This is a genomic window from Pseudomonas sp. FW305-25 (assembly GCF_017351415.1).
GTDB lineage: Bacteria > Pseudomonadota > Gammaproteobacteria > Pseudomonadales > Pseudomonadaceae > Aquipseudomonas > Aquipseudomonas chlororaphis.
The window spans coordinates 168,189-270,189 of the sequence record NZ_JACNDE010000005.1 but is presented as its reverse complement, the minus strand read 5'-3'; the positions used below and the strand labels follow the sequence as shown (position 1 = coordinate 270,189).

The window sequence follows — 102,001 nt, the reverse complement described above, 5'->3', positions numbered from 1 at the left end:
AATCCATTGCAACTCTAATAACAGATTTGATGACGAGGTAGAAAATGGGTACTGGGTTCGTTTGGCATGAGCTATTCATGTGGCATTCGACGGGGTGTCATGCCGGAATCTACAAACCAGGGCTGACGATCCAGCCTGGTACTCCATTCGAAGAGGCTGAAACGAAACGACGCTTCAAAAATCTTTTGGATGTCAGTGGCATTACGGACGATTTGTTGCACATTCGCCCCCGAGCGTTACGGCGAGATGAACTCGAAAGGGTTCATTCGGCTGCCTACCTGGATGAACTTGAGGCAATGTCAAAGGCCGGGGGTGGAGCCTTCAGCGCCAACACGCCCTTTGGCGCAGGTAGCTATGAGATCGCGGCGCTGTCCGCGGGCGGCGTCGTTGAGGCCGTAGATGCAGTGATGCGTGGGGATGTGAAAAACGCCTACGCACTGGTTCGCCCACCAGGACACCATGCCGTTGCCGATGCGGCGATGGGCTTCTGCCTTTTCGCCAACGGATCTCTTGCCGCTAAACATGCAATCGAAAAGCATGGCCTGGAACGCGTCGCCATCGTGGATTGGGATGTCCACCACGGTAATGGCGCGCAAGACATCTTCTGGGAATCGTCCAAGGTCCTGACGATCTCCATTCACCAAAAGGGAAATTACCCCAGTGACAGTGGGCATGCCGAAGAGCGCGGCCTTGGCGCCGGCGCTGGCTACAACCTGAATATCCCCATGCTTCCAGGTTCCGGTCACGGCGCTTATCTGGGAGCGATGGACACCCTCATCGTGCCGGCGCTCAGGGCATTCGACCCACAGCTGATCATCGTCTCCTGCGGCTTCGATGCCGGAGCTTACGACCCCTTGGGTCGAATGTTGCTCCATAGCGATAGCTTCCGAGACTTGACACAAAGAGTGATGGAGGTCGCGCAGATCTCATGCAACGGAAAGTTGGTGATGTGCCACGAGGGTGGCTATGAACAGAACACTGTTCCCTACATGGGGCTTGCGGTTATCGAGACCTTGAGCGGTATCAAAACCGCTATTTCAGACCCCAACCTCGATGACATGAAGGGGCTTTTCGGCCAGGAGACACAGAGCTACCAGCGCGAACATCTCATGGAGATAAGAAAGCTACTGCAATGTCCTGCCGAAGCAGCACGCCGTAGCTGACACTCGCAAAATATGTAATCGACACATTTCAGTCCATTCAAACAATAAGCCTAAGGTCTTGCCATGTCGCAACGTATTGCCGAGCGTGATGCAAACACATCACAACCACTCTTGATAAAACTCATCGTGTTCGCGGACTTTCTTCTGATGCTAGCAGCGCCGTTGCATTGGCACTTCGCAAACGGATCACCCACGCAAGCCCTTACTTACTTCCTGGGATCAAGCTTGTTCGTGGCACTGTCTCTTCCGCTGATCGCGGCATGCTCAAAACAAGAGGGTGAATAAAATGCAGATGCTCATTGGCTACGGCGGGGTGTTAATTTTCTTCCTGATCATTATTTATGCTCTGGAAAAGAGCCACAAAACTGATGGATCGGGCAGTTTCAGCGAATACGCAACGGGTGGACGTTCCTTCGGTAGCTTCTACTCAACCATGGCGTTCGTGAACACCTGGCTTCCGGGGACCATTTTCATCTCTTTCGCGGGCTTCGCGGCGTCCTCGGGAATCATCGGGTTCTACTACGTCCCCTACTCGCTTCTCGCGGTAGTGCTCATGTTCCTCCTGGCCAAGCCAGTACACATGTGGGGCAAAGCGTTTGACCTTCGCACGCAAGCTGACCTTCTCGGCCTGCGTTACAACTCAAAGACAGTGCGGGTGGTCGCCGCGGCGATCGGCATCATCGCGTCCTTCCCGTGGATCGTGCTGGGCATGCAATCTCTGACACTTGTTTTCACCCACTTATCGTTCGGTGCCGTAAGCGCTAGCACTGCAGTCTTCATCGGTATCGGCCTGATTGTCGCTCGTCAAATCTGGACCATCCGCTTCGGCGCCCGGGGCGTCATCGTCAGCGACATGATCCAGGGAATCGCGGCCTATCTGATTGGGACGCTTATCGCGCTGGGTCTGCTGGTCTGGCTGATCACCAATGGGCATGGATTCGGGCAATCCAGTTCCAGCCTGTTCACCATTCCAGGCCCTGGCAGCGAGCTCGGGCCTCTGTACCTGTTCTCCTTGATCGTCACTGGCGCTTTGGGTGGATGGTGCTGGCCGGACATCTTCGTCAGGCTCTTCGCTTCTCGTAGCACCAGGACAATCCAGAAGTCAGCAGTTCAGGTCGCACCCATTCTGCTTATATTCGGCACCTCGATCACTCTGCTGGCCTTGAGCGCCTCGACGCTTCCCGGGGTTCAAGAGTCTCCGGACGCCGTGTGGTTCATCGCAGCTGAAGTCGGTGGGGTGCTTGTGGTGACGCTGGCCGGCATCTGCGTGGTAGCAGCAACCATGGGTAACGTCGGCGCCAATCTGCAAGCACTCGGCGCACAGACAGCGAATGACATCGTTGGGGTACTGCAGGAACGTCGGATTGAGAACCACCGCATTGGACAATTGACCGTAGCAATACTGACCATCCTTGCAGCAGTCTTCGCGGTATCAACCACTAAATCCAGCCACCTGATCACTCTTGCAATGACCTCCTACCAGGGCATAGTCCAACTGGCTCCAACCATTTTCCTCGGGATCTTCTGGAAACGTGGAACGGCTGCAGCCGCGGTCTGCTCGATGATCAGCGGATTCGTGTGTGCCGGGGTTCTACAGTGGTACTTTCCGACCTCCCTGCCTCAACTGGGGGGCTTGACCTCGGGAGTGGTTGCTTTAGCTGTGAACTTCGCGGTGTACGTAACTATCACCCTGCTCTTCCCCGCCACTGCCGCAGAGCGCCAGAGGGTGAATGAGCTCTACCTCTTCATTGACTCCCCTCAGACGAAAAGCACCGCCAAGAGCAACCTGGCTATTTCGTAATAAATCGCCCTGGTCGCCAAGGACGTCGACCAGGACTTTGTTACCCCGGGAGCTTATTTCGGACTACTGCATTCCAGGCAGTAGAAAGCTCAAGATACGACGTACATCCGCCCGGTGCGAAACCGCATCGAGCGGCTTATCGCTGCACAGGGCGCAGTAGCTGGAGATGACCATGGTCATGGTTGAGGAATGCGGCTACGCCAAAGAGCTCACCTACCCCAATAGAGGCATTCCCCCCTCTTGCCCTTGCTCCTACCCTACTGACTCGCTCATCACTTTTTTTGGTCGATTTGATGGCAGTTCGGCGAGGGTTTGTGCAATGAAGAGCGGTTCTATCTGGCATGAAATTTACATCGTGCCTTACATGGGCCTAGCCGTTATTGAGACATCGAGCGAGCAGTCCACTGCCATTACCGATCCCAACTTTGCTGATATGCAGGGTATGACAGGAGAAACGCTACGCCCCCATCAACGCGAATGGATTGCCAATTTGCTGACAGAACTTCAAGCCCCCTTGTTGTCAGTTCCGAAAGAAGAGTGCTGTGTATGAACACACTTTCGACATCCAGAAAATACTTATCTAACGCATGTTTGCGTTTAAACATAGTTCCTACAAAGGTTGGATTAAAATTGATCAAGAACAGCCCCATTCGCTTGCTTGGCAAAGTCCTTTGCGGGCTCGGCCTGCTCAGCTCTCTCGCCCACGCCGAAGATCGCACCTTGCGGGTCTATAACTGGTTCGACTACATCACCCCCAAGGCCCTGGAAGATTTCAAGGCCCAGAACACGCAGACCAAACTGGTCTACGACGTCTACGACACCAACGAAACCCTGGAAGCCAAGCTGCTCACCGGCAACTCCGGTTATGACGTGGTGAACCCGGGCGACATGTTCTTCGCTAAAGAGATCGCGGCGGGAGTGTTCCAGCCACTGGACCGCAGCAAGCTGCCAAACTGGAAACACCTCGATCCCAATCTGATGAAGCTGGTCGAAGACAACGACCCGGGCAATAAATTCGGTGTGCCCTATATGTACGGCACCGTCCTGATAGGTTTCAACCCGGCAAAAGTCAAAGCCGCGCTGGGGGATAACGCACCGGTGGACAGCTGGGACCTGATCTTCAAGGAAGAGAACATCAGCAAGCTCAAGCAGTGCGGCGTGGCCCTGCTCGACTCGCCGTCGGAGATTCTGCCGTTGGCCCTGCGACACCTCGGCCTGGACCCCAACAGCGCCAACCCGGCGGACTACACCAAGGCTGAAGAACTGTTGATGAAGATCCGTCCGTTTATCACCTACTTCCACTCGTCCAAGTACATGGCCGATATCGCCAACGGCGATATCTGTGTCGCAGTCGGTTACTCCGGTAGCTTCTTCCAGGCCAACAACCGTGCCAAGGACGCCAAGAATGGCGTGGTGGTCGACATGCGCCTGCCCAAGGAAGGCGCACCCGTCTGGTTTGACATGCTCTCGATCCCGAAATCAGCGAAAAATCCGGAAGACGCCTACGCCTTCATCAACTACTTGTTGGAACCGAAAGTCATCGCGCCAATCAGCGACTTTGTCGGCTACCCGAACCCGAACAAGGACGCCACTGAACTGGTTGACCCGGCAATCCGCAACAACCCGAACCTGTACCCGACCGAAGCGACCATGAAAACGCTCTACAGCGTGAAACCGCTGCCCCGTGAGGCGGAGCGTGCACGAACCCGGGCCTGGACAAGAATCAAGTCAGGTGTCTGAGCCCGACAAGATCGAGGCTTGGCACAGACTCTATAGCCGTTGCCGAAGCCACAGTTGCTAAAGGGCCCCGGGGGGCGCCCGATCAAAGGTCTGGATTAGTTCAGCGACGGTCTGATTCAGACCGTCGCTGTTCGGTCGGACGCCGCCGACGGCGTGCGAATCTTTACATCAAGTTCGCCTCTTCTGCTGATTGCCAAATAGAACCCACAGGTTGCAAGTCCCGAACCTGCCGCATAATTCAGTGCAACGAGAACCACTATGAAAGTCCATTTTGAGTTTAGTGATGCCCTTAAGTCCGAGCTCCAGCGTGATGGAAACAATCGCCTGTTCAACCATCAGCAGTCGGCGGCAACAGCATGATCGAGGTCACCGAGGTTTCCATTGCCCAACTGCGCGCTGCACTCGAATCCGGCCAGACCACGGCGGTTGAACTGGTCCAGGCCTATCTCGCCAGGATCGATGCCTACGACGGCCCCGACACACCTACCGCCCTCAATGCGGTGGTGGTCCGCAACCCTGAGGCGCTCAAGGAAGCACAAGCCTCCGATGCCCGTCGGGCCACGGGTCAGACGCTGGGACCGCTCGATGGCATCCCTTACACCGCCAAGGACAGTTATCTGGTCAAGGGCCTCACCGCGGCTTCCGGCAGCCCCGCCTTCGCCAGGCTGATCGCCTATCGCGACGCATTCACCATCGAACGCCTGCGCGCCGCCGGGGCGATCTGCCTGGGCAAGACCAATATGCCGCCCATGGCTAACGGCGGCATGCAGCGCGGGGCCTATGGCCGCGCGGAAAGCCCGTACAACGCCGCCTACCTCACCGCGCCCTTCGCCTCGGGCTCGTCGAACGGCGCGGGTACCGCCACCGCCGCCAGCTTCGCCGCCTTCGGCCTGGCGGAAGAAACCTGGTCGAGCGGCCGGGGGCCTGCCTCGAACAACGGTTTGTGTGCCTATACCCCTTCGCGCGGGGTGATTTCGGTGCGAGGCAACTGGCCATTGGTACCGACGATGGACGTTGTCGTACCCTATGCCAGAACCATGGGGGACCTCCTTGAGGTGCTCGACATGGTGGTGGCCGAAGACCCCGACACACGCGGCGATCTGTGGCGGATGCAGCCCTGGGTGCCGATCCCGAGCGTGGCTTCGGTGCGTCCAGCCTCCTATGTGTCACTGGCGGCGAACAGTGGAGCACTCGCTGGAAAGCGCTTCGGCGTGCCGCGCATGTACATCAACGCCGACCCTGAGGCGGGCACCAGCGAGGCGCCGGGGATCGGTGGCCCGACCGGGCAACGCATCGACACCCGCCCTTCAGTGATCGGCCTTTGGGAACAAGCTCGCCAGGCACTCGAAGCCGCGGGTGCAGAAGTACTTGATGTCGACTTTCCTCTGGTCTCCAACTACGAGGGTGATCGCCCTGGCGCGTCAAAGGTGTTCCATCGCGCACTAGTGCCTGAAGAGTTCCAGCACCATGAATTGTGGGAGCTTTCGGCCTGGGCCTTCGATGACTTTCTGCGGGCCAACAACGATCCGAAATTGCACCGTCTGGTCGACGTCGACGGGCCGCAGATTTTTCCACACGATCCAGGCGCTCTGCCCTGTCAACAGGGTGCCTTTGCCATTGACATGAGCGAGTACGTGCAGATAGCCGAGCGAGGCATTACCCCTTGGGATCAGATCGCCACTCTTGCTGGCGGACTCCGAGGGCTTGAGCAGACGCGCCGGATCGACCTTGAAGACTGGATGGATCGGCTCGGCCTTGATGCGGTGATCTTCCCCACCGTGGCCGACGTCGGCCCGGCGAATGCCGACGTCGATCCGCATTCAGCGGACATCGCCTGGAGCAATGGCGTCTGGGTCGCCAACGGCAACCTCGCCATCCGGCACCTGGGCGTGCCCACGGTCACAGTGCCTATGGGCGTTATGCCGGACATCGGCATGCCGGTTGGACTGACCTTTGCCGGCCGTGCCTATGACGACTCGACGCTGCTGCGTTTGGCTTCAGCGTTTGAGTCGACTGGTACGAAGCGCATGATCCCGCCTCGTACCCCGCCATTGTCCGCGGACAATTGACAGAAAGGTCGGGATTGGGGAGCTACCAACGCCAATCCCTCCCAAAGACGGCAAGCTTTAGTCTTGTTGGTCCTGTGAATCATCCCTTTTTTGTAGACGCCTTGAAGGACCGATTCTGGCCGAGTCCTGCCATCGATGAATGACAACCAAAGTTCTGGCGGCACGGCTGAAGAAAAGGCAGCGCTCCCCGACGGCGGTCGCCAGATCGGGGGGCGGTGGCAATGCTTCAACTGCCGGTGCGAAAAATGAACGACGTTGCTTGGTCATCAGACACCTCTATCCGGCGAGCACTCTCGCCTAAATGGGTGTCCGGTCTCATTAGACCACTACAGTTAAAACAGCACGGCTACCCGGTACAGGACGAGGATCTGGCTAGGTTGTCGTCGCTGATCTTCGAGCACATCAATATGTTGGGGCAGTACTCCTTTGCGGTACCGGAAGAAGTCGCCCGAGGTGAACTGCGGCCACTACACAATCCAGACGAAGATCAGTGCCCCTCCCGCCAAAAGATCACACAAACCGGGCTATTCGAGCTTAAGAGCACTTTCTGTTCCATTGCTCCCCCAAACCCCGGTACTGGCCTGCATGGAAGACCAGCGGTTCTGCGCCGCTGTATCGGTATTGTTCGATCTCGCCAATGAAGATCAGGTGGTCACCGCCCTCGTACTGGGTGACGTTGCGGCACACCAGCACTGCCACCACATCGTCCAGCACCGGGGCTCCCGCCTTGCCATAGGAATGAGCTACACCGGCGAACTTGTCAGCTGCTGCCCGTGCGAACTGCTCCGACAAGTGGTGCTGGTGCGCGCCCAGCACGTTGATGGCGAAGTGGCTCGCTGAGCAAAAAACCTTCAGGCTCGGTGCCGTGCGTGCCAGGCTCCAGAGCACCAGCGCCGGCGACAGCGACAGCGAGGAGAACGAGTTGGCGGTCACACCGACGTTGCGGCCGTCAGCGGTGCGCGTGGTGATCACGGTCACACCGGTAGCGAACTGTCCCAGCAAGTTACGCAGTTCGCGGACACCGCGGCCCTCGGCATCGAGCAAATCGTGAGCCTTGGTTTTTGTGGCGGCATTCATGGTGATCTCTCCCCTCAAGCTGGCTCAGGCAGCCTGTTGGCTCATTGCGCGCGATTGCACGCGCAGCGTGAATCGAATCAACGGTGCGGTCAGCGCCGTGGTCACCAGCGCGAACACCACGAGGATCGTGTAGACCCTTGGCGGAAGGATCTGCATCTGCAGACCGATTGACAGGACGATCAGCTCCATCAAGCCGCGCGTATTCATCAACGAGCTCACCAGCATCGCATCGTGTGGCGCAAGCCCGGTGGCACGCGCGCCCAGATAGCTGCCGCCGAACTTGCCGATGAATCCACCCGCGAGGAATACACCGAACCACATCCATGATGCCGCGTCGTCGATCGTGCCGACCGACGCATGCAGCCCCGCATACGCGAAGAACACCGGCATCAGCACAAGCTTGACGAAACCTTCGACGTGGTCGCGCCACTCCTTCGCAACGCCGGGCACGCGCCGCACGAACAGCGCCGCCGCAAGCGCGCCAAATGCGCTATGGAATCCGATCAGCGACGTCGCGAGTGCCGACGCTATTACGAAGCAGAACAACACGGCCAAGCGGTCGCGCGCCGCATGCGCAGTCGATGCGAGCCGCGCAAGCGTCGGTCGAACCACGAAGCGCACCAGGAGCGCGCACAGCACCAGATACGCGAGCAGGCTGAGGAGCATGCGCGCAAATGCCCAGCCAGGCCCGCTCGATAGCGAGGCAATCGTTGCAAGCAGCATCCATCCGAGCGCATCCGTCAGCATCGCGGCAGACATTGCGTGCCGTGCGCCCATCATGGCGCTGAGCTCCAGGTCGTCGATGATGCGCGCCATCACCGGCACCGCTGATACCGCAAGTGCGACACCGCAGAAGAGTACATAGGGCAGCGCCGGTGCGTCGCTGGCGAGCGTGTCTTTCGAGACGATGGCGACGATCATGCCGATCGCGGCTGGTGCGACGAGCCCGCCCGCTGCGATCGCGACGGGCATGCGCCAGCGCTTGCCGCGCAGCGTCTCGCCCAATTCCATATGCAGACCGACCTGAAACATCAGCAGTATCAGGCCGACTTCGCTGACTTGCGCCATCGCTGACAGCGCACTTGGGCCGAACAACAGGTCGTAGAAACTCGGTGCGATCACGCCGAACAGCGAAGGCCCCAACAGCAGACCGGCTGCGATCTCGCCGACGACCGCGCACTGGCCGAGCCGTTCGGCAATGCGGCCGCAGACGTTGCAGAGCGCGATCACCAGCACGAGTTGCAACAGCCAGATAGTCATGAATGCCTCGGCAAGAGCGACACCGACACGAAGCGGGTGGCCGCGAACCCAAGCGGGCCCGCCGCGCCGTACGCCGTGATGACCGTGACGCCGCTCGCCAGCTTCGCGAGCGCCTGGCGCAGCGATACGGCCGAAACCGGCTCGGCTTCACGCATCACCGCTCACTCGCGACGCGGTCGACCCAGCCCCGGTAGAACGCACGGTACTTGAGTACAAGCTTGTCGTACTTGCTGTACGCGCCGCCGCCGTCCGGCTTCATCCCGTTCCAGATTTTGACGTCGTACCCCGCCGCCTGCCTGGTCTGCAGCCCGAACAGCACGAAGTCGGTCGCCCGGCGCAGGATGCCGCCCACCTTCTTGATCGAGATGAGCATGTGCATGACGTTCTTGCCGTCGCTCACCGGCGTCACACACTGGAGCAGCTTGTATTTGACGTTTCCGTCCAGGGCGACGGTCATGACGCACCCGCCGGGGTAGCCATCGAAGTGCAGGTTCATCTGCGACATGTTCAGGCCGAGCGCGCGCGACAGCATGCCGAGGGGGCCGAAGTACCGGTCCACGGTGAAATCGATCCCGGCACCGAACCACGCGCCCGCCAGGGCCAGCGACTCAACCTCCGGCCACCGGCGCCAATCGTCGAAGAGCTTGAGCTCGAAGGCCGAGACCGGGAGCGCGTGCACGGGGGTCGCGTGCTGCGCGTCGTAGAAGTTCTCGACGATCCGCAAGACCGCCGTCGTCGTCTCGAACGCGAAGTGCAGGTGCATAAAGTCGCCGTTGTCGACGTCGGCCGCGGCGATTTCGGGCAGCGGGTGCAGCGGCTGCGGGGAGCCGTACCAGACCCACACGTAGCCGTATCGCTCGACGGTGACCAACGTCGGCTGGCGCGCCCCGCGCGGCACGGGCTCCAGCCGGGGCACCGCCTGGCTGTGGCCGGGGATGTGAACGCACTGGCCCTGCTCGTCGTACCGCCAGTGGTGAAACGGGCACTGGAGGCACCCGTCCTTGACCCGCCCGTCAGCCAGGTTCGCGCCTAGGTGCGAACAGTGGCGGTCCATCACCACGGCCCGCCCCGTCGCTCCGCGCCACGCCACGCACGGACGGCCGAAGAGCGTCAACTCCGTCGGCTTGTCCTTGAGGTCGTCCGAGCGCATCGCGACGTACCAGCTCGCGGCCAGGCGCGTGGTCGCGTCGTACACGCCCGGGGGACGCTTCTTGACGCTCGCTTGATCCAATTGAATGTCGTTCATCGTTTTTCTGTCGTCGTCGGCCGACTACTTTTCAGCGCCAGGCCGATGCGGGTCGTGATGTACGCCTTGAGCAGCGCGAACATCGGGTTGTAGTCGAAGTACTTTTTCACCTCTGCCGGCGCGCTGGTTTGCGTCCAGTGCATCAGCTTCATCGCCGGCACCAGGCTGTACTTCGAGTTGTTGAGCTGCGGCTTGTCCCCGGTGATGCAGTACCCGAAGCCGAACATCGGCTTGGCGAAGTCTCGTTCGTCGATGAGGGCGTGAATCCGCGCCGCGGCCTCCTCGGCCGGCTTGCGCCCGGCGCTCACGGCCTCGACCTCGGCCTTGGCGTCGTTGAACAACTGGTAGTACTCCTCCATGTCCGCGCACAGGTACCCGAGATACGGGGGATCGTTGTCGAGGTGATCGAGGTCGCCCTCGTCGCGCGACGCGCGGAACCTCGCGTGGGCTTGCACGAGCCGGAACTGCCCGAGGATTGTGCCGACCGCCCACAGCCTGTGGAACGCGTCCCATAGGCGGAAGTCCGAGAACGCCGTGTAGCAGCAGCTGACGAAGTCGTCGTTGTGGTCCAGAAGCTTTTGCTGCAGGCGCTCGATGTACTCGAAGCGCTCGGGGGAGAAGTCGTCGTCGCGCAGCGCTTTGATGAGGCGCGCCGCGAGCGCGTGGATAGTCACCGCGGTGTTCTCGAGCCCCCGGGAGAAGAGCGGGTCGATGAACCCATTCGCGTGCAGCATCAGGCAGTAACGGTCGCCGACGCAGGCGTTCGACGAGAACTGCAGGCGGTCGGTCTTGACCCAGTCGCGCACTGGCACGGCGTCCCGGAACTGCGCCGCGATGCTCGGGAACCGCGCGAGGAACTCGTCGAATTCCTGCTGCGCGCAGATGTCCGTTTTCGGGTAGACCCGCGGGTCGAGCTGCAGGCCGACGCTCACCAGGTTGTTGGTCGACCGCGGGTGGTTGTTGAACGGAATCACCCAGAGCCAGCCGCCCGTGAACATGTGGTGCAAGGTCCCTTCGTGCCAGCGCCAGCGCTGCCCCTTGACCTTGAAGATGTCGTCGAACGGCTTGACCCCGAGCATGTGCGTGTAGAGGCTGCGCGAGTGCGTCTTGAAGCGACACGGCTCTTCGCGGAGCCCGAACTTGGTCGCGAGCGGCGCGCGGGGCCCTCCGCAGTCGATCATGTACCGGCCGGTGAACCGATCGCCCTGGGCGGTGGTCACCGCGACGCCGTCCTTGTCCGCGTGATATTCGGTCACGCTCGTCTTCTGGCGGACCGTGCAGCCGTATTTGATGGCCGCTTGCAACAGATAGGCGTCGACGTCCTGCCGGTAATAATGGCTCTCCGGCCCCCACGGCAGCTCGGGAATCACGCACTGCGTGAACTCCTTCGGGTTGTGCTCCTGGCCGGGCTTGTGGAACACGAAGCCGAAGTTGCGCTTGATGCCCGTGCTCGACGCGACGTAGCGTTGCGTCGAGTAGAACGACGTAATGTGGTCGAGCTCCGGAATGCCGTAGCGATCGGCGATGATGCGGTTCATGAGAGACGTCTCGGGGATCGACGATTCGCCGATCGTGAACCGCGGGTGCGACGACTCCTCGATGATCAGCACGCGAAACTGTTGTTTGGCCAAGATGGCCCCCATCTGGGTACCGGACATGCCCGAGCCGAGGATGATTACGTCGAAGTGGTTGCTATCGTGTCCGTTCGCGGGGCTCTTCTGAGTCATGGGGGCAAACTCTCCTTGTGAGATAACACTTGGTCGCGCGCATCAGGATTCGTCGATCGCGGCGCGGATGCGGGACCGCGCGGCATACGTGAGCGTGAGTAGTTCACCGAGCATGCTGGGCGCGTACCCCCCGCTGCCGATTGTGGGGCCGCTTTGCCCGACTTCGTACGCCCGCTCCGCCAATTTGAGGTGAGGCGCCCGGAAGCGCAGCAGGACCTTGAAGACCCGCTCGAGGGCTGTCAGCCCAGCCCGGACGTGCTCGTCCCGCGCACCGACCGCTCGCGCCTCGTCGAGCGCGCGGTCGATGAGCGCCGGCTCTCCGGAGAACCGAGCGTAGACCGCCCTGTACGCGGGAAGCACGTAGGGCAGGTACGTCTCTTTGAATTCTCGATAAGCTTGGTCGTCCGATTGCGAGCCCCACAGCACGTGCTCCAGCACGAAGAGGGGCATTTCTACAGCACCGGGGCCGAGGTAGCTCTGGCCCCCGACTCGAATCGGTTCGTAGAAGGGGCGCAGCTCATCGTAGAAGACCTGCGGCGAGATGAAGCGGTACGCGTAGACGATCGATTCGACCATTTTCTGCAGATAGGCTTCCAGCTCGTCGCACCCTTGCGCGAACGCGGGCGACCGCAGGGATACATCGGACAGCTCGACGGTCACCGCGATGGCCGCCTCGAGGGCCGCCATCGAGATGCGTACGCTCTCGAGCAAGTGCACTTCGTCGGGCAGCCCGGTGTAGCTGCGCTGCGCGTCGGCTGTCGCGGGGTTCCAGACCGTCACATGCAGGAGCGTCTCGCGCGGCGGCAGGTCGGTCGCGCGCGCCAGGTCGAGCAGCACCGGCTCAAGGCCGGGCACCACGTCCGCGGGCTCGTGCCCGTGCCGCTTGAGCGACCCCAGGAAGAACCCGATGTCCCGCATCGCGGCGGCGGCTTCGACGAAGCCCCAGCAGGAGGGCACGCCGCGCGCCGGGAGGAACTCGCGCAACAAGCCGACGATGCCCGGCACGTCCTTGTTACGGTTCAGGCCCGGCAGCTGGAGAACGAGCGAGCGCGCCTGCAACGGATCACAGGCCGCCACTGCAGCGTGCGTGACCGCGAATGCGCCTACCCGGTCCAAGGTGCGTTCCACTACAGGATTTCCTGCGCCGCGAGCGTCGGCCCGCGCTGGCCGCGAGACCGCCCAGCGTCGCCGTCACGCAGCGACCGCAGGTAGTCGTAGTTCGTCGGCAGGCTCGTGCGCAGACGCTCGGCCTCGCGCCGGATACTGGCGAACATCGCCTCGGCCTTCTCGATCGACTCCGGCCGGTGCTGCAAGAGCGGCAGCGACCGGTCGGGCAGCATGCCCAGGCCGGCAAAGATGCAGTAGTAGTTGCCGTTCAACCAGAAGTTCTTGAATTCGTAGTCGAAGGTCTCGTAGTACGTGGAATCGTCGAACGACGTGGTGGTCAGCGGCAGCCCCGCCTTGTAGCGCTGAACCTTCTCTTTGATGGCGTCCGAGAGCCGCAGGTCGTGCCGGTTCGCGAGCCAGAACGGCGTGTCTTCGCGCGACGTGGTGAAATAGTGCGCTTGGACGAAATCTCGGCAGTCGTCGAACATATAGACGATCTCGGCGTTGAATGCGTCGCTCAACCGCGGGTCGAACGAGGTGTCGGGGAAGTGCTTCACGAGCTGGTAAAGCGCCGCGTAGATGAAGTAGATTCCCGTCGATTCCAGGGGCTCCAGAAAGCACGACGACAGCCCGATCGAGACGCAGTTGTTGACCCACGCCCGCTTGTTGCGCCCGACCCGGAACTTGATCTGGTTGAGCGGCTGATTGTCCGAGAGGCCCCAGAGGTTGAGGAAGTCGGCGGTGGCCTGGTCGCGCGAGGTGAACTTGCTCGAGAAGACGTAGCCACTGCCGAACCGGCCCAGCATCGGAATCTTCCAGGTCCACCCCGAGTTCATGGCGATCGCGGAGGTGTACGGCTCGACCCCCTCGCGCGCGTCGTCGTTGGGCACGGCGCTGGCGACCGCGCTGTCGCACAACAGGTAGTCGGACATGTCGATGAAAGGCTCCTTCAGGGCCTGATTGATCAGGAGCCCCCGCATGCCGGAGCAGTCGATGAACAGGTCCGCCTCCAGCGTCCGTCCCTCCTTGGTGAACAGGCTGGAGATGTAGCCGCGCTCGTTCAGGTGAACGTCCACGACCTCGTCGACCACGCGCTTCACCCCGCGTTCGACGGCCCAGCGCTTCAAGAAGTCAGCCACCAGGTGCGCGTCGAAGTGCCACGCGTGGGACATTTGGCGGGTGCCGTCGGGCAGGCACGGCGCCAGCTTGCCGTCGAGCGCCGCGGCCTGCGGGTAGCACACGTACTCCATCGGCTGTTGGAAGCCCTGTTCGCGCTTGCGCAGCCAGTAGTGGGTAAGCGGCACGCCGTCGCAGTTCGGCACGTTGCCGAACAAATGGTAGAAATGATCGTCGCGCGAGGAGTCGGGAGACTTCCTCCAGTTCACGAACTTGATTGCGGCCTTGAACGCGCCGTTCACTTGGGGCATCCACTCCCGCTCCGGTATCCCGAGGAAGTCGAAGAACACCTTCTGCAAACTAGGGATGGTCGCCTCGCCCACGCCGATCCGGGGGATCGCTTCAGACTCGATGAGCGTAATGTTCGCCTGCTGTTGGAGCGCCCGGACGAGGTACGAGGCGGCCATCCAGCCCGCAGTGCCGCCGCCCACGATGACGATATTCTTGATCGGCTTGTTCATAACACTCCTTGTTTCAAGGCGGACTGCCTGTAACGGCCGCCAGCCTCCGTGCATCCGTGCAAGAAGCACATCAATGTGCTTGTGAGATTTAGACTCTAGCCTGCCGGAAAAGCGACGCAAATTCTGTTTCCGAATTAACAAACTAAAACGCAAAGGCATTCGGTATAACGAAAAGTCAGTTTGTCGACCTGAGTGATGTTCGCAACATTGGCGGCGATCACGGCCACCGGAGTCGATTGCTACAGGGTGACGTGGGCGGTGCTCTTGAATTGAGTGATGCTCATGGCGCTACCTGTCGATGGAAAAAACCGCTGTCAAAAAACTGATTAGTGCATCAGGCCTTCCATGAAGCCCGCCACCCGGCTGGCCAGCCGCCGGCGCCAGGGCGGCGTGGCCGGGTTGGCCAGGGCCTGGTCTTCATGGACGAAGCTGCGAATGATCGCGTTGTAGCCCAGCCAGCGGCACGGCTCCGGCTCCCAGGCGCGCAAGGCGTCGAGGCCGCCCTCGGGGATCACCCAGGGCTGGCGGGTCAACTCACTGTCGCGTTCGAGGATCAGCGCGGCCAGGGTCCGCCCGCCGAGGTTACTGGCGCCCACGCCTTCGCCGCCGTAGCCGCCGGACAAGGCGATGCCGCGCTGGCGGTCGCAGAGCATGTGCGGCCGGAAGTGCCGGGACATGCCCAGGTTGCCGCCCCAGGAATGGGTGATCCGCACATTTTTCAGTTGCGGGAAAAGCTCGCTGAACAGGTAGCGCCGCAGCTCGACTTCACTGCGGGTCAGGTCGAAGTCGTGACGCAGCTTGCCGGCGAACTGATAACCGCCACGGGCGCCGAACACCAGGCGGTTGTCCGCGGTGCGCTGGCCGTAGGTCACCTGGCGACTGCTTTCGCTGAACGCCTGGCCCTGGTTCAGGCCGATCTCGTCCCAGGTCGCGGCCGACAAAGGCTCGGTGGCCACCAGCAGGCTTTGCACCGGCAACTGGTAACGGCCCAGGGGCGGCAAGGTCACCGAATAGCCCTCCACCGCCGGCACTATCCAGCGGCAACGCACGCTGGCCCTGGTGGTTTGCAGGCTGCCGGCCTGCCAGTGGCTGACCGGGCTGTTTTCGTAGATCGGCACGCCCAGGCGCTCCACGGCCCGGGCCAGGCCGCGCACCAGCTTGGCCGGCTGGATGGTCGCGCAATGGGGCGCGTAGATGCCGCCGTAGGCCTTGGCCACGCGGATCTGCCGGGCCAGTTGCTCGGGGCTCAGCCAGCGGTAGTCGCGCTCGTCGAGCCCCTGGCGGTAGAGCGTGTCCAGGTAGCGGCGCTGGGTGATTTCCTGCTCGGGGTAACGCGCCGCGCAGTACAGCACCCCGCCCTTGCGGTAATCGCAGTCGATGCCTTCACGTTCAAGGACGATGGCCACTTCATCGGGAATGCCGTGCAGCAGGTCGAAGGAGGCGCGGCGCTGTTCGGGGCTCAGCCCGGCCAGCAACCGGTCCTCCCCCAAAAGATTGCCCATCAGCCAACCGCCGTTGCGCCCGGAGGCGCCGAAGCCGGCGGTCTGCGCCTCGACGATGACGATGTTCAGGGTCGGCGCCAGGCGCTTGAGGTAATAGGCGGTCCACAGCCCGGTATAACCGGCGCCGATGATCGCCACGTCGACATCCAGGTCCTGCTCCAGCGATGGCCGGGCCAGCAGCGGCTCGTCGAGCTGATCCATCCACAAACTGATATTGCGCCACGCTGGCATACACGCACTCCGCCACCCGAACTTCGATGGCGCCGATCCTAGTGCCTGGGCTCAGGGGTTGTCTTGCGCGCGTGCACGCAAAGAAATTTGCCTGGCGTAAGCCTTGGGCGACAGGCCGGTGTGCTGGCGGAAACAGCTGTAGAACGCCGACAGCGAGTTGAAGCCGGCGGCGAACGCCAGCTCGTCGATGCGTACCGGTAACGTCGCCTGGTCCAGGGCCGCCAGCAAATGCTGCAGGCGCGCCTGGTTCACATAGCGATAGAAACTCTGCCCCAGCACCTGGTTGAGCAGGTAGGAGATCTGGTTGCGGCTGTAGCCGCACTCCTTCGCCACCCGCTGCAGGTCCAGCTCGGGGTCGAGGTACGGCTGCTGGCGCTCGAAGTACTGCTGCAGGTCCTCGGCCATGAAACTCAGCTGGCGCAGCGACAGCCCCAGGCGGCTGACCGCCGGCCGCGCGCTGCCCTGTGCCTTGCCCGGCGCGGTCTCGCGCACCAGCGAGGCGTATTCGTTGACCCGCCAGATCAGGCCGTCGCGCACGGTGATCGCCTCGCTGGCGCGAAACGACACCAGGCCCTGCCCGCCGCGCAGGGTCACCTGGTATTGAATGAACGCGGTGTTGCCGTCCAGGCGGATGCGGTCGCTGTGCTCCAGGGCCTCGTCAGGCGCGCGCGGCATGCTGTTGCGCACATATTCGCGCAGCTCGTCCAGGCCCAGGGTGCGGTTCTGGAAAAAGTCGTTGTACTGGATTTGCGGGTGATACAGCGCCATGACGCCATCGAGGTCGCGGTGCTTCCAGCACAGGTGATAGCGCAGCACCGTCTCGCCGGTGGCCTGGGTTTGCGCCGGGCCATCATCAAGGGAAGACATAGGGGCAGAGATAACGGCTCAGGGGATGGAAAGGCGCAGCTTGCCGAAGTTCGTCCAGCGCTTCAATGGCCAATGCATGGCCTCTGGATACTGGCGTTTTGCCTAAACCGCAGGCGGAAATGACCTGCATCAAAAAAGTGCCAGACAATCGCCAAACGGCCTGAAAAAAACCGTTGAATGTCATATCCCGGTGCTATTTTTAAAAGCTCCACAGGTTGGTCCAGTGACGGTCCTTCCATACCTACCGCGAGCACAAGGAAGCGCTCAATGGTCAAGGTGGGCAATCCATGAATAGAGTCTCCGCCAGCAAAGTCACCTTTCCCAACGCCTGCCAGCTGATGCGCTGGCATTTTCACCCCATGGGCTTCGAGGCCAGCATGGATGCACCCGGCAGCATGATCGCCCGGCTCTTCGATCGTGCCAGCGGCGAGACCATGATCGCCATTGCCGGCATCCCCTGCGCCACCGTGATGAACGCCACCGATGTCGAGCGAATAATCGAGGCGGTGGAAGACGAGCTGGAGGCCTTCATGCCGCCACTCGCCTTGAAAGCCTAGGGTCGCTCTGCTCCTGGCCCCGGCCGCTCCAGACTGTTTTCAAGCCCGCCATCGAGCGGGCTTTTTCAGGCCCGCAGGTCGGCGAAGAACGGCTTGCCCTGGGGAACCCGGTCCGACGCCTTGGGTGCATTGGCCGCCTGGGTGTCCGGGCGGTCCACATACCAGTAGCAATGTTTCACCGCCCGGGTGATGCCGACATAGGCCAGGCGCAAGGTCTCGTCCTTCTGCGCATTGTCGTAGGGTTCGCTGTCGCCATCCTTGCCCAGCCCGGCCATGCGATAGACCTGGTTCTTGTAGGGCGAACTGGTCAGGTGCTGGCAATCGCCCAGCAGGAACACCGCATCCGCCTGCAAGCCCTTGGAGCTGTGATAAGTCAGTTGCTTGAGGCGCCGATCCTCGGCCGGCAATCTAGAATCAACATTAACTATTGGAAAAATATGCTCTTCAATCAATGATTTATCGCTACTTTTTCGAAATAATATCAAGATCGAATCGCCATTGCGATAGTGCTCCGCCAGCCGTGCTGCAAGCCCCTGGTCGTCGCGGTCCAGCACATTCACCGGCAACACTTCCTTGGGTTCGCCGCTGGCCTTGGCCTTCTTCCCGGCAATCGCCGGCGCCGCGCGGACGATATGTTCCGCGGCGTCGATGATGTGCTGGTGGCTGCGATAGTTCTCGCTGAGCATCACTCGGGTGGTGGCCGGCGACGGGAATTCCTTGTTGAACTCCATGAAGAATTTCGGCGAACTGCCACGCCAGCCGTAGATCGACTGCCAGTCGTCCCCTACGCAGAGCAACGACGAGCGCTGTGCCCCGCGACCGACATGCATTGCCGGCCCGCGACTGCGGATTTCGCGCAGGCTGGCGCGAATCCACGAGACGATCTGCGGCGAGACGTCCTGGAATTCGTCGATCATCAGGTGCGACATCGGCCGCAAGCGCTCATCGCTGAGCAGCTTGAAGTTCTCCGGGGTGTTCTCGCCGAACAGCGCGAACATGCGGTTGTAGCTCATGATCGGCGGCGACTGGTCGAGCAGATGATCATCCAACGCCCGCCAGAACAGGCTCAGGGCCTCGAAGAAGTAGCGATCCGGGTCGTCCCGGGCAAACACCATCTGGCCCACGGCCACCGAGACGTCCAGCCCGAGGTTCTCGATAAACCCGGCCGCGGCGACAAAACAGTCCAGCAACGGCGCCGAAGCCAGCTCGCCCTTGACCTTGTAGTCGAAGCCCGGCCCGGCACTGGCATCCCCGGCCAGGGACGACAGGACGCGCTTTGCCGAATCGTAACTATCCAGCCAAATCATTGGCTTACGGCAGAAAGCTTGAAACAGGGTGCGCTTTACCGCCCACTCCGCGCGCACCGAAAGCTTCGATCCGGGGCGACTCAACTGCGGGTTTTCCCGAGGGTCGAACCCCAGCACCACCCAGGCATCCAGCTCGGCGACGTAGCCATGGCAATGGAACTGCGAGCCGTTGATCTCGACCGTCTGCCGGTTCGGCTCGATGCCCTTGATCGGCCAGGCGCCGGCACGAAACCACAGGTCTTCCAGGGTGTCGCACAGTTCTTCGTCGCGCTTGGCCGCCAGTTCGGTCACGGCCATGCGTTTTTGCACGTCCGGGTGATCGCGCTCCAGCTCCTTGAGTTGCAGGGCATGGCGCAGCAACGGCTTGATCGCCTCGCGAAAACGCCCGTCACGCCGATGCAGGGCGTGGTAACAGGCATTCAGGTGCTTGCGCTGGGCGTCGTTGATCCGCAGGTCGAAGGGATTGCTGTCGACCTCCAGATCCCCCGCCGCCGGGCGATCGCTGAGGTTCTCGAACGCCTGCAGGCGCTCGAAACCCGGCAGGCTGCGGACCATCGGCAGGATGCGCGAGTGGAAGGTGCGCACCAGCTCCCGCGCCTGCTTGAGGCCCAGGGGCCGGCCCCAGAGCGCGAACACCTCCATCAGCTTGTTGATGAAGTCCTTGCGCGACTCGCGGGTGAAGGTCACCACGGTCATCGAGTCGAACTCGAAGCCCAGGTAATGATTGAGCAGCAGGATGCGCAGGACCAGGGAAGTCGACTTGCCCGCGCCAGCGCCGGCAATCACCGAGGTGGACGGGGTTTCGCTGAAGATCATCTTCCATTGCGCGCTGCTGGGTTGGGCATGGGCCGGCAGCAGGCGGCCAACGTCGGCCTTGATGCGCTTCTTCAGTTCGGCGCTCAGCGGCAGGCGCCAGTCGTCGAACAGATAATCGTCTACCCCGGGCGACGGATGCTCGGTGGAGCGGCTGTCGCGAATCAGCAGGACCTGACGACCCTGCTCCAGACCTTCGGCCTTGCCCTCCTGGTAACCGTATTCCACCCCGGCGGTATGCCCGCTGCGAAAGCCGTCCGCCTGGCCATGCAACCAGGACGCGCGATGCTGGGCGCGCAAGCGACTGAGGCCATGACCGAAGAACCTGGCCGCCAAGCGCTTGAGCAGCGGCATTTCGGCCAGGGGCAAGAGTTCGGGAGGAAGATCGGGGGTGTGTTGCGGCACGCTGACTCCAGGGTATGAGGCTGTGTGGGACGGTATGGTCGCTTCATTCGTCGATGACTTCTAGTGAAACGCTTACAGGTCATCCACTTAAGCCCCGAACTGAATGTTTGGAAGCAGAAGGAAGACTACAAAATATATCTATTTATTAGATCTGATAACGGCGATTTTTGCGCTTTTTATCGATGCTTTGCTGATGGATGATGAGCGCCATCAATCACCGGTCTCGTTCTGCGGCTCCACCAAGGCGCCCCATGACGAACCCTGACAGGAGACGATCATGCTTGAACTCAGACCCTTCAAATCCCTGGGCGGCGCCCATCATGGCTGGTTGGATGCCCACCACCACTTTTCGTTCGCCGAGTACTACGACCCCAAACGCATGAACTGGGGCAACCTGCGCGTGTGGAACGACGACGTGATCGCCCCCGGCAGCGGTTTTCCGCAGCACCCGCACCGGGACATGGAAATCATCACCTACGTTCGTGAAGGTGCTATCACCCACCAGGACAACCTGGGCAACAAGGGCCGCACCGAGGCTGGCGACGTGCAGGTGATGAGCGCCGGTACCGGGATTGCCCACAGCGAATACAACCTGGAAGCCGGCGAAACCAGGATCTTCCAGATCTGGATCATCCCCAACGAGGCCGGCTCCGCGCCGTCCTGGGGTGCCAAGCCGTTCCCCAAAGGCCAGCGCGAAGGCTTCGTGACCCTGGCCAGCGGCAAGCAAGGCGATGACCAGAGCCTGCGGATTCGTGCCGACGCGCGCCTGGTAGCCGCCAACCTGAAGGCCGGCGAGTCCGCCGAATACCCGCTGGACAAAGGGCGCCGCGCCTACCTGGTGCCCGCGACCGGGGTGATTGAAGTCAATGGCTTGCGCGCCGAAGCTCGAGACGGTGTCGCGATCGAGGACGAGCGCCTGCTGCGGGTCACCGCCCTCGAGGACAGCGAAATCGTCCTGGTGGACCTGGCTTGAGACAGCGAAGCAATGCTCCGTTTCTGTAGGAGCGAAGCTTGCTCGCGATGGGCTGCAAAGCAGCCCTGAAGCTGACTCAGCTCCAGTTGAAGATGGCTGTCGCTCAACGGCAGCCATCGCGGGCAAGCCTCGCTCCTACAAGACACAGCCGCAATAAAAAGGGGCGACCTTCTGGTCGCCCCTTTTTCGTCTGCCGCGAAACGCCGCTGGATCAGCCGCTGATCGCGCCGTCCACCAGGGTCTGCGCTTCCTGCACCAATTGCTTCAGGTGATCGTCGCCGATAAAGCTCTCGGCGTAGATCTTGTAGATGTCTTCGGTGCCCGATGGACGCGCGGCGAACCAGCCGTTCTCGGTCATGACCTTGAGGCCGCCGATCGCCTGGTCGTTGCCCGGCGCGTGGCTGAGGATCTTCTGGATGCTTTCGCCGGCCAGCTGGGTCGAGGTCACCTGCTCCGGCGACAGCTTGCCGAGCAGCGCCTTCTGCTGCGGGTTGGCCTTGGCATCGACGCGCACCGAGAACGGCTCGCCCAGCTCGTCGCACAAGGCACGGTAGGCCTGGCTCGGATCGCAGCCGGTGCGGGCGGTCATTTCCGCGGCCAGCAAGGCCGGGATCAGGCCGTCCTTGTCGGTGCTCCAGACGCCGCCGTCCTTGCGCAGGAACGATGCGCCGGCGCTCTCTTCACCGCCAAAGCCGAGGGAGCCGTCGAACAGGCCGTCGGCGAACCACTTGAAGCCCACCGGCACTTCGTACAGGCGACGGCCCAGGCGCGCCGCCACGCGGTCGATCAGGCCGCTGCTGACCACGGTCTTGCCCACGGCCGCGTCGGCGCGCCAATGCGGGCGGTTCTGGAACAGATAGTCGATGGCCACCGCCAGGTAATTGTTCGGCGCCAGCAGGCCACCCGTCGGGGTCACGATACCGTGGCGGTCGTGGTCCGGGTCGCAGCCGAAGGCCACGTCGAAACGATTCTTCAGGCCGATCAGGCCCTGCATCGCATAGCTGGACGACGGGTCCATGCGGATCTGGCCATCCCAGTCGACGGACATGAAACGGAAGGTCGCATCGACTTCCTTGTTGACCACCTCCAGGTCCAGGCGATAGTGCTCGGCAATCGCCGACCAGTAGCGCACCCCTGCTCCGCCCAGCGGATCGACGCCCAGGCGCAACTTGGCGTTGCGGATGGCGTCCAGGTCGATGACGTTGATCAGGTCGGCGACATAGCTGTTGACGTAGTCGTGACGATGGGTGGTGTCGGCCTTCAGGGCCTGCTCGTAGCTGATGCGCTTCACACCGGCCAGCTTGTTGGCCAGCAGCTCGTTGGCCTTGGCTTCGATCCACTTGGTGATGTGGGTATCGGCCGGGCCGCCGTTGGTGGGGTTGTACTTGTAGCCACCGCTTTGTGGCGGGTTGTGCGACGGGGTGATCACAATGCCGTCGGCCAGGCCGCTGGTGCGGCCGCGGTTGTAGCAGAGAATCGCATGGGACACCGCCGGCGTCGGGGTGTACTCGTCGCCCGCGGCGATCATCACGGTCACGCCGTTGGCGGCCAGCACTTCCAGGGCGCTCGCGCCAGCCGGGGTGGACAGCGCGTGAGTGTCGATGCCGACAAACAGCGGGCCATCGATGCCCTGGGCCTGGCGATACAGGCAGATCGCCTGGCTGATGGCGAGGACATGCCATTCATTGAAACTCAGGTCGAACGAGCTGCCACGATGCCCCGAGGTGCCGAAGGCGACCCGCTGGGTAGAGATGGCGGCATCGGGCTGGCCGGTGTAGTAGGCCGTTACCAGTCGCGGAAGATCGACCAGCAATTCTGTCGGTGCCGGTTTGCCCGCAAAAGGACTGAGTGTCATGCAAAACCTCGGGAAATGGATGGTTCGGTGAGTGCTGCGCAGTTTACTGGCAGTTTGACCGCAACGCGACGGGATCTATCCGTGGAGGCTTGCACAATCGGCAGGTGCAGCTAGGCCATGGTCGGCTGCTGCACAGAGGCTGCTCAGGATCGAGGCGGGAATAAGGAAGGGAGTGACCGCGAAGACAGAAACGCCAGAGTGCGCGATGGCGAACCCTGGCGTCAGGATCAGGCCGGTTCGACCTGCAGTGCGACCCGCTCGCGGCAAGGACACTCGTCCATGTAGCGGTGGGCTTCGACGAACTCGTTGAACGGGAAGATCCGGGTCTTCAGCGGCAGCAGCACACGGTCCGCCGTCAGCTGGTTGATGTCGCGCAAGGCGCGCTGCAAGGCCACCTGGTCCTGGATGATGCCCAGCTCGGGCTTGCCGGTGAAGTTGCCGATGCAGTGCACGAAGAACTGGATGTTCTTCTGGAACGCCGCGCAGGCCGGGAACGGCGTCTGGTTGCCGCCTTGCAGGCCATACAGCACCAGGCTGCCGCGCGGCGCCAGGACGTCGCCGAGCATCGACATCTGCGGACCGCCCAGGCCATCGAACACCACGTCGACACCACGGTTGTCGGTGTATTTGTTGATCTGCATGAGCAGGTCCTGCTCTTCGGTGACGATGACTTTCTCGGCCCCCAGGGACAGCAGGTACTCACGCTCTTCAGCGGTCTTGGTCGCGGCAATCACCCGCACTCCGAGCGCCTTGCCCAGCTGGACAAAGGACGGACCGGCGCAGTGGCTGGCATCGGTGACCAGGGCGAACTGCCCGGGCTTGACCCGCGCCAGGTCGACATAGGCAAAGTAGGCCACCAGCAGCGGCGTGTAATGCACCGCGGCTTCCACCGGGCTGAGCACATCGGGATAGCGGGTCAACGCCGAGCGTGGCAGGACAATCAGCTCGCCATAGACCGGATAATCGTTCGGGCTTTCGGCCGGGAAGCTGGCAACCTTGTCGCCAATGGCCAGGTCGTCGACACCTTCGCCGACCGCAGTCACCACGCCGGCCATCTCATGGCCAAGGCCGGAAGGCAGGCGGGCATGGGAAGACGCCAGGTTCTGGCGCCAAAGGACGTCGTACCAACTGATGCCGATCGCTTCGACACGCACCTGCACTTCGCCTGGCGCAGGCAGAGCGGCCGCATGCTCTTCGCACTTGAGCACCTCGGCCGGACCAAACTTGTGAAAACGGATCGTGCGGGACATCGCAAACCTCGTCAAAGTAACCTCTAATGCCCTGAACTCTATCTGGGCTTTCCGGCCAAGACCATCAGTGACTATTAATAGTCGACATGCCTGTCATTGATTCCGCAGCACCTGCAACAACGGGGAAACAGCGTGCCGGAGCGAAGGGTTCCTTACAGGAAAAAACAATTAGCCGGTGCAGAGTAGCAGCCTTTCCCCGTAAGATTCATGCCGGCCATTGTTCTCATATGGCCGCTCTCGTCAAGTTTGCTGACTCTGCCAGGACTCAAGATGAATCGTAATGACCTGCGTCGTGTCGACCTGAACCTGTTGATCGTGTTCGAAACATTAATGCATGAACGCAGCGTGACCCGGGCGGCGGAGAAACTCTTCCTCGGCCAGCCGGCCATCAGTGCGGCGCTGTCGCGCCTGCGCAGCCTGTTCGACGATCCGCTGTTCGTGCGCACCGGGCGCAGCATGGAGCCGTCGGCCCGGGCGGTGGAAATCTTCGCCCTGCTCTCGCCCGCCCTCGACTCGATCTCCACCGCGGTCAGCCGCGCCGCCGAGTTCGACCCGGCGACCAGCACCGCGGTGTTCCGCATCGGCCTGTCCGACGACGTCGAGTTCGCCCTGCTGCCGATGCTGCTCAAGCGCCTGCGCGCCGAAGCGCCGGGGATCGTGCTGGTGGTGCGCCGCGCCAACTACCTGCTGATGCCGGCCCTGCTGGCCTCCGGCGAGATCTCCATCGGCGTCAGCTACACCCAGGACCTGCCGGCCAACGCCAAGCGCAAGGTGCTGCGCCGCAGCCTGCCCAAGCTGCTGCGGGCCGACAGCATGCCCGGCGCCCTGAGCCTCGATGACTTCTGCGCCCGCCCCCACGCCCTGGTGTCGTTCGCCGGCGACCTCAGTGGTTTTATCGATGAAGAACTGGAAAAACTCGGGCGCAAGCGCCACGTGGTGCTCGCGGTCCCGCAGTTCAACGGCCTGAGCACCCTGCTCACCGGCACCGACATCGTCGCCACCGTGCCGGACTACACCGCCGAAGCCCTGACCGCCGCCGGCGGCGTGCGCGCCGAAGACCCGCCCCTGCCGGTGCGCACCTTCGAACTGCACATGGCCTGGCGCGGCTCCCAGGACAACGACCCGGGCGAACGCTGGCTGCGCTCGCGGATTCAGATGTTTTTCGGCGACCCCGATAGCCTTTGATCCCTACACAAACCGGATCGTCTGCCATAGGCAAAAGGGCCAGTCCTGACTGGCCGCTCGCGAGACTTTCCTGTTTCCGTGCTGACACCGAGCGTTGCAGCTATGCGCTCGACCCGCCCGACGCCATTGCCCACCACTGCCCCATACCGACGTCCTGGCCGCCAGGCCGCGACACGCGGCCGGGTGACGCCAGTCGGTCGGGGCCGGTGCTGACAGGTGGGCTTAAGCTTGCGGATTGACCAGGAGTTGCGCAGCCCCATGCCCCTGGTGCCGGACGTCGCGGGTACAGGCGACGAAGTCTTCCTTGCGCAGCACTAGCAGGGCCAGCAGCGACGCGATCCCGGTCGCCACGTAGAAGTACCAGGGCGCGGTGATGTCGCCAGTGAGCTTGATCAGCCAGGTGGAAATCAGCGGCGCGCTACCGCCGAACACCGCCACCGGGATGTTGTAGGCCACGGCGATGCCGGTGGAGCGGATACGGGTCGGCAGCAGCTCGCTCATCAGGGCGTAGGTCGAGGACGCATAGAGCCCGAACAGGATCGCCACGGCCATCAGCGGCCAGAACAAGGTGGCCGGGGTGGCGTTGGGCGCGGCCTTGAAGAACCAGTACATGGCCAGGGTCGCCAGGGTACCGATCACCATCAGGAACGGCTTGCGTCCGTAGCGATCGGTGAAGGCGCCGCCGAAGGGCATGACCACCGCCGCCGAGAGGCTGGCGACAAATACATAGAGCAAGGTGGTGCCACTGTCGAACTTGAGGGTGTTGGACATGTAGGTCGAGGCGAAGGTCAGCACCAGGTAAAAGATCGAGCTGTGCAGGGTGATGATGAAGAACACCAAAGCGATCGGGCGCTTCCACTGCCAAACCTCGCGCAGCGGCGCCTTGGAGGTCTGCCCGGCCTGCAGCAAGGCGAGGAATTCCGGGCTGTCCTCCAGTTTCAGGCGGATATACAGCGAGATGAAGCCCAGGGGACCTGCGATCAGGAACGGGATCCGCCAGCCCCAGTCCTGCATCAGTTCGGCGCCCAGGGCCCAAGTCATGCCGTTGGCCACGGCGCCGCCCAGGAGCAGGCCGAGCACAGCGGTGACCATCAGCCAGCAGGTGGCGAATCCCCGGCGCCCTGGGCTGGCGTATTCGGAAATGAAGCTGGTGATGGTGCCGATCTCGCCACCGGCAGAGAAACCCTGCACACAGCGGACCAGTACCAGGATCACCGGCGCGGCGATGCCAATGCTCGCGTAGGTCGGCAACAGGCCCAGCAGGCAGGTGGAGCCGGCCATCATCACCAGTACCGTGATCAGGGTCTTGCGTCGGCCGATCTTGTCGGCCAGGGGGCCGAAGAACAGGCCGCCCAGGGGCCGGATGAAGAAGCTCAGGGCAAAGGCCGCGAAGCTTGCCAGAAGGCTGCTGGTGGGATCGTCGGAAACGAAGAAGGCCTTGCCGATGTACAAGGCCAGGAAACCGTAGACGCCATAGTCGTACCACTCGATCAAGTGGCCGGAAGTGGCGCCGATGAAGGCCCGGCGCCGCTGGCGCTGGGGGTTGGAAGGTGGCACGCCCATCGTGGGGACTCCTGTCGTAGTGCTATCCATGAAATGCCGCGTTTCAGAGGTTGCTCAAGGGCCCGGTGGGGTCCTGCAACCACTGGCGCAAGCGGGTCTTGAGAATCTTGCCATAGCTGTTCTTGGGCAGCTCGGCGCAAAACAGGTACTTCTTCGGCTTCTTGAACGAGGCCATGCGCGCCAGGAACCAATGGTTGAGCGCCTGCGCATCGAGGTTGCCGGGCGAACGCAGGACCACGAAGGCCACCACCGACTCGCCCCACTGCGGGTCGGTCTCCCCCACCACGCACACTTCGAATACCTCGGGGTGCTGGATCAGCACTTCCTCGACTTCCCGCGGGTAGATGTTGCTGCCGCCGGAGATGATCACATCCTTGCTGCGATCGGTCAGGGTCAGGTAACCCCGCTCATTCAGGAAACCGATGTCACCGGTGAGCAGCCAGCCGTCCACCAGGGCCTCCCGGGTGGCTTGCGGATTGTCCCAGTACCCCTGCATCACCACAGCCCCGCGCACGGCGATTATCCCCCTCTCCCCGGCAGCCAGGGGTTGGCCCGCAGTATCCACCACGCGCACCTCAACGCAGGCGTGGGCACGCCCTACCGAGGCAGCAATGGTCGGCCAGTCAGCATGGCCGCGGTCGGCAATGGTCTCCCTGGACAGGGCGCTGATGGTCATTGGGCATTCGCCCTGGCCGTAGATCTGCACCAGCCGCGGGCCGAAGGTGTCCAGGGCCTGGGCGAGATCCGCCAGGTACATCGGGCCGCCGCCGTAGACGATGGTCTTGATCCCTTCGCCGCAATAGCCCTGCTGCCGGGCCTGCTGCACCATGCGCTTGAGCATGGTCGGCGCGGCAAACAGGCTGACCTGGCCCAGCGCCTGCGCCAGCTCGAACAATTCCGCCGCCTGGAACCCCTGGGACGTCGGCACCACATGCCGCGCGCCACAGCGCACATGGATGAAGTTGTAGAGGCCGGCACCGTGAGACATCGGCGCGGCATAGACCACTGCGTCATCAGCGGCCACCGGGTCCACGTCCAGCGGATAGCACAAGGACATGGCGATCAGGTTGCCATGGGACAACATCACCCCCTTGGGGCGGCCAGTGGTCCCGGAGGTGTAGAACAGCCAGGCCAGGTCGTTGTCCTCCCGCAGGTGCGGCTCCACCAGTTCATCGCCCGGCACCCGGCCTTGCACGGCCAGCCCGGGCGCGGCCAGTTCACGGCAGCCGGCAGGCAGGGCCACGGTGTCGAAGCTCTGGCCCTCATCGGTGTAGATCAGCCGGGCCCCGGCATTGCCGGCAATCCAGGCGGCTTCCAGTGCATGCAGCTTGCTGTTGATCGGAACCGCCACCGCCCCGCTCCACCAGATGGCGTACAACAGTTCGAGATAACCGCAGCTGTTCTTCAGCAGCAGCGCCACTCGGTCGCCAGGCTCGATGCCGTACTCATGGCGCAGTTGCAGGGCGCGTGCCCTGGCCTGCTCGGCAAACGCCTGGTAGTCGGCGACCTGGCGGCGCCCCTCGAACAGAGCTCCCCGCCGCGGCCAGCGCTGGGCCGCATCGCGCAGCCAATGGGCGATGTTCATCCTCAGACCTTGACCGCTTGCAGGACGCTGGCGTAGTTGGCCACCGCCATGCCGCCCATGTTGAACAGCAAGCCGAACTCGGCACCGGGCACACCCAGGCCGATGGGTTTGCCGATCAGTTGGGCAAAGCCCAGGGCATGCATCGATACCCCGGTGGCCCCCACCGGATGCCCCTTGGCCTTGAGCCCGCCGGACAGGTTCACCGGCAGGCGTCCGCCCTGGCGCACGGTGCCGTCGTCGAGGGCCCGGTGCCCCTCGCCCCTGGGCGCCAGGCCCATGGCTTCGTAGATCAGCAATTCAGCGATGGTGAAGCAGTCGTGTACCTCAGCGAAACTCAGGTCGCCGAGGGTCACGCCAGCCTGGCGCAGGGCCCCGTGGATAGCCCGTCGCGGCCCCTCGAAGGCCAGCATGTCGCGGCGCGACAAGGGCAGGAAGTCGTTCACCTGGGTCATGGCACGAATCGCCACCTGGCGTCGCATCGAACGGGCGCGCTGGGGCGAGGCCAGGATGATCGCCGCCGCACCGTCACTGATCAACGAGCAGTCGGTCAGGCGCAGTGGCGGCGCGATCAGCGGGTTGCCCTGGGAAACGTTGTTGCAGTGTTCAAAATCCATCACGCGGTGCATCTGCGCCAGGGGGTTGGCCATGGCATTGGCGTGGTTCTTCACCGCAATCATGGCCATCGAGGACAACGGGCTGTGATAACGGTCGGCGTACTGCTGCGCCACCCGGCCAAAAAGCAGGGCGAAACTCATGCCGGCCTCCTGGAGGGCGTTCTGGTAGCCGGCGCCGGCCAGGGCCCGGGTGACCTCGACGGTGCTGTTGCCGGTCATTTTCTCCGCGCCGACCACCAGTACCAGTTCGGCGGCGCCGCTGCGGATCGCGTTGATCCCGGCCTGGATCGCCGCCGAACCGGAGGCGCAGGCGTTCTCGCAGCGAGTGGCGGGCTTGAAGCGCAGTTGCGGATCGGCCTGGAGCATCAGCGAGGCGGGGAAACCATCCGCCACCAGGCCGGAGTTGAAGTGCCCGAGAAACAGCGCGTCGATTTGTGCAGCCTCGATCTCAGCGTCTGCCAGGGCCTCGCGGGTAACCTGGACGATCAGGTCCTCGAGGTTCAGGCCGTCCAGACGACCGAAAGGGCTATGGGCGGCAGCGACGATGGATACGGAATCGTGAATCATGTGATTTTCTTCTTCCTTGAAGCGGGTATTCCATACAATGATTCAACACCCGAATCACACGCTAGTTGGGGGAACTACGTACGGCAGTAAGTAGTCCCCCGCCCCCCAAAAAAAAGGGGCGCGCCGATAAACCCGAGGCAGGATGCCTGATGACCCTACACGCCCAGCAATTCCAGGACCTCGAGCGCCTGGCCTTCCAGGTTTCCCCCGCACCGCAGATGATCACTGGGCATCGCCGGATGCTCGATTGCAACCAGGCCTTCGTACGCCTGTTCGGCTACGAGCGCGAACACTTGCAAGGCCACCTGACCCTGCTGTTGTACCCCTCCCAGGCCGACTACCAGAGCATCGGCGAACGCAGCGAGCACTGGCTGCGCAACGGACCCGGCACCTTCTACTCCGACGAACGCTTCATGCAGCATCGCAACGGCGAGGTGTTCTGGGCCCGCGCCCACGGTTTTTCCCTGACTGCCGAGGATCCGTTCAAGCTGATGGTCTGGCATTTCGAGCGCCTGGACCGCCAACCGGCGCCGATGATCCAGTTGACCCCGCGCGAACGGGAAATCTCGCTGCATATCGTCAATGGCCTGACCTGCAAGGAAGTGGCACGCAAACTGGGCATTTCCCACCGCACCGTGGAAGTCCACCGCGCCCGGCTGATGAAGAAACTTCAGGCCAAGAACAGCGCAGAACTGGTGTCGAAGATCATCTTCATCAGTTGAGCGCCTGCGCAAGCATGTCGCTGGCACTGATGCGCAGCAGCTGCAATGGCCCGATATTCAAGCCCCCCACGCTGCCGCCCTCCGCCACGATCTGCTTGAGGGCATCCATCTCGACGTTGCGTCTGGAGACGATTTTGCCTCTGCAGGCCTCATCCGCAAAAAATCCGATGCCTTGCGACATCGGATTTTCATTGCTTGCCCTCAGCGATCAAGTCAACAGGCTTGACTGTCGAGCATCCGGCACGTCTGCCGGAGGTCTCCTTGACCGAATGCTAGTGGGCGCTCTGCGGGTGGGGCTCATCCTGGGTCGAGGGGGACAGCTTGCCACCGTTGATCAACGGCCCGTAGCGCCGGCTGAATTCCTGGTTGTAGGGCACGTGGTCCTTGTTGAACCCATTGTCCCAGTTGACCGACCAGGTCATCAGGCCCTTGATCGACAGCCCTTTGGCATCGAGGCGTTTGAACGCATTGGCAACGGCCGCCGGGTTGACCACGTATCCGGTGGCCGCGGCATCGACGTTGGCGGGCAGGCCAATGACGAATTTGCCAGCGGCAATCCTGGTGAAACCGCGAGTACCACTCACCAGGCTTTCGGTCAGGTAATAGAGGAAGTCCTCTTTCATGGCGTCGTTGTTCTGGGCGATCCAGGCCCCCTTGCCGTTGTTGGCCTCCTGAACCCAGAGGCCATCGCCGCCCTGGTTGTAGAACTGCGGCGCGATGAAGTCGTAGTAGCCTTCCAGCGCCTTGAGGTAGTCGACGTATCGACCGGCAGCGGTCAGGTAGGGGAACTCCGGCGCCATGCTGATGATGAAATGCTTGCCCTCGGCAGCATAGTGATCCTTGACCAGCTTCAACGCGGCCGGCAGGACGATCTTGTTGCTGGCAGAGTCAATCGCACTCTGTTCAAGATCGATGTCCAGTCCGTCAAAGCCGTAGGTTTCCACCAGGCGGATGATTTCATTGGCCAGGGGCTGTTCGTGGCCCGGGTTCAACGCGATATGAGCGTCGGCGCCCCCCAGGGACATCAGCACCGCCCTGCCCTGGCTGTTCAGCACGCCCACCTGGCGACGAAACTCGGCATCGGACAGGTTGTACGGCTTGAACGTCGGAATACCACTGCCTTTCATGAACGCCACGGCCACCACGTTGTAGTCCCGGGGCACATCCTCCAGGTTCATATTGGCAAACTGCCCGCGCTGGTAGCCGTCCGAGGGGCCGGCCGGCCAGTTGTGCCAGTAGCCCATGAGGATTTTCTTGCCATCCAGGCTCGGCATCCGCGACGCGGCATCATCCTGCGTCGTTTTCAGTTGGGTAAAGTCAATCTGTGACATGTTCTAATCCTTCAGAACGTTTGGACGATCCGCAGACTTATTTGAAGTCGACGTCGAAGGCCTGATAGAAGGCGTTGCCGGTATTGGCCACGATCCACATCAGGACAATCACGTGACGGCCCTTTTTATTGGCTGGCAGCTTCACTTCGTGATCGACCTTGGCCTTCAGTTCGCCGGCATGGCTGTAGTAAGGCACCTGCGGATAGAAGTCCTCGGCGAAAGGTTGAGCCTCCAGTTGGGCGCGGGTGATGCGCTGTTTCGGATCCCAGCCGTCCTTGGTGATCAGCCAGCGATAACCACGGGTGGTGTGTGGCGCGGTGTACTGCCAGGTCACCTTGAAGATCTGGCCGGGGTTGACGTTGAGCGTCGGCCAGGTGAAGGCGCGACCGAGCTTCTTGCTCATTTCCTCATCGGTGAAGTTGACGCAGTCCCGGGCATCGGTCTTGCCACCGCTGAGGATGAAGCCATCGGCCGGCGGCACGTCGCTTGGGTTGTCCGTGTTGAACGGTGCAGGGAACGGACCCGCGGCCAGGGCCGGGAAGTTCTTGCCGCCTTCCATCTCATTGACCTGCCAACCGCCCAACAGGCCCAGGTCGATGGCGACTGCGCCGCGGGAGGCTGGGGATGTGACACGACCGTGGCGAAGCGGTGATTGGGTTTGTGGTTTGTTCATGTTTATTGCTCCATTGATTTAAGAAACTCTCCCTTTCCAAAGGAGAGGTCTTCAAATTAACCGAGCTGGATTTTCTGTCCACGCACCCATTTTTCGCTCCGCATCACGCTGGCAGAGGAATCGCCCGAGAATACTGGATATATAACCAGTACACCAAGATTTCTCCTACCCAACTTGAAGTAAAAGTCCTACATGTCCAGGCGGCACCTGGAAGCTGTACCTCTACCTGCAAGCCTTTGCGGCACTGCGCGCCTACCCAGCGAAAATATCCCCACTGCCGAGCAAAATCCGCTGCAGCGCCGGCCCGCGGAGCGGGTATCGTGGAGCAAAACCATCGGCCAGAGGTGCACTGTGGCGTCCTATTCCTTGCGTCAATTGAAGTATTTCGTCACCACCGTCGAATGTGGCAGCGTCGCCGAGGCGTCGCGCAAGCTGTATATCGCCCAGCCGTCGATCTCCACCGCGGTCAAGGGCCTGGAAGACAGCTTCGGCGTGCAGTTGCTGATCCGTCATCACGCCCAGGGCGTGTCCCTGACCCCGGGTGGCGCGCGTTTCTACCGCAAGGCCCAGGAACTGCTGCGCATGGCCCACGAGTTCGAGCAAAACGCCCTGGCCGACAACGATGTGGTGTGCGGGCAGATCGATATCGGTTGCTTCGAGACGGTCGCCCCGCTCTACCTGCCACGGCTGATCGCCGGCTTTCGCCAGCGTTTTCCGGGGGTGGAGATCCGCCTGCAGGACGGCGAGCAGCAGGAGCTGGTGCAGGGGTTGACCGGCGGGCGCTTCGACCTGGCGATCTTCTACGAGCACGACCTGGACAGCACCATCGAAACCGAGGCGCTGATGGCGCCGCAACGGCCGTATGCCCTGGTGCCGGCCGGGCACCGCTTTGCCGGGCAGTCCCAGGTGTCGCTGCGCGACCTGGTCCTGGAGCCGATGATCCTGCTGGATGTGCAGCCCAGCCGCACCTACTTCGTGAGCATCTTCGAGGAGTTGCAACTGACGCCGAATATCGTCTTCGGCTCGCCGTCGATCGAGATGGTGCGCGGCATGGTCGGCCAGGGGTTCGGCTTTGCCTTGCTGGTGACCAGGCCTCATGGCAACAGCACCTATGACGGCCAGGAAGTGGTCTGTGTGGAGATTGCCGAGGATGTCACCGGCTCGGCGCTGGTGGCCGGCTGGCTGAAACGGGCGCAGCTGACCAAGCCTGCGCAGTTGTTCGTCGATTACTGCAAGGAACAGTTCGCTGCGTGGTTGAAATAGCACCCCAGGTATAACCGAAGCCGGCTTGCCGGCGATGCGGCCAATGCAACACGCATATCCAGGGTTGAACAGGTTATGGGCCAGCCCCGGGCTCGCGGCCAATACCCAATCTGCATCTGTAGGAGCGCAGCTTGCTCGCGAAGCGTCGCATCAGGCACACCGCGTTGCCTCTATCGCCAGCAAGCTGGCTCCTACAAAGAGCGGGTGCCCTCCTTTACGAAGCTGGCGGCCATTGACCTCAGCGCGCCGCCCAGGCGTTGAAGCGCTGTTCCAGCTCCTCGCCATGGTCCACCCAGAACTCCGCGTCCACCGCCCGCGCCCCGGCCAGGTTGGCCTCGGCGGTGGGCAGCTGCCGTTGCACCGCCGCCGGCAGCAGCGCCAGCGCGTCACGGTGCACCGGCCCGTAGGGGATCTCCTCGGAGAACACCTTCTGGGTCTGCGGCTGGCTGGCGAAGGCGATGAAGTCTTCGGCCAGCGCCTTGTTCGGCGTGCCCTTGACCACCGCCCAGTACTCCGGGTCGTACAGGCTTTGCGGCCAGACGATGCTCAGTTTCATGCCTTCCTTCTGCGCCGAGGCGATCCGCCCGTTGTAGGCCGCGCTCATCACCACGTCACCGGCGATCAGCCATTGCGGCGGCTGCGCGCCCGCCTCCCACCACTGGATATTGCCCTTGATCTGATCGAGCTTGGCGAACGCCCGGGTCACGCCCTCGGGAGTGCCCAGCACCTGGTACAGCTGGTCCGGCTTGACCCCGTCGGCGAGCAAGGCGATTTCCAGGGTGTACTTGGCGCCCTTGCGCAAGCCGCGCTTGCCGGGGAAGTCGGCGACGTTCCAGAAGTCCGCCCAGGAGGTCGGCGCCTTGGCCAGCTTGTCCTGGTCGTAGGCCATGACCATCGACCAGACATAGGTGGCCACCCCGCATTCGCTCAGGGTCCCCGGGACGAACTGCGCCGGGTCGCCGAAGCGCGCCGGGTCGAGGCGTTCGAACAAGCCTTCGTCACAGCCACGCAGCAGCTCCGGGCTTTCGACTTCGACCACGTCCCAACTGGTATGGCCGACATCGACCATGGCCTTGATTTTCGACAGCTCACCGTTGTATTCGCCGGCGACCACGCGTCCTGCGCCGCTGGCGGTGAAAGGTTGGAAGTAGGCCTTGTCCTGGGCCTGCTTGGTGGCACCGCCAAAGGAGATGACGGTGAGGCTCTGCGGTGCGGCCGCAACCGCGGTGCACAACAGGGCCAGGGCAAAGGGAACACAGCAACGCAAGGATCTGGACATGTAGCGGTTCCTCGAATAGGCCGACGCGCCCGCGCGCGCCGGCCGCTTTTGGGCCTACAGACGACCGTATTCGCGGGCGGTCCTGTCTACGGCGGTACGGGTCTTGTCGACCAGTTCATCAATGTCGGCGTGGCTGGCCACCAGGGCTGGGGCCATGATCATCCGGCCCAGGGTCGAGCGGATGATCAGGCCCTCTTCGAAGCCGATGGTGCGGCAACGCCAGGCCATGTCGTTTTCGTTGGCGAAGCGCTTGCGGCTGGCCTTGTCTTCGGCGAACTGCAAGGCGGCGACCAGACCTGCACCCTGCACTTCGCCAATCAACGGGTGGTTGTCGAACACCTCGCGCAGGCAGCGCTGCAGGTACGGCCCGGTCTCGTGCTTGACCCGGCTGACGATGCCTTCGTCGCGCAGGGCCTTGAGGTTGGCGATGGCCACCGCCGCCGCCACCGGGTGGCCGGAATAGGTCAGGCCGTGGGCGAACACCCCGCCCTGCTCCACCAGCACCTCGGCCATGCGCCTGGAGAGGATCAGACCGCCCATGGGGATGTAGCCGCTGGTCAGGCCCTTGGCGATCGACAGGGTGTCGGGCTCGAAGCCGAAATGCTGGTGGGCGAACCACTCGCCGGTACGACCGAAACCGCCGATCACTTCATCGGCGCACAGCAGCACGTCGTACTGGCGGCAGATGCGCTGGATTTCCGGCCAGTAGCTTTCTGGCGGGAAGATCATGCCGCCGGCGCCCTGGAAGGGTTCGGCGACGAAGGCCGCGACATTCTCCGCGCCCAGTTCGAGGATCTTCTCCTCCAGCTGGCGCGCCGCGCGCAGGCCGAACTCGGCCGGGGTCAGGTCGCCTTCGTGGGCGAACCAGTACGGCTCGTCGATGTGCGCCACGTCCGGGATCACCCCGCCCATGTCGTGCATGAACTTCATCCCGCCCAGCGCCGTGGCGCCGAGGGTCGAGCCGTGGTAGCCGTTCCAGCGGCCGATCATGATCTTCTTCTGCGGCTTGCCGAGGATCTGCCAGTAGCGGCGCACGGTGCGGATCAGCACCTCGTTGGCCTCGGAGCCGGAGTTGGTGTAGATCGCGTGGCTGTAGTGCGCGGGCAACAGGCTGAACAGCAGCTCCGACAGCTCGACCACCGCCGGGTGGGTGGTGTGGAAGAACATGTTGTAGTACGGCAGCTGCTCGAGCTGCTGGCTGGCGGCCGCGGCCAGGTCCTTGCGGCCGTAGCCGAGGTTGGTGCACCACAGGCCCGACATGCCGTCCAGGTAGCGCTTGCCGTCGTTGTCCCAGAGCGCCAGGCCCTCACCGCGCACGATCACCCGCGGCCCTTCGGCGTTCAGCGCCTTCTGGTCGAGGAACGCATGAATGTGGTGCGCGGCATCCGCGGCCTGGTAGTCGCCGGTGCTGCGCACGGGTTTGATCTGAACGGTCATTGCGAGTCTCCTTGCGGGTTTTTATCGAGAGTGCCGAGCACGCTGGCCAGCGGCTCCGGCTTGAACAGTGGCTTGCCCATCACGCCCTTGATCCACAGCACGGCGATGATCGAGACGATCAGCAGCACGAGACCTGCGTAGGCAAAAATCGAAAAGGTCATCTCCGGGCTGGGCGAGACGTTGCAGATCGCAAACAGCATGCCGGCGATGCCGAACACCTGCGGCAAGGGGTAGAACGGCGTGCGGAACGGCCGCGCCACCTGCGGGTAGCGCCGACGCAGGGCGATGACGTTGACGTGGGTGATGATGTAGGCCAGCAGCCAGGCCAGGGCCGCCGAGAGCAGCAGCTGGTTGATCGCATCGGCATGGTCGTGCATCAGCAGCAACGGCAGGCCGGTGACCGCGGCGATGAACAGCACCGCCACCCAGGGCGCGCCGGTGCGCTTGCCCTGAAGCTTGAACACGCCGAAGGCCTGGCCATTGCGAGCCATGCCGAACAGCATGCGCGGGATCGCCGCCAGCGAACTGTTGAGGGTGCTGCAGGTGGCGGTGATCGCGGCGGTCACCAGGAACACCTTGCCCGCCTCGCCGAACACCGTGGTGGCGAACAGGTAATGCGGCAGGCCGTTGCTGGCCAGTTCCGCCTGGGGCACGGTGAGCAAGGCGCCCAGGCCGTACAGGCTGATGATCACGAAGATGATGGTCAGGCCGAGCATCATCGAGCCCGGGATATTGCGCTCGGGACGCCGGGTTTCTTCCACCAGCGGGCAGACGAACTCGGCGCCGACGAAGCCCCAGACCGCCATGGCCGTCAGGGCGATCACCCCCAGGCCCAGGGGGTTCCAGTGGGCGCTGTCGAACAGCGTCGGGTTGGGCACGACAATGTCGCTGTTCATCGCACTCAGGCCCATCACCAGCAGGACCACGGTCATCACCACCGCCAGCACCGTCTGCAGGCGGGCGAAGATGTCGATGTTGAACAGATTGAGCACGGTGAACAGCGCCAGAACCCCCAGGGCCACGGTCAGTGGCGGCATGGAGTGCGGGTAGACCTTGTCGATGATGAACTCCATCAGCAACAGCTCGGCCGACAAGGCGAACATCGCTACCACTATGTAGCCGGAAAAGGTCGCCAGGATCGCCGGGAACTGGCCGATGGCGACCTCGGTGTAAGTGCTCAGGCTGCCGGCGCGGGGGATCATCAGCGCCAGTTCGGAGAACGAACAGGCATAGCTCAGGGCCAACAGGTAGGCCAGGCCCAGGGGCACGATAAAGCCCAGGCCGGCCATGCCGACGCCTTGCAGCATCAGCACCATCACGCCTTGTGAAACCACCAGGCCGATGGCCACCGCCAACAGCGCGGTGAGGCCGAGTTTCTTGCGACTCGCGGGCGGCGCCAGGGCGCCGGTTTGCACGCTTGCATTGCTGTTCATCGGTTGCTCCGTCTTGTTGTTCTATTTTTTTGAAGATCGGTGCTGCTCTCGGGGCCCTCAGCCGCGCAGTTGAATCCAGGTGGTTTTCAGCTGGGTGTACTTGTCGAACGAATGCAGCGACAGGTCGCGGCCGAAGCCCGACTGCTTGCCGCCGCCGAAGGGCACGGTGACATCCAGCGCATCGACGGTATTCACCGACACGGTCCCGGCATTCAGCCGCCGCGCCACTCGATGCGCGCGATTGAGGTCGTCGGTCCACAGCGAAGCGGCCAGGCCATAGATGTGCTCGTTGGCCAGGGCCACCGCCTGGTCTTCGTCGTCGAACAGCGTGACCGCCAGCACCGGGCCGAACACCTCTTCGCGGGCCAGGGTCATATCGGCGGTCACGCCGCTGAAGATGGTCGGCTCGATAAAGTTGCTCGAACCGTCGATGCTCAGTTGCCGACCGCCGCACACCAGCTGCGCGCCCTCGGCCTGGGCCTGTTCGATGTACCATTTGATGCGCTGCGCCTGGCGCGCATCGACGATGGCCCCGGCCCGGCTCGCCGGGTCCAGCGGATTGCCCGGCTGCCACTGGCGCGCCTTGGCCACCAGGCGCTCGATGAACCCATCGGCGATCGAGCGCTGCACCAGCAGGCGCGAGTTGGCCGAGCAGACTTCGCCCTGGTTGAAGAAGATGCCAAACGCGGCTTTCTCGGCCGCCAGGTCCAGGTCCTGGCAATCGGCGAACACCAGGTTCGGGCTCTTGCCGCCGCACTCCAGCCAGACCTGCTTGAGGTTCGATTGCGCGGCGTACTGCATGAAGTACTTGCCGACCTCGGTGGAACCGGTGAACACCAGGGCATCCACCTCCATGTGCAGGCCCAGGGCGCGACCGGCCTCCTCGCCCAGGCCCGGCACCACGTTGAGCACGCCCTTGGGAAGGCCGGCTTCGATGGCCAGCTCGGCCAGGCGCAGGGCCGAGAACGGCGACTGCTCGGCCGGCTTGAGCACCACGCTGTTGCCGGCGGCCAGGGCCGGGGCCAGCTTCCAGGCGGCCATGTCCAGCGGGAAATTCCACGGCACCACCGCGCCGATCACCCCCAGCGGCACTCGGGTGATGGTCGCCAGGACATTGCTGGCGCTCGGCGCCACCTGGTCATAGAGCTTGTCGAGGCTTTCGCCGTACCAGGCAAATACATGGGCCGCGCCCGGCACATCGATATTCCAGGCATCCATCACCGGCTTGCCCATGCTCAGGGAATCGAGCAAGGCCAGTTCATCGCGGTGCTCCAACATCAGCTGCGACAGGCGCAGCAGAATCGCCTTGCGCTCGCCGGGCGCCATCCTGGCCCAGGGGCCCTGCTCGAACGCACGGCGGGCGCTGCGCACCGCCCGGTCGACCTCGACCGCGCCGCAGGCGGCCACCTGGGCCAGGCGTTTCTCGGTGGCCGGGTTGACCACATCGAAGCGCGCGCCGCTCTCGGCCTGGCACGCCTCACCGTCGATAAAGGCGCTGTCGATCAGACGTTGGCGCTGCGCCAGGGCTGTCCACTCGTTGAAATCTTTCACCGCGGATTCCTTGTTCTTATTGAAAAATCGTTATCAATGCTTGCAGAGGTATTCGGCCAGGCGGTCCATCAACCGGTCGCAGGCCGCCATCTGCTCGACGCTGACGAACTCGTCCGGCTTGTGGCCCTGGTCCATGCTGCCGGGGCCGCAGACCACCGCCGGGATGCCGGCCTGGTCGAACAATCCGCCTTCGGTGCCAAAGGCCACGGTGCCGAAGGCATCGCTCCCGCACAGCTTCGCCACCAGTTGCGCGGCGGCGCTTTCGGGAGCAGTCGCCAAACCTGGATAAGCCGAGATCGCTTCGAAGCGGATCGCCGTGTCGGCCTTGACTGCCTGCATCGCCGGCAACAGCTCCTGTTCGGCATAGCCTTGCAGTTCGTCCACCACCGCCCGGGGTTCGAAGGCCGGCAAGGCGCGCACCTCGAAATCGAAGCGGCAGTCGGCCGGGACGATATTCAGCGCCGTGCCGCCCTGGATCACCCCGACCTGCACGGTGGAAAACGCCGGGTCAAAGCGGGCGTCGTGATGCTCGGGGGCCGCCAGGCGCCGGCCGATCTCCCCCAGCCGGCCGATCAGCCGCGCCGCCTGCTCGATGGCGTTGACCCCATAAGGCGCATAGGCCGAGTGGCACGGTGCGCCGTGCACATGGCAACGCATGGCCAGCTTGCCCTTGTGGCCGAGCACCGGTTTGAGCTCGGTGGGCTCGCCGATCAGGCACAGCGCCGGTTGCGGGATGCGCTGTGGCAGCACTTCCAGCAGGCTGCGCACGCCGAGGCAGCCGACTTCCTCGTCATAGGAGAACGCCAGGTGCACCGGCCGGCGCAGCGGGCTTTCGAGAAACAGCGGCACCGCGGCCAGCACCGAGGCCAGGTAGCCTTTCATGTCGGCGGTGCCGCGCCCGTAGAGCTTGCCGTCACGCTCGGTCAGGCTGAAGGGGTCGAGCGTCCAGGGCTGGCCGTCCACCGGCACCACGTCGGTGTGCCCGGACAGCACGATGCCGCCTTCCACCGCCGGACCGATGCTGGCCAGCAGGTTGGCCTTGGTCCGCTCGGCGTTGTAGATCAGCTCGCCGCTCACGCCCAGGCCGTGCAGGTAGTCGCGCACGAACTCGATCAAGGCCAGGTTCGAATCGCGGCTGACCGTGGCAAAGCCCACCAGCCTGGCCAGCAAGGCGCGGCTGCGCAGCTCACTCATCGCCCGGCACTCCGTAGCTCGGCGCCAGGGTCGGGTTGAGGGCGCGGGTCAGGTAGTCCTGCAACTGCGGCTCGTAGGCGCTCCAGAGCCTGTGCAGCTCGCCGATGGGGTTGGCCTCGGCCCAGTCCACCCGCAGGTCGACGATCGGCCAGACCAGCTCGCCGACCACCGACAGCGCCGCCGAATGCACCGCGCCCGCCTCGCCGCCGGCGTCCTGCCCGGCCTGCAACGCGCTGAGCAGCCGCGCCGCCAGGCAGCCTTCGCTGCTTTCGAAGGCCTCGACCATGCGCTCGATCACCACGCTGTTGGCCAGCAGGTTACCGGCCGCCACGCATTGCTCACCGGCCACGGCATTGTTAATGCCCAGTGCGTGGTTGCCGCTGAATACCGCCGTGCGCCCCCGGGCATCCACCACCGCCACCTGGCGGTACTGGCTGTAGCCGTTGCGGGTCAGCGCCTGGTCCAGGGCCTGCGCCGGCGCCAGGCCTTCGCCCAGGCCGTCGAGCACCTGGGGGCCGAGGGCCGGCAAAGTGATGTTCTGGCTCGACACCGCACCCACCCCGCTGCGCAGCCAGGGGCAACGAGCGCCGACGGCGATGCTCGAAGAGCTGATGGCAATGCCCAGCTGGCCGGTTTCGGCGCAGCGGCCGACGATGGAAAAAGTCATGGCGCACTCCTTATTCGGGGATGACCGCGATCACGTCGATTTCCATCAGCCACTGCGGCTGACCCAGGGCGCTGACCACCAGTCCGGTGGAGATCGGGAACACGCCCTTGAGCCACTTGCCGACCTCCTGGTACACCGGCTCGCGGTAACGCGGGTCGATCAGGTAGGTGGTGGTCTTGACGATATGGCTGAGGTCGCTGCCAGCCTCTTCCAGCAGTTGCTTGACGTTGCGCATGGCCTGCTCGGCCTGGGCCCGCGGGTCGCCGAGGCCGACCAGCTGGCCATTGAAGTCGGTGCCAACCTGGCCGCGCACATACACGGTGTTGCCGGCGCGCACGGCCTGGCACAGGTCGTTGTCCAGGCTCTGGTTCGGGTAGGTGTCTTTGGTGTTGAACATGCGGATGCGGGTATGAGTAGGCATCAGCGGGCTCCCATGCGGCTGGCGGGTTGAGTGGCGGATTCGCGCTCGGCTTGGCGCTGCGCGGCGTCGCGATAGTCGAAGTAGATGCGCTGTTTGACGATGTGCTCGGCGATGTGCCGGGCGTCGTGCCACACGCCCCAGATAAACGCCGAGCCGCGCCGCGACAGCCACGGCAGGCCGACGAAATAGACCCCGGGCTCGCTGGACACGCCGCGCTGGTGACGAGGCTTGCCGTTGGCCTTGAAGGCGTCGACCTGCAGCCAGCTGTAGTCCACCGAATAACCGGTGGCCCAGATGATGGTGGTGACGTTGGCCTTGACCAGGTCGAGTTCGAGGATCGGCTGGGTCAGGCACGGCGGGTCAGGCAGCATCACCCGGGCTTCGGGCTCTTGCGGCAGGTCCAGGCCGTTACGGGCGATGTAGGCATCGGCGGCGTCGAGCAGCGCCAGGTAGTTTTCGTCGCCACGGGCAATGTTCTCGGCCAGGTTGGCCTCGAAGCTGACCACGCCGTTATCGAAGGCCTTGGTCAGGCCGACCAGGGTCATGCCCTGGTGGGCCAGCCGGCGGAAGTCCACGGTATGCCCGCCACGGGCGCCGCTGACGGCGATGGTCACGTGCTCCTTGCCCGGCTGCATAGTCTCGGCATCCCACTCGCCGAGCACTCCCAGCCACCAGCAGAAGTCACGGTTGCGGTAGGCCCGCGGCGGGCGGTCATGGGCCCCGACCGAGAGATAGACCTGCTTGCCGGCGCGTTGCAGTTCATCGGCGATCTGCACCCCTGACGAACCGGCGCCCACTACCAGCACTGCGCCTTCGGGCAGCTGTTGCGGATTGCGGTAGGCCGCCGAGTGCATCTGCAGCACACGCTGATCCTGCGGGGCGATCGGCGGGATCACCGGGCACTGGAACGGACCGGTGGCCACCACCACCTGCCGGGCTTCGATCACCCCGTCGCTGGTGTCCACGGTGAAGCCCGGGCGGGCGGTGTTGCGCACCACCTTCCTGACTTCGACGCCAGTGCGGATCGGTGCGTTGAATTTACGGGCGTAGGTTTCGAAGTAGTCGGCGACCTGGTCCTTGCCGGCGAAGGCATCGGGGTCCAGGTCTTCGAATTCCAGGCCCGGAAAGCGGTCATGCCAGGCCGGGCCGTTGGCCACCAGCGAATCCCAGCGCCCGGTGCGCCAGGCTTCGGCGATGCGGTTGCGCTCCAGCACCAGGTGCGGCACGCCCAGGCGGCTCAGGTGTTCGCTCATGGCCACGCCGGCTTGGCCGGCGCCCACTACAAGCGTGTCGATTATTGTTTTATGGGTTGTCATGTCTGCGCCCTGTTGAGTGATCCCACGTAGGCAGCCGTGGGAGGTGTAGGACGCATTCTGGGAGAAGGCGGGAAATGCCGAAATTATGATTTTTGTGGTTGCTAGAGAGTAAAAAACTGTCTGGCTATCTGGGGTTTCTGTGCATCAACGCAGATTGCGCGGAATCCTCAGCCCGAGGTTTTCGCGCAAGGTGCTGCCCGGGTATTCGCGGCGGTACACCCCACGCTCCTGGAGCAAGGGCACTACTTCCTCGGTGAACCGGCGAAACTGCCCCGGGTGGCCGATATAGATGTTGAAACCGTCCACGGCCCGCGCCTCGAACCACTCACTCATCTTCGCCGCGACGGTTTCGGCGCTGCCGACAAAGGCACCCGGGCGCAATTGCCGGGAGGCTTGCACCGCCTGGCGCAGGCTGAGCCCTTCGCTGACCGCGCGATCGGTGATGCGCTTGGCCACCGTGAAAAAGCTGCTGCGGGCGAACTCCAGGGCCTGGGCCGGGAAAGGTGCATCCAGTTCGTACTGGCTGAAGTCGTGCCAGCCAAAGGAACGACCGAACTCCAGCAGGGCCTGCTCGAAGCTGTGATCGGCCGCGTGGTAATGGCGTTCGAGCTCCCGCGCCTGCTCGTCGCTATCGCTAACGAACACCTCGGCCCCCGGCAGCACCAGCACCTGCTCGGGATCGCGGCCCTGGCGCAGCGCGCGCTCCTTGATTTCCCGGTAGAACGCCTGGCCCTGCTCCAGGCTCGGGGCATGGGTGAAGACCACGTCGGCAATCGCCGCGCCCAGCTCACGCCCCTGTTCGGAGTCACCCGCCTGGAAGATCACCGGCTGACCTTGTGGCGAGCGTTGCAGATTGAGCGGCCCGACCACGGAAAAATGCTCGCCCTTGTGATTCAGCGCATGCAGCTTGGCCGGGTCGAAATAACGCCCGCTGGCACGATCCCGGACAAAGGCGTCGTCCTCCCAGGACTGCCACAAGCCCTGCACCACCTGCACATGCTCCCGAGCCCGGCCATAGCGGGTGTCGTAGTCGTAGTGCTCGTCACGCCCGTAGTTGCCGGCGGTGCCGGCGTCGCCGCTGGTGACCACATTCCAGCCGGCGCGGCCTTTGCTGATCAGGTCCAGCGACGCCAGGCGGCGGGCGACGTTGAACGGCTCGTTATAGGAAGTGGTGAGCGTGCCCACCAGGCCGATATGCCGCGTGCTCACCGCCAGGGCCGAGAGCAGCGTCAGCGGTTCCAGGCGATTCAGGTAATGGGGCGGCGAACCCGGGGTGATGAACTGGCTGTCGACGATAAAGATCAGGTCGAACAACGCCGCCTCGGCCTGGCGCGCAATGTCGATGTACCAGTCGATATTGACGCTGGCGTCGGCCGGCAATTCGGGGTCCAGCCACAGGTTGTGCCGGCCGGGGCCACCGACACCCATGGTCAGGGCGCCCAGTTTCAGTTGTCGTGTGCTCATGGAAGGTCCTTGGTGGTTACGGCGCGGCCTGAAGCGTCACAGAAGGATTCTGCAAGGCGGCATTAAAGGAAGTGTCGAACAGGCTGGCGGCCGGGTAGGACTTGATCAGGCCAATGCCACTGAAGAAATCCACGGTCTTCTGGGCGTCGGCGATGTTCTGCGGGCTGATCGGCCCCACGTCGGTTTTCGCCCGACGGAACCAGGCACGGGCGATCTCGCGATCGGCGCGGGTGCGCTCGGCCCAGGCATCGGCATAGGCCTCGCTATGGGTGGGATCGTTTACGCTCCAGGACCGGGCTTTTTTCAGTCGTTGCAGGAAATCACTGATGGCCGCGCGTTTTTCTTCCAGGGAACGGTTGTTGCCGACCACGAAACTCTGCGCCGGGATCAGCCCTTGCGCCGTGGCGATCACCCGGCCGCCGCGCCGCTCCTGTTGCGTCACGTAGGGTTCCCAGGTGGCGATCACATCCACCGAGCCGCCTTCCAGCGCATGGAAGGCATCGAGGGCGCTGAGGTAGCGGATGTCCACCGCGTCACGGGGCACGCCAGCCTTGTCCAACGCACTGAACAGCAGTTGCTGGCTCCAGGAACCCTTCCAGATCGCCACGCGTTTGCCGCGGATGTCGGCGACGGTCTTGATCGGCGAATCCTGGTTGACCACGATGGCCACCCCGGAAAGATTCTGCTGGGTGACCGCGATCACCTTGATCGGCGCCCCCAGGGCACCGAGGAACAGCGGCGGTGCATCCCCCAGCAACCCGAGGTCGAGGCTGCCGGAGTTCAGCGCTTCGGCCACCGGCGAGCCGGCGGTGAACTGCTTCCACTCCAGGGTATAAGGCAGGTTGTCGAGCACACCGGCGGCATCCATCACCGCGCGGGTGTTGTAGCTTTGGTCGCCGACGGTGAGGGTGAGCGCCGAGGCACCGAGGCTGATGGACGCGGCCAGCGCGGCCGCGGCCAGTTGCAGAAGTGTACGCAAGGCAATCTCCAGGAAGTCGAAAGTCGGGGCTGTAATTTATTTGGTTATATAAGAAGAAACCTTAAAAACCACAGCCTATAAGCTAACGACATCGAGGGTCGCTGTAAAAGTCATTTTAGGAATAACTTAATATGCAAAATTTGCATTTAAAGACACGCCTGGCGTAACGCACCTGCCGAAGCACTCTCCCTCGCAACCCAGGCCTACCGCGAGCCGGCTCGCTCCAGCGGGGCAAATGCTGCTTTTCAGTCGGGTGCAAAACCCGTGGGTCGATCCACGATGGCTCGCGCCAGGATGAGTCCCCTCCCCGCGCTTCTGCCTCCTACCCTTGCAATCGCGGAAACAATGAAATTCCATTTAAGTAATTGATAGCACCCTAACGAAAGGTGCATGCTAGAGGGCTTTCATCGCGCTTATATCATTCCGAATGATAGTTACCTTCGGCTCATTCGATTCGTGCGATACAACCCCTGCCGAGCATCATCCGCCCATCTCAAATACATTGGCGGATGATCCATGGAACAGTCACTCAAACACTTACGCTTCCCTCTCGCATTATTGGCTGTGCTGGTGATGAGCGCCTGTGGCAAGGCGCCGCAAACGGCCGCCAACATGCCCGCCGCCAAAGTCAGTGTGGCCAAGGTGCTGGAGCAACCGGTCAACGAATGGGACGAGTTCACCGGGCGCCTCGAGGCGCCGGAAACCGTAGAGATCCGCCCACGGGTTTCCGGCCAGATCGACCAGGTGGCCTTCACCGAAGGCGCCCTGGTGAAAAAAGGCGACCTGCTGTTCCAGATCGACCCACGGCCGTTCCAGGCCGAAGTGCGCCGCCTGGAAGCCCAGCTGCAACAAGCCCGGGCCACCGCCACCCGCAGTGCCAATGAAGCCCAGCGCGGCCAGCGCCTGCTGACCAGCAACGCGATCTCCGCCGAGCTGGCCGACACCCGCACCAGCGCCGCCCAGGAAGCCCGCGCCGGAGTCGACGCAATCCAGGCGCAACTGGACGTGGCCAAGCTCAACCTGAGTTTCACCCGGGTCAGCGCGCCCATCAGCGGTCGCGTCAGCCGCGCGCAAATCACCGCCGGCAACCTGGTGACCGCCGATGTCACCCCGCTGACCAGCGTGGTCTCCACCGACAAGGTCTACGCCTACTTCGACGCCGACGAGCGTGTGTACCTCAAGTACACCCAGCTCGCTCGCCAGGGCCAGCGTGGCCAGACCACCCCGGTCTATCTCGGCCTGTCCAATGAAGAAGGCCACCCGCACCTGGGCCAGATGAACTTCGTCGACAACCAGGTCAACCCGCAGACCGGCACCATCCGCGGTCGCGCGGTGTTCGACAACGCCGACGGCAGCTACACCCCGGGCCTCTATGCGCGCCTGAAACTGGTGGGCAGCGGCACCTACTCCGCCGTGCTGATCAACGACGAAGCGGTAGGTACCGACCTGGGCAAGAAGTTCGTGCTGGTGATGGACGCCGACAACAAGCCGGCGTACCGCGCCGTCGAGCTGGGGCCGAAGATCGAAGGCCTGCGCATCGTGCGCAACGGCCTGAACAAGGACGACACCATCATCGTCAAGGGTCTGCAGCGCGCCCGTCCGGGCGCACCGGTCAGCCCTGAAGTGGTACCGATGGCCAGCAAGGAAACCCTCGCCGCCCTGGCGCAACAAAGAAAGGCCCTGGAAGCCAGCAACCTGCCTCAAGTCGCCCCCGCCAAGGGCGCGTCTGAAGCAGCTGCGAAGCTGGCCAGCGCTGCGACTCCACGCGGTTAAGGGAAAAGACTCAAGATGAATTTCTCCCAATTCTTCATTTCACGGCCGATCTTCGCAGCGGTGCTATCGCTGCTGATCCTGATCGCCGGCTCCATCTCGCTGTTCCAGCTGCCCATCAGCGAATACCCGGAAGTGGTACCGCCGACCGTGGTGGTGCGCGCCAACTTCCCGGGCGCCAACCCGAAAGTGATCGGCGAAACCGTGGCCGCGCCCCTGGAGCAGGCCATCACCGGGGTCGAGAACATGCTCTACATGTCCTCGCAGTCCACCGCCGACGGCAAGATCACCCTGACCATCACCTTCGCCCTGGGCACCGACCTGGACAACGCCCAGGTGCAGGTGCAGAACCGCGTGACCCGCACCGAGCCCAAGCTGCCTGAAGAGGTGACGCGCATCGGCATCACCGTGGACAAGGCCTCGCCCGACCTGACCATGGTCGTGCACTTGACCTCGCCGGACAAACGCTACGACATGCTCTACCTGTCCAACTACGCCATCCTCAATATCAAGGATGAGCTGGCGCGCCTCGGCGGCGTCGGCGATGTGCAGCTGTTCGGCATGGGCGACTACTCGCTGCGGGTCTGGCTCGATCCGAACAAGACCGCTTCACGCAACTTGACCGCCACCGACGTGGTCACCGCCATTCGCGAGCAGAACCGCCAGGTCGCCGCCGGTACCCTGGGCGCCCCGCCCGCGCCGAGCGCCACCAGCTTCCAGCTGTCGGTCAACACCCAGGGCCGCCTGGTGACCGAGGAAGAGTTCGAGAACATCATCATCCGCTCCGGCGACAACGGCGAGATCACCCGCCTGAAAGACATCGCCCGGGTCGAGCTGGGTTCCAACCAGTACGCCCTGCGTTCGCTGCTGAACAACCAGCCGGCGGTGGCGATCCCGATCTTCCAGCGCCCTGGCTCCAACGCCATCGAGATTTCCAACGAAGTGCGGGCCAAGATGGCCGAGCTGAAACAGAGCTTCCCGCAAGGCATGGACTTCAGTATCGTCTACGACCCGACCATCTTCGTGCGTGGCTCCATCGAGGCAGTGGTGCATACCCTGTTCGAAGCGCTGATCCTGGTGGTGCTGGTGGTGATCCTGTTCCTGCAGACCTGGCGCGCCTCGATCATCCCGCTGGTGGCGGTGCCGGTCTCGCTGATCGGTACCTTTGCCGTGATGCACCTGTTCGGCTTCTCGCTCAACGCCCTGTCGCTGTTCGGGCTGGTGCTGGCGATCGGTATCGTGGTGGACGACGCCATCGTGGTGGTGGAAAACGTCGAGCGTAATATCGGCCTCGGGCTGAATCCGGTGGAAGCCACCAAGCGCGCCATGCGCGAAGTGACCGGGCCGATCATCGCCACCGCCCTGGTGCTCTGCGCGGTGTTCGTGCCGGCGGCCTTCATCAGCGGCCTGACCGGGCAGTTCTACAAGCAGTTCGCCCTGACCATCGCGATCTCCACGGTGATCTCGGCCTTCAACTCCCTGACCCTGTCGCCGGCCCTGGCCGCGGTATTGCTCAAGGATCACCACGCACCGAAGGACGGCTTCTCCAAGTTCCTCGACAGGTTGCTGGGTGGCTGGCTGTTCAAACCCTTCAACCGCTTCTTCGACCGCGCAAGTGGTGGCTACGTCGGCACCGTGCGCCGGGTGATCCGTGGCAGCGGCATCGCCCTGTTCCTCTACGCAGGCCTGATGGTGCTGACCTGGTTCGGCTTCGCCCACACGCCGATGGGCTTCGTCCCGGCCCAGGACAAGCAATACCTGGTGGCCTTCGCCCAACTGCCGGACGCCGCGAGCCTGGACCGCACCGAGGACGTGATCAAGCGCATGTCCGACATCGCCCTGAAGCAACCGGGCGTGGAAAGCGCGGTGGCCTTCCCGGGCCTGTCGATCAACGGTTTCACCAACAGCCCGAACAACGGCATCGTGTTCGTGACCCTCAAGCCCTTCGACGAGCGCAAGGACCCGAGCATGTCCGCCGGGGCCATCGCCGGCGCCCTGAACGGCAAGTACGCCGATATCCAGGAAGCCTACATGGCGATCTTCCCACCGCCGCCGGTACAGGGCCTGGGGACCATCGGCGGGTTCCGCCTGCAGGTCGAGGACCGCAGCGGCATGGGTTACGAAGAGCTGTATAAAGAAGTGCAGAACGTCATCGCCAAGAGTCGCAGCGTGCCGGAACTGGCCGGGCTGTTCACCAGCTATCAGGTCAACGTGCCCCAGGTCGATGCCGCTATCGACCGGGAAAAGGCCAAGACCCACGGCGTGGCCATCAGCGACATCTTCGACACCCTGCAGGTCTACCTGGGCTCGCTGTACGCCAACGACTTCAACCGTTTTGGCCGTACCTACCAGGTCAACGTCCAGGCTGAACAGCAGTTCCGTCTCGAGGCCGAGCAGATCGGCCAGCTGAAGGTACGCAACAACAAGGGCGAGATGATCCCGCTGGCGACCTTCATCAAGGTCAGCGATACCTCGGGGCCGGACCGCGTGATGCACTACAACGGCTTCGTCACCGCGGAAATCAACGGCGCGGCCGCACCGGGCTACAGCTCCGGCCAGGCGGAAGCGGCGATCGAGAAACTGCTCAAGGAAGAACTGCCCAACGGCATGACCTACGAATGGACCGAGCTGACCTACCAGCAGATCCTGGCCGGTAACACCGCGCTGTTCGTCTTCCCGCTCTGCGTGCTGCTGGCCTTCCTGGTACTGGCCGCGCAATACGAGAGCTGGAGCCTGCCGCTGGCGGTGATCCTGATCGTGCCCATGACCCTGCTGTCGGCCATCGCCGGGGTGATCCTGTCCGGTGGCGACAACAACATCTTCACCCAGATCGGCCTGATCGTACTGGTGGGCCTGGCGTGCAAGAACGCGATCCTGATCGTCGAGTTCGCCAAGGACAAGCAGGAAGAAGGCCTCGACCCGCTGGCCGCGGTCCTGGAAGCCTGCCGCCTGCGTCTGCGGCCGATCCTGATGACCTCGTTCGCCTTCATCATGGGTGTGGTGCCCCTGGTGTTCTCCAGCGGCGCCGGCGCGGAAATGCGTCATGCCATGGGTGTCGCGGTGTTCTCCGGGATGCTCGGGGTGACCTTCTTCGGCCTGCTGCTGACCCCGGTGTTCTACGTCCTGATCCGCAACTATGTGGAGCGCAGCGAAGCCCGCAAAGCGACCCGTGCCCTGAAACTGGAGGCGCAACAATGAGCCTGAAAGTCTTCCTGCCGAGCTTGCTGGCACTGGCCCTGAGCGCCTGTGCCGTGGGTCCGGACTACCAGACCCCGACCACCGAGGCGGCCCATATCACGGCCGCCACCGATGGCGCCACGGGCCAGAAGAATTTCGACCGCGCGCGCTTCGAAGGCATCTGGTGGCAGCAGTTCGACGACCCGGTGCTCAACCAGCTGGTGACAAAGTCCCTGCAGGGTAACCGTGAATTGCGCGTGGCCTTCGCCCGTCTGCGGGCCGCCCGGGCGATCCGCGACGACGCCAGCAACGATGCGATGCCGACCATCACCAGCCGCGCCAGCAGCGATCTGGCCAAAGGTCAGATCCCTGGGCAGACAACCCGTCGGGTCAACAGCGAACGCTACGACCTGGGCCTGGACATGGCCTGGGAGCTGGACCTGTTCGGCCGCATCCAGCGCAACCTGGAAGCCAGCGAAGCCGACCAGCAGGCCGCCGAGGCCGACCTCTACCAGCTGCAAGTCACCATGATTGCCGAGCTGGTGGACGCCTACGGCCAACTGCGCGGCGCCCAGCTGCGGGAAAAGATCGCCCTGGCCAACCTGGACAACCAGCAGGAGTCGCGCAAGATCACCGAAAGCCTGCGTGACGCCGGCGTCGGCGACCAGCTCGACGTGGTCCGCGCCGACGCGCGCCTGGCCGCGGTAGAGGCCAGCGTGCCGCAACTGCAGGCCGAACAGGTGCGCCAGCGCAACCGTATCGCCACCCTGCTGGGCGAGCGTCCGGACAAGCTCAGTGTCGATCTCAAGCCCGCGCAGTTGCCGGCGATTGCCAAGGCCCTGCCGATCGGCGACCCGGGCGAACTGCTGCAGCGCCGCCCGGACATCCTCAGCGCCGAACGTCAGCTGGCCGCCGCCACCGCGCGGATCGGCGTGGCCAAGGCCGACCTGTTCCCGCGGGTCAGCCTCAGCGGCTTCCTCGGCTTCACCGCCGGCCGCGGTTCGCAGATCGGCTCCTCGGCCGCCAATGCCTGGGCCCTGGGCCCGAGCATTACCTGGGCGGCCTTCGACCTGGGCAGCGTGCGCGCCCGCCTGCGGGGCGCCAATGCCGACGCCGACGGCGCCCTGGCGACCTACGAACAGCAAGTGCTGCTGGCCCTGGAAGAGTCGGAAAACGCTTTCAGCGACTACGGCAAGCGCCAGCAACGCCTGATCTCGCTGATTCGCCAGAGCGAGTCGAGCCGCGCCGCGGCCGACCTGGCAGAGATCCGCTACCGCGAAGGCACCGTCGATTTCCTGGTACTGCTCGACGCCCAGCGCGAACGCCTGGCCGCCGAAGACTCCCAGGCCCAGGCCGAGGTCGACCTGTACCGTGGCATCGTCGCCATCTACAAGGCCCTGGGTGGCGGCTGGCAGCCTGAGACGGTGGCCAGCAAGTAAGGCTTCAACCGAGCTCCTTTGGTTGGCCGCAACCAACCAAATTTTTGCCCCGTGTTCTCATTCGGTCACGGGGCTTTTTTTCGCCCATGGAACAGCATCGCGAGCAAGCTCGCTCCTACATGAGCGTGCACGGCTCATGTAGGAGCGAGCTTGCTCGCGATAGGCGCCCTCGCCGGCACCGCCATTTCCCGACCTACTCCAACACCGTCACCGTCGCCGTAGTCCCGGCGCGCAACCTGTCCTTGCCCGGGTAATCGGGATCAATGGCGATCCGCACCGGCACCCGCTGCGCCAGCTTGACCCAGGTGTAGCTGGGGTTGATGTTGGCCAGCAGGCGGCTGCCCTGGGAGTTCTCGCGGTCGGTAATGGCAAAGGCGATGCTCTGCACCTTGCCGTTGAAGGTCTCGCCGCTCATCAGCTGGATGCGCACCGCGCTGCCCTCCTCGATCCGCGGCAGCTTGGTCTCCTCGAAGTAGCCGCTGACATAGAAAGAAGCGCTGTCCACCAGCGCCAGCAAGGCCGCGCCGGCAGCGGCATGGTCGCCCTGGCGGGTCTGCAGGTTGGTCACGTAGCCGCTGACCGGGGCCTCGACCCGGGTGCGCTGCAGGTCCAGTTCGGCCTGCTTCAGCGCCGCCTGGGCCAGGTGCACGTTGGCCTGGGCCAGGCCGAGATTGGCCTGGTCGCGCAACAGGTCGGCCTGGGCCACCGCCACATCGGTATTGGACTTCTCCCACTCCTCGCCGGAAATCGCGAAGCCCTGCTTCAGGGTCCGCCGCCGGCGTTCTTCGCTTTGCCGCTGCTTGAGCTGCGCCGCGCTGGCGGCAATCGCCGCCTCGGACTGGCCGAGGGTGGCGACCGCCACTTCCACCGAGCGCTTGGCATGCTCCACGGCCAGGGCATATTGCGCCGGGTCGATCTCCAGCAACAGCTGGCCCTTGTCCACGTGCTGGTTGTCCTGCACCCGCAGGCTGACAATGCGCCCGGCGACGTCCGCCGACAGGGTCACCACATCGGCCCGCACCCGCGCATCGCGGGTCCAGGGCGCGCGGGTGTAATGCTCCCAGGCGAACCAGCCCAGCACGAGCGCCAGCACTACCGCCACCAGGGTGATCGAGCGGGCCAGGGTGTTTTTCAGATTCATAGGCTTCCCATCAGCAAAATGACCGTGGCGCAGACGCAGGCATACAGCGCCCCTTCGAACAACGCTTCGTGCCAGACGAAACGCAATACACCGAGGCGCCGCAGCCCCCAGTCGAGCAGCAGGAAAATCGGCAAGGCCAGCAGCAGGGCCTGGGCAATGGGCGGCAGGTAGACGCCGCCGAATTCGAAATCAATGGGCAAGGGCCGGTTCTCCTGTTTCCGTGGGTTGCAGCATGGGGCGGTAGCGCTCCAGGAAGGCGCCGACGATCAGCAGCGAGACGCGCATGCGGAACACCGACCACAGCTGTTCGTGGGCCTCGGGCCGGTCGTCGGCGTGCAACTGGTCCAGGTGGTCGCCCAGCTGCCGCAGCCGCGCCAGCAGCTCGTCTACATCCAGCCCCGGGCGCCCCGCCACATAGCGCCCGACCCGCCGCAGCAACTGTTGCAGGTCGGCGTTGGCCGCGCTGCTCAGCCAGGGGTTGTCCAGGCTCTGCTGCTTGAGCTGGTTCATCGCCACGCCCAGGGTCATGCAGGCCAGGCTGGTCTCGAAACGTTCGGCGCAAACCCGGTCACCGGCGGCGGGCAACAGCCCGAGCATCTGGGTCAGGCGGTCGACCATGCGGCTCTCGAAGACAAACTGCTCCTCATCGCTGGCCGTGGTTTTCTGCAAGGCGTACACCTGTTCGCGGGTGTCGCGGAACAAGCGGCGAATGCGCAGCACCGGGTTGAACGGAAAAATGAACGCATAGACCAGCAACGACAGCACCCCGCCGCTGACATAGGCCCCGGCGAACTCGAACCACTGAGCGGCATTGTTCTGCCAGGCGCCGATGTTCTGCGGGCCGATCATCAGCAGGCTCGACAGCCCCAGGCCCATGCCGATGCCGGCGGTCATCGGGCTGGCCAGGCCCACCGCGACCGTGTACAGCAGCGGCACCAGCAACAGCGCCAGCCATTCGAAATCGCCGATCAAGGGCACCAGGGCGAAGACGTAGACCGCCGAGACCAGCAGCGCCAGGGCCTGGCCGCGCATATAACTTTGCGCCGCCGCCAGGGGCCGCGGGAAGGTCGCCATCAGCGAACAGAGAATGCCCACCAGGACCATGCTCGAACGCGCACCGTCCCAGGCGGTTTCGATCCAGATCAGCCCGGCGACCAGCAGCGCGGTGAAGGCCCGCAGCGCATTCATCGCCGCCAGCGGCCAGTCCAGGTGCAGTGGGTTTGAGCGACCCTGGCGGTACAGACAACTGGCCTGGCGACCGTCCTGGATGGCATCGCTGAATTCGAGAATGTCTTCGAGCTGCTTGAGCATCCGCGCCTGCTCCCAGCGCAGGGCCCAGGCCAGGGAACGCAAGGTGGCGGGCAAGGCATCGGCCTCGCGCTCGGCGCGCCGCGCTTGTTCGTCGAAACGCTGCTGCAACTGCGCGAACTGCTGCCGCGAGGCGGCGGGCAAGGCACGCCCGTGCTGCGCCAGCTCGTCGAGAAACGCCAGCTCGTCGGCGCGCAGTTGCTGGATCGCCTCCGGCAGCTCGCCGACCCAGCGCGCCCGCAGCAGTTCGCGCTGGTGGCGCAGTACGGTGAGGCGCGAGGTCAGCAGCACCAGCTGGTTGCCCAGCAGTTGCACCAGGCCATCGGCGCTGCGCAGGCGTGGCGCGTCGAAATACAGATGGCGGCGCAACCCTTCCAGGGCGCTGATCTCGCCCAACAACTGCATCTGTCGCTTGTGGAAGTCGGCCTCGCTTTCGTCGGTGCGAATCGCCGCCGCGGCGTGGGTCGCCAGCAACTTGAGCACCTGGTCGATCTTGGCGAAGTAACCATGGGCCACGGCCTCGGGCCGCGCCGTCAGCAGGCTGACCACGCAGACGCAGGCCACCGCCAGCAGGGTTTCGGTGACCCGGGTAATGGCCAGCATCAGGGTGTTGCCTTGGTCGGGGATCGCCAGCATCGCCACCACCACCGCGGTGTAGCCACTGAGCACGAAGGCCTGGGAGCTGGTGTAGCGCAACAAGGTGCCGCCGGCGGTGCACAACGCCAGCCACAGGCCGAGGGTGACCAGGAACGGCAGCGGCGCCTGGGGGAAGATCGCCATGATCAGCACCGCCACCGCGGCCCCCAGGGTGGTGCCGACCACCTGGCCGAAACTGCGGGCCAGGGCCATGCCGGCCAGGGGCTGGCTGACGATGATCACCGCCATCAGCGACCACTTGGGCTGGTCGAGGTCGAAGATGAACGCCAGGTACAGGGTCAAGAGGCCAGCGGCGATGGTACGCAGGGCGAAGCGCAGCACCGCGCCTCCCGGGTGGATCACGACCTTGAAGTAATTGATCAGTGGCTGCATGAGTGGGTTCTGGACAAAGGTGCACCTGCGGCTAGCGTAGTCAGTCTGCGGCCGGGAAAGCTTATCGTCCCGGCCTTCCCGGCAGGAAGGCAATTTTTTCCGAACTGTCGATCCTTCGCGCCAATCGCTTGGTCAAGCAGAGTGATTGGACCGGCCGGCGCCGCTCTTTCAGCCTCGCCCCGCCGCAAAAACCCGAGTCGTGCTCACCACCCCGCAAGCGGGTTTGACTCCGAGGGGAAGCTGACCGAAGCTTGCGCCTTCGTAAAGCCGCCCCCGCCATGGATGCCTGCATGACCAAGCCCCGTCGCACCCTGTTGATCAGCCTCCTCGTCGTATTGGCCCTGGGCCTGGCGTGGCTGTTCCTGCGTACCACGCCGCCGGTGGTGCCGGATGCGATCAGGCACGGTTACGGCAAGGCGCTGGAACAGGCGCGCAACGGCCAGCCCGGCGCGGCGCGGGTGCTGTATCAACAGCTGGGGCGTCCGGACCTGTCGGACAGCCGGCGCATCCGCCTGCTCGCCGAGCTGCACAACTACCCCAGCCCACAGGCGCTGAAACTGGCCGACGCCGGCCTGCACCACGCCGAGCCCGAGGTCCGCGAGGCCGCCATCCAGGCGGTGCTCGGCCTGGTCCCGGCGCGCCAGCGCAGCCTGCTGATCGGCCCGCTGCTGGACGATGAAGTGCAAAGCGTGCGCTTCGCCGCCGTCACCGCCCTGCTCGGCCTGTCGCCGGATGAACAGGGCCTGTATTTCGGGCCGCTGCAGCAAGTGATCGATGAGTACACCCAGGTGCTCAAGGCCCAGCCGGAGAACGTCGAGGCGCAATACCAGCTGGCGCGCCTGTACCTGCACAACGCCAACCTGGACCAGGCCCAGCAGACGCTGGAGCACGCCTTGAGCCTGCAACCGGACAACCTGCAAGCGGTGATCCTGCAACTGGAGGTGCTCGACCGCCAGGGCCGCAGCGAAGCCGCCCGCCAGTTGCTGGCCAAACAGCTGCAGGCGCAACAGGATTCCGCCTACCTGCAACACGCCCTGGGCATGTGGCTGCTGCACCACGACCAGGGCGAGTTCGCCCTGCTCGGCCTGTCCCGCGCCGTGGAGCTGGAGCCGAACAACGCCAATTACCGCTACGACCTGGCCACCACCCTGCACAGCGAAGAAGAGCTGGAAGCGGCGCAGAAACAGCTCGAGGAAATCGTCCAGCGCCAACCCGCCAACCGCAAGGCGCGGGTGCTGCTGATCAAGTACTGGAAGGAAAGCGGCCAGTTGCAGAACGTGCAGATCCTCCTGGCCCAGCTGGAGCAACAGAACCCTGACGATCCGGCCTTGCAGCAAGGCCTGTAAAGGCTATCCCCTGTAGCCGCTGCCGAGCTTGCGAGGCTGCGAGGCTGCGATCGACAACGCAGTTGTCGCAAAACCTGATTCTGCGGTGGACCAGGTGGAGTGCGCGGCCTGGATTTACGCCTGCTTTGCAGGCGAGCGCAGCCTCGCGGGCTCGGCAGCGGCTACAGGAGCGCGGCAGACTTCGCGTAGCCGCTGCCACAGGCGCAAGCCCTGAACATGCATGTTGTCTGATACGCCGCGAGGGTCGATTGACGATCTTGCTGGCGGCTACATGCCCGCTGCCGGCCGCGGGAGGTCACGCCAGCAGGCGCTGGATCTGCTCTTGCAGGCTGTCGAGGTCGAAGGGCTTGGCCAGGATCGGCGCGCTTCTCGCGATGGGGCTGCCGGATTCGAGAATCTCGGTGGGATAGCCGCTGATGAAAATCACCTTGAGGTCGGGGCGCAGTTTCACCGCGGGCTCGGCGATCATCACCCCGGTAATCCCGCCCGGCAGCCGGTAGTCGGTGATCATCACATCCAGGTGCGGTTTGCTGGCGAGGATCTCGAATGCCTGCTCGCCGTTTTCCGCCTGCAACACCCGGTAGCCCAGGCCCGACAGATAGTCGGCGAGCAACATCAGAATCACCGGTTCATCTTCGACGATCAGTACGACGTCTTGTGCATCTTCACTCATGAGAAGCCTTTGTTCGGTCAATAGCTGCTGATACGACCATCCGGTCATCCAGAAGGTTGCGTGGGAGCCGGTGTTTTCCTACAGCGGCAGACAAACGCGAAACAGGGCACCTTCGCCGATCCTGCTGTCGACTTCGATGGTGCCGCCATGGGCGGTGACGATCTGCTCGGAAATGAACAACCCCAGCCCGAGCCCGGCCACCGCATGATTGACAGAGACGCGCTCGAACTGCTGGAAGATACGCGCCTGGTTTTCCTCGCTGATGCCAATCCCGTGATCGCGCACTTCGACCCGCGCCTGCCCGTCCGCGCTGTACACCCGTACTTCGATCGGGCTCTTGGCGCCATAACGCAAGGCATTGGTCAGCAGGTTGGAGATCACCTGTTCGATGCGGAACTCGTCCCACTGGCCGAGCACCGAGTCTTCGGCGTTCAGGGCAATCGACGACTCGGCGGCCTCGACCTGCGGCGCGAAATTCTCCAGCAGGCCACGCACCAGTTGCACCAGGTCGACCCGGCTCGGGCGGATCGACAGCTTGCCGGTACGGATCCGCGAGATGTCCAGCATGTCCTCGATCAGGCGGATCAGGCTTTTGATCTGGCGCTCGTCGCGGTCGACCATGGCATGCATCTTGTCCAGGGTGAAGGCGGCGGCGTTGTCGCGGGCCAGGTGCATCTTGCGCAGCTGGGTTTCCAGGATCAGGCCGTTCAGCGGCGTGCGCACCTCGTGGGCGACGATCGACATGAAATCGTCACGCATGCGCACCGCCTGCTCCAGCTCGTTCTGGGTCGCCTGCAACTGCTTGAGCAATGCCTCCTGCTCGCGCCGGCTCTGCTCCAGGGCTTCGACCTGCTGCTTCATGGCCTTGCTCTGCCGGTACAGGTCGACGAACACATTGACCTTGCTCTTCACCGCGTGGGTATCCAGCGGCTTGTGCAAAAAGTCCACCGCGCCGCTTTCGTAGCCCTTGAAGGCATAATCGAGCTCGCGCCCGGCGGCGCTGACAAACACGATGGGGATGTTCTTGGTCTTCTCGGTGCCGCGCATCAGCTCGGCCAGCTCGAAACCGTTCATGCCGGGCATCTGCACATCGAGGATGGCCATGGCGAACTCATGCTGGAGCAACAGCGACAATGCCTCGTCCGCTGACAGCGCCTTGTACACCTGGCGGTCCTCGCGCTTGATCAGCGCTTCGAGGGCCAACAGGTTCTCTGGCAGATCGTCGACGATCAGCAGCTTGGCTTGGATATTACTTAACATGCGATTCGTTCCAGCTCGACAAGCAGACGGCTGATGCCGTGCAAAGGGAGAATGTAATCCGGTCGGTGCAGCGCGATGGCCGCCTCGGGCATGGTCGCCACCTGGGCCTCGGCCGGGTCCTGGACAATGCTCAGGCCACCGCGCCGCTTGACCTGGGCCAGGCCTTGCGCGCCGTCCTGGTTGGCCCCGGTCAGCAGCACCGCGGCCAGGCGCGGGCCATAGGCATCGGCGGCGGAGTCGAACAGGTAATCGATGGCGGGACGCGAATGATGCACGCGCTCCTCCTGGCTCAGGGACAGGCTGCGGTCCTGTTCCACCGACAAGTGATAACCGGGCACGGCGAAATACAGGGTGCCGCGCTCGATGCTCTGCTTGTCGCGGGCCTCTTTCACGGGCAGCGCCAGGCGCTGGGCGAACAGCTCGGCCAACTGGCTGCGATGCTCTTCGGGCAGGTGCAGCACCACCACTATCGGCAGGCTGAAGCCCTCGGGAAACGCCGTGAAGATTTTCAGCAATGCCTCGACGCCGCCGGCCGACGCACCTATCACTATGGCCTCGACCCGCGGCAAGGCGGATTGCCCGATGGCGTCATCGTTCATGATTTGCGGTAGACCCGTTCTTGTTTGACCAGCGGCTCGAAATGCTCGCCGTAGGCCGAGAAGTCCAGGGTTTCCTTGCTGCCCAGTACCAGGAACCCACGGTGGCAGAGCGACTCGTGGAACAGGCCGAAGGCCCGGTCCTGCAACTTCTTGTTGAAATAGATCAGCACGTTGCGACAGGAAATCAGCTGGGTTTCGGAAAACACGCTGTCGGTCGCCAGGCTGTGATCGGCGAAGGTCACGTTCTCACGCAAGGTCTTGTCGAAGATCGCGTAGTCGTAGGCCGCCGTGTAGTAGTCGGCAAAGGAGCGCAAACCGCCGGCCTGCTGGTAGTTCTGGGTGTAGGCGCGAATGTTCTCCAGGGAAAAGATGCCCTGCTTGGCCTTCTCCAGGGAGCTGGGATTGATATCGGTGGCGTAGATGATGGTGCGCTCCAGCAACCCTTCCTCGCGCAACAGGATGGCCATGGAATAGACCTCTTCGCCGGTGCTGCAGCCGGCGATCCAGATCTTGATCGAGGGATAGGTCTTGAGCAGCGGCACCACTTCCTGGCGAATCGCCAGGAAGTGCGACGGGTCGCGAAACATCTCGCTGACCGGGATCGTCAGGAACTGCAGCAGCTGCATGAACGCGCCCGGATCGTGCAGCACCCGCTCCTGCAGGGCGGAAATGGTCTTGCATTCGAACTGGCGCAGCGCATGGTTGATCCGGCGCTTGATCGAGGCGCCGGAGTAATCGCGGAAGTCGTAGCTGTACTTGAGGTAGATAGCTTCGATCAACAGGCGCAGTTCGATCTCGGTATTGCGCTCCACTAGATTCTTTCCATCTTGGGTAACCAGACTCGAATGAGGGAAAACAGCCGGTCGAGGTCGATCGGCTTGGCCAGGTAATCGTTGGCCCCGGCCTGCAGGCAGCGCTCCTGATCGTCCTTCATGGCCTTGGCGGTCACCGCGATGATCGGCAGCTTGCGCCAGCGCGGCTGCTTGCGGATTTCCTGGGTGGCTTCGTAGCCGTCCATCTCGGGCATCATCACGTCCATCAGCACCAGGTCGATGTCCTCGACTTCGTTGAGCTTGGCGATCGCCTCATGGCCGTTGCGGCCGATGACCACGATCGCGCCCTTCTGCTCCAGGGCGCTGGTGAGGGCGAAGATATTGCGCACATCGTCGTCCACCAGCAGGACCTTGCGCCCCTCGAAGACCTTGTCGCGGCTGCGGGCGGCCTTGAGCATCTTCTGCCGCTCGTGGGACAGCTGCGACTCGACCTTGTGCAGGAACAGGGTCACTTCGTCCAGCAGGCGCTCGGGCGAGCGCGCGCCCTTGATGATGATCGAGCGCGAATACTTGCGCAGCTCCGCCTCTTCGTCGCGGGTCAGGTTGCGCCCGGTGTAGACGATCACCGGCGGGAACGAGCAGATGTCCTCGGTGGACATGCGCTTGAGCAGGTCGTTGCCGAGCATGTCCGGCAGCTTCAGGTCGATGACCATGCAGTCGTAGAGGTTGTCGCGCAGCAGCTCCAGGGCCTCCTGGGCCAGGCCGACGGCGGTGATCTCGATGTCGTCGTCGCCGATCAGCCGGGCAATGCTGTCGCGCTGCAGGTCGTCGTCCTCCACCAGCAGCACACGCTTGACCTTCTGGGTGAGCTTGGCCTCCAGGCGGGCGAACACGTCCTTGAGCTCTTGCCGAGTGGTGGGCTTGACCGCGTAGCCGATGGCGCCCATGTGCATGGCGGCCTCGACCCGGTCTTCCACGGAGATCACATGCACCGGGATATGCCGGGTGGTGGCATGCGCCTTGAGGCGCTGCAACACCGTCAAGCCGGAATGATCCGGCAGGCGCATGTCCAGCAGGATCGCGTCCGGCACGAACTGCTCGGCCAGGCTGTAGCCCTCGTCGGCGCCGTGGGCCACCAGGCACTGGTAACCCAGCTCGTGGGCCAGGTCATACAGAATGTGGGCAAAGTTCGGTTCGTCCTCCACCACCAGGATGCAGCGGGTGGCGAACGGCGCCTTGTCGCGATCGTCGGCGAAACGCGCAATCTCCACCTCGGGCACCGGGGGAATCGGCGACGTAGCCGGTTTGCTCGGCGCCGGCATCACCCGCACGGCGGCGGGCCTGGCCGCCTCTTGCGGCTCTGGTGCGTGCTCGACGTATTGTTCCGGCAGCACCAGGGTGAAGACACTGCCCTGCCCCGGCTCGCTGGCGACCGTGATCGAACCGCCGAGCAATGCCGCCAGGTCGCGGGAAATCGACAACCCCAGGCCCGTGCCGCCGTAACGGCGATTGGTGGTGCCATCGGCCTGGCGGAAGGCTTCGAAAATGCTTTCCTGCTGTTCCGGGGCGATGCCTATCCCTGAGTCGCGCACAGCAAAGGCAATGCCCGCCTCGGGCTCGCGCGACACGCTCAGGCTGACCTGGCCCTTCTCGGTGAACTTCACCGCGTTGGACAGCAGGTTCTTGAGAATCTGCTCGACCCGCTGGCAGTCGGTGAACAGCATCGAAGGCGCGCCGGGCTGCAACTCGACACGAAATTCCAGGCCCTTGTCCGCGGTCAGCGGCTGGAACAGCCCGCGCAGGCCTTCCACCAGGCGCGCGACGCTGGCGTTTTCCGGACGTACTTCGAGCTTGCCGGCTTCGACCTTGGAAATATCGAGAATGTCGTTGATCAGGTTGAGCAGATCGTTACCCGCCGAATAAATCGACTCGGCGAACTGCACCTGTTCGGCACTGAGGTTTTCCTCGGCGTTTTCCGCCAACAGCTTGGCCAGGATCAGCGAGCTGTTCAGCGGCGTGCGCAGCTCGTGGGACATATTGGCGAGGAATTCGGACTTGTACTTGCTCGAGCGCTGCAGCTCCTCGGCACGCTCCTGCAACTGCACCTGGGCCTGGTTCAGCTCGCCGTTCTTGCGGTCCATGGCGTCGCGCTGCTCCGCCAGCTGCTCGTTGGTCTGCTCCAGCTCCACCTGCTGGGCCTCCAGGTGCACCTGGGACTCCTTGAGCACCCGCGACTGTTCCTCGAGCTCCTCGTTGGCGGTCTTCAGTTCTTCCTGTTGCACTTGCAGCTCTTCGTTGAGCTGCTGGGTTTCGGCCAGCACTTCCTGCAGGCGCTGGCGATAACGCGCGCCCTCGATGGCGGTGCCGATATTGCCGGCGATCAGCTCCAGCAGCTCGACATCACGCTCGCTGAGGGCGCGCAGGAAGCCCAGCTCGATCACCCCGTTGACCCGGTCGTCGTCGCTGGTCGGCACCACCAGCACGCTGCGCGGCACGCCTTCGCCCAGGCCGGAGCTGACCTTGAAGTAATCGGCGGGCACCTCGTCCAGGCGGATCAGCCGGTCCTGCTGGGCCGCCTGGCCGACCATGCCTTCACCGAGGAAAATCGACTGTTCGCGCTCTTCCTGCTCGCGGGAGAAGCCGTAGGCGGCCACGCGCTTGAGGCCGCCGTGCTCTTCACGCACATACAGCGCCGCCACCACGCTGCCCAGGTATTGCGCGCAGAACTGCAGGAGGTTGCGCCCCAGCAGGTTCAGCGTCAGTTGCCCCAGCAACTGCTCGGCCAGTTCGGTCTGGCCACTGCGCAGCCAGGCCTGTCGCGCCAGGCTCCGGGCACTTTGCTGCTGGGCCTCGAGGTTGGCGCTGTAGCTCTTCGACAGGTTGAGCAGGTCGCGGCGCCCGATATAGGCCAGCAAGCCGCTGATCACCACCACGAACAGCAGGTACAGGACCACGCTGAGGATCGTGGTGCGCGTGACATTCTCGTTGCGATCGACCCGCAGTTGCTGCTCCATCGCCACCGCTTCGTCGTATTCCTTGCGCATCTGGTCGGTCAGGCGCTTGCCCCGGCCGGACTGCACCGAGCGGCGATAATCGCCCTCCTGGCGGCGCATCTCGATCATGTTTTTCGCGTGCAGGCCCCACTCTTCCTGCAAGGCTTCCAGGCGCTTGAAGCGATCCACCTGCTGTGGGTTATCCGCCACCAGCTCCCGCAGCTCGCGCAATTCGCTGAAGATCTGCGGCTTGGCCACTTCATACGGGTCGAGAAAATGCTCGTCGCCGGTGATCAGGAAGCCGCGCATGCCGGTTTCCAGGTCGACCGTCAGCTTGGCGGCCTGGTTGATGCCGTTGATCACCCGATCGCTGTGCTGGACCCACTGGATCGCCGAGAGCAGATAGCTGATCAGGGACACGAAGACCACCGCGCTGAGCACGCCCACACCCAGGGGAAGCGCGATGTTGCGGCTTAGCAGCTTGCGAAAACTCTGTTCATCGACCGAAGACGAAGAGATCATTGAAAGGCCTTGGTAAAGGGTCAAAAACCATGGAGTTTGCCCCAAAGGAGGGCAGCGTATCTATGCTTGCGACAAGCTCGGTGGCAATTTTTCATCCTGCACTGCCCGCCCTCGATCAGACAGGTTATTCTGGCACAGCTTGTACAGGATTACTTTTTTGTACAGCTTCGGGAACTTGTCATTGCGCGCTATTTACTGATGCAAGAGACAAGCACTTTTTTCCGCTGCCGTCTTTTTTTCCATTTTTTCGAGAGCCTTGCCATGTCCCCCACCGATTCCACCATCCTGGTCGTCGAAGACGATGCCATCGTGCGCATGCTGATTGTCGATGTGCTGGAGGAGCTGGAATTCAAGGTGCTGGAGGCCGCGGGCAGCGAAGAGGCGCTGGCCCGGTTGCAGGACAGCGCGCTGCGGATCGACCTGATGATGACCGACGTCGGCCTGCCCGGCATGGACGGCAAGGAACTGGCGGCCAGCGCCCGCGCCTTGCGCCCGGAGTTGCCGGTGCTGTTCGCCAGCGGCTACGCGGAAAACATCGAGGTGCCCGCCGGCATGGCGGTGATCGGCAAGCCCTTCTCCATCGACCAGTTGCGCGACAAGGTCCGCGCCATCCTCGGCTGAACCCTCGGTAACCCGCGCCGACCCGACGAACGCCTCGGCCATGGGCGCCAGGGCGGCCGCGCCAGCGCCCTGCTGTGGTTTAATGGCGCCCCTCGCAGACACCCCCGCGCTTTTCAGGAATACCCACTCATGAGTCCGACCGCCGCCACCAAAGTCCTGGTCATTGGTTACGTCTGGCCCGAACCCCGCTCATCGGCGGCCAGCGGGCACCTGATGCAGATCCTCCAGGTCTTGCTCGGGCAAGGCTGGGATATCACCTTCAGCAGCCCGGCCAACCCTGGCGAGCACAAGGAAGACCTGAGCGCCCTGGGCATCCGCGAGTGCCCGATCGAACTGAACAACAGCAGTTTCGACCGTTTCATCGCCGAACTGGCGCCGGACATCGTGCTGTTCGACCAGTTCATGATGGAGGAACAGTTCGGCTGGCGCGTCGAGCAGCAGTGCCCCGGCGCGCTGCGCGTGCTCGAGACCTCCGACCTGCAGAGCCTGCGCCACGCCCGCCATCAGCGCCTCAAGGAGCGCCTCAAGGCCAGCGACGACAACGATGACTTCAGCGCCCTGTTCGCCCCCGCCGCCGCGCAGGAGTTCGCCGCCATGGCCGACACCGACCAGGCCCGGCGCGAAATCGCCGCGCTGTACCGCTGCGACCTGAGCCTGATGATCTCCGAGTTCGAGATCGAGCTGCTGGTCGGGCAATTCGGTTTGCCGCCGGCCTTGCTGCACTGGTGCCCGCTGATGCCCGAGCACATGCCGCACAGCTATGTGCCCTTCGCCGAACGGGCGCACTTCCTGAGCATCGGCAACTTCCGCCACGCGCCGAACTGGGACGCGGTGCTGTGGATGAAGAACGCCGTGTGGCCGCTGATCCGCCAGCAGCTGCCGGGCGCGCAGTTGCATCTCTATGGCGCCTACACCCCGCCCAAGGCCGCGGCCCTGCACAACCCGGCCCAGGGTTTCCAGGTGATGAACTGGGCCGAGGATGCCTTGCAAGTCATGTCCGCCGCGCGGATCTGCCTGGCGCCGCTACGCTTCGGCGCGGGCATCAAGGGCAAGCTGCTGGACGCCATGCTCTGTGGCACGCCGAGCGTCACCACCCCGGTCGGCGCCGAAGCCATGCACGGTGACGCGCCCTGGCCGGGAGCGGTGGCCGAGTCGGCCAGCGCCATCGCCGCGGCGGCGGTGCGCCTGTACCAGGACCAGGCGCTGTGGAGCGCGGCCCAGGAACAGGGGCGCCAACTGTTGCTTGCGCGCTATCGGCAACAGGTCCACGGCCCAGCCCTGATCGAGCGCCTGCAGCACTGCCGGGCGAACCTGGCGCAGCTGCGTCGCGACAATTTCACCGGCGGCATGCTGCGTCACCATCACCACAAGAGCACCCAGTACATGGCGCAGTGGATCGAAGCGAAAAATCGCCTGGCCTGAGGCACGCCCGCCGATCCCCGGACGTCCAGGCGACAGCCGACCCTGTAGCCGCTGGCGCAGGCTGCGATCGACCCCGAAGGGGGCGCCGCTCTTGAGGGCCCTGAAGGTCCTGCGGACCTTATCGCAGGCTGCGCCAGCGGCTACAGGTGTTACGGCCGGCACTGGTGCTGAGGGTTTGAAGGAGGCATGATCGGGCGCAACAACGATAAAAAGCGCAGCGCCATGAGCCGATCAGCGAGAGTCACCGACCCTTCCTACGAATTGATGGACGACCATAACGGCCTGTCGATCATCTATCGCCAGCACGGCTTCCCCTGCCCCCTGGTGCGCTGGCATTTCCACAAGGAATACGAGCTGCACCTGATCGTCGCCAGCTCCGGCAAGGTGTTCATCGGCGACTACATCGGCAACTTCCACCCCGAATCGCTGTTCCTCACCGGCCCCAACCTGCCCCACAACTGGATCAGCCAGGTGGCCGAGGACGAAGTGGTGGCCAAGCGCGACATGCTGGTGAACTTCACCGACGAGCTGTTCGAAAGCGGCTATCAGGTGTTCGCCGAACTCAAGAGCCTGACGCCGCTGCTGGAGCGCGCGCAGTACGGCATCGAGTTCCGCTGCAAGCGCACCATCGCCCAGGCCATGGACCTGATGCAGCGCATCGCCGACTCCAGCGGCATCACCCGCCTCGGGCACTTTTTCATCCTGCTGGAACTGCTGGCCGCCTGTGACGATTACCAGTTGCTGTCCGGCGCCACCAACGTGCAACTGGCCGACGAGCACAACGTCGACCGCACCAACCGCGCGGTGGACTACATCTTCGCCCACTACGCCCGCGAACTGCCGCTGGAAGAAGTCGCCGACTACCTGGGCATGAAACCCACCTACTTCTCCCGAGTGTTCAAGCAGGCCACTGGTCGCTGCTTCGTCGAGTTCGTCAACCGCCTGCGCATCAGCAAATCCTGCGAATTGCTGGCCGACGGCGACAAGCCAGTGACCGACGTGTGCTTCGAGTCCGGCTTCAACAACATTTCCAACTTCAACCGGCGCTTCCAGCAACTCAAAGGCATGACCCCTTCCCACTACCGGCGCCTGGCCGTGCAGCGCCTGACCGAACAGAACCTGGCCTGACCCCACAAACACCGCCGCCCCCTTCGTAGGAGCGAGGCTTGCCCGCGATGCAGGCACTGCGGTGTGTCAGGCATTGTGCGGCGTGGCTATCGCGGGCAAGTCGGATCGCCGCCCGCTCGCTCCTACAGACACAAACACGCGCCCCGCGAAACGCGCTCCGTTCAGCTGACGTTCAGCAAATAGCAATCATAGCCATTTGTGAATACGTATCATTATGTTACAACTTAGCTCCCTATCTATCTCCCCGCCGGTGCTGAATGCTCGTTCCATTTCTGATCATGCTGCGCGAAGGGATCGAAGCCGCGCTCATCGTTGGCATCATCGCCAGTTACCTGCAACAGACCGGGCGCGGCCAGTGGATGCCGGCCGTGTGGATCGGCGTGTTTCTCGCCGCGGCCCTGGCGCTGCTGGTGGGTGGCGGCCTGGAGCTGATGAGCGCCGAGTTTCCGCAAAAGCAGCAGGAACTCTTCGAAGGCATCGTCGGCCTGGTGGCCGTGGGCATCCTCAGTTCCATGGTGTTCTGGATGCGCAAGGTCGCGCGTTCGATCAAGCACTCCCTGCAAGCCTCGCTGGACCAGGCGCTGACCGGCTCCCGGCACCAGGTCGCGGCGCTGATCGCCATGGTGTTCTTCGCCGTGGCCCGCGAAGGCCTGGAAACCGTGTTCTTCCTCCTCGCGGTGTTCCAGCAGAGCCAAGGCCCCGCCGCGCCCATCGGCGCCCTGCTCGGCCTGGTACTGGCGATCGTCGTCGGTTGGCTGATCTACAGCGGCAGCATGCGCCTGAACCTCAGCGCGTTCTTCCGCTGGACCGGCCTGTTCATCCTGGTGGTGGCCGCCGGCATCCTCGCCAACTCGGTGCAGGCCCTGCATGAAGCCGGGGTCTGGAACCACCTGCAGACGGTGCTGTTCGACTTCAGCGCCAGCCTGCCGATAGACGGCCCGCTGGGTTCGGTGCTGGCCGGCATGTTCGGTTACCAGGACGCGCCGACCGTCAGCACCCTGGGCGCCTATCTGATCTACCTGCTGGTGACCCTGGTGCTGTTCTTCATGCCCGGCGCGGCACCCACCGCCAGCCCATCGTCTTCCGTTTCCAGCCAGTAAGGCCTTTCCATGACCCAGCAAGCCTCCCCACAGCCCCCGGCACCGAGCGTCCTGCGCTGGGCACTCGCGGGCTCCGTGATGGTGATGATCGCCGCCGGCGGGCTGTTCTATTACGCCTCGCAGCTGGCCGCCAGCAAGCGCCAGGCGCACCAGGACGAAATCACCGTGACCATCCACCCCCACAGCTGCGAGCCGAACGCCCTGAGCGTGCCGGCCGGGCCAGCGAGCTTTCGTATCGTCAACCGCTCGGACCGCGCTGTGGAATGGGAAATCCTCGACGGCGTGCTGGTGGTCGAAGAACGGGAAAACATCGCGCCGGGCCTGAGCCAGGTGATCAACGCCAGGCTGCAGCCCGGCGACTATGCGATCACCTGCGGCCTGCTGAGCAACCCGCGCGGCACCCTGCATGTGACCCCGACCGCCGAGTCCGACGCCCAGGCCAAGGCCCGGCCGTCGATGGTCGCCTTTATCGGCCCGCTGTCGGAGTTCCGGGTCTACCTGAGCAGCCAAGGCACAGCACTGATCAAGGCCGTGACCGAGCTCGAGCACGCCATCCAGGCCGGCGACCTGGCCCAGGCCCAGGCCTTGTACCCGCCGGCGCGCGCGGCCTACCAGCGTCTTGCTCCGGCCGCCCAGCGCCTGGGCGAGCTGGACAACAGCATCAACGCCCGCGCCGACTATTTCGAAAAACGCGAGCAGGACCCCGCTTTCGTCGGCTTCCACCGCCTCGAATACGCGCTGTTCCAGCAACGCGACCTGAGTGGCCTGGCGCCGATCGCCCAGCGCCTGCTCAGCGATGTCACCACGCTCAAGCAACAACTGCTGGCCCAGCCGCTGCCACCGGAGCAACTGGTCAGCCTGGTCGCGCGCACCCAGCGCAGCATCGCCGAGGTGCGCGCCGGCAGCGGCGAGGAAGAACGCTACAGCCACAGCGACCTCAACGGCTTTGCCGCCAACCTGGAGACCACGCGCAAGGTCGTCGACCTGCTGCGACCCTTGCTGGCCAAGCCCGCCACCCCGCTGCTGGCGCAGATCGACAGCGCCCTCGGCGCCCTCGACAGCCAGTACAGCGCCTTGCGCAGCACCGAGGGCTATGCCTCCTACGACAGTGTCGGCGCCGATCAGCGCAAGCGGATCGCCGACCAGGCCAAGGCTCTGGCCGATGCACTCGATGGAATCGATCCCGTCCTTGGCCTCTCCGGCCTGTAAGCAGAAGACCTCCGCACGATGAACGATTCAGACGCTTCCAATCCAGATTTCTCCGCCCAACGCCGTCGCGTGCTGCTGGGCATGGGCGCCGCCGGTGTGGCTCTGGCCGGCAGCAGCCTGAGCTGCCCGGCGCTAGCAGCCCAGACCGGGAAAGCCGCCGCCCAGGTCACGCAAGCACCGAGCAGCGACCAGACCCAGGACCGCCATGACTTCCATGGCCAGCATCAAAGCGGCATCGTCACCCCGCGCCCGGCGGCCGGCATGCTGGTGGCGTTCGACGTGCTGGCCAGCGACCGCGAAGACCTGGAGCGACTGCTGCGCACCCTCGACCAGCGCATCCGCTTCCTGATGACCGGCGGCCCGGTACGTCAAGTCGATCCGAAACTGCCGCCGCTGGACTCGGGCATCCTCGGCCCGGTGGTGACCCCGGACAACCTGACCATCACCGTCTCGGTGGGCGCCTCGCTGTTCGACGAGCGCTTCGGCCTGGCCGCAGCCAAGCCCAAGCGCCTGATACGCATGGTCGGCTTCCCCAACGATGCGCTGGAACCCGACTGCTGCCACGGCGACCTGAGCCTGCAGTTCTGCGCCAACACCACCGACACCAATATCCACGCCCTGCGCGACATCGTAAAAAATCTGCCGGACCTGCTGCTGGTGCGCTGGAAGCAGGAAGGAAGCGTGCCGCCCCAGGCCCCGGCGCGTCCTGGCGAGCCGGCGCAGAGCGCGCGCAACTTCCTGGGTTTTCGCGACGGCTCGGCCAACCCCGACTCCAACGACCGCAAGGCCATGGAGCGGATCGTCTGGGTCCAGCCCGGCAGCGACGAACCGGCCTGGGCCGCCCATGGCAGCTATCAGGCGGTGCGCATCATCCGCAACTTTGTCGAACGCTGGGACCGCACGCCCTTGCAGGAACAGCAAAGCATCATCGGCCGGGTCAAGGCCTCGGGTGCGCCCATGGACGGCCAGCAGGAACACCAGGTGCCGGACTACCGCAAGGACCCGCACGGCCAGCTGACCAAGCTCGACGCCCACATCCGCCTGGCCAACCCGCGCACCGCCGAGACCCAGCGCAACCTGATCCTGCGCCGGCCGTTCAACTACTCCAACGGGGTGAACAAGAACGGCCAGCTGGACATGGGCCTGCTGTTCATCTGCTACCAGGCCGACCTGGAGCAAGGCTTCATCGCGGTGCAAACCCGCCTCAACGGCGAGCCCCTGGAGGAATACCTCAAGCCGGTGGGCGGCGGTTATTTCTTCAGCCTGCCCGGCGTCAGCGGCGAGCACGACTTCCTCGGTCGCGGATTGCTCGAGGCCACCCAAGCGAAAACCCGTGCCTGACCACCCTCCATACCCCCACGGAAACGTCCCATGAAAAAGTCGCCCCTTGCTGTGTTGCTGACCCTTGGCTTGCTGCATGTTCCGCTGTCGGCGGTTGCCGCCACCTCGCCGCTGGAGCTGGTGGGGCCGATTTCCGACTACAAGATCTACGTCACCGAGCAGCTCGACGAACTGGCCAGCCACACCCAGGCTTTTACCGACGCGGTGAAGAGAGGTGATTTGGCTACGGCTAAAAAACTCTACGCACCGACCCGGGTGTACTACGAGTCGATCGAGCCGATTGCCGAACTGTTCAGCGACCTCGACGCGGCCATCGACTCGCGGGTCGACGACCACGAAAAAGGCGTCGAGGCCGAGGACTTCACCGGCTTCCACCGTATCGAGTATTCGCTGTTCGCCCAGAACTCCACCCAGGGCCTGGACGCGCTGGCCGACCGTCTGAACAAGGACGTCAAGGACCTGCAGGCCCGCGTCGCCGGCCTGACCTTCCCACCGGAAAAAGTCGTCGGTGGCGCCGCCGCCCTGCTGGAGGAAGTGGCCGCGACCAAGGTCTCCGGCGAGGAAGACCGCTACAGCCACACCGACCTCTACGACTTCCAGGGCAACATCGACGGGGCGAAGAAAATCGTCGACCTGTTCCGTGCGCAGATCGAGCAGCAGGACCCGGCCTTCGTCGCCAAGGTCGACAAGAACTTCGCCACGGTGAACAAGATCCTGGCCAAGTACAAAACCGCCGACGGCGGCTTCGAGACCTACGACAAGGTCAAGGACAACGACCGCAAGGCGCTGGTGGGCCCGGTCAACACCCTGGCCGAAGACCTCTCGACCCTGCGCGGCAAGCTGGGCCTGGACTGATCTCCAGATACCCGGCCCGATCTTGCGTAGGAGCGAAGCTTGCTCGCGATAAACCCGCCAGAACAACACGGTGAAATTTGACGACCGCCGCTGCGCGGCTATCGCGAGCAAGCTTCGCTCCTACAGGCAGGCGTCCGGCCGGCGTGCCGATGACTCGCCGCATCACCCAGGCTGCTGATCTACCCTCACCTGCGCCGATAACCCTGGGCGGCGGCGCGTTTTAGCGATAACGTCCCGCGCACTCCTGACTTTCATGGAAGATTTTGCATGCCAACTGCCACGGCCCAACCGCCGCAGACTGCCGCGCCGTTCAAACTGCTGCCGCTGATGCTCGCCTACATGGCCTGCACCATGTCGATGATGGCCTTCGTCTCGCTGATCGGCCCGATCGTGCGCGTGCTCGGCCTGGCCACCTGGCAGGCCGGCGCGGCGGTGACCGTTTCCGGGGTGATCTGGATGCTCCTGGCGCGCCCCTGGGGCCAGGCCAGCGACCGCTTCGGGCGCCGTCGGGTGCTGCTGCTCGGCACGGCCGGCTTCACCCTCGCCTACTGGGCGCTGTGCCTGTTCATCGATGTCTCGCTGCACCTGCTGCCGGGCATGTGGCTGGCCTTTATCGGCCTGATGCTCGGGCGCGGCCTGATCGGGGTGTTCTACGCGGCCATCCCGGTGGGCGGTTTTGCCCTGATCGCCGACAACGTCGAACCCGAGCATCGGGCCCGCGCCATGGCCACCCTGGGCGCCGCCAACGCCGTCGGCCTGGTGCTGGGGCCGGCCGTGGCCGCGCTGCTCGCCCGGGTCAGCCTGAGCCTGCCGCTGTACGCCATGGCCGTGCTGCCGCTGGCGGCGTTCCTGGTGCTGCTGTACAAGCTGCCGCGCCAGGAACTGCACCTCAAGCAGGCGCCGCGCTCGGTACGCCTGAGCGACCCGCGGCTGCGCCGGCCGATGGCGGTGGCCTTCGTCGCCATGCTTTGCGTGTCCATCGCGCAGATCACCGTGAGCTTCTACGCCCTCGACCGCCTGGGCCTGGACAGCGCCGACGCCGCCCAGGCCGCCGGCATCGCCCTGGCCATGGTCGGCGTGGCGCTGATCTGCTCGCAACTGGTGGTGCGCAAACTCGAATGGCCACCGCTGCGGATGATCCGCGCCGGCGCGCTGCTGGCCGCCAGCGGTTTTGCCGGCTGCATGCTGGTGGAGACCGCCTGGGGACTGTGGCTGGGGTTCTTCGTCTCGGCGGCGGGCATGGGCGCGATCTTCCCGTCCTTCTCTGCCCTGGCGGCCAACGCCGTGGATGCCTCCGAACAAGGCGCCACCGCTGGTTCGATTGGCGCGGCCCAGGGATTCGGCGTGGTGATCGGCCCGTTGGCCGGCTCGCTGATCTACGCCGTCGAACCGCGCCTGCCCTACCTGATTGCCACACTGTTGCTGCTGTTGGTGGCGAGCTGGCCGGCGGCGAAAAGCCCCAGCTGATCCGGGCGCTGATATAGCTGTAGCCACTGCCGCAGGCTGCATACGTCCCGAAGAGGCGCGGCGATCTCAAGACGAAGGCCCTGCGGGCCTTATCGCAGCCTCGCGGGCTCGGCAGCGGCTACAGGATCGGGGCCTGGCTTCGTGTAGCCGCTGCCGAGGGCTGCGTACGTCCCGAAGAGGCGCGGCGATCTCAAGACGAAGGCCCTGCGGGCCTTGTCGCAGCCTCGCGGGCTCGGCAGCGGCTACAGGCGGGACCCGGCTTCGTGTAGCCGCTGCCGCAGGCTGCGATAAGCCCCGCAGGGGCTTCAGGGCCAGCAAGAACGACCCCATCGTGGATCGTTCGCCGCGGACCTCAGAGGATGCGGTAGAGCAACCGCTCGATCCGCACCCGGCTGACCCGGCGCAGGAACTTGCCGACGGCCGCCGGGTAGTCCACCAGGGTTTCCAGGCGCTGGAAGTGCTCGATGCGCCGGGTGTGGCGGAAGATCGTTTCCAGCTCCTGGCGCCGCGGTTCCAGCAACTCGCCCTTGGGGTCGTCGAGCAACAAGGCGTTTTCCAGGTCGAGGCGGAAGGCCCGCGGGTTGAGGTTGTTGCCGGTGAGCAAGGTGTAGCGCTGGTCCACCCACATGCCCTTGAGGTGGTAGGTGTTGTCGCCATCGCGCCACAGGTGCAGGTTCAGGCGGCCGCTGTCGATGGCCTTCTGATGCCGCTTGGCGAAACGCCGCAGGCTGATCTCATAGAGGTACGGCAGCGCGGCGATGACCTTGAACGGCTCGCTCGGCGGAATGTAGAAGTCGTTGGCGGTCTTGTCGCCGACGATGATGTCGATCTTCACTCCGCGCGCCAGAGCGCGGTTGATTTCCCGGGTCACCGCCAGCGGCAAGTTGAAGTACGGCGTGCAGATGGTCAGTTGCTGCTGGGCGCTGGCGATCAGTTCGCAGATGACCCGGCTCAGCGGGTTGTTCTTGCCCACCCCGAGCAGCGGGCTGACCGACAACTGGTCCTTGAGCACCCCGCCGGCACTGGTGTCGTAGGCCGCGTGCTTGAGGCGGCTGCGCAGGTCGCCGATGTCATTGCGCAGGCTGCGGGTGGTCGGCAGGTTCGGCAGGTCCAGGCGATGCACCGCCCGCGACGCCACCAGGCCATGCTGGACCAGGTGCTGCATGGAGTCGGCCAGCTCGCGGTTGTGCAACAGGTGATAGCGGTCGAAGCGGTATTTGTCGAACTTGTGCAGGTACACGTTGTTCAGGCTGGCCCCGCTGTAGATCACGCAATCGTCGATCACGAACCCCTTCAGGTGCAGCACGCCGAACAGCTCGCGGGTCTGCACCGGCACGCCGTACACCGGCACTACGCTTTCGTGGGTGCGGGTCATTTCCTGGTACCAGGCCGAGTTGCCCGGCTGCTTGCCGGCGCCGATCAGCCCGCGCTGGGCGCGCAGCCAGTCGACCACGACCACCACGTCCAGCTCCGGACGCGCGGCCTTGGCGGCGTGCAAGGCATCGAGAATTTCCTGGCCGGCCTCATCCTGTTGCAGGTACAGCGCGACGATATAGATGCGCCGGGTGGCCTGGGCGATCTTCTCCAGCAGGCAATGGCGGAATTCGGCGGCGCCATTGAGGATGGACAGGTCATCGGCAGCCAGCGGGAAGCTGCGCAATTTGGGCAGCAGGGAACGTTTGAAAAGCGACGGCATAGGGCTCGCAGAAGGTCGAATCCAAAAGAGCGCAAGAGCTTACACCAAGGTGCCGGCCCGGGTCTTGCGGGGCGCTGTGAAGATTTGTCGCCTGCCCTCTCGCGCCTGCCGCGCAAGCGCGGGTGAAGGGATGGGTCGCGACAATAAATTCATCGATCGAAAATAACTTATTGACCAAGGAGAACGATCGTTCTACTGTACGCCGCATGAACGAAATCACTAGCAACGACACACGCGACATCATTCTGGATGTCACCGAAAAGTTGATCTATAAAAGTGGCATCGCCGCCACGGGCATGGATCTTCTGGTGAAGACCGCCGGCGTCTCCAGAAAGAGCATCTACCGCTACTTCACCACCAAGGACGAACTGGTGGTGGCCGCCCTGCAACGCCGCGACCTGCGCTGGATGCACTGGTTTCGCAGCGAAGTGGACAAGGCCCCGACCGCGGCCGCGCGCCTGCTCAACCTGTTCACGGTGCTGGGCGGCTGGTTCGCCTCGGAGGACTTTCGCGGCTGCGCCTTCATCAATACCAGCGGCGAGACCGGCGACCCGCAGGACCCGGTACGGGTGGTGGCCAGGGCGCACAAACAGAAACTGTTCGACTACGTGTTCGAGCTCTGCAAGGAACACGCCTCGGAAAAACCCGGCACCGAAGATCCGGAGGAGCAAGCCAGACAGCTGCTGATCCTGATTGACGGCGCCATTACCGTTGCACTTGTGATGGGTGATCGCAGTGCCGCCGATAATGCGCAATGCATGGCGCGAAAGTTATTGGACCTGTAATCGTTTAAAACAAGCTCGACACTGCTGAACCTCAACTTTCATTGGAGACTTTAAATGTCATCTAACGCTGAAGTTCGTCCGCCACTTCCCCCCTTCACCCGCGAATCGGCCATTGAAAAGGTCCGCCTGGCCGAAGACGGTTGGAACTCCCGCGACCCGCAGCGGGTGTCCCTGGCCTACACCCTGGACACCCAATGGCGTAACCGCGCCGAGTTCGCCCACAACCGTGAAGAAGCCAAGGGGTTTTTGACCCGCAAATGGGCCAAGGAACTGGACTATCGCCTGATCAAGGAACTCTGGGCCTTTACCGACAACCGCATCGCTGTGCGTTATGCCTACGAATGGCACGACGACTCGGGCAACTGGTTCCGCTCCTACGGCAACGAGAACTGGGAGTTCGACGAGCACGGCCTGATGGCCAACCGCTACGCCTGCATCAACGACATGCCGATCAAGGAAAGCGAGCGCAAGTTCCACTGGCCGCTGGGCCGGCGCCCGGATGACCATCCGGGGCTGTCCGACCTGGGCCTGTAACCTTCTTCTGTAGGAGCGGCCGGTCGACGCTCGATTGCGCGCGATGCTGGCGACGCGGTGTGTCCGCTAAACCGCTATCGCGAGCAAGCTTCGCTCCTACAGTCCACCTCAAGCTGCGGCATCCTCGCGCTTCAGCGCCGCCTTGGCTTCCAGCTCGCGCACCAGTGGCAACACCCGCTTGCCGAAGTACTCCACCTCTTCCTGGAAATGCAGGAACCCCGCCAGCACCAGGTCCACGCCCACGGCCTTCAAGGCGACGATGCGCTCGGCGATCTGCTGCGGCGTGCCGATCAGGTTGGTCTTGAACCCGTCGTTGTACTGCACCAGGTCCTCGAAGGTGGATTTGGCCCAGTTGCCCTCGCCTTCCGGCGATGCCTTGCCCGCCTGTTTCGCTGCGTCGCCAAAGGCATTCACCGCTTCCGGATCGGCCTGGTCGACGATCTCGGCCAGCACCGCGTGTGCTTCTTCCTCGGTGTCGCGGGCAATCACGAAGGCATTGACCCCGACCTTCACCGAATGCTTGTTCGCCGCGGCCTTGGCACGGATGTCGTCGACCTGGGCCTTGATGCCTTCCGGCGTGTTGCCGTTGGTGAAATACCAGTCGGAGACGCGTGCCGCCATATCCCGCGCGGCGCGGGAACTGCCGCCCTGGAACACTTCCGGCCGGCCCAGCGGCTTGGGCTTGAGGCTGTAGTTGTCGAAGCGATAGAAGTCGCCACGGAAGCTGAAGTTGTCCTGGCTCCAGATGCCCTTGAGGGAACGGATGAACTCTTCGGAACGCCGATAGCGCTCGTCGTGCTCCAGCCAGTGTTCGCCGATGGCCTGGAATTCGCCCTTGAACCAGCCGCTGACGATATTCACCGCGATCCGGCCATTAGTCAGCTGGTCGATGGTCGCCAGTTGCTTGGCCGCCAGCGCCGGTTGCCAGGGGCCGGGCAGGATCGCCGCGATCACCTTGAGCTTGTCGGTAGCGGCCAGCAGCGCATGGCTGAACGCCACGGACTCATGCTGGAACTCGGCGCCGTAACCGGCGGTGAAGCGGATCTGGGTCAGGGCGTACTCGAACCCGGCGGCCTCGGCCAACTGCGCCAGCTTGCGGTTGTAGTCGATGCCCCAGTGGGTGCGTTGTTCGATCTTGCTGACCACCAGCCCGCCGCTGACGTTCGGTACCCAGTAGGCAAATTTGACGGCTTGCTGACTCATTGGCGTGTCCTCGCGACTGAAGTGTCCGGGGAACAGAGCAGCAACCGTGCCAGCCGGAAAACTCCGGGGCCGCGCGCCCCTGTAGCCGCTGCCGCAGGCTGCGAACGGCTGCGCAGCAGACGCTGCCTGTGCCGACGCAGGAAGGCCCTTCGGGCCTTTTCGCAGCCTGCGGCAGCGGCTACAGGTAGACCGTCGAACCCTGCGTGAACAGGTCGATTTGTTGATGCGCTGTTGGCTGGGCAACAGTTGCCAACCAGCCACCCTGCGCCCGGCCCGCTGATTACAGCCACCCGCCTCCCGGCACGGACCGTGCAATCTCGTCCGCGCAAACCACGCTTTCACTGCCGACTCAAGGAGCTGTGCCCATGACCGAACACCAGGTGATCAATCCATTGTCCGTAGGCGTCGACTACGAAGCCCTGGCCGGGAGCTTCCGCCCGATCTTCAAGCGGATCGCCGCTGGCGCGGTGGAGCGCGAGCAATCGCGCAGCCTGCCGTACGAGGCGATCCAGTGGCTCAAGGAAGCCGGTTTTGGCGCGGTGCGGGTGCCGGTGGAATACGGTGGCGGCGGTGCCTCCCTGCCGCAGTTGTTCCAGTTGCTGATCGAACTGGCCGAGGCCGACTCCAACGTGCCGCAAGCCTTGCGCGGGCATTTCGCCTTTGCCGAGGACCGCCTCAACGCTGCCCCAGGGCCGGCACGGGACCTGTGGTTCAAGCGTTTCGTCGAGGGCGACATCGTCGGTTGCGCCTGGACCGAGATCGGTAGCGTGGCCATTGGCGAGGTGATCACCCAGGTCTCGCCGGCCGGCGACAAGTGGCGGCTCAACGGCGAGAAGTTCTACAGCACCGGGAGCATTTTCTCCGACTGGATCGATGTCTACGCCCGGCGCAGCGACACCGGTGGGGATGTGATCGCCGCGGTGCGCACCCGCCAGCCGGGCATCGTGCAGAGCGACGATTGGGACGGCTTCGGCCAGCGCACCACGGGCAGCGGCTCCTCGCGCTTTGTCGATGCCGAAGTGGAGGCCGAGAACCTTATCGACTTCGCCACCCGCTTCAAATACCAGACCGCGTTCTATCAGTTGGTGCTGCTGGCGACACTGGCGGGCGTCGGCCGCGCCGCGGTGCGCGATGTGGCCCACGAGGTGCGCGCGCGCAAACGCATCTACAGCCACGGCAACGCGCCCCGGGCCAGCGAGGATGCCCAGGTGCAGCAGGTGGTCGGAGAAATCTCGGCCCTGGTGTATGCCGCCGAGGCCAGCGCGGTGCGCGCGGCGGAACCGGCGCAGCAGGCGTACCTGGCACGTTTTGCCGGGAATGACGAGGCAGAGCGGGCAGCCAATGTCGCCGCGGAAATCCAGTCCGCCACGGCCCAGGTGGTGGTCACCGAACTGATCCAGCGCGCCACCAGCGAGCTATTCAATGCCCTGGGCGCTTCGGATATCCGCCAGGGCAAGGCCCTCGACCGTCACTGGCGCAACGCCCGTACCCTGTCGTCGCACAACCCGGTGATCTACAAGGCGCGCATCGTCGGCGATTGGCTGATCAATGGCAGCGAACCGCCGTTCGTGTGGCAGATCGGCAACGGGCCGCAGCGCAAACAGGCCTGAGGGGCTGGGAAGGCTGAGGGGTTTTTCGCGAGCGAGCTCGCTCCTACAGGAGTCAGGCCATCCTGTAGGCGCGAGCTTGCTCGCGATAAGGCTCTGGCACGGTCGCAGGCATCCGAGGTTATGGGTAAGATACCGACCTTTCGCGCAACTCTTCTGCGCCCCGCCGAAATAAGTCGATCCCATGCCTTTCGAACTCAGCGTAGATTTGACCACCCTCGCCATTCTGGCCCTCGTCGCCTTCATTGCCGGCTTTATCGACGCCATTGCCGGCGGCGGCGGCCTGCTCACCACCCCGGCGCTGCTCACCGCCGGCCTGCCGCCGCACCTGGTGCTGGGCACCAACAAACTGAGTTCGACCTTTGGCTCGGCCACCGCCAGCTTCACCTTCTACCGACGCAAGCTGTTCCACCCGCGGCAATGGACCCACGCCATAGTCGGCACCCTGGTGGGTGCGCTGACCGGCGCGGTGGTGGCCCATTACCTGCCGGCCGAATGGCTGAACAAGATGCTGCCGGTGATCGTCTTCGCCTGTGGCGTGTACCTGCTGTTCGGCGGCACGCCGAAAGCGCCGCTGGACAGCGAGGCGCCGATCAAGAAAAAGTGGCAATCGACCCAGGGCTTCAGCCTCGGTTTCTACGACGGCGTGGCCGGCCCCGGCACTGGCGCCTTCTGGACCGTCAGCAGCCTGCTGCTCTACCCCATCGACCTGGTCAAGGCCAGCGGCGTGGCGCGCAGCATGAACTTCGTCAGCAACGCGGCGGCGCTGTCGATCTTCATTTTCTCCGGCCAGGTGGATTGGGCCATCGGCCTGAGCATGGGCCTGTCGCTGATGGTCGGCGCCTTCTTCGGCGCCCGCACCGCCATCAGCGGTGGCGCGAAATTCATTCGCCCGGTGTTCATCACCGTGGTCCTGGGCCTGACCGTGCGCCTGGCCTGGCAGCACTGGTTCAGCGCCGTTTGACCCACTGAAACGACAGCGGGCGAACCCAGTGGATTCGCCCGCGCTGTTTGTTTCCAGCTCCTTCCAGCTTGCTTCCAGCCGGGGCTCAACCCGGCAATACAGGCTCCGCCAAGCCCAGGCGCCGCGCCACATACAGATCGATCAGGTAACGGGCAATCGAGCGTGACGCCGGCAGCGGCGGCAACGCATGTACGTTGAACCACTGTGCATCCTCGATCTCGTCTTCCTGCGGCACGATCTCGCCGCCGGCGTACTCGGCATGAAAACCCAGCATCATCGAATGCGGGAACGGCCAGCACTGGCTGCCGATGTACTGGATATTCCTGACCTCGATCTGCACCTCTTCGCGCACCTCGCGCACCAGGCAGTCCTCGGCCGATTCGCCCGGCTCGGCGAACCCAGCCAGGGTGCTGTAGACCCCGGGGACGAAACGCGGCGACCGCGCCAGCAACACCTCGTCGCCGCGAGTGATCAGCACGATCATGCTCGGCGAAATCCGCGGGTAGCTGCGCAGGTCGCAAGGCTCGCAGTACATCGCCCGCTCGCGCATCACCTGGGTCATGGGTTGGCCGCAGTTGCCGCAGAAGCGGTGCTCGCGGGCCCAGGTGCCGATCTGCGCGGCATAGCCCAGGACTTTGTACAAGGTGTGATCGCCGTCGAGCATGAACGCCCGCAGGCCTTTCCAGTTGCAGCCCGGCACCTCGGAAACGCTCTTGAGCTCCAGCAGGTACACCGGCTCGCCATCCAGGTGGCCGATGCCGTGCTCGGCGAGGATCGGCAGGTCCTGGCGCTTGAGCCATTCGCGGGGGAACAGCGCGCCGTTGTCGTCGAACAGAAAGCCCTGTGGGCCGCGGGCCACGGCCCAGCCGCCGGGAAGGTCGATATCCAGTACTGCGGTGGTCCAGCGTGAAGTCATGTTCAATCAGTCCAGAAATTCAGGTTTCTGTTTGCTCATATGGGCAGCCATGGCCACGCGCAGGTCGGTGGATTGCAGCATGGCGGCGTTCCAGGTAGCGATGTATTCCAGGCCGTCGTCGATGCGGTGGTCGCGCATGTAGCTGATCATTTCCTTGGTACCGCTGACGGCGATCGGCGACTTGCTGGCGATTTCCCAGGCAATGCCCATCACGCCGTCGAGCAGGCTTTCGCTGTCGGCGTAGGTGCGATTGACCAGGCCGATGCTGCGCGCCTCCTCGGCGCCGAAGGTGCGCCCAGTGTAAGCCAGTTCGCGCAGCATGCCGTCACCGATGATACGCGGCAAACGTTGCAACGTGCCGACATCGGCGGCCATGCCGATATCGATTTCCTTGATCGAGAATTGCGCGTCCGCGGCGGCGTAGCGCATGTCGCAGGCGGCGATCAGGTCGATGGCGCCGCCCAGGCAGTAACCCTGGATCGCCGCCAGCACCGGCTTGCGGCAGTTGTCGACGGCATTGAAGGATGCCTGCAGCTGCAGGATCTTGCGCCGCAGCAGGCGCGCGTTGCGCCCGACGTCCTTGCCCAGTTCGTTGGCCACGCCCGCCAGCATCATCAGGTCGATGCCCGAGGAAAAGTGCTTGCCGGCGCCGCTCAGCACCACCACGCGGACCGCGTCGGTGTCGTCGATCCAGCGGAAGATCTCGATGATCTCACTCCAGAACGCGGCGTTCATCGAGTTGATCTTTTCCGGCCGGTTGATCTGCACATGGGCGATGTTGTCAGCAAGTTCGACGCGAAAGGCTTGATATTCGGACATGGCAGCATTCCTTACCGGGCAAAAAAATGAGGCCCGAACTATAGCAAGGGCCTGTGCCGCGCAGTAAGGCAGCGCATCGGCCAAAACCGGGACTGCTCTCTCCTGCAAAAGCAATCAGGGGATTTTGTGGGCCCAGAACGCCGCGGTTTCGTAAGGCACGCTGACCACGCATTTATCCCGCAGCTCCGGTTCTTCGGCGATCAAGGCGGCGATCTGCCGGTCGACCTCCGCCCTCTGCGCATCCGGCAAGGCCGCAATAAAGCTGGTGGAGCGCACCCGATCGAAAATCACGTTCTGCGGCGCGCCGCTGTGGCTGTTGCGAAAGTGCTGCTCCTGCAAGGGCGTGAAACTCGGATGGGGAAAGGCCTGGCGCCAGGCCCCGGTGTAATAGCGCGGCGTGTCGCCTTGCAGGGCGTTGACGATCCGGTCCAGGCGCTGCACCCACGGCACCCGCGCATCGCGCAGGTTCCACACCAGGCCCAGGCGGCCGCCCGGCTTGAGCACCCGGGCGATTTCGCTCAACGCTTCATGGCTGGCAAACCAGTGAAAGGCCTGGGCGCAGACCACGGCGTCCACCGATTCGTCGGCCAGCGCAATAGCAGTGGCGGTGCCGCTCAGGGCTTCGGCCTGGGGATAGCGGGCGGCGAGCCTGGCGCGCATCTGCGCCACCGGCTCCACGGCGATCACCCGCGCCCCGGTGGCCAGCAGGCGCCCGGTGAACTTGCCGGTGCCGGCGCCGAGATCGACCGCCACCTGGCCGGCCTGCAAGCCCAGGCTTGTGCGCAGCCACTGGTCCAGTGCCGGCGGGTAGTCCGGGCGGCCACGCACATAGGTGTCGGCCGCGCCCTTGTAGCCGTCGGCGGCAGCGTGATGGATCGCAGGTTGCGGGTCTTTCATCGGTCGGCTCCAGATCATTGGCCAGTGCTGCCCAGCATAGCCCCGCCCAGGCGACTGACGGCATGAAAAATCTGTCAGTTTGGGCAGCGCGGCCAGGGCGATGGACCTTTAATGGAGGGACCGCTATCCGCATGGAGACCGCGCGATGAACATCCCTGCCCTCGCCTTCGGCGCCCCGCTGCTGCTCGCCGGCGGCCTGCTGACGACCTTGCTGGCGGTCGCCGCCAACTGCCCGGACGGCCAGGTCTGGGACAGCAAGAACCAGCGCTGCGTCAGCCAGCGCACCACCCGGCTACCGGACGCCGACCGCACCGACCAGGCCAGTGGCCTGCTCCCCCATAACCGCTATGAAGAGGCCATCGCCGCTGGCGGCAAGACCCGAGGTCAGTCGATTCCCACGCCCTGACCGGCGGAACGGCGCCATGGAACGGGCACGCTATGCTCTGGGAGAATGGACTCATTGCTCAACCCAGGGAGCTTGCACATGCCTACTGCCAAAACCGCCAGCAGCCGTCGCTCACGCAAGGCACTGCTGGTCATCGACGTACAGAACGACTTCATCCCCGGTGGCGCGCTGGCCGTGCCCGGAGGCGACCAGATCGTGCCCTTGATCAATCGCCTGGGCAGCCACTTCAAGCAGGTGGTGATCGCCCAGGACTGGCACCCGGCCGGGCATATCTCGTTCGCCTCCAGCCACGACGGCCACGCACCGAACGACATCATCCAATTGCCCTATGGTCCGCAGGTGCTCTGGCCGGACCATTGCGTACAGGCCAGCCGTGGCGCCGAACTGCACCCCAAACTCAACCTGCCCCACGCCCAGTTGATCCTGCGCAAGGGCTGCAATCCGGATATCGACAGTTACTCGGCCTTCGTCGAGGCGGACCGCAGCACCACGACCGGCCTGGCCGGCTACCTGAGCCAGCGCGGCATCGACACGGTGTATCTGGTGGGACTGGCCCTGGACTATTGCGTGGCCTGGTCGGCGCTGGATGCGCGGGCGGCGGGGTTCAATACCTTCGTGATCGTCGATGCCTGCCGGGCCATCGACATGGACGGCTCGCTGGACAAGGCCACCCGGCAGATGCGCGCGGCGGGGGTGAACCTGATCAAGGCCAGCGAGCTGCAGCCGACCGCATTGTGCTGATGCAGCACCTTCCCTAAACGCCGGTGTGCCGGGCACTCCCCGTCGCCGGGGGTGCCCGGCAAGGCTCAGGCCGGCATCGGCAGCCACAGGCGGAAACGCGCGCCGCCCAGCGGTGAGGCTTCGACGGTCAGGGTCCCGCCCTGGGCTTCCAGGGCCCGGCGGCTGATGGCCAGGCCGAGGCCGAAGCCGCCGGTGGCGCGATCGCGGCTGCGGTCCAGGCGGTAAAAGGGTTCGAACACCCGCTCGCGCTCGTCGTCGGGAATGCCGATGCCATCGTCGTCGACCCAGATTTCACAGCCGCGCTCGCTGACGTGCACCCCCACCTGGATACGCTTTTCGCAATAGCGCGTGGCGTTGCGCAGCAGGTTCTGGATCGCCCGGGCGGTCAGCCGCGGGTCGAGGCTGAAGCGCTCCAGGCTGCCGTGCAGCAGCACATCGATGACGATGTCCGGGGATTCCAGTTCGTCGTCGACGCTGCCGAGGATGCTGTCGATAAACTCGTCCAGCGACACCTCCACCTGCTCCGGCAACTGCGCCGGGATCTGCAGACGGCTGTAGGACAGCAGCTCGAGCACCAGTTCGTCCAACTCGCGAATATGCGCCACCAGCCCTTGCAGGCGCTCGCGGCTGGTGGCCGGCAGGTCGTCGGAGAGCGCCAGCGCCAGGCCGAAGTCGAGCCGGGTCAAGGGCGTGCGCAGCTCGTGGGACACCGCGTTGAGCAGGTCGCGTTGCTGGTTCAGCAGGTTCTCGATGTCGCCGGCCATGGTATCGAAGACATTGGCCAGGCTGCCGATGTTGGAGCTTGCGGAAATCTGCGTGCGCTCGCTCAAATGGCCCTTGCCGAAACGCTCGGCGGCGTGTTTCAGGCGCTCCAGGTCGCGCCAGTGCGGCCGCAGCCAGAGCAACAGGCAGGCGAGCATGGTCGCGCCGATCAGCACGTTGATGCTCCAGTACAGCAGGCTGACGTCGATCGGGTCCGGCGGCACCACCATCTGCACTGCCATCTGCTCGTCCAGCGGCGCCACCGCGAGGGTGCGCCAGCCCCAGTCGCCGACCCGCACCACGTTCTCGCCGCGTTGCAGGCGTTCGCGCTCGTACAGGGTGAAATCGGCGTCATCGTTGCGGGTCAGGACGATGTGCAGCGGCTGGAATTCCTGGTCCATTTCCGCGGCCAGGGCCGGCCACTGCTCTGAGGGCACGCCGCGAAACTGTTTGACGATCAGGGTCTGCAGGCCCCGGGAATAATCCAGGTTGTAAGTGACGAAACGCTCGTGGAAGACCTTCACCACCAGCTCCGGCACCAGGTAGATCGCCGCGCTGAACGAGACGATGGTCACCAGGTACAGGCGAATCAGGATTCTCAGCATCGATTCAGCATTCCCATTCGGAACGGCTGAACAGGTAACCCTTGCCCCACACGGTCTTGATCTTGCGCGCCTCGCCGGCATGGTCGTCAAACTTGCGCCGCAGCTTGGAAATCGCCACGTCCACCGAGCGGTCAGTGCCGTTGAACTCGATGCCCCGCAGGCGTTGCAGGATCTGGTCGCGGCTCAGCACCTCGCCGGCATGCCGGGCCAGCACCACCAGCAGGTTGTATTCGCCGCTGGACAGCTCCACCAACTGGTCGCGCCAGCTCACGGTGCGCTCCGACAGGTCGATGCACAGGTTGCCCATGAGGATCCGGTCGCTGGCGGTCTGCGGCTCGCCGAGGCTGCTGCGGCGCAACAAGGTGCGCACTCGCGCCAGCAGCACCCGCGGCTCGCAAGGCTTTGTCACATAATCGTCGGCGCCCATTTCCAGACCCAGCACCTGATCATGGCTATCATCACGGGCGGTCAGCATCAGGATCGGCAGCGACGCCGAATCGGCCCGCAGCAGGCGGCAGACCTGCAAGCCGTCCAGGCCGGGCAACATCAGGTCGAGAATCACCAGGTCCGGCGGGTTGACCCGCGCCCGTTCGCGCACCTGGTCGCCGCGGCTGATGACATTGACCTGATAGCCGTTGCGCTCCAGGTAACTGGCGATCAGTTCGGAGAGCGCGGAGTCGTCTTCGACCAGAAGGATGTTGGGCATGGGGATTGAAGTCTTTGAGTGAATAAAAACACAGCGACAACGTTCCTTAGAATGTTCCCTGGGAAGCCGTCGCCCGATCAGCGAGGCACAAAGGATATACAACCTCGCGCCCGCCCGAGCATTCGTTTCACACTTTTTCACACAGCACCTACACAGCTTCACAGCGGTCCTAGCGGCATGCCCTTAGCATGCCGCAGTCATCATTGGGGTATCAGCATGTCGAAAAACCTGTTTGCGCCGTTCTGCCTGTTGTTGCTGGCAGCCGCGCTGAGCGCTTGCGACCAGGCCTCCACCGCCGAAGAACAGGCGCCGTTGGCCAAGGTCCGGATCGAAACCGTCGAGACTCGCCCGCTGTCGATCAGCAGCGAACTGAGCGGGCGCATCGCCGCGCCGCGTATCGCCGAGGTGCGCGCACGGGTGGCCGGGGTGGTGCTGCAACGGACCTTCCGCGAAGGCACCGACGTCAAGCAGGGCGACGTGCTGTTTCGCATCGACCCGGCACCGTTCAAGGCCGACCTCGACAGCGCCCTGGCCAGCCTGCGCAAGGCCGAGGCCAACGCCTTCCAGGCCCGCTTGCAGGAGCAGCGCTACGCCCAGTTGATCGAAGACCAGGCCATCAGCGCCCAGGAATACGACAACGCCCGGGCCAACGCGCGCCAGACCGCCGCCGACGTAGCCGCCAACCAGGCCGCCGTGCAGCGCGCCCGGCTGAACCTGGGCTATGCCACCGTCACCGCGCCAATTTCCGGGCGCGTCGGCCGCGCCCTGGTCACCGAAGGCGCACTGGTGGGCCAGAACGAAACCACGCCGCTGGCGCTGATCCAGCAACTGGACCCGATCCACGCCGACCTCACCCAGTCGACCCGCGAGCTCAACGACCTGCGCCGGGCCTTCCGCGCCGGCCAGTTGCAGCAGGTCGGCCAGGACCAGGCCAAGGCCACGCTGATCCAGGACGACGGCAGCCTCTACCCGCTGCCGGGCAAGCTGCTGTTCGCCGACCTCAGCGTCGACCCGAGCACCGGCCAGATCATCCTGCGCAGCGAGTTCCCCAACCCGGACCTCGACCTGCTGCCCGGCAGCTTCATTCGCGTACGCCTGGAGCAGGCGGTGAACCGCCAGGGCATCAGCGTGCCGCAGCGGGCCATCCAGCGCGACAGCGCCGGCATCGCCCAGGTGTTGCTGGTGGATGCCGAGCAACGGGTGGTCCAGCGTCCGGTGCAACTGGGCGCCGTGCAACAGGACCGCTGGATCGTCAGCGACGGCCTCAAGGCCGGCGACCGTATCGTCGTCGAGGGCCTGCAGCACGCCCGTCCGGGCGAAAAGGTGCAGATCGACGACAGCCCTCTTCCCCTTGCCCAGACCACTGGACAGTAGGTAGGAACCCTCATGCCGCAATTCTTTATCGACCGTCCGGTGTTCGCCTGGGTGGTCGCCCTGTTTATCCTGCTGGCCGGCGCCCTTTCCATCCCGCAGTTGCCGGTGGCGCAGTACCCCAACGTCGCCCCGCCGAGCATCGAGATCTACGCCGTGTACCCGGGCGCCTCGGCGCAGACCGTGGACGAAAGCGTGGTCAGCCTGATCGAGGAAGAACTCAACGGCGCCGACCACCTGCTGTACTTCTCGTCCCAGAGCAGCCTGGGCAGCGCCACCATCACCGCGACCTTCCAGCCGGGCACCAACCCGGAAATGGCCCAGGTCGACGTGCAGAACCGCCTCAAGGTGGTCGAGCCGCGCCTGCCGCAGGCGGTGACCCAACAGGGCCTGCAGGTGGAAAAGGTCTCGGCCGGTTTCCTGCTGCTGATCACCCTCACCTCCAGCGACGGCAAGCTCGACGACACCGCGCTCAGCGACTACCTGGCGCGTAACGTGATGAACGAGATCCGCCGCCTGGACGGGGTCGGCAAGGCCCAGCTGTACGGCGCCGAGCGCGCCATGCGGGTGTGGATCGACCCACAGAAGCTGATCGGCTTCAACCTGACTCCGGCCGACGTCAACGCGGCGATCGTCGCGCAGAACGCCCAGGTCTCGGCCGGCAGCATCGGCGACCTGCCGAGCCACTCGACCCAGGAAATCACCGCCACGGTATTGGTCAAGGGGCAGCTGTCGACCCCGCAAGAGTTCGCCGACATTGTCCTGCGGGCCAATCCGGACGGCTCCACCGTGCGCATCGGCGACGTCGCCCGGGTGGAAGTCGGCAGCCAGGAATACCAGTTCTCCACCCGCCTCAACGGCAAGCCTTCCACTGCGGTCGGCGTGCAGCTGTCGCCGGGGGCCAACGCCCTGAGCACCGCGACCCTGATCCGGGCGAAGATGGACGAGCTGTCGCGCTACTTCCCGGCCGGCGTGGAATACAAGATCCCCTACGACACCTCGCCCTTCGTCAAGGTCTCGATCACCAAGGTGGTCTACACCCTGGGCGAAGCCATGTTGCTGGTGTTCGCGGTGATGTTCCTGTTCCTGCAGAACATCCGCTATACGCTGATCCCGACCCTGGTGGTGCCGGTGGCACTCATGGGCACCTTCGCCACCATGCTGGCGCTGGGTTTCTCGATCAACGTGCTGACCATGTTCGGCATGGTCCTGGCCATCGGCATCCTGGTGGACGACGCCATTGTGGTGGTGGAGAACGTCGAACGGATCATGGCCAGCGAGGGCCTGTCGCCCAGGGAGGCGACGCGCAAGGCGATGCAACAGATCACCGGCGCCATCGTCGGCATCACCCTGGTGCTGGTGGCGGTGTTCCTGCCGATGGCCTTCATGCCCGGTTCGGTGGGCGTCATCTACCAGCAGTTCTCGCTGTCGATGGCCACCTCGATCCTGTTCTCGGCCTTCCTCGCCCTGACCCTGACCCCGGCCCTGTGCGCCACCCTGCTCAAGCCGATCGCCAAGGGCGAGCACCATGAAAAAGGCGGCTTCTTCGGCTGGTTCAACCGGCGCTTCGAAAACCTCAGCGACGGCTACCAGCGCTGGGTCGCCTACGCGCTGAAACGCTGCGGCCGCTACCTGCTGGTGTACGGCGTGCTGCTGGTGGGCCTGGGGCTGCTGTTCAGCCGCCTGCCCTCTTCGTTCCTGCCGGTGGAAGACCAGGGTTACACCATCACCGACATCCAGCTGCCACCGGGCGCGAGCAAGAACCGCACGATCCAGGTGGTGGAACAGATCGAGGCGCACAACGCCAGCGAGCCAGGGGTCGGCGACAGCACGGTGATTCTCGGCTTCAGCTTCTCCGGCAGCGGGCAGAACGCCGCGCTGACCTTCACCACCCTCAAGGACTGGTCGCAGCGCGGCAGCGACGACTCGGCGCAATCCATCGCCGACCGGGCCAACGCCGCCTTCAGTGAAATCAAGGACGCGGTGTCCTACGCCGTGCTGCCACCGCCGGTGGACGGCCTGGGCACCTCCAGCGGCTTCGAGTTCCGCCTGCAGGACCGCGGCGGCCTCGGCCATGCCGCGCTGATGCAGGCCCGCACCGACTTGCTGGCCGCCGCGGAAAAGAGCCCGATCCTCGTCAACGTGCGCGAAAGCGCCCTGGCCGAGGCGCCGCAGGTGCACCTGGAAGTCGACCGCAAGCAGGCCAATGCCTTGGGCGTGTCCTTTGCCGACATCGGCAATGTGCTGTCCACCGCGGTCGGTTCCAGCTACATCAACGACTTCCCCAACCAGGGGCGGATGCAGCGGGTGGTGGTCCAGGCCGAGGGCGATCGACGCAGCCAGGTGGAAGACCTGCTGAAGATCAACGTGCGCAACAACCTCGGCAAGATGGTGCCGCTGTCGGCCTTTGCCCAGGCGCGCTGGACCCAGGGCCCGACCCAGTTGACCCGCTACAACGGCTACCCGGCCATCAGCATTTCCGGCGAGCCGAGCGCGGGCCACAGCACCGGCGAGGCCATGGCGGAAATCGAGCGCCTGGTCAGCCAGCTGCCCACCGGCCTGGGCCAGGAATGGACCGGCCTGTCGCTGCAGGAACGCCTGTCCGGCAGCCAGGCGCCGCTGTTGCTCGGGCTGTCGCTGCTGATCGTGTTCCTGTGCCTGGCGGCGCTGTACGAGAGCTGGTCGATTCCGACCTCGGTACTGCTGGTGGTGCCCCTGGGCGTGCTCGGCGCGGTGCTGGCGGTGACCCTGCGCGGCATGCCCAACGACGTGTTCTTCAAGGTCGGGCTGATCACCATCATCGGCCTGTCGGCGAAAAACGCGATCCTGATCATCGAGTTCGCCAAGAGCCTGTACGACGAAGGCCACGACCTGGTGGACGCCACGGTGCAGGCCGCGCGCCTGCGCCTGCGGCCGATCGTCATGACCTCGCTGGCGTTCATCCTCGGCGTGGTGCCCCTGGCCATCGCCAGCGGCGCCAGTTCGGCCAGCCAGCAGGCCATCGGCACCGGGGTGATCGGCGGCATGATCACCGCGACCCTGGCGGTGGTGTTCGTGCCGGTGTTCTTCGTGGTGGTGATGAGGCTGGTCCGGCGCAACGGCAAAAAAGCGGTGAGCGTCGCGACGCCAGGAGCGGCCGAATAGTCATGCGGTGGCGGGTCTTCAGCGTATCGAGTGACCGTTAAAGGCTTATCAAGTCATCGTTAAAGACTCATCGCGAGCAAGCTTCGCTCCTACACAAGAGCCATGTAACCGCAGGGGCCCCGCCCCTGCGGCGACGGCATGCTAAGGTTTGCGGCAAATCCGCCACTGCGAGCCGCCATGTCCCTTCTTGTACGTACCCACCCTCGCCTGACCATCGGCGCCCTTATCGGCCTGGCCGCGGGCGTCCTGGTGCCGGCCGACACCCTGATCAGCAAGATTCTCATCGGCTGGAACGCCGGGGTCTGGAGCTACCTGGCGCTGATGTGCTGGCTCACCGCGCGCTCCAAGGCCGACGATGTGAAACGCATTGCCGAGGTCGAGGACGAAAACGCCGGGCTGGTGCTGCTCATGGTCTGCATCGCGGCCATCGCCAGCCTCGCCGCCATCACCCTCTCGCTGTCCGGCAGCAAGGACCTGGAAACCGGCCGGCGCCTGCTGCACTACGCCTTTACCGGCCTCACGGTGATCGGCTCCTGGCTGCTGATCGGGGTGATCTTCAGCGTGCACTACGCCCGCCTCTACTACACTTGGAACGGCAAGGACCCGGCCCTGCGCTTTCCCGAAGGCCTGACCACCCCCAATTACTGGGACTTCCTGTACTTCTCCTTCACCATCGGCGTGGCGGTGCAGACTTCCGACGTCGGTGTCGCCACCCGCGAGCTGCGCAAGATCGTCCTGGCCCAGTCGCTGATCGGCTTTCTGTTCAACACCGCGATCCTCGGGTTTTCCATCAACATCGCCGCCGGGCTGTTCGGTTGAAGCCGCACAAATCTTCTAGACCCACTCTGGCCGGCGGGCGCTAACTGTCACGCTCGCCCTTGCCACGGACACGCCATGAACGCGCACAACTGGATCGATCTGGCCCAGGACGCCGATACCGGCATCGAAACCCTGCGCGCCCATTTCACCGGCCATGCCTACGACCCTCACTGGCATGACAGCTACCTGGTGGGCGTGACCGAAGAAGGCGTGCAGCAATTCCACTGCCGGCGCGAGCGTTTTCACAGCACCCCGGGCAAGGTGTTCCTGCTCGAGCCAGGGGAAATCCATGACGGCGATGCCCCCACCGAAAGCGGCTTCACCTACCGCATGCTGTACCTCGACCCGAACTGGCTGGAGCGTGAGCTGAGCGCGCTGTTCGAAGAGGCGCCGGCCGACAGCCAGCTGAGTTTCGCCACCACCCTGGCCAGCGACCAACGCCTGGCCCTGGCCACCAGCAATGCCTTCCACAGCCTGCACCACGGCGAGCTGCGCATCGTCCGCCAGAGCGCCCTGGACCAGTTGCTCGACCAGCTCACCGGCCACCTGCACTGGCGCAAGCGCTACCACGCAGACCCGCGCCTGCCCCTGGTGGCGCACAAGGCCCGCGACTACCTGCATGCCCACGCCCAGCAGGACATCAGCCTGGACGAGCTGGGCGCGGTCTGCGGCGTCGACCGCTTCCGCCTGACCCGCGCCTTCAAGGCCGCCTATGGCCTGCCGCCCCACGCTTACCTGGTGCAGTTGCGCCTGGCCAAGGCCCGACGCCTGCTGGCCCGCGGCGAACAGCCGGCCGAGGTGGCCATGGCCCTGGGGTTCGCCGACCAGAGCCATATGGGCCGCTGGTTCGTCCGCGCCTATGGCCTGACCCCGGCGGCCTACCGCAAGCGCTGCTCAAACCTTCCAGACGCCTGAACCCGCACCGGCGAAGATCGCCTCCCTCGATCTTCACTGGAGCCTGCCCACGATGTTCTCCTTCTTACCTTCCCTGCCCAGCCTGCTGCCCTTCCTGCTGTTCGCCTTCGTCGCCTCGATCACCCCGGGGCCGACCAATATCCTGGTGCTGAGCAACAGCGCCCGCTACGGGTTCAAGGCCGCGCTGCCGATCGTTGTCGGCGCCTGCGTGGCCGCCGCCGGCATCGTCATGCTGGTGGGCAGCGGCCTCGGCCGCACGCTGATGGAAGTGCCCGGCCTGCCGAGCGCCATGCGCTGGGCCGGGGTGATCTGGTTGAGCTACCTGGCCTGGCAGATCTTCCGTGCCCCGGCCGCGTCCCTCGACCCACAAGCGGACACCCACCACCGGCGCCTGGGCCTGCTCGGCGCCGCCAGCCTGCAACTGGTCAACCCGAAAACCTGGATGATGGCCCTGGCCGTGATCAGCGTGTTCGCCGGCAACGGCAGCGAACGCCAGGACCAGGTGTTGTACCTGTCGCTGGTGTTTTCCCTGGTGTCATTGCCCTGCCTCGGCGCCTGGGCGCTGCTCGGCGCCGGCTCCGCCCGGCTGCTGCGTTCGCCACTGGCCTTGCAGCGTTTCAACCAGGGCATGGCACTGTTGCTGCTGGTCTCGGCCTGGGCGAGCCTGTGGGCCTGAAGAGGCTGGCCGCCGTCGCCCCAGTGCAAAAGCCAGTCGCCTCAGGGCGCTTTCATAACGATCAGGGTTACCTAAAGTGGTGGGCACGGCGCAACAAGACGCCGCCCCCGACAATAACGACCTGCCGAACGAGACCCTCCGATGAAAACCCTGTTCAAGCCTTGTCTCCCGCTGCTCTGTGGCGCCCTGCTGCTCAGCGCCAATGCCTGGGCCAGCGAGCCCGCCTCCTGCAAGACCGTGCGCATGGGCGTGGTCAACTGGACCGACGTCATCGCCACCAGCGGCATGGCCGACGTGCTGCTGACCGGCCTGGGTTACGACAGCAAACAGACCAGCGCCGTGCAGCAGATTATCTTCGCCGGCATCCGCGACAAGCGCCTGGACGTCTTCCTCGGCTACTGGCAACCGGCGATGGACAAGAACATCGCGCCGTTCCTCGAGGCCGGGCAGGTCAAGGTCCTGGACCAACCGAGCCTGGCCGACGCCCAGGCCACCCTCGCCGTGCCGGACTATGTCGCCACCGCGGGCCTGAAGACCTTCGCCGACATCGCCCGCTTCAAGGAGCCACTGGGCGGCAAGATTTATGGCATCGAGCCCGGCAGCGGCGCCAACACCACCATCAAGACGATGATCGACAGCGACCGCTTCGGCCTCAAGGGCTTCAAGCTGGTGGAGTCCGGCGAGGCCGGCATGCTCGCGGCGGTGCAACGGGCGATCAACCGCAAGGAGTTCGTGGTCTTCGTCGGCTGGACCCCGCACCCGATGAACATCAACATGCGAATCGCCTACCTGACCGGCAGCGAAGACGTCTACGGGCCCAACGAAGGCGCGGCCAGGGTGTCCACCGTCACCGCGCCGGACTACGCCGAGCGCTGCCCCAACGTCCAGCGCTTGCTGCAGAACCTGACCTTCAGCGCAGCCCAGGAAAGCCAGCTGATGGTACCGATCATGGAACGCAAGACGCCCCAGGACGTGGCGCGGCAATGGCTGCGCGAGCACCCCGAAGACCTGCAACGCTGGCTGGCCGGGGTCAGCAGCTTCGAGGGCAAGGACGGCGTGGCGGCGGTGCAGGCCAGCCTGAAATAGTGGCGTCCTGCCGGTCTCATCGCGAGCCAGCTCGCGATGGCCCTCTTCCAGACAACGGACACCTCCAGCCATGCGCCACTACCCGCTCTCCCCCCAACTCGCCGCCTTCGTCGAGCGCACCCTGAGCTTCACCAGCCCCGACAACAGCTTCAAGAGCCTGCGCGACAGCTACAGCCGCATGTGCCGCGCCTTCACCCCGCCCCGTCCCGAGGGCCTGCGGGTCAGCGAATTGCAACTGGCCGGGGTGCCGGCACGCGCCTATTGCCCCGCCCGCCCGATGCCCGCGGACGGCTGGCCTTGCCTGTTGTACCTGCACGGTGGTGGCTGGGTGGTCGGCGACCTGGATTCCCACGACTTCATCACCGCCTACCTGGCGGCGCAGTTGCAGGTGCTGGTGATTGCCGTGGATTACCGCCTGGCGCCCGAGCATCCGTTCCCCGCCGCCTTCGACGATTGCCTGGCGGCCTGGCGCGCCTTGCAGGCCGGCGCCAGCCCCTTTGCCCTGGATGCCCGGCGGCAGCTGGTGATCGGCGACAGCGCCGGCGGCAACCTCGCCGCGGCCTTGTGCCTGGCCCTGCGCGATGCCGGCGAACAGCTGCCCGCCGCCCAAGTGCTGCTGTACCCCGGCCTCGGCGGAGGCGCCGACCTGCCCTCGCGCAGCCAGTGCGCCGACGCGCCGCTGCTCGGCAGCAACGACCTGGACGCCTACCAGGCCCTGTACCTGCCCGGCCCGGAACGGCATTCGCCTTATGCCCGGCCCTTGCTGGCCACGGACTTGCGCGGCCTGCCCGCCGCCTTTATCGCCCTGGCGCAGTTCGACCCGCTGCGCGACGACGGCGAGCTGTATCACCAGCGACTGCTGGCCGCCGACGGCCACAGCCAGCTGTACCCGGGCCTCGGCCTGGTGCATGGCTGCCTGCGCGCCCGAGGCCTCGCGCCGGAGGTGGATGCGCTGTATGGCGCCTTGCTCGACTATCTGCGGGGCTGCCTCGAATAGTTTTTCTCCGGGAAACCGCGTGGTCTTTAATCGCGGGCAAGCCTCGCTCCTACGAAGAGCCCGTCACGCGCATGACTTCCCCCGTAGAAGCGAGGCTTGCCCGCGATCACCAGCAACGCAGGTGCCAGACACCTCCCTCTACCGAAGAAGACCGCCCGCGATCGACTGCATGACATTTTTTTCATGCCGCTGGCGCTGATCGCGCTTGACGGCGAAAGCGCTTTGCTGTTTCCTGAAACCGGTTTCAGCGATGCGGCGGAACGTCGCACCTGGAGCGGATACACCCCATAACAAGAACGCCAAAGACAGGTCGCCGCCCGTGAACAGTTTTTCCGCCGCCCAGCGCAGCCGCGTCACCATGCTCGATGTCGCCGAACGCGCCGGGGTCTCCAAGGCCAGCGTGTCGCGCTTTATCGGCGAAGACCGCGCCCTGCTCTCCGATGCCATCGCCCTGCGCATCGAACAGGCAATAGCCGAACTGGGCTACCGCCCGAACCAGATGGCCCGTGGCCTGAAACGCGGGCGCACGCGCCTGATCGGCATGCTGGTGGCCGATATCCGCAACCCCTATTCGATTGCCGTGATGCATGGCGTGGAAACCGCCTGCCGCCAGCACGGCTACAGCCTGGTGGTGTGCAACACCGACCGCGACGACGAGCAGGAGCGCCAGCACCTGGCCAACCTGCGCTCGTACAACATCGAAGGCCTGATCGTGAACACCCTGGGCCATCATCTGGACGAACTGCGCGAACTGCACCGGGAAATGCCCATGGTCCTGGTGGACCGCAAGGTCGAGCAACTGCACAGCGACCTGGTCGGCCTGGACAACCCGCAAGCCGTGCGCAGCGCCATCGAACACCTGCAAGAGCGCGGCTACCGCGACCTGCTGCTGGTCAGCGAACCCCATGACGGCACCAGCTCGCGGATCGAGCGCAGCAACAGTTTCAAGGCGCAGATCGAGCAACGCCCGGGCTTGCAAGGCGCGGCGGTGGAAACCGGCGCCGCGCTGAACCAGCAACTGCAACAGTTCCTCGCCGCCCCCGGCCCCGGTCCGAAAGCGCTGTTCTGCGCCAACGGCGTCGCCGCCCTGGCCGCGACCCGGGCCTTGCGCGAGCTGGGCTGCGCGCTGTTCGACGAGATCGGCCTGATCGCCCTCGACGACCTCGACTGGTATCCGCTGGTGGGCAGCGGCATCACCGCCCTCGCCCAACCCACCGAACGCATCGGCGCCAGCGCCTTCGAGTGCCTGCTCAAGCGTTTGCGCGGCGATGTCGAGCCGCTGCGGGTGCTGGATTTCCCGGCCGAGCTGATCGTCCGCGGCTCCACCCGACAGCGAGGGTCTCTGTAACCACTGATCGACTCGGGAATCGCGGTGCCGGCGTAGCCGCTGCCGAGCCTGCGATCGGCAACGCAGTTGCCGCAAGACCTGCGTCCGCGATCGGCCTGGAAAACGCTTCGGCCGGGTTACGACGGCTACGCCGCCGATCGCAGCCTGCGGCAGCGGCTACAGGGAACGGCGCAGGCATGAAGATAGGGAAACGAGCTTCTTTTGGGGGGCTTTTTTTGAGCAGAAATGAAACCGGTTTCAGAGGCCATGACCATGAATAAATCGCCTGTCTCCATCAGCCTGTCCAGCTACGGCGCCGACCGCGTCCGTGAGCAGGGCCAAGGCAGTTTCATCGAGGTGCTGGCCGCCGCCGGCGCGTCGCGCATCGAATGGCGCGAAGAGCTGCTGACCGTCGAAGACCCGTCCCAGTTGGCCCGGGCCACCCGCGAGCGGCAACTGGAAAGCGTGTTTTCTTCGCCGCTGGAACTCTGGGTGGCCGGGCGTTCCCGAGCCAACCCGCTGCTGGAACAGGCGCAGCAACGGGCCGAAGCCTTCGGCGCGAAAAGCCTCAAGGTTTCCCTGGGGTATTTCACCGAGCACAACGACCTGCCCCAGCTGGCCCTGCTGCTGGCGCAGTCCCCGGTGCAGCTGCTGGTGGAAAACGACCAGACCCTGCACGGCGGGCGCATCGAACCCTTCCAGCGCTTCTTCGCCGAGGTCGAGCGCCACCGCCTGCCGGTGCAGATGACCTTCGATATCGGCAACTGGCAGTGGCAGGACCAGTCCGCCTCCGCCGCCGCGCGCCTGCTCGGCCGGCATGTCGGCTACGTGCACTGCAAGGCCGTGGCCCGGCGCGCCGACGGCAAGCTGGTGGCGATACCGCCGGGCATGGCCGACCTGCACCTGTGGGAACAATTGCTGCGGCACATGACTCAAGGTGTGACCCGGGCCGTGGAATACCCGCTGCAAGGCGAAGACCTGGTGCAGCTGACCCGCGAACACGTCGCCACCCTCGCCCGCCTCGGCCAGTCCCGCCTGGAGCACGCCCATGTCTGAGCTCGATATCCTGTCGTTCGGTGAAACCATGGCGATGTTCGTCGCCGAACAGAGCGGCGACCTGGCCCGGGTCGGCCACTTCCACAAACGCATCGCCGGCGCCGACAGCAACGTGGCCATCGGCCTGTCGCGCCTGGGCTTCAAGGTCGGCTGGCTGAGCCGGGTCGGCGCCGACTCCCTGGGGCGCTTCGTCATCGACAGCCTGCAAGCCGAAGGCGTGGACTGCCGCTACGTCGCCACCGACCGGCACCACCCCACCGGTTTCCAGCTCAAGTCCCTGGAGGAGCACGGCGACGATCCGCGGGTGGAGTACTTCCGCCGCGGTTCGGCGGCCAGCCACTTGAGCGTCGCCGACATCGCCCCCCAGCTGCTGCGCGCCCGGCACCTGCACGCCACCGGCATTCCCCCGGCGCTCTCGGCCTCGGCCCGGGAACTGTCCCACAGCCTGATGAGCAAGATGCGCGCGGCCGGCCGCAGCGTGTCCTTCGACCCGAACCTGCGGCCCAGCCTGTGGGGCAGCGAACAACTGATGATCGACGAAATCAACCGCCTGGCCGTGCTCGCCCACTGGGTGCTGCCGGGCCTGAGCGAAGGCCGCCTGCTGACCGGTTATGAAGACCCCGCCGACATCGCGGCGTTTTACCTGGACCAGGGCGTCGAGGCCGTGGCGATCAAGCTCGGTGCCCATGGCGCCTATTACCGCACCCAGCTGCACGAAGGTTTCGTCGAGGCCGTACCGGTGACCCAGGTGGTCGACACCGTGGGCGCCGGCGACGGTTTCGCCGTCGGCCTGATCAGCGCCCTGCTGGAAAACCACAGCGTCGCCGAAGCGGTGCAGCGCGCCAACTGGATCGGCAGCCGCGCGGTGCAGAGCCGCGGCGACATGGAAGGCCTGCCAAGCCGCGATGAATTACCGACGGTCGCTGCGCGACCGATCGCGAGCAAGCTCGCTCCTACAGGGGCTGCGCACGTTCTGTAGGAGCGAGCTTGCTCGCGATAAAACCGTGAAAACAACACCGCCTGATTGAACCAACGCGTTACCTGTCGCGACAAAAACAACAAGCTCAGGAGCACCCTTATGCAAACGCTGAAACTCGCCACCCGCCGCTGGTGGTACATCATGCCCATCGTGTTCATCACCTACAGCCTGGCGTACCTGGACCGCGCCAACTACGGGTTCGCCGCCGCCTCCGGGATGGCCGCCGACCTGATGATCACCCCGGGCCTGTCGTCCCTGCTCGGCGCCTTGTTCTTCCTCGGTTACTTTTTCTTCCAGGTACCGGGGGCGATCTACGCGCAAAAACACAGCGTCAAGAAGCTGATCTTCGTCAGCCTGATCCTCTGGGGCGGCCTGGCCACTCTCACCGGCGTGGTGTCCAACGCCTATTGGCTGATCGCCATCCGCTTCATGCTCGGGGTGGTCGAAGCCGCGGTGATGCCGGCGATGCTGGTCTACCTGTGCCATTGGTTCACCCGCGCCGAACGCTCGCGGGCCAACACCTTCCTGATCCTCGGCAACCCGGTGACCATGCTCTGGATGTCGGTGGTCTCGGGGTACCTGGTGGAGCATTTCAGCTGGCGCTGGATGTTCATCATCGAAGGCTTGCCGGCGGTGCTCTGGGCCTTTATCTGGTGGCGCCTGGCCGATGACCGCCCAAGCGCGGCGAAGTGGCTCAGCGACCAGGAAAAACACGACCTGGAAAACGCCCTGGCCGCCGAACAGGTGGGCATCAAGGCGGTGAAGAACTACGCCGAAGCCTTCCGCTCGCCCAAGGTGATCATCCTCGCCCTGCAGTTCTTCTGCTGGAGCATCGGCGTCTACGGTTTCGTGCTGTGGCTGCCGTCGATCCTCAAGCACGGCGCGCAGATGGACATGGTCGAGGCCGGCTGGCTGTCGGCGCTGCCTTACCTGGCTGCGGTGATCGCCATGCTCGGGGTGTCCTGGGGCTCGGACCGGATCCAGAAGCGCAAGCGTTTCGTCTGGCCGCCGCTGCTGATCGCCTCCTTCGCCTTCTACGGCTCCTACCTGCTGGGCGCCGAGCACTTCTGGTGGTCCTACAGCCTGCTGGTGATCGCCGGCGCCTGCATGTACGCGCCTTATGGGCCGTTCTTCGCCATCGTCCCGGAGATCCTCCCGGCCAACGTCGCCGGCGGCGCCATGGCGCTGATCAACAGCATGGGCGCCCTGGGCTCGTTCGGCGGCTCCTACCTGGTGGGCTACCTGAACAGCGCCACCGGCTCGCCCGGCGCCTCCTACCTGCTGATGAGCGGCGCGCTGCTGCTGTCGGTGCTGCTGACCCTCTTTCTCAACCCGGGCGCCAGCGACCGCCAGCGCAGCGCGCTGCCGGTACGTCGCCGCCTGGCGCATTCCTGAATCGAACAAGGTGAACCCCATGAAAAAACAGGTCGTGCTGTACAAGAAACTCTCGCCGCCGCTGATGGCCCGCCTGCACGAGCAGGCCCAGGTGACCCTGATCGAAGACCTCGGCGCCCAGGGCCTGGCCAAGCTGCGCGGCGCCCTGCCCGCTGCCCAGGGTCTGCTCGGCGCCAGCCTGCGCCTGGACGCCGAACTGCTGGACCTGGCGCCACGCCTGGAAGCGGTGGCCAGCGTCTCGGTGGGCGTCGACAACTACGACATCGACTACCTGACCCGCCGCGACATCCTGCTCAGCAACACCCCGGATGTGCTCACCGAAACCACCGCCGACACCGGTTTCGCCCTGATCCTGGCCAGCGCCCGGCGCGTGGTGGAGCTGGCCAACCTGGTGCGCGCCGGCCAGTGGAACCGCAATATCGGCCCGCTGCATTTCGGCAGCGACGTGCACGGCAAGACCCTGGGCATCATCGGCATGGGGCGGATCGGCGAAGCCCTGGCCCAGCGCGGCCATTTCGGTTTCGGCATGCCGGTGATCTACCACAGCAACAGCCCGAAGCCGGCGGTGGAACAGCGTTTCGGCGCCCGCTACTGCAGCCTGCCGGAGCTGCTGCAACAGGCCGACTTCATCTGCCTGACCCTGCCGCTGACGGACCAGACCCAGGGCCTGATCGGCCGCGAAGAGTTCGCCCTGATGCGTCCGGAAAGCATCTTCATCAATATTTCCCGGGGCAAGGTGGTGGACGAACAGGCGCTGATCGAAGCCTTGCAGCAACGGCGGATTCGCGCGGCCGGGCTGGATGTGTTCGAGCGTGAGCCCCTGGGCCACGACTCGCCGCTGTTGCAGCTGAACAATGTGGTGGCCACCCCGCACATCGGCTCGGCGACCTTCGAGACCCGCGAGGCCATGGCCCGCTGCGCGGTCGACAACCTGCTGGCGGCCCTGGCCGGCCAGCGTCCGGCCAACCTGGTCAACCCCCAGGCCTGGGAGCGCCGCAAGGCCGCGGTGTGACGCTGTAGCTGCCCGACCGTCCGATCCACCCTGTAGCCGCTGCCGCAGGCTGCGATAGGTCCGCAGGACCTCGGCGTCCTGAAGATCGCCACGACCGTTCCGGTCGATCGCAGCCTGCGGCAGCGGCTACAGGCTCAGCGGCGTTTTGAGGATCGGCCTTCGAGCAGATCCTGGGTGCAACGCACGATCCGCTGGCAGGCGTCCGCCAGACGCTGTTGATCCACCACCAGGCCGATACGGATATGCCCCGCCGCGCTGGGGCCGAAGGCCTCGCCGGCGAGCACCGAGACGCCGTGCCCTTCCAGCAGCAGCTCGGCGAATTGCTGGGCGCCCAGGCCGGTTTCCCGCACATCGACCATGACGAACATGCCGCCATCGGGCTTGACCGGCTTCAGCCCCGGGCATTGGCTCAACTGCGCGCACACCAGGTCGCGGCGCTGGCGATATTCCTCGCGCATCTGCTCCAGTTCCGGCAGGTCGGCGTCCAGCGCCACCACCGCGGCGTTCTGCACAAAGTCCGGCAATCCGTACAACATGCACAGCGCCAGATGGCTCAGGTGCCCGGCCAGGGCCTGGGGCGCCACCACCCAGCCGACCCGCCAGCCGGTCATGGCATGGGACTTGGACAGGCTGTTGATGGTCGCCGTGCGTTCGGCCATGCCCGGCAGGCTGCCGGGGCTGATGTGTTCGCCGTCGAACAGCAGGTCGCTGTAGACCTCGTCGGAAATCAGCCACAGGTCATGCTCGACGCACAGTCGCGCCAGGGCCTGCCAGGTTTCCCGGGACAGGCTGGCACCGGAGGGGTTGTTCGGGCTGTTGAGCATCAGCGCGCGGGTCTTCGGCGTGATGCGCGCGGCGACCGCGGAGGGCTCGACGCGAAAGCCGTTCTCCGGGCGCACCGGAATCGGCAACACCTTGGCCCCGCAGGCACCGAACACCCCTTCGTAGGTGACGTACATCGGCTCGGCCACCAGCACCTCGTCGCCCGGATCGAGCAGGCACTGGGCCACGGAGAACACCGCGCATTGCGCCCCCGGCAACACCACCACATGCTCGGCGTCCACCGCCTGGCCGCTGCGGGTGGCATGGCGGTGGGCGATGCGGGTGCGCAGCGAACGATTGCCGCGCACCTCCGAATAGTGGGTGTCGCCCGCCAGCAGGCTATCGATGGCGGCCTGGACGATCGGCCGCGGGGTGTCGAAATCCGGGTCGCCGATGGTCAGCAGCAGCACATCGACGCCCTCCTCGCGCAGCTCCAGGGCGCGGTAGTGAATCTGCCAGGCCGCGGCACCTTCGCCGGCGATCCGTTGGGTCAAGGCTGAATAGCGCATCTCGCTCTCCTTGGGCACGCATTCCAACAACCCTAACTCAAATCACAAAGCGCGCCACCATCGCATTCAAATCCACCGCCAGGCGCGACAGCTCATGGCTGGCGGCGCTGGTCTGGTTGGCCCCGGCGGCCGACTGGGTGGCCAGGTCGCGGATATTCACCAGGTTGCGATCGACCTCGCGGGACACCTGGGCCTGCTCTTCCGAAGCACTGGCGATCACCAGGTTGCGCTCGTTGATCAGGTTGATC

General features: G+C 64.5%; 88 protein-coding genes and 2 pseudogenes (1 of these 90 running past the window's edge). 43 read left to right on the top strand and 47 right to left on the bottom strand.

Features of this window, described 5'->3' with window-relative positions; translation table 11 throughout:
* Positions 1–77 precede the first annotated feature (77 nt).
* From J4E58_RS07910 to J4E58_RS07885, 6 genes are all read left to right on the top strand, one after another.
* On the top strand, positions 78–1,163 hold the full coding sequence (locus tag J4E58_RS07910; RefSeq protein ID WP_256583112.1) for a class II histone deacetylase: 1,086 nt from the start codon (positions 78–80) through the stop codon (positions 1,161–1,163).
* Positions 1,164–1,226: 63 nt separating this feature from the next.
* A complete protein-coding gene (locus J4E58_RS07905) occupies positions 1,227–1,448 on the top strand; it encodes a hypothetical protein (protein WP_143481885.1) in 222 nt (73 codons plus the stop codon).
* 1 nt (position 1,449) lies between these two features.
* A complete protein-coding gene (locus J4E58_RS07900; protein ID WP_087090745.1) occupies positions 1,450–2,964 on the top strand; it encodes a sodium:solute symporter in 1,515 nt (504 codons plus the stop codon).
* A 172-nt stretch (positions 2,965–3,136) separates the two neighbouring features.
* Positions 3,137–3,514, top strand: coding sequence for a hypothetical protein (locus J4E58_RS07895; protein ID WP_087090743.1), 378 nt, complete (start codon positions 3,137–3,139; stop codon positions 3,512–3,514).
* 83 nt (positions 3,515–3,597) lie between these two features.
* Positions 3,598–4,704: a polyamine ABC transporter substrate-binding protein gene (locus tag J4E58_RS07890; protein WP_370686819.1), complete on the top strand. Its 1,107-nt coding sequence runs from the start codon at positions 3,598–3,600 to the stop codon at positions 4,702–4,704.
* Between the two features lie 356 nt (positions 4,705–5,060).
* Positions 5,061–6,773 carry an amidase gene (locus tag J4E58_RS07885; RefSeq protein WP_087090739.1) on the top strand — a complete coding sequence of 571 codons (1,713 nt, stop codon included), beginning with the start codon at positions 5,061–5,063 and terminating at the stop codon, positions 6,771–6,773.
* Between the two features lie 57 nt (positions 6,774–6,830).
* Here J4E58_RS07885 and J4E58_RS07880 read toward each other — a convergent pair whose 3' ends face one another.
* On the bottom strand, positions 6,831–7,040 hold the full coding sequence (locus J4E58_RS07880; RefSeq protein ID WP_172963004.1) for a hypothetical protein: 210 nt from the start codon (positions 7,038–7,040) through the stop codon (positions 6,831–6,833).
* A 62-nt stretch (positions 7,041–7,102) separates the two neighbouring features.
* On the opposite strand from J4E58_RS07880, the pseudogene J4E58_RS07875 reads away from it, so the two are divergent.
* A pseudogene (locus J4E58_RS07875) lies at positions 7,103–7,258 on the top strand (Tn3 family transposase); the annotation flags it as partial.
* Positions 7,259–7,307: 49 nt separating this feature from the next.
* Here J4E58_RS07875 and J4E58_RS07870 read toward each other — a convergent pair.
* The 10 genes from J4E58_RS07870 to J4E58_RS07825 all read right to left on the bottom strand — a co-directional run bounded on the left by J4E58_RS07870 (position 7,308) and on the right by J4E58_RS07825 (position 17,611).
* On the bottom strand, positions 7,308–7,850 hold the full coding sequence (locus J4E58_RS07870; protein WP_087090735.1) for a flavin reductase family protein: 543 nt from the start codon (positions 7,848–7,850) through the stop codon (positions 7,308–7,310).
* A gap of 24 nt (positions 7,851–7,874) precedes the next feature.
* Complete coding sequence (locus J4E58_RS07865) at positions 7,875–9,110, bottom strand: cation:proton antiporter (protein WP_087090733.1); 1,236 nt, start codon at positions 9,108–9,110, stop codon at positions 7,875–7,877.
* Positions 9,107–9,265: a flavin reductase gene (locus J4E58_RS07860; protein ID WP_087090731.1), complete on the bottom strand. Its 159-nt coding sequence runs from the start codon at positions 9,263–9,265 to the stop codon at positions 9,107–9,109. Before J4E58_RS07860 ends, J4E58_RS07865 begins: the two co-directional genes overlap by 4 nt.
* Positions 9,265–10,356: a Rieske 2Fe-2S domain-containing protein gene (locus J4E58_RS07855; RefSeq protein WP_087090728.1), complete on the bottom strand. Its 1,092-nt coding sequence runs from the start codon at positions 10,354–10,356 to the stop codon at positions 9,265–9,267. The genes J4E58_RS07860 and J4E58_RS07855 overlap by 1 nt, the downstream gene beginning before the upstream one ends.
* A complete protein-coding gene (locus tag J4E58_RS07850; protein WP_087090726.1) occupies positions 10,353–12,083 on the bottom strand; it encodes an NAD(P)/FAD-dependent oxidoreductase in 1,731 nt (576 codons plus the stop codon). The genes J4E58_RS07855 and J4E58_RS07850 overlap by 4 nt, the downstream gene beginning before the upstream one ends.
* Positions 12,084–12,125: 42 nt before the next feature.
* Complete coding sequence (locus tag J4E58_RS07845; protein ID WP_087090724.1) at positions 12,126–13,211, bottom strand: monodechloroaminopyrrolnitrin synthase PrnB family protein; 1,086 nt, start codon at positions 13,209–13,211, stop codon at positions 12,126–12,128.
* On the bottom strand, positions 13,211–14,827 hold the full coding sequence (locus tag J4E58_RS07840; protein ID WP_087090722.1) for a tryptophan halogenase family protein: 1,617 nt from the start codon (positions 14,825–14,827) through the stop codon (positions 13,211–13,213). The genes J4E58_RS07845 and J4E58_RS07840 overlap by 1 nt, the downstream gene beginning before the upstream one ends.
* A 326-nt stretch (positions 14,828–15,153) precedes the next feature.
* Complete coding sequence (locus tag J4E58_RS07835; protein ID WP_087090720.1) at positions 15,154–16,560, bottom strand: FAD-binding oxidoreductase; 1,407 nt, start codon at positions 16,558–16,560, stop codon at positions 15,154–15,156.
* 51 nt (positions 16,561–16,611) lie between these two features.
* Positions 16,612–17,427, bottom strand: a complete 816-nt coding sequence (locus J4E58_RS07830) for an AraC family transcriptional regulator (RefSeq protein ID WP_087090717.1) — start codon at positions 17,425–17,427, stop codon at positions 16,612–16,614.
* Positions 17,414–17,611 carry a hypothetical protein gene (locus J4E58_RS07825; protein ID WP_143481884.1) on the bottom strand — a complete coding sequence of 66 codons (198 nt, stop codon included), beginning with the start codon at positions 17,609–17,611 and terminating at the stop codon, positions 17,414–17,416. Before J4E58_RS07825 ends, J4E58_RS07830 begins: the two co-directional genes overlap by 14 nt.
* A gap of 103 nt (positions 17,612–17,714) precedes the next feature.
* Here J4E58_RS07825 and J4E58_RS07820 point away from each other — a divergent pair, with 103 nt between their 5' ends.
* A complete protein-coding gene (locus J4E58_RS07820; RefSeq protein ID WP_007924808.1) occupies positions 17,715–17,984 on the top strand; it encodes a DUF1652 domain-containing protein in 270 nt (89 codons plus the stop codon).
* A 65-nt stretch (positions 17,985–18,049) separates the two neighbouring features.
* Here J4E58_RS07820 and J4E58_RS07815 read toward each other — a convergent pair whose 3' ends face one another.
* Positions 18,050–20,509, bottom strand: a complete 2,460-nt coding sequence (locus tag J4E58_RS07815) for a UvrD-helicase domain-containing protein (protein WP_087090715.1) — start codon at positions 20,507–20,509, stop codon at positions 18,050–18,052.
* Between the two features lie 277 nt (positions 20,510–20,786).
* On the opposite strand from J4E58_RS07815, the gene J4E58_RS07810 reads away from it, so the two are divergent.
* On the top strand, positions 20,787–21,482 hold the full coding sequence (locus J4E58_RS07810; RefSeq protein WP_087090713.1) for a pirin family protein: 696 nt from the start codon (positions 20,787–20,789) through the stop codon (positions 21,480–21,482).
* Between the two features lie 211 nt (positions 21,483–21,693).
* Here J4E58_RS07810 and pgm read toward each other — a convergent pair whose 3' ends face one another.
* Together pgm and J4E58_RS07800 are read right to left on the bottom strand one after the other, a co-directional pair.
* Entirely contained in the window at positions 21,694–23,337 is a 1,644-nt protein-coding gene (gene pgm / locus J4E58_RS07805) for a phosphoglucomutase (alpha-D-glucose-1,6-bisphosphate-dependent) (protein WP_087090711.1), read from the bottom strand.
* Between the two features lie 227 nt (positions 23,338–23,564).
* Positions 23,565–24,587 (bottom strand): zinc-dependent alcohol dehydrogenase family protein, encoded by a 1,023-nt coding sequence (locus J4E58_RS07800; protein WP_009044099.1) that lies wholly within the window; start codon positions 24,585–24,587, stop codon positions 23,565–23,567.
* A 270-nt stretch (positions 24,588–24,857) separates the two neighbouring features.
* On the opposite strand from J4E58_RS07800, the gene J4E58_RS07795 reads away from it, so the two are divergent.
* Complete coding sequence (locus J4E58_RS07795) at positions 24,858–25,772, top strand: LysR family transcriptional regulator (RefSeq protein ID WP_007924813.1); 915 nt, start codon at positions 24,858–24,860, stop codon at positions 25,770–25,772.
* A 222-nt stretch (positions 25,773–25,994) separates the two neighbouring features.
* Here J4E58_RS07795 and J4E58_RS07790 read toward each other — a convergent pair whose 3' ends face one another.
* The 3 genes from J4E58_RS07790 to J4E58_RS07780 are packed head-to-tail and all read right to left on the bottom strand — an operon-like array spanning position 25,995 to position 30,101.
* Positions 25,995–27,335, bottom strand: a complete 1,341-nt coding sequence (locus J4E58_RS07790; protein WP_053261411.1) for an MFS transporter — start codon at positions 27,333–27,335, stop codon at positions 25,995–25,997.
* 43 nt (positions 27,336–27,378) lie between these two features.
* The gene (locus J4E58_RS07785; protein WP_087090710.1) at positions 27,379–28,920 is read right to left on the bottom strand and encodes a class I adenylate-forming enzyme family protein; all 1,542 of its coding nucleotides are present in this window, start codon (positions 28,918–28,920) and stop codon (positions 27,379–27,381) included.
* 2 nt (positions 28,921–28,922) lie between these two features.
* Positions 28,923–30,101, bottom strand: a complete 1,179-nt coding sequence (locus J4E58_RS07780) for an acetyl-CoA acetyltransferase (protein ID WP_087090708.1) — start codon at positions 30,099–30,101, stop codon at positions 28,923–28,925.
* A gap of 149 nt (positions 30,102–30,250) precedes the next feature.
* Here J4E58_RS07780 and J4E58_RS07775 point away from each other — a divergent pair, with 149 nt between their 5' ends.
* Positions 30,251–30,823, top strand: a complete 573-nt coding sequence (locus J4E58_RS07775; protein ID WP_007924818.1) for a LuxR C-terminal-related transcriptional regulator — start codon at positions 30,251–30,253, stop codon at positions 30,821–30,823.
* Here J4E58_RS07775 and J4E58_RS07770 read toward each other — a convergent pair.
* From J4E58_RS07770 to J4E58_RS07760, 3 genes and pseudogenes are all read right to left on the bottom strand, one after another.
* On the bottom strand, positions 30,816–31,004 hold the full coding sequence (locus J4E58_RS07770) for a hypothetical protein (RefSeq protein ID WP_087090706.1): 189 nt from the start codon (positions 31,002–31,004) through the stop codon (positions 30,816–30,818). The genes J4E58_RS07775 and J4E58_RS07770 overlap by 8 nt on opposite strands.
* Before the next feature lie 139 nt (positions 31,005–31,143).
* Positions 31,144–32,154, bottom strand: a pseudogene (locus tag J4E58_RS07765) (chitinase); the annotation flags it as partial.
* Positions 32,155–32,191: 37 nt separating this feature from the next.
* Positions 32,192–32,827, bottom strand: coding sequence for a lytic polysaccharide monooxygenase auxiliary activity family 9 protein (locus J4E58_RS07760; protein ID WP_087090702.1), 636 nt, complete (start codon positions 32,825–32,827; stop codon positions 32,192–32,194).
* Between the two features lie 351 nt (positions 32,828–33,178).
* On the opposite strand from J4E58_RS07760, the gene J4E58_RS07755 reads away from it, so the two are divergent.
* Complete coding sequence (locus J4E58_RS07755; RefSeq protein ID WP_087090699.1) at positions 33,179–34,090, top strand: LysR substrate-binding domain-containing protein; 912 nt, start codon at positions 33,179–33,181, stop codon at positions 34,088–34,090.
* A gap of 238 nt (positions 34,091–34,328) precedes the next feature.
* Here J4E58_RS07755 and J4E58_RS07750 read toward each other — a convergent pair whose 3' ends face one another.
* The 10 genes from J4E58_RS07750 to J4E58_RS07705 all read right to left on the bottom strand — a co-directional run bounded on the left by J4E58_RS07750 (position 34,329) and on the right by J4E58_RS07705 (position 45,831).
* Complete coding sequence (locus J4E58_RS07750; RefSeq protein ID WP_062826027.1) at positions 34,329–35,369, bottom strand: ABC transporter substrate-binding protein; 1,041 nt, start codon at positions 35,367–35,369, stop codon at positions 34,329–34,331.
* 54 nt (positions 35,370–35,423) lie between these two features.
* Complete coding sequence (locus tag J4E58_RS07745) at positions 35,424–36,806, bottom strand: aspartate aminotransferase family protein (RefSeq protein ID WP_007924823.1); 1,383 nt, start codon at positions 36,804–36,806, stop codon at positions 35,424–35,426.
* Positions 36,803–38,239, bottom strand: a complete 1,437-nt coding sequence (locus J4E58_RS07740; RefSeq protein WP_087090697.1) for an APC family permease — start codon at positions 38,237–38,239, stop codon at positions 36,803–36,805. Before J4E58_RS07740 ends, J4E58_RS07745 begins: the two co-directional genes overlap by 4 nt.
* Positions 38,240–38,296: 57 nt before the next feature.
* Positions 38,297–39,790: an aldehyde dehydrogenase gene (locus tag J4E58_RS07735; RefSeq protein WP_102673006.1), complete on the bottom strand. Its 1,494-nt coding sequence runs from the start codon at positions 39,788–39,790 to the stop codon at positions 38,297–38,299.
* Between the two features lie 33 nt (positions 39,791–39,823).
* On the bottom strand, positions 39,824–40,984 hold the full coding sequence (gene argE, locus J4E58_RS07730; protein WP_087090695.1) for an acetylornithine deacetylase: 1,161 nt from the start codon (positions 40,982–40,984) through the stop codon (positions 39,824–39,826).
* Entirely contained in the window at positions 40,977–41,651 is a 675-nt protein-coding gene (locus tag J4E58_RS07725) for a DUF1028 domain-containing protein (protein ID WP_087090693.1), read from the bottom strand. The genes argE and J4E58_RS07725 overlap by 8 nt, the downstream gene beginning before the upstream one ends.
* 10 nt (positions 41,652–41,661) lie before the next feature.
* Positions 41,662–42,072 (bottom strand): RidA family protein, encoded by a 411-nt coding sequence (locus tag J4E58_RS07720; RefSeq protein WP_007924833.1) that lies wholly within the window; start codon positions 42,070–42,072, stop codon positions 41,662–41,664.
* Positions 42,072–43,388 carry an NAD(P)/FAD-dependent oxidoreductase gene (locus J4E58_RS07715; protein WP_087090691.1) on the bottom strand — a complete coding sequence of 439 codons (1,317 nt, stop codon included), beginning with the start codon at positions 43,386–43,388 and terminating at the stop codon, positions 42,072–42,074. Before J4E58_RS07715 ends, J4E58_RS07720 begins: the two co-directional genes overlap by 1 nt.
* A 144-nt stretch (positions 43,389–43,532) precedes the next feature.
* The gene (locus tag J4E58_RS07710; protein WP_087090689.1) at positions 43,533–44,852 is read right to left on the bottom strand and encodes an LLM class flavin-dependent oxidoreductase; all 1,320 of its coding nucleotides are present in this window, start codon (positions 44,850–44,852) and stop codon (positions 43,533–43,535) included.
* Positions 44,853–44,868: 16 nt separating this feature from the next.
* Complete coding sequence (locus J4E58_RS07705; RefSeq protein ID WP_087090687.1) at positions 44,869–45,831, bottom strand: ABC transporter substrate-binding protein; 963 nt, start codon at positions 45,829–45,831, stop codon at positions 44,869–44,871.
* Positions 45,832–46,347: 516 nt separating this feature from the next.
* On the opposite strand from J4E58_RS07705, the gene mexE reads away from it, so the two are divergent.
* Genes mexE through J4E58_RS07690 form a run of 3 tightly spaced genes read left to right on the top strand, consistent with a single transcriptional unit; the run spans position 46,348 to position 52,217 of the window.
* On the top strand, positions 46,348–47,604 hold the full coding sequence (mexE, locus tag J4E58_RS07700) for a multidrug efflux RND transporter periplasmic adaptor subunit MexE (RefSeq protein ID WP_007924837.1): 1,257 nt from the start codon (positions 46,348–46,350) through the stop codon (positions 47,602–47,604).
* A gap of 15 nt (positions 47,605–47,619) precedes the next feature.
* Positions 47,620–50,799 carry an efflux RND transporter permease subunit gene (locus J4E58_RS07695; protein WP_087090685.1) on the top strand — a complete coding sequence of 1,060 codons (3,180 nt, stop codon included), beginning with the start codon at positions 47,620–47,622 and terminating at the stop codon, positions 50,797–50,799.
* A complete protein-coding gene (locus J4E58_RS07690; protein ID WP_087090683.1) occupies positions 50,796–52,217 on the top strand; it encodes an efflux transporter outer membrane subunit in 1,422 nt (473 codons plus the stop codon). The genes J4E58_RS07695 and J4E58_RS07690 overlap by 4 nt, the downstream gene beginning before the upstream one ends.
* 193 nt (positions 52,218–52,410) lie before the next feature.
* Here the strand turns inward: J4E58_RS07690 and J4E58_RS07685 are convergent, their stop codons facing one another.
* The 3 genes from J4E58_RS07685 to J4E58_RS07675 are packed head-to-tail and all read right to left on the bottom strand — an operon-like array spanning position 52,411 to position 55,695.
* Positions 52,411–53,358 (bottom strand): HlyD family secretion protein, encoded by a 948-nt coding sequence (locus J4E58_RS07685; protein ID WP_053261426.1) that lies wholly within the window; start codon positions 53,356–53,358, stop codon positions 52,411–52,413.
* Positions 53,355–53,558, bottom strand: a complete 204-nt coding sequence (locus J4E58_RS07680; RefSeq protein ID WP_007924845.1) for a DUF1656 domain-containing protein — start codon at positions 53,556–53,558, stop codon at positions 53,355–53,357. Before J4E58_RS07680 ends, J4E58_RS07685 begins: the two co-directional genes overlap by 4 nt.
* Positions 53,548–55,695 carry an FUSC family protein gene (locus J4E58_RS07675; protein ID WP_087090680.1) on the bottom strand — a complete coding sequence of 716 codons (2,148 nt, stop codon included), beginning with the start codon at positions 55,693–55,695 and terminating at the stop codon, positions 53,548–53,550. The genes J4E58_RS07680 and J4E58_RS07675 overlap by 11 nt, the downstream gene beginning before the upstream one ends.
* Before the next feature lie 290 nt (positions 55,696–55,985).
* Here J4E58_RS07675 and J4E58_RS07670 point away from each other — a divergent pair, with 290 nt between their 5' ends.
* Positions 55,986–57,041 (top strand): lipopolysaccharide assembly protein LapB, encoded by a 1,056-nt coding sequence (locus J4E58_RS07670; RefSeq protein ID WP_087090678.1) that lies wholly within the window; start codon positions 55,986–55,988, stop codon positions 57,039–57,041.
* A gap of 295 nt (positions 57,042–57,336) precedes the next feature.
* On the opposite strand, the gene J4E58_RS07665 is transcribed toward J4E58_RS07670, so the two are convergent.
* From J4E58_RS07665 to J4E58_RS07645, 5 genes are all read right to left on the bottom strand, one after another.
* Positions 57,337–57,714, bottom strand: coding sequence for a response regulator (locus J4E58_RS07665; RefSeq protein WP_007924849.1), 378 nt, complete (start codon positions 57,712–57,714; stop codon positions 57,337–57,339).
* 78 nt (positions 57,715–57,792) lie between these two features.
* The gene (locus J4E58_RS07660) at positions 57,793–58,974 is read right to left on the bottom strand and encodes a hybrid sensor histidine kinase/response regulator (RefSeq protein ID WP_087090676.1); all 1,182 of its coding nucleotides are present in this window, start codon (positions 58,972–58,974) and stop codon (positions 57,793–57,795) included.
* Positions 58,968–59,573 carry a chemotaxis protein CheB gene (locus J4E58_RS07655; protein ID WP_087090675.1) on the bottom strand — a complete coding sequence of 202 codons (606 nt, stop codon included), beginning with the start codon at positions 59,571–59,573 and terminating at the stop codon, positions 58,968–58,970. Before J4E58_RS07655 ends, J4E58_RS07660 begins: the two co-directional genes overlap by 7 nt.
* Positions 59,570–60,385 carry a protein-glutamate O-methyltransferase CheR gene (locus tag J4E58_RS07650; RefSeq protein WP_025808689.1) on the bottom strand — a complete coding sequence of 272 codons (816 nt, stop codon included), beginning with the start codon at positions 60,383–60,385 and terminating at the stop codon, positions 59,570–59,572. The genes J4E58_RS07655 and J4E58_RS07650 overlap by 4 nt, the downstream gene beginning before the upstream one ends.
* Positions 60,385–63,861, bottom strand: coding sequence for a response regulator (locus tag J4E58_RS07645; RefSeq protein ID WP_087090673.1), 3,477 nt, complete (start codon positions 63,859–63,861; stop codon positions 60,385–60,387). The genes J4E58_RS07650 and J4E58_RS07645 overlap by 1 nt, the downstream gene beginning before the upstream one ends.
* Positions 63,862–64,122: 261 nt before the next feature.
* On the opposite strand from J4E58_RS07645, the gene J4E58_RS07640 reads away from it, so the two are divergent.
* The 8 genes from J4E58_RS07640 (at position 64,123) to J4E58_RS07605 (ending at position 73,004) form a co-directional block, all read left to right on the top strand.
* Positions 64,123–64,482, top strand: coding sequence for a response regulator (locus J4E58_RS07640; protein WP_087090671.1), 360 nt, complete (start codon positions 64,123–64,125; stop codon positions 64,480–64,482).
* Between the two features lie 129 nt (positions 64,483–64,611).
* Complete coding sequence (locus J4E58_RS07635) at positions 64,612–65,904, top strand: glycosyltransferase (RefSeq protein ID WP_087090669.1); 1,293 nt, start codon at positions 64,612–64,614, stop codon at positions 65,902–65,904.
* 222 nt (positions 65,905–66,126) lie between these two features.
* Complete coding sequence (locus J4E58_RS07630; RefSeq protein ID WP_053261601.1) at positions 66,127–67,032, top strand: AraC family transcriptional regulator; 906 nt, start codon at positions 66,127–66,129, stop codon at positions 67,030–67,032.
* Between the two features lie 257 nt (positions 67,033–67,289).
* Positions 67,290–68,132 carry an iron uptake transporter permease EfeU gene (gene efeU, locus J4E58_RS07625; protein WP_087090667.1) on the top strand — a complete coding sequence of 281 codons (843 nt, stop codon included), beginning with the start codon at positions 67,290–67,292 and terminating at the stop codon, positions 68,130–68,132.
* A gap of 9 nt (positions 68,133–68,141) precedes the next feature.
* Entirely contained in the window at positions 68,142–69,341 is a 1,200-nt protein-coding gene (gene efeO / locus J4E58_RS07620) for an iron uptake system protein EfeO (protein WP_087090665.1), read from the top strand.
* Between the two features lie 18 nt (positions 69,342–69,359).
* Positions 69,360–70,682, top strand: coding sequence for an iron uptake transporter deferrochelatase/peroxidase subunit (gene efeB / locus J4E58_RS07615; protein ID WP_087090663.1), 1,323 nt, complete (start codon positions 69,360–69,362; stop codon positions 70,680–70,682).
* 30 nt (positions 70,683–70,712) lie between these two features.
* A complete protein-coding gene (gene efeO, locus J4E58_RS07610) occupies positions 70,713–71,537 on the top strand; it encodes an iron uptake system protein EfeO (protein WP_087090661.1) in 825 nt (274 codons plus the stop codon).
* Between the two features lie 267 nt (positions 71,538–71,804).
* Entirely contained in the window at positions 71,805–73,004 is a 1,200-nt protein-coding gene (locus tag J4E58_RS07605) for an MFS transporter (RefSeq protein ID WP_087090659.1), read from the top strand.
* 352 nt (positions 73,005–73,356) lie between these two features.
* On the opposite strand, the gene pssA is transcribed toward J4E58_RS07605, so the two are convergent.
* The gene (pssA, locus tag J4E58_RS07600) at positions 73,357–74,700 is read right to left on the bottom strand and encodes a CDP-diacylglycerol--serine O-phosphatidyltransferase (RefSeq protein ID WP_087090657.1); all 1,344 of its coding nucleotides are present in this window, start codon (positions 74,698–74,700) and stop codon (positions 73,357–73,359) included.
* Between the two features lie 206 nt (positions 74,701–74,906).
* Between pssA and J4E58_RS07595 the strand changes: the two genes are divergently transcribed.
* Together J4E58_RS07595 and J4E58_RS07590 are read left to right on the top strand one after the other, a co-directional pair.
* Positions 74,907–75,485: a TetR/AcrR family transcriptional regulator gene (locus tag J4E58_RS07595; protein WP_007932924.1), complete on the top strand. Its 579-nt coding sequence runs from the start codon at positions 74,907–74,909 to the stop codon at positions 75,483–75,485.
* Positions 75,486–75,539: 54 nt separating this feature from the next.
* Positions 75,540–76,019, top strand: coding sequence for a nuclear transport factor 2 family protein (locus J4E58_RS07590; RefSeq protein ID WP_053261441.1), 480 nt, complete (start codon positions 75,540–75,542; stop codon positions 76,017–76,019).
* Positions 76,020–76,127: 108 nt separating this feature from the next.
* On the opposite strand, the gene sfnG is transcribed toward J4E58_RS07590, so the two are convergent.
* Positions 76,128–77,222, bottom strand: coding sequence for a dimethylsulfone monooxygenase SfnG (gene sfnG, locus J4E58_RS07585; protein ID WP_087090655.1), 1,095 nt, complete (start codon positions 77,220–77,222; stop codon positions 76,128–76,130).
* Positions 77,223–77,587: 365 nt separating this feature from the next.
* Here sfnG and J4E58_RS07580 point away from each other — a divergent pair, with 365 nt between their 5' ends.
* Both J4E58_RS07580 and J4E58_RS07575 read left to right on the top strand, forming a co-directional pair.
* A complete protein-coding gene (locus J4E58_RS07580) occupies positions 77,588–78,832 on the top strand; it encodes an acyl-CoA dehydrogenase family protein (RefSeq protein ID WP_087090653.1) in 1,245 nt (414 codons plus the stop codon).
* 181 nt (positions 78,833–79,013) lie between these two features.
* A complete protein-coding gene (locus J4E58_RS07575) occupies positions 79,014–79,793 on the top strand; it encodes a TSUP family transporter (protein WP_009044159.1) in 780 nt (259 codons plus the stop codon).
* 85 nt (positions 79,794–79,878) lie between these two features.
* Here J4E58_RS07575 and nudC read toward each other — a convergent pair whose 3' ends face one another.
* The 3 genes from nudC to J4E58_RS07560 all read right to left on the bottom strand — a co-directional run bounded on the left by nudC (position 79,879) and on the right by J4E58_RS07560 (position 82,425).
* Entirely contained in the window at positions 79,879–80,709 is an 831-nt protein-coding gene (gene nudC / locus J4E58_RS07570) for an NAD(+) diphosphatase (protein ID WP_087090651.1), read from the bottom strand.
* Positions 80,710–80,715: 6 nt separating this feature from the next.
* Positions 80,716–81,528, bottom strand: a complete 813-nt coding sequence (locus J4E58_RS07565) for a crotonase/enoyl-CoA hydratase family protein (RefSeq protein ID WP_087090649.1) — start codon at positions 81,526–81,528, stop codon at positions 80,716–80,718.
* A 114-nt stretch (positions 81,529–81,642) separates the two neighbouring features.
* Entirely contained in the window at positions 81,643–82,425 is a 783-nt protein-coding gene (locus tag J4E58_RS07560) for a class I SAM-dependent methyltransferase (RefSeq protein WP_087090647.1), read from the bottom strand.
* A gap of 145 nt (positions 82,426–82,570) precedes the next feature.
* Here J4E58_RS07560 and J4E58_RS07555 point away from each other — a divergent pair, with 145 nt between their 5' ends.
* Both J4E58_RS07555 and pncA read left to right on the top strand, forming a co-directional pair.
* Positions 82,571–82,831, top strand: coding sequence for a hypothetical protein (locus J4E58_RS07555; RefSeq protein WP_087090645.1), 261 nt, complete (start codon positions 82,571–82,573; stop codon positions 82,829–82,831).
* 78 nt (positions 82,832–82,909) lie between these two features.
* Positions 82,910–83,572: a bifunctional nicotinamidase/pyrazinamidase gene (pncA, locus tag J4E58_RS07550; RefSeq protein ID WP_053261447.1), complete on the top strand. Its 663-nt coding sequence runs from the start codon at positions 82,910–82,912 to the stop codon at positions 83,570–83,572.
* A 65-nt stretch (positions 83,573–83,637) separates the two neighbouring features.
* On the opposite strand, the gene J4E58_RS07545 is transcribed toward pncA, so the two are convergent.
* Together J4E58_RS07545 and J4E58_RS07540 are read right to left on the bottom strand one after the other, a co-directional pair.
* Positions 83,638–84,939 (bottom strand): ATP-binding protein, encoded by a 1,302-nt coding sequence (locus tag J4E58_RS07545; RefSeq protein ID WP_087090643.1) that lies wholly within the window; start codon positions 84,937–84,939, stop codon positions 83,638–83,640.
* Positions 84,940–84,943: 4 nt separating this feature from the next.
* A complete protein-coding gene (locus J4E58_RS07540) occupies positions 84,944–85,645 on the bottom strand; it encodes a response regulator transcription factor (protein WP_009044166.1) in 702 nt (233 codons plus the stop codon).
* Positions 85,646–85,861: 216 nt separating this feature from the next.
* On the opposite strand from J4E58_RS07540, the gene J4E58_RS07535 reads away from it, so the two are divergent.
* The 13 genes from J4E58_RS07535 (at position 85,862) to J4E58_RS07475 (ending at position 100,422) form a co-directional block, all read left to right on the top strand.
* Complete coding sequence (locus J4E58_RS07535; RefSeq protein ID WP_087090641.1) at positions 85,862–87,019, top strand: efflux RND transporter periplasmic adaptor subunit; 1,158 nt, start codon at positions 85,862–85,864, stop codon at positions 87,017–87,019.
* Positions 87,020–87,031: 12 nt separating this feature from the next.
* Positions 87,032–90,160: an efflux RND transporter permease subunit gene (locus J4E58_RS07530; protein ID WP_087090639.1), complete on the top strand. Its 3,129-nt coding sequence runs from the start codon at positions 87,032–87,034 to the stop codon at positions 90,158–90,160.
* A gap of 177 nt (positions 90,161–90,337) precedes the next feature.
* Positions 90,338–90,979: a DUF1345 domain-containing protein gene (locus tag J4E58_RS07525; protein ID WP_007923170.1), complete on the top strand. Its 642-nt coding sequence runs from the start codon at positions 90,338–90,340 to the stop codon at positions 90,977–90,979.
* 75 nt (positions 90,980–91,054) lie between these two features.
* The gene (locus J4E58_RS07520; RefSeq protein WP_087090637.1) at positions 91,055–91,894 is read left to right on the top strand and encodes an AraC family transcriptional regulator; all 840 of its coding nucleotides are present in this window, start codon (positions 91,055–91,057) and stop codon (positions 91,892–91,894) included.
* A gap of 52 nt (positions 91,895–91,946) precedes the next feature.
* Entirely contained in the window at positions 91,947–92,570 is a 624-nt protein-coding gene (locus J4E58_RS07515; RefSeq protein WP_087090635.1) for a LysE family translocator, read from the top strand.
* A 141-nt stretch (positions 92,571–92,711) separates the two neighbouring features.
* The gene (locus J4E58_RS07510) at positions 92,712–93,656 is read left to right on the top strand and encodes a choline ABC transporter substrate-binding protein (RefSeq protein WP_087090633.1); all 945 of its coding nucleotides are present in this window, start codon (positions 92,712–92,714) and stop codon (positions 93,654–93,656) included.
* A 70-nt stretch (positions 93,657–93,726) separates the two neighbouring features.
* Entirely contained in the window at positions 93,727–94,653 is a 927-nt protein-coding gene (locus tag J4E58_RS07505; protein WP_087090631.1) for an alpha/beta hydrolase, read from the top strand.
* Positions 94,654–94,749: 96 nt separating this feature from the next.
* Entirely contained in the window at positions 94,750–94,944 is a 195-nt protein-coding gene (locus J4E58_RS07500) for a hypothetical protein (protein ID WP_101338175.1), read from the top strand.
* Between the two features lie 28 nt (positions 94,945–94,972).
* Positions 94,973–96,001, top strand: coding sequence for a LacI family DNA-binding transcriptional regulator (locus J4E58_RS07495; RefSeq protein WP_087090629.1), 1,029 nt, complete (start codon positions 94,973–94,975; stop codon positions 95,999–96,001).
* 252 nt (positions 96,002–96,253) lie between these two features.
* Positions 96,254–97,036, top strand: a complete 783-nt coding sequence (locus J4E58_RS07490; RefSeq protein WP_087091161.1) for a sugar phosphate isomerase/epimerase — start codon at positions 96,254–96,256, stop codon at positions 97,034–97,036.
* Positions 97,029–98,015, top strand: coding sequence for a sugar kinase (locus J4E58_RS07485; RefSeq protein WP_087090627.1), 987 nt, complete (start codon positions 97,029–97,031; stop codon positions 98,013–98,015). Before J4E58_RS07490 ends, J4E58_RS07485 begins: the two co-directional genes overlap by 8 nt.
* A 99-nt stretch (positions 98,016–98,114) precedes the next feature.
* Positions 98,115–99,410, top strand: a complete 1,296-nt coding sequence (locus J4E58_RS07480; protein ID WP_087090625.1) for an MFS transporter — start codon at positions 98,115–98,117, stop codon at positions 99,408–99,410.
* 19 nt (positions 99,411–99,429) lie between these two features.
* Positions 99,430–100,422 (top strand): D-glycerate dehydrogenase, encoded by a 993-nt coding sequence (locus tag J4E58_RS07475; RefSeq protein WP_087090622.1) that lies wholly within the window; start codon positions 99,430–99,432, stop codon positions 100,420–100,422.
* 134 nt (positions 100,423–100,556) lie between these two features.
* Here the strand turns inward: J4E58_RS07475 and J4E58_RS07470 are convergent, their stop codons facing one another.
* Together J4E58_RS07470 and J4E58_RS32215 are read right to left on the bottom strand one after the other, a co-directional pair.
* A complete protein-coding gene (locus J4E58_RS07470; protein ID WP_087090620.1) occupies positions 100,557–101,753 on the bottom strand; it encodes a pyridoxal phosphate-dependent aminotransferase in 1,197 nt (398 codons plus the stop codon).
* A gap of 37 nt (positions 101,754–101,790) precedes the next feature.
* On the bottom strand, positions 101,791–102,001 hold the final stretch of the coding sequence (locus tag J4E58_RS32215) for a methyl-accepting chemotaxis protein (RefSeq protein ID WP_370686818.1). It continues 653 nt past the right edge of the window; the window shows 211 of its 864 coding nt (coding positions 654–864); its start codon lies beyond the right edge, outside the window; it ends in the stop codon at positions 101,791–101,793.

Excerpts from the sequence above, each read along its gene's own strand:
- J4E58_RS07910 (WP_256583112.1), top strand. The coding sequence starts at position 78 with ATGTGGCATTCGACGGGGTGTCATGCCGGAATCTACAAACCAGGGCTG.
- J4E58_RS07905 (WP_143481885.1), top strand. The coding sequence starts at position 1,227 with ATGTCGCAACGTATTGCCGAGCGTGATGCAAACACATCACAACCACTC.
- J4E58_RS07900 (WP_087090745.1), top strand. The coding sequence starts at position 1,450 with ATGCAGATGCTCATTGGCTACGGCGGGGTGTTAATTTTCTTCCTGATC.
- J4E58_RS07895 (WP_087090743.1), top strand. The coding sequence starts at position 3,137 with ATGGTCATGGTTGAGGAATGCGGCTACGCCAAAGAGCTCACCTACCCC.
- J4E58_RS07885 (WP_087090739.1), top strand. The coding sequence starts at position 5,061 with ATGATCGAGGTCACCGAGGTTTCCATTGCCCAACTGCGCGCTGCACTC.
- J4E58_RS07880 (WP_172963004.1), bottom strand. The coding sequence starts at position 7,040 with ATGACCAAGCAACGTCGTTCATTTTTCGCACCGGCAGTTGAAGCATTG.
- J4E58_RS07870 (WP_087090735.1), bottom strand. The coding sequence starts at position 7,850 with ATGAATGCCGCCACAAAAACCAAGGCTCACGATTTGCTCGATGCCGAG.
- J4E58_RS07865 (WP_087090733.1), bottom strand. The coding sequence starts at position 9,110 with ATGACTATCTGGCTGTTGCAACTCGTGCTGGTGATCGCGCTCTGCAAC.
- J4E58_RS07860 (WP_087090731.1), bottom strand. The coding sequence starts at position 9,265 with ATGCGTGAAGCCGAGCCGGTTTCGGCCGTATCGCTGCGCCAGGCGCTC.
- J4E58_RS07855 (WP_087090728.1), bottom strand. The coding sequence starts at position 10,356 with ATGAACGACATTCAATTGGATCAAGCGAGCGTCAAGAAGCGTCCCCCG.
- J4E58_RS07850 (WP_087090726.1), bottom strand. The coding sequence starts at position 12,083 with ATGACTCAGAAGAGCCCCGCGAACGGACACGATAGCAACCACTTCGAC.
- J4E58_RS07840 (WP_087090722.1), bottom strand. The coding sequence starts at position 14,827 with ATGAACAAGCCGATCAAGAATATCGTCATCGTGGGCGGCGGCACTGCG.
- J4E58_RS07835 (WP_087090720.1), bottom strand. The coding sequence starts at position 16,560 with ATGCCAGCGTGGCGCAATATCAGTTTGTGGATGGATCAGCTCGACGAG.
- J4E58_RS07830 (WP_087090717.1), bottom strand. The coding sequence starts at position 17,427 with ATGTCTTCCCTTGATGATGGCCCGGCGCAAACCCAGGCCACCGGCGAG.
- J4E58_RS07825 (WP_143481884.1), bottom strand. The coding sequence starts at position 17,611 with ATGACATTCAACGGTTTTTTTCAGGCCGTTTGGCGATTGTCTGGCACT.
- J4E58_RS07820 (WP_007924808.1), top strand. The coding sequence starts at position 17,715 with ATGAATAGAGTCTCCGCCAGCAAAGTCACCTTTCCCAACGCCTGCCAG.
- J4E58_RS07810 (WP_087090713.1), top strand. The coding sequence starts at position 20,787 with ATGCTTGAACTCAGACCCTTCAAATCCCTGGGCGGCGCCCATCATGGC.
- pgm (WP_087090711.1), bottom strand. The coding sequence starts at position 23,337 with ATGACACTCAGTCCTTTTGCGGGCAAACCGGCACCGACAGAATTGCTG.
- J4E58_RS07800 (WP_009044099.1), bottom strand. The coding sequence starts at position 24,587 with ATGTCCCGCACGATCCGTTTTCACAAGTTTGGTCCGGCCGAGGTGCTC.
- J4E58_RS07795 (WP_007924813.1), top strand. The coding sequence starts at position 24,858 with ATGAATCGTAATGACCTGCGTCGTGTCGACCTGAACCTGTTGATCGTG.
- J4E58_RS07790 (WP_053261411.1), bottom strand. The coding sequence starts at position 27,335 with ATGGGCGTGCCACCTTCCAACCCCCAGCGCCAGCGGCGCCGGGCCTTC.
- J4E58_RS07785 (WP_087090710.1), bottom strand. The coding sequence starts at position 28,920 with ATGAACATCGCCCATTGGCTGCGCGATGCGGCCCAGCGCTGGCCGCGG.
- J4E58_RS07780 (WP_087090708.1), bottom strand. The coding sequence starts at position 30,101 with ATGATTCACGATTCCGTATCCATCGTCGCTGCCGCCCATAGCCCTTTC.
- J4E58_RS07775 (WP_007924818.1), top strand. The coding sequence starts at position 30,251 with ATGACCCTACACGCCCAGCAATTCCAGGACCTCGAGCGCCTGGCCTTC.
- J4E58_RS07770 (WP_087090706.1), bottom strand. The coding sequence starts at position 31,004 with ATGTCGCAAGGCATCGGATTTTTTGCGGATGAGGCCTGCAGAGGCAAA.
- J4E58_RS07760 (WP_087090702.1), bottom strand. The coding sequence starts at position 32,827 with ATGAACAAACCACAAACCCAATCACCGCTTCGCCACGGTCGTGTCACA.
- J4E58_RS07750 (WP_062826027.1), bottom strand. The coding sequence starts at position 35,369 with ATGTCCAGATCCTTGCGTTGCTGTGTTCCCTTTGCCCTGGCCCTGTTG.
- J4E58_RS07745 (WP_007924823.1), bottom strand. The coding sequence starts at position 36,806 with ATGACCGTTCAGATCAAACCCGTGCGCAGCACCGGCGACTACCAGGCC.
- J4E58_RS07740 (WP_087090697.1), bottom strand. The coding sequence starts at position 38,239 with ATGAACAGCAATGCAAGCGTGCAAACCGGCGCCCTGGCGCCGCCCGCG.
- argE (WP_087090695.1), bottom strand. The coding sequence starts at position 40,984 with ATGAGTGAGCTGCGCAGCCGCGCCTTGCTGGCCAGGCTGGTGGGCTTT.
- J4E58_RS07725 (WP_087090693.1), bottom strand. The coding sequence starts at position 41,651 with ATGACTTTTTCCATCGTCGGCCGCTGCGCCGAAACCGGCCAGCTGGGC.
- J4E58_RS07720 (WP_007924833.1), bottom strand. The coding sequence starts at position 42,072 with ATGCCTACTCATACCCGCATCCGCATGTTCAACACCAAAGACACCTAC.
- J4E58_RS07715 (WP_087090691.1), bottom strand. The coding sequence starts at position 43,388 with ATGACAACCCATAAAACAATAATCGACACGCTTGTAGTGGGCGCCGGC.
- J4E58_RS07710 (WP_087090689.1), bottom strand. The coding sequence starts at position 44,852 with ATGAGCACACGACAACTGAAACTGGGCGCCCTGACCATGGGTGTCGGT.
- mexE (WP_007924837.1), top strand. The coding sequence starts at position 46,348 with ATGGAACAGTCACTCAAACACTTACGCTTCCCTCTCGCATTATTGGCT.
- J4E58_RS07695 (WP_087090685.1), top strand. The coding sequence starts at position 47,620 with ATGAATTTCTCCCAATTCTTCATTTCACGGCCGATCTTCGCAGCGGTG.
- J4E58_RS07690 (WP_087090683.1), top strand. The coding sequence starts at position 50,796 with ATGAGCCTGAAAGTCTTCCTGCCGAGCTTGCTGGCACTGGCCCTGAGC.
- J4E58_RS07685 (WP_053261426.1), bottom strand. The coding sequence starts at position 53,358 with ATGAATCTGAAAAACACCCTGGCCCGCTCGATCACCCTGGTGGCGGTA.
- J4E58_RS07675 (WP_087090680.1), bottom strand. The coding sequence starts at position 55,695 with ATGCAGCCACTGATCAATTACTTCAAGGTCGTGATCCACCCGGGAGGC.
- J4E58_RS07670 (WP_087090678.1), top strand. The coding sequence starts at position 55,986 with ATGACCAAGCCCCGTCGCACCCTGTTGATCAGCCTCCTCGTCGTATTG.
- J4E58_RS07665 (WP_007924849.1), bottom strand. The coding sequence starts at position 57,714 with ATGAGTGAAGATGCACAAGACGTCGTACTGATCGTCGAAGATGAACCG.
- J4E58_RS07660 (WP_087090676.1), bottom strand. The coding sequence starts at position 58,974 with ATGTTAAGTAATATCCAAGCCAAGCTGCTGATCGTCGACGATCTGCCA.
- J4E58_RS07655 (WP_087090675.1), bottom strand. The coding sequence starts at position 59,573 with ATGAACGATGACGCCATCGGGCAATCCGCCTTGCCGCGGGTCGAGGCC.
- J4E58_RS07645 (WP_087090673.1), bottom strand. The coding sequence starts at position 63,861 with ATGATCTCTTCGTCTTCGGTCGATGAACAGAGTTTTCGCAAGCTGCTA.
- J4E58_RS07640 (WP_087090671.1), top strand. The coding sequence starts at position 64,123 with ATGTCCCCCACCGATTCCACCATCCTGGTCGTCGAAGACGATGCCATC.
- J4E58_RS07635 (WP_087090669.1), top strand. The coding sequence starts at position 64,612 with ATGAGTCCGACCGCCGCCACCAAAGTCCTGGTCATTGGTTACGTCTGG.
- J4E58_RS07630 (WP_053261601.1), top strand. The coding sequence starts at position 66,127 with ATGAGCCGATCAGCGAGAGTCACCGACCCTTCCTACGAATTGATGGAC.
- efeU (WP_087090667.1), top strand. The coding sequence starts at position 67,290 with ATGCTCGTTCCATTTCTGATCATGCTGCGCGAAGGGATCGAAGCCGCG.
- efeO (WP_087090665.1), top strand. The coding sequence starts at position 68,142 with ATGACCCAGCAAGCCTCCCCACAGCCCCCGGCACCGAGCGTCCTGCGC.
- efeB (WP_087090663.1), top strand. The coding sequence starts at position 69,360 with ATGAACGATTCAGACGCTTCCAATCCAGATTTCTCCGCCCAACGCCGT.
- efeO (WP_087090661.1), top strand. The coding sequence starts at position 70,713 with ATGAAAAAGTCGCCCCTTGCTGTGTTGCTGACCCTTGGCTTGCTGCAT.
- J4E58_RS07605 (WP_087090659.1), top strand. The coding sequence starts at position 71,805 with ATGCCAACTGCCACGGCCCAACCGCCGCAGACTGCCGCGCCGTTCAAA.
- pssA (WP_087090657.1), bottom strand. The coding sequence starts at position 74,700 with ATGCCGTCGCTTTTCAAACGTTCCCTGCTGCCCAAATTGCGCAGCTTC.
- J4E58_RS07595 (WP_007932924.1), top strand. The coding sequence starts at position 74,907 with ATGAACGAAATCACTAGCAACGACACACGCGACATCATTCTGGATGTC.
- J4E58_RS07590 (WP_053261441.1), top strand. The coding sequence starts at position 75,540 with ATGTCATCTAACGCTGAAGTTCGTCCGCCACTTCCCCCCTTCACCCGC.
- sfnG (WP_087090655.1), bottom strand. The coding sequence starts at position 77,222 with ATGAGTCAGCAAGCCGTCAAATTTGCCTACTGGGTACCGAACGTCAGC.
- J4E58_RS07580 (WP_087090653.1), top strand. The coding sequence starts at position 77,588 with ATGACCGAACACCAGGTGATCAATCCATTGTCCGTAGGCGTCGACTAC.
- J4E58_RS07575 (WP_009044159.1), top strand. The coding sequence starts at position 79,014 with ATGCCTTTCGAACTCAGCGTAGATTTGACCACCCTCGCCATTCTGGCC.
- nudC (WP_087090651.1), bottom strand. The coding sequence starts at position 80,709 with ATGACTTCACGCTGGACCACCGCAGTACTGGATATCGACCTTCCCGGC.
- J4E58_RS07565 (WP_087090649.1), bottom strand. The coding sequence starts at position 81,528 with ATGTCCGAATATCAAGCCTTTCGCGTCGAACTTGCTGACAACATCGCC.
- J4E58_RS07560 (WP_087090647.1), bottom strand. The coding sequence starts at position 82,425 with ATGAAAGACCCGCAACCTGCGATCCATCACGCTGCCGCCGACGGCTAC.
- J4E58_RS07555 (WP_087090645.1), top strand. The coding sequence starts at position 82,571 with ATGAACATCCCTGCCCTCGCCTTCGGCGCCCCGCTGCTGCTCGCCGGC.
- pncA (WP_053261447.1), top strand. The coding sequence starts at position 82,910 with ATGCCTACTGCCAAAACCGCCAGCAGCCGTCGCTCACGCAAGGCACTG.
- J4E58_RS07545 (WP_087090643.1), bottom strand. The coding sequence starts at position 84,939 with ATGCTGAGAATCCTGATTCGCCTGTACCTGGTGACCATCGTCTCGTTC.
- J4E58_RS07540 (WP_009044166.1), bottom strand. The coding sequence starts at position 85,645 with ATGCCCAACATCCTTCTGGTCGAAGACGACTCCGCGCTCTCCGAACTG.
- J4E58_RS07535 (WP_087090641.1), top strand. The coding sequence starts at position 85,862 with ATGTCGAAAAACCTGTTTGCGCCGTTCTGCCTGTTGTTGCTGGCAGCC.
- J4E58_RS07530 (WP_087090639.1), top strand. The coding sequence starts at position 87,032 with ATGCCGCAATTCTTTATCGACCGTCCGGTGTTCGCCTGGGTGGTCGCC.
- J4E58_RS07525 (WP_007923170.1), top strand. The coding sequence starts at position 90,338 with ATGTCCCTTCTTGTACGTACCCACCCTCGCCTGACCATCGGCGCCCTT.
- J4E58_RS07520 (WP_087090637.1), top strand. The coding sequence starts at position 91,055 with ATGAACGCGCACAACTGGATCGATCTGGCCCAGGACGCCGATACCGGC.
- J4E58_RS07515 (WP_087090635.1), top strand. The coding sequence starts at position 91,947 with ATGTTCTCCTTCTTACCTTCCCTGCCCAGCCTGCTGCCCTTCCTGCTG.
- J4E58_RS07510 (WP_087090633.1), top strand. The coding sequence starts at position 92,712 with ATGAAAACCCTGTTCAAGCCTTGTCTCCCGCTGCTCTGTGGCGCCCTG.
- J4E58_RS07505 (WP_087090631.1), top strand. The coding sequence starts at position 93,727 with ATGCGCCACTACCCGCTCTCCCCCCAACTCGCCGCCTTCGTCGAGCGC.
- J4E58_RS07490 (WP_087091161.1), top strand. The coding sequence starts at position 96,254 with ATGAATAAATCGCCTGTCTCCATCAGCCTGTCCAGCTACGGCGCCGAC.
- J4E58_RS07485 (WP_087090627.1), top strand. The coding sequence starts at position 97,029 with ATGTCTGAGCTCGATATCCTGTCGTTCGGTGAAACCATGGCGATGTTC.
- J4E58_RS07480 (WP_087090625.1), top strand. The coding sequence starts at position 98,115 with ATGCAAACGCTGAAACTCGCCACCCGCCGCTGGTGGTACATCATGCCC.
- J4E58_RS07475 (WP_087090622.1), top strand. The coding sequence starts at position 99,430 with ATGAAAAAACAGGTCGTGCTGTACAAGAAACTCTCGCCGCCGCTGATG.
- J4E58_RS07470 (WP_087090620.1), bottom strand. The coding sequence starts at position 101,753 with ATGCGCTATTCAGCCTTGACCCAACGGATCGCCGGCGAAGGTGCCGCG.